Below are 115,343 nucleotides of genomic sequence, written 5' to 3'. Positions count from 1 at the left end.
CGATCGCTCGTTCGTTCGCGGTGGTGAGGCGGTCGGCTGAACTCAGGGGCCGGTGTCCGCGTATCACTTCACGGGGATGGCGGGAGACCGCGTGCACGGAAGGGGAGCAGTGTGTCGACACCGTCCGGACCAGGGCAGCCCGTGAGGCGACGGGCGCTCGAGCCCACCTATGTAGAGCGTCGCCGCCGCACGGAGGCGCTGGCGGAACTGCTGCGGCAGGTGCGCGAGGAAGAGAGGGGGGCCGATCCGGACGAGAACTACGAGTCCATCCCTCTGTCGCTCACCAGTACGAAGGATCTGCCCCCGGCGGAGGACGCGACCGAGGAGCTGCCGCCCGTCCTGGTGGGGGAGGACTACACCGGTCGCGGGAGATCGGTGGGGGTCGGGCAGCCCGGGCCCGACGGCGGCTTCGACCGGGGGCGCGAGGTCGGAGACGGGCGGGGGCGCGGCGCGGGTCTGCGCAGGGCCGTGATCGTCGGCGCGGTGACGACGGCGGCCCTCGGCGGCTTCGCCCTCGCACTCCTGCTGCCCGGCGGGGGCTCGGACGAGGGCTCCCAGGCCGGGCAGGTCCCGACGGGCCCAGCCACGACCGGCCCAGCCGCGACGGCCGCCGCCCAGGCCCCGTCCCCGGCCGCCGACCCGGACGGTGCGGGCACGCTCCGCGAGGGGGCCAGCGGCTCGGAGGTGACCGAGTTGCAGCAACGGCTGCTCGACATCCCGGACGTGTACGCCGACGGCTCCACGAGCGGGACCTATGACGCCACGCTCACCGCCGCGGTCGCGCGGTTCCAACTCTGGTACGGCATCCGGGGGGACGAGACGGGCGTCTACGGCAACGACACCCGCGCCGCCCTCGAATCCCGTACGACGCTGTAGGGCGTGGCCGGCTGCTTGGTCGCGAACAGTCGGGCCGGGACGGCGCCGGCGAGGAGCTGGTAACCGGTCGTCGAAGTCGACCACGGCGTCGAAGCGGCCGCCCGTGCGAATCCACTGGTTGACCACCTGCCGGGAGGCCTCGCGATACCCCGCCGCGTCGTCGTATCCGGCGTTGCCTCGGAAGGGTGTCGAGATCGCTCCGGAACGCCCGGTGTGCGGCTCCGGTACGGCCTTCCGTCCGGGTCGAGCAGCTTGTACCTGCGCGGGGCGGCGGCGCCCGCCACCAGGGTCACGCGGCGTCGTGGAAGACGAGGCCCAGCGTGTGACGGTGTCCCGAGCGGACGGTGCTCACGCCGTGCCGCATCGGTCCCCTCGACCAGCCGCGCCGGGAGGCGACGGGCCGGTCGCGGGTGGTGAAGATCAGCCCGTGGCCCTGCGGGAGGGTCGTGGCCGATGCCCGCGACTGCGCGCGGGGGCGTTGCTCGGTCATGATGAACTCACCGCCGGTGAAGTCGACCCCGGGGGAGTCCAGGCCGATCACGACCTGGAGCGGGAAGAGCATCTCGCCGAACACGTCGCGGTGCAGGGCGTTCCAGTCGCCGGCCTCGTAACGCAGCAGGATCTGCGCGGACCTGGCCTGCCCGGCCGCGTGGCACATCGCCACCCACTCCGCCAGGCCCTCGGGCCAGGGAGCGGGCTGTCCGAGCCTGGCCGCCCAGTCCCGGGCGACGGGCAGCAGGCGCGGATAGAAAGCCTCGCGCAATTCCCGTACGACGTCCGGGAGTTCATGGGTGAAGTAGCGGTACTGGCCGGAGCCGAAGCGATGCCGGGCCATGTCGACGGTCGTGCGGAAGTGGTCGGTCCGGTCGTACAGCGCGGTGATCCTGCGGCACTCCTCGGGGGTCAGCAGCTGATCGGTGAGCGCGTGGCCGTGCTCGTCGAGTTCGCCGGTCAGCGCGTTCCAGTCCTGGGCCGCGACGCGGTCGGCGATGTGGCCCGCCAGGTGCGTGGTGTCGAACATGATCGTGCGGTCCTTCGGGGGACGTCAGGCGGCCGGGTGGGCGCTTTCCAGGTCCAGGAGCCGCTGTTTGCGTTCCAGCCCGGCGGCGTAGCCGGTGAGGGCGCCGCTCGCGCCGATCACACGGTGGCAGGGGCGTACGACCAGCAGGGGGTTCGCGCCGATCGCCGTACCCACAGCGCGTACGGCGGCCTTCGACGCCCCGATCCGTGCGGCGATCTCGCCGTAGCTGACGGTCGTGCCGTACGGGACGGTCTCGGCCGCCTTCCACACCCGCTGCTGGAAGTCGCTGCCGCCGCCACTCACGTATTCGATGTCGAAGCCGGTGAGCCTGCCGTCGAAGTAGGAGCGCAGCTGGGAGGCGATCTCGGCGAACGCGTCCTCGTCCCTCGTCCAGCCTTCCTGGACGACGGTGCCGGACTTCTGGCCGGGCATGGACAGCGAGACCAGCGCCGTCCCGGCCTTCGCGGTGACCGACTTTTCACCCACCAGCAGCAACTCGCCCAGCGGGCTGTCCATCGTCGTGTAGACCGTCATCGGTCGCGTCCTTTCGCAGTGAACCGAGTCCAAGAGCCTGAAGTCTCACGGTCTCAGCCTTGGTCGTGGTCTCCACTGTGCGCCGCGTATGCCGCTCCGTCCGGCGGGAATCGGACATCGCTCTCATGACGTGGGCCTGTCCCGCCGCACGGCGGGACAGGCCCAGGTGTCCTTTCTCAGCCCTCAGCCCTCAGCCCTCAGCCCGAGGTCAGCGCCGCACCAGTCGTACGGACAACCCCTCGACCGAGTACACGGGCACCGCCCGGTAGCCGTCCGCCTGGACCGTGACGCGACCGAACTGGCCGCGCAGCGACGAGGTCCGGATCACCGGAATGACGGTGCCCGGCGCCGGCCGGTGCGCCGTGTCCAGTCGCAGCGTGAGCACACTGTCCTTGCTGAGCAGCACCCGTCGGTCCACCGTCAGCGCGGGCACGCGGCCCTCGCGGAGCGTCGCCTCCAGGCTCGCGCCGGACGCCTGGGCGTAGCTGCCGCGCACCCGCACGGCCGATCCTGCGGCCGCACCCGCCCGCAGCGTCCCGCCCCGCACCTGGACGTCGCCGCGACCCAGCGCGCCCGTGGAACCGGCCGTCAGCACGCCCTCCTCCAGCACGGTGCCGCCCGTGTGGGTGTTGGCTCCGGTGAGGGTCAGCGCACCGCTGCCGCGCTTGACCAGCCGGCCGCACCCGGAGATGTCGTTGCGCCAGGTGTCGGCCGCGCCGAAGCCCCCGTCAGCGGCGTTCAGGGTGACGTCCACGTCGGAGTCGAAGGCACCGTACCCGTCGGCGGCGGCGAAGAGGTTGAGGCGGCCCCACTGCTCGGCGCCGTCCAGCAGGACGTACCCGGAGGGCAGGGCGGTGGTACGGAGCACCTCGCGGCGCTGCGCGGCGTCGAGGTAGGGGAGCCGCGTCTCCAGCAGGACTTCGGCGCCCTTGGGCACGGTCATGTCCTTGGAGCGGCCGTGCCGGGTGAGGATGTAGGTCAGGCGCGGCGTGAGCGCGCGGGCGTTGGCGGCCCGGTCGGCGTACGGGTCGGTGCCGACGCCGGCCGAGTGCGCGTAGGAGTACAGCGTGTCCGCCGTCGTACCGGTCTGCGCCTGGAAGTACGCGAGGGCCTGGGCGCGCGCCGCGGCCTTGAGCTCGGCGTTGGCCGGGTCGGCGAGCGTGGCGGCGGCCAGGGCGGTGGCCATGATGCGGCCGCCCAGGACGTCGACGGGGGAGTGCATGCCCGACATGATCCGGGTGTGGCTGAGTTCCAGGGCGCGAGTCACCAACTCCTGGAAACGCTCGGGAACCGCGTACGCGAAGGCGAGAGCAGCCAGGTGGAAGGCGTTGGTGTGGCCGCTGGGGAAGCCGCCGTCCTCGGCCGGCACCGTGCTGCGCTGTCGCAGCAGCTGCGTGGCGACGACCACCTCGGAGTCGTACACCGGGTAGCCGAGCGCGTCGACCGCGCCCGTGTCGACGACCTCGCTGTCCTCGTTCATGCGCCACGGACGCGGGTACTGGAAGGCGTACTTGGCGGGGTTGCCGGACGCGTACGGGCCGCGCACGGTGTCGACCAGCTTCGCCACCTGGCCGAGGTCCGAGGCGTACGAGCCCGCGCCGAGCGCGGATCCGGCCGGGGCGCCGGCCGGGACGGCGTCGCTGATGGTGGTGGCGGGCGTGGTGTCCGGCGCGGTGGTGATCGACGTCACCGCCTTGGCACCCGACTTGTACAGGTCGGCCAGCGGACCCAGAGCGGCGATCACCGCGTAACTCTGGTGCTGCCGGTCGTAGATGAAGGCTTCCTTCGCCTGTGCCTCGGTGCGTGCGCCGGTGATCCGGGCGCAGTAGCGCACGTTGGCGCGCAGCACCTCGCGCATCAGCGGCGTGCCGGTGTTCCAGGCGCCGCCGGTCTTCCACACCTTGCTCATGCCGCCGAGGACGCGGACCACCGCGTTGGTCTCGGGCGTCAGGTTGGCGAGGATGTTGGTGGTGTAGTCGTCGACGAAGGCGGCGGCGCTCGTCGCGGCCTTCGCGTCCGCGGCGGCGAGCCAGGTGACGACGGTCGGAGCGGCCAGCAGACCCGCAGACGCACCGAGCGAGTTTCTGAGGAACACCCGTCGGTTCAGGGCGCGTTCACGGACGGGGACCGACGGGGCGGGCTGCTGCCCGACTGATGACGGCATGGATGTGCCTCTCCTGAGTAAAATGGAGTCCTCCGCAGCCAGGTGAAGTCGTGAGGCGACCGTGCCCCTGTGATGAGGACGAGTCATACGGGCGAAGATCTACGGCTGATTCATGTCACGTTCGCGAAGCGCGGGGGGCGACAAGGTGTCGTACGTGCAAACGTGCCGCTGCTGTGCGCCCGCTGTGAGGCCGAACGCGCCGCCGCCATACGCCTTTTGCCCGGATGGGCGCCCGCGCCGCCGTGCCCACGTGCGGTCAGGGCCCGTCCCGCTTTATATGAGTGAAGACGTCATATGAGTGAACGCGCCAGCGCCAGGGCACCCTCGACCGGTGGCGACCGCAGCGGCCTGGGCCGGGCCCCGGGCAGGGACGTGGCGAGCGACTCGGTGAAGGCGGCGTACAGGGCGGGTTGGGCAAGGACGGTGCTTCCGGCGACCACCACGTCGTCGACGGCGACCCCGCGCTCGGCGAGCCGCACGACGAGCGCGGCGAGCAAGCGGCCGCCGTCGGCGATCACGTCCACGGCGGTCCGGGAACCCCGCTCGGCGGCCGCGAACACCACCGGGGCATGCCGACCCCACTCGGCCGACACATCGGTGGCGCTTTCCAGGGCCGCGCCCAGGGCCGGGATCTCATGCACGCCGAACGCGTCGAGGAGCCGGTGCGCCAGCTCGTCCGGGGCTTCCCCCCGGTCGTGCGCGGCCCACACGGCGCGTGCCGCCTCCCGTACGAGACCGGCGGCGGCACCCTCGTCGCCGAGCACCGCGCCCCAGCCGCCGATCTGAACGGTGCTGCCGTCGGCGAGCCGCCCCACCGCCACCGAACCGGTACCGGCGACGAGACCGACGCCCTTGTCCAGACCGGCGGCGGGGACGAGGAGTTCGGCGTCGCCCACCACCAGGACGGGCACGTCGAGGACCTCTCGCAGCGCGGCGGCGATACCGGCGCACTGGCGGGGGGTCTCACAGGCGTGCCCGCCGACGGCCAGTGCGGCTGGGCGGGTGTCGACGGGCAGGGCCTCGTGGACCAGTGCCGTCAACCAGCGGGCGGCGGCGGCCGGTTCGTGCGGCCGCCAGCCGCTGCTCGGCCGGACGTGATCGGCGACCGGGTCCGCGCCGACGAGCGCGCGGAGATGGGTCTTGGTGCCACCCACGTCGATACCGACCACGAGGGGGGAAGAAGAAGAGTCCTGCACGGATCCTCTTTCGTCGTCTGGGCGAAGAGCGCCGAAGAGCGCCGAAGAGCATGACACTGTGCCGTGATGGCGGGCGAACCGTGTCTGGCCGAACAGGAGTCGAGCGAGTCGGGAAGCCCCGGGACGGGCTTCTTGCGGAGCACGGCAGGCGAGTACCGTGAACTTCGTTAGGAAGTTAACTAACGAAGTTCACGGTGCGTCAAGAGTTGTCGCGCACTCGATCAACGGGACACCGCCTCCGGACGGGGGCGCGCGACACGAGGGCATCACATAGCCGCACCCCGCATCTGGGGAGCGCGGCCCCTGACCGATGGGGGAACTGTGGAACACGTCGTGACTGAAGCCCCCCGCCTCACCGAGAGCGCCAGTGCGGTGTTCGCCGTCCTGGCCCAGGCCGGCAGCGCCACCCGGCCGCAGCTGGCGAGCCTCGCGGGGCTGTCCAAGCCGACGGTATCCGCCGCCGTCGCGGAGCTGGAGAGCGCCCGGCTGGCCGCCTGTTTCGGCACCGCGTCCAGCGGTACCGGCCGCTCCGCGGTCGTATACGGCCTCGGGCCCGCCTCCGGCTCGGTCCTCGCCGTCGACCTCGGCCCGGCCCGCACCCGGGTACGCGGCTGCGCTCTGGACGGCACCCTGCTCGCCGAGGCGACCACCCCCCGAACCCGGGCCCCCGACGCCGTGCGCGAGGCACTGGCCGCGCTGCCCGCCGACGCCCCGCTGCGGGCCATCGTGGTCGCCGTCGGTGACGTCACCGAGCCCGACCGCGCGGGCGGCGGCATGCGCCCGGCGACCGCCAAGGCCGGGCCTGTCTTCGACGCCGTGTCGGTCGCGCTGCCGGCGGGCGTGCCCGTCCACCTGGAGAACAACGTCAACTGCGCGGCCCTTGCCGAACTCCAGGAGGGCGCCGCCCGTGGCCGCCATACCTTCGGTTATCTGCGGATCGGCGTCGGTATCGGTCTCGGCATCGTCATCGGCGGCCAGGTACTGCGCGGCGCCAACGGCGCTGCCGGTGAGCTGGCCCGGCTGCCGTATCCCTGGGACGACGACCGGGAGCCGCGCCAGGAGGCCCTGGAGGCCTATGTCGGCTCGCACGCGCTGCTGCGCCGGGCCGCCCAGGCCTGGCGGGCCGCCGACGGCCCGTGTCCCCGTACCGTCGAGCGGCTCTTCGCGCTGGCCGCGGCGGGCCGGGAACCCGCCCGTGGGCTCATCGCCCGGCACGCCGCCGACGTGGGCCGGCTGGCCGCTGCCGTGACCGCCGTACTGGACCCGGGACTTGTCGTCCTTGGCGGCAGCACCGGTGCGGATCCCCAGCTCCTTCCGGGGGTGCGGGCCGAACTGGGCCGGCTCAGCTGGCCCACCGAGGTGGTCAGCAGTCAGATCGGGGATCTCGGCACCGTCGTTGGTGCCGCCCGGCTCGCCGTGGCCAAGGGAGTCCAAACCGTGACCGAAGGCGCGCAGGTGAAAGATTGACGGCTTCCTTATCGGTCTGCCAATGTCCGGACAAGCGCTTTCTAGGTCGGCCGGGACGTCGACTTGGGGTGAGCGTCCCGGCCGTACGCGAAGTACGGCAGCCGCACGAGGGCGTGCTTGTGCGACGTCGGCCGTCATGGCCGGGGACCCCACCCGTCAAGGCGATACGGCCGGGCGAGGCCGTGCCCCCGGAAAGCGAAATCTCCCGCGAAATGCACCCGTGCCGCCTCGGCTGGCGCCGTGCTTCTTCCGCTATGACGAAAAGGGATTGAAGATGACCACTGTGGGTGTGCGGCGCTCTCGCCGACTTGGCCGCGGCGGCATGCGCCGCATGGTTCCTCTCGCTGCCGTGGCCACGGCAGGAGCCCTGCTGCTCTCCGCCTGCGGGTCGGATTCCGGCTCGGGCGGTGACTCCAAGTCGCTGACGTTCTGGATTTCCACGGTTCCGGGGCAGGACGCGGGCTGGAAGAAGATGGTGGCGCAGTACAAGAAGGATGCCGGCGTCGACGTCAAGCTCGTCAACCTCCCCTACGACGGCTACGCGACGAAGCTGCACAACGCCGCGCAGGCGAACTCCCTGCCCGACGTGGCGGCCGTGCCGGCGCTGGACCCGATCTGGTCGAACAAGCTGATCGACCTCAGCTCCATCGCCAACAACAAGACCAACAAGATCAACGCCAACTTCCTCGCCAAGGACTCGTCCGGGAAGGTGCTGTCCATCCCCTCGGACGTCACCGCGTCCGGCCTGTTCATCAACAAGTCGCTCTTCGAGAAGGCCGGCGTCTCCTTCCCGACCTCGCCCGAGAAGACCTGGACCTGGACCGACTTCATCAAGGCGGCGAACAAGGTCCGGGAGAAGACCGACGCCAAGTACTCCCTGACGTTCGACCAGTCGCCGTCCCGACTCCGCGCCATGGTGTACGAGATGGGCGGGCAGTACGTCCACGCTGACGACTCCGGCAAGTTCTCGGTGGACGCGGCGACCAAGAAGGCCGTGAACTACTTCGTCGGACTGAACGACGACAAGACCATGCCGAAGTCGGTGTGGACCAGCGGCGCCGACCCGTCGGCCATGTTCCAGAGCGGTGACGTGGTCGCCTACTGGTCCGGCGTGTGGCAGGTTCCCGCCTTCGCGGAGAGCATCAAGAAGTTCGAGTGGGCGAGCGTCCCGACTCCCGCCCAGCCGGTGCAGGCCAGCGACGTCAACAGCGGCGGCATGACGGTGGGCTTCAACAACAACGCCGACGCGGCCACCGCCGCGACGAAGTTCCTGTCCTGGCTGTACGAGCCGGCCCACTACCAGGCGCTGTGTGAGGCGTCCGGGTTCCTGCCGGTCGAGAGCGGTCTGAGCCCGAAGTACCCCTTCAAGTCCGAGGCGGCGCAGGCGGCGTTCAAGCTGTACAACGAGTCGATCCCGCTCTACGCCCCGATCTCCGGCTACTTCAACACCGCGCAGACGAACTGGGTGCTGAAGGGCAAGAGCCTCGCCGACGACCCGACCAAGGCGGAGCTCGGCAAGGCGATCAACGGCCAGCAGTCGGCCGACAAGGCCCTGGAGAACATCGTGGCCGGCTACAACCAGCAGGTCGGCGGCTGATCGTAGGCCGGAGGGCCGGGCGGCGGGGTCGAGACACCGCCGCCCGGCCCTGGGCACCCACGTGATGCCGGGCTCATGGTCCGAGCCCACAGCAATCCCTTCCACCAGCACGGAGTCAGGAAGATGACAAAAAGCGCCTCGGACGTGTCCGTGAGCCCGCCCAGGAGACGCAGTAAGTACACCCTTGCGCCGCTCGTCCTCATCGCGGCAAATGTGGTGCTCTTCGCGCTGTTCTTCGTCTGGCCGGCGGTGATCGGGCTCGTCTACTCGTTCACGAACTACACGGGTGTGGGGGCGTTCCAGTTCATCGGACTGGACAACTACGACAACCTGTTCGGGGACTCCACCTTCTACGACGCGCTGACCCGGACGCTGCTGTACACCGTTCTCTTCGTGCCGCTGAACTTCGCGCTCTCGCTGTTCGCCGCCACCCTGGTGGTGAACAAGCACGCCAAGGGCGCGTCGGTCGCCCGCGTCATCTTCTTCATCCCATGGCTTCTGTCACCCATCGTCGTGGGCGTCCTGTGGCGGTGGCTGTTCGGTGAGAACTTCGGGCTGGTCAACTACCTCATCGAGAAGGTCGGCGGAAGCGCCGTTCCGTGGCAGTCGAACGCGGACCTGTCGTTGATCGTGGTGGTGATGGCGGCATCCTGGGCCTGGACGGGTTTCTCGATGCTGCTGTTCATCGCCGCGATCAAGAACGTACCGGTGTCCTACTACGAGGCGGCCTCGCTCGACGGCGCCGGCCCATGGCGCCAGTTCGTCAGCATCACGCTGCCGAGCATCGCGCCCACCTCGTTCATCGTCGTCCTGCTCAACACGATCCACGGGATGAAGGAGTACCCGGTGTTCGCCGCCCTCAACAACGGCGGACCCGGGACGTCGAACAACCTGCTTGTCCAGTACATCTACGAGACCGGCTTCAAACGGGGCCAGATCGGCTACGCGAGCGCCGCGTCATTCGTGCTCATGATCATCCTGATTGCCGTCGCGCTCATCCAGATGATCGTCAACCGGCGGGTGGAGAACCGATGACAACCACAGACATGCCACGCCCGGTCGACGCCGAGTCCGGACGGGCCGTCTCCAAGAAGCGGTCCGGCAAGGCGGGCAGTGGCGGGCTCCGGCGGGCGGTGGCCCCGACGACACTGCTGTGGATCCTGGCGTGCCTGTACGGGGTGCCGGTGCTGTGGTTCATCCTCAGCTCCCTCAAGCCGGCCAGCGACCTGTTCTCCTATCCGCTGACGCTGGTGCCGCACAACCCCACCTTTTCGGGTTACACGGCGGCGTGGCGCAGTGCCAACTTCTCCCAGTACTTCATCAACACGACCATCGTCTGCGTGGTCGCGACGATCCTCACGGTGGGAGTCAGCTGCTGCACGGGGTACGCGCTGGCCAAGTACGACAACAAATGGCTCAAGTTCTTCTTCGTCTGCATCCTGGCCACCACGATGCTGCCGTCCGAGGTCATGCTGGCCCCGCAGTTCCTGGTGGTCCGCGACCTCGGCCTCTACAACTCGCTCGCCGGCATCATCCTCCCGGCCGTGCTCACCGCGACCGGATGCTTCATGTTCCGCCAGTTCTTCGTGACGGTTCCCGACGAACTCGTGGAAGCCGCACGCATCGACGGCGCCCGCGAACTGTCGATCTTCCTGCGGATCATGGTGCCGCTCTCCCGGCCCATCATGCTGACCCTCGCCATCCTGTCCTTCCAGTGGCGGTGGAACGACTACATCTGGCCGCTGCTGATGCTCAACGACCCCAGCAAGTTCACCGTGCAGATCGGCATCCAGAGCATCGTCGGCGCGCAGAACATCAACTGGTCGGTACTGCTCGGCGCCTCGGTCATCTCCATGATCCCGCTGATCGCCATCTTCCTGGTCTTCCAGCGCTACGTCATGGGCGCCGACATCAACGCCGGACTGAAGGACTGACCTTGCACGCCCCGCTCGACCACGAGTTCGTCCGCGTGGTGGCCGGTGCCGCGGACCGGCCGGCCGCCCCGCTGGCGGCCGGCCCCGACGAGGAACCCGTCGGTGTGACCCACCGCGCTCTGGCACGCCGTCGGCCGCCTGCTACCAGCCGTTCCCGCCGGACCGGCGACGGGACGACGGCGCCTACCGTATGGGGACGAGGGACGCTTCTCGGCCGCGACGGCCTTCCCGGACCGGCCTCGGGACGAGGTCTCCCACACGTCCCGCGCCGAAGCGGATCCGAGGGCAGACGGTGCCGACCTGCGGATCGACATCAGCGGACCAAGGATGCCCCGGGCCTTCGAACTGACCTTCCGGCCGGGCGGCGTGCCAGAGGGCGCCGTACCGATCGGCGACGGACGCCGGTGCCTGACGACCGGGCCCATGACCTACCGGGTCGGTGACGACGAGATCCGGGTCGAGGCCGACGTCGAGGCAGGCGAACCGCTTGCCGGGCCGGACCGGAGCGACGTACTACGGTACGACCCGGGTCAGGACTACACCGTGGTGGGCGGCACCGACGCGACGACCGGGAACCGCGTCCACATCGGTGGGCACGGCCCTCACACACTGACCGTCGCACTGCGCGCCCGCCGTCCCTCACCTGTCGTCCGACCCCGACAAACCACGCCATGGCGACCTCCGGCATGAAGGGCTGATCCACCCGTGCACCTCCTCCGCCAGCTCGGACCGCTGCACGACCTGCCGGACACGCCCGAGGCGTATGACGCGGTCCTCGCCGACGTCGTGGAGCAGGCCCTGGCCCGCCTCACGCCCGAGGGCAATCTCGAACACCCCGACTGTGTGGACGACATCGGCGACACCTCCCTCGGCATCACCTCGCTGCTGGCCCTCGCCTGGCAGCGCGGCAAGGACCCGCGGCTGCCGGAGGCGGTGCACCGCAGCCTCGCCTTCCATCTGCGCGAGCGGGTCTACACCGAGGACAACCCCGGCTACCCGAACCTGAAGGTCCGCGACTCCGGCCTGCCGTACGCCCGTTACGTCCTGGCGGCGGGCGCTCACCCGATCGGGGACTGGCCCAGCACGGTGTGGGCGCTGCTCCAGGCCGTCAACATCCTGGACCTGTCGGACGGTCTGGTCGACGACGAACAGCGCGCAGAGCTCGTCGAGGTGGGCCGCGGTTACTGGCGCCGGCTGACCGAGGCCACCTTCTTCAACCCGCAGGAGGCCGGCAACCAGGCGATCGGGTGTGTGGTCGGCGGGCTGATGCTGGCACGGCACCTCCCGCCCGAGGAGGCGGAGCCGGTCCGCGAGCGGGCGCTCGCCCTGTACACCGACAGGATCCGCGCCCACCGCGTCCTCGACCGGGGCGCCCTGCTTCCGCCCGAGCACGGCGGCGCCTACGACAACAACTACGGTCCGATCTCCCTGTCCTTCCTCGCCCAGGCCCATCGGATCAGCGGTGCGCAGATGTTCGCCGAGGACGGGGAGGCGCTCGCCCGGTACATCGACGCCCGGCTGCCGAACGGGGGCTTCGACAACGGCGGTCCCCGCTACAGCGAACAGCACTCGGGTTTCGAGTCTGTCCTGGGACTGCGCTACTTCGGCGCCCGTATCGGCTCCGACCTGGGCCGCTACCGGGGCGACACCAGCTGGGGCCGGCACGCGGTCAAGCCGGACGGCGGGGTCGACGGGCACTTCGCCTGGATGCTGGTCTGGCAGATCCAGGACACCACCGCCTGGCACCGCACTTCGTCGACCGTTCCGGCCCGCCATCAGCTCCGCGCGGGCGCGGTCTCGGTGGCCTTCAACCACCTTATGACCCCGGCACTGATCGAGGCGGCCGGCACCTACTACCTTCCGGCGGCGGTGAACCGGCAACACGGCTTCGGCCCGGTCCTGGACGGCTTCCTGTTCTGCCGGCCGATGGGCGAGGTCCGGGTCCGGGACGTCCACGCCGACGGCCTGATCGCCAAGCTGGTGAGCAAGCCTGTCGTGGGCCGCGACCAGGTGCTGCGCCGGGTGCGCTCCCTGTACGTCACGGACGGCACGACCCTGTGGGTGACGGTGGCCATGGAACGCCTCGACGGGATGCCGTACCTGCTGGCCGGGCTGCCGTACGCGGCGGACGACGGGGACCGGGTGCGCCGGGTCGCCGAGGGCGAGGTCGCGGCGGCGGGTGGGCTGCGTCTCACACACCCCTCGGAACAGGGCGTCGGCCACTTCGACGCGCGTGCCGAACTCACCCAGGAGCAGGCCGCGTTCGCCCTCGCCGCCGACCCGCGCGGCTATGGCGACCCGGACGAGGGCTGGCGCCACCTGGTCGCTTCCAGCGCGTACGAGGCCGAACCGGCGCCGGGTGCACCGGACCACCTGCACGTGTTCGCCGTACGGTACGGACCCGGCGGTGACTTGACACCGTCCTTCGAAGGGGACCTGACGGTGCGCACCGAGGAGTTCATGGCCGTCATCGGGCCCGACGACGCCCACGGCGATCCCGAACTCGCCCTCTCCGCCCGCTAGTGTGATGCGCCAGAAATCTCAGGGATAAGTCGCTAGCCTGTTTTCATGTCACCGGGCCCTCGTGCTGTTGAAGTCACTCTGTCCGCTGAGGAGCGCGCGGAGTTGTCCCGTTGGGTAAGTGGGGTGGTGGCGCCGCGTTTTGTGGAGCGGGCGCGCATTGTGCTGGCGTGCGCGGACGGTGCGCCGAATGCGCGTGTGGCGACAGAGGTCGGCGTGACGGTGGCGACGGTGAGGAAGTGGCGCGGGAAGTTCGCCGCTGAGCGGATGGCCGGGCTCGAGGATGCCGCTCGTATCGGTCGGCCGAAGGCTGACCTGGTCCTGAGTACGGCTGAGCGGGATCAGCTCACCCGGTGGGCGAGGCGGGCGAAGACCGCCCAGTATCTGGCGTTGCGCGCAAAGATCGTGCTGTGCTGTGCGGAGGGCGGGACGAACAAACAGGCCGCGATCGACCTCGGTGTTGATGAGTCGACGGTGGAACGCTGGCGTGCCCGGTTCATCGTCAAGCGCCTCGATGGCTTGTCCGACGAGCCCCGGGTGGGCAGGCCGCCCTCGATCCTGCTCGATCAGGTCGAGGACGTCATCGTGGCGACCTTGGAGTCCACTCCGGGCAAGGGCACGCACTGGTCGCGGGCCTCGATGGCTGAGCGCACCGGCCTGTCGAGATCGACGATCGGGCGGATCTGGAAGCGGTTTGACCTCAAGCCGCACCTGCAGGATTCCTTCAAGCTCTCCACCGATCCGCAGTTCGTCGCCAAGGTTGTCGACGTCGTCGGTCTGTATCACCACCCGCCGGAGAAGGCGGTGGTGTTGTGTGTGGACGAGAAGTCCCAGATTCAGGCGCTGGACCGGTCCCAGCTGGTGCTGCCGATAATGCCCGGCATGCCCGAGCGGCGTATGTACGACTACTACCGGCATGGGATCACCAGCCTGTTCGCGGCCTTCAATATCGCCGACGGCACGGTCATATCGGCACTGCACCGCCGCCACCGGGCAATCGAGTTCAAGAAGTTCCTGGTCACGATCGACAAGGCGGTGCCGGCCGGCCTCGATGTCCATCTGGTCTGTGACAACTACGCCACCCACAACACCGCCGAGATCAAGACATGGCTGGGCAAGCACCCCCGATTCCACGTCCACTTCACCCCGACCGGCTCCTCCTGGATGAACCAAGTCGAGCGGTGGTTTGGCCTGTTGACCGACAAGCTCATCCGTCGGGGCGTTCACACGTCGGTGAAGGCCCTGGAGGGCGACATCACCGCGTGGATCGAGACCTGGAACGAGAACCCGCGGCCCTTCACCTGGACCAAGACCGCCGACGAGATCCTCAGCTCCCTAGCCGACTACCTCGCCAAGGTCGGAACCAGCAGCCAAAAAACAGATAAGAACTAACCCTCAACATTTATGGCGCATCACACTAGTTCACCGGTTGCTGCCTGCGTCGTACGGCGCGGGCAGCGCTGGCTCCGGTGCCACCAGGTCCGCCCGGTCCCGGGTGGCCGCGACCAGGTCGGCATTGCGCTGGTCGGTGCCGGCCACCCAGCCTACGGCCTGGTCGTGCCCCTTGCCGAACTCCTCGTGCCGGGCGACCAGCCGCCGTATCCGCTCGGCCTCGTCGATATCGCAGAACCACACCTCGTCCAGGGCCGGCCGCACCCGCGCCCACAAGCCGTCCGGCAGCAGCAGGTAGTTGCCCTCCGTCACCATCAGCCGGGCCGTCGGCAGGACGGGGGTCGCGCCCGCGATCGGCCGCTCCAAGTCCCGCTCGAAGCCCGGGGCGTAGACCACGTCGTCCGTGTCCTCGCGCAGCCGCCGCAGCAGGGCCGCGTACCCGGCCGCGTCGAAGGTCGCGGGCGCGCCCTTGTGGTCCCTGAGGCCGAGGCGCTCCAGCTTGACGTCGGCCAGAGGGAAGCCGTCCATGGGCACATGCGCCACCCACGACTCGCCCGTGCCGTTCAACTCCCTTACCAGATGCCCGGCGAGGGAGCGGGCGCGGTCGAGGAGGTCGTCGAAAGTCAGCGGCACGGGGAAAGCGTGACATTGGGGTGTGCGGCGGCGAGCGTGCCTGCCACGCCCCGCGAGCCCAGACGTGGGAGGCCGGCCGCCGCCGTGACCGCCGTACTGGACCCGGGACTTGTCGTCCTTGGCGGCAGCACCGGTGCGGATCCCCAGCTCCTTCCGGGGGTGCGGGCCGAACTGGGCCGGCTCAGCCGGCCCACCGACGTGGTCAGCAGTCAGATCGGGGATCTCGGCACCGTAGTTGGTGGCGCCCGGCTCGCCGTGGCCAAGGGAGTCCAAACCGTGACCGAAGGCGCGCAGGTGAAAGATTGACGGCTTCCTTATCGGTCTGCCAATGTCCGGACCAGCGCTTTCTGGGTCGGCCGGGACGTCGGCTCGGGGTGTACGTCCAGGCCGTACGCAGACGTACGGCAGCCCGGCGAGGGCGTGCTCGCGGGCGGCGGCCACCGAGGCCGGGGACCCCACCGAGTAGGGCGATACGGCCGGCGAGGCCGTCACCCGGGAAGCGACTTTCGAGTACACCGCACCCGTGCCGCATGATTTTTCGGCCGGGGGGATCCGTCATGCACCTTCAGGGAGGACCCGGTGGGTCACCAGATTTCGCGCAGAACCCTCTTCCGCACCGCGAGCGGGATCGCCGTCGCCGGCGCTCTGGGCACGTCGCTCTCCGCCTGCGGCGGGGGCACCGGCGCAGGCGGCGGCAGCGACAAGCTGACCATGACCTGGTGGGGCAGCGACGACCGCCACGCCGCGTACAAGAAGGCCCTGGCCTACTTCCAGAAGAAGAACTCGGACATCAAGATCCAGGAGACCTACTCCGGGTACGACGGGTACTTCGACAAGTTCAACACCCAGGTCGCCGGCGGCAGCGCCCCCGACCTGCTCCAGATGGACACCGCGCTGGTCGCCCAGTACGCCCGCAAGGGTGTCCTCGCCCCGATCGACGAGTACGTCGGCAAGTCCCTGGACCTGACCGGCTTCTCCAAGACGCTGCTCGCGGTCGGCACGGTCGACGGCAAGCTGTACGGCGTGCCCTCCGGCATCGGCGTCAACGTCCTCACCGCCAACGTCACCGGCCTGAAGAAGCTGGGCCTGGAGCTGCCGGACCGCGAGTGGACCTGGGCCGACCTGAAGAAGATTGCGGTCGAGGTCAACAAGAGGAGTGGCGGCAAGCAGTTCGGCGTCGACGACAGCGGTGGCGCCACCCTCCAGGCCTTCGAGGTCTTCGCCCACGAGAAGGGCCAGCCGTTCTTCGCCGCTGACGGCAAGACGCTCGGCTTCACCCCGGACACCCTCCAGGAGTGGTGGGAGTTCTGGGCCGAGATGCGCAAGGACAATGCCTCCCCGGCCGCAGCGATCACCTCGGCCGCGCACAACGACCTCACCAAGAACGGCGTGGTCATCGGCAAGACGCTGTTCACCTTCGACTCCGGCGTCTACGGTGCGGGCGGCGCGATCACCGACGCGAACCTGGACTTCCTGCCCACCCCGCAGGGCGACTGGTCGGGCGCCCGCGAGGGCAACTTCGTCAACGGCGGCGTGCTGCTGAGCGCCGCCAAGGCGAGCAAGCACATCGCCGACTCGGTGAAGATCATGAGCTTCTTCGCGCAGGACGAGACGGCGATCAAAAACATGCAGATGCTACGCGGCTTCCCGCCGACCGAGAAGTCCCGCGCCCTCATCTCCGCCGGACTGTCGGACACCGACAAGAAGTCCATGGACATTGCCGACTACATCTCCAAGCGGGTCACCAAGGCGAGCAACGCGCTGCCGACCCCCCAGCCGCCGCCGAACGGCGCCGACCAGATCTGGGACCTGCTGTTCCAGTCCAACCTCGCCATCGCCTTCGGCAAGAAGACGATCAAGGCGCAGCTCGGCGAGTTCTTCGACCAGGCGACCGGGATCCTGGCCGAGTAGGCCGCGCAGCACATCTGAACACCGGGACAGGGCCAGGGAGATGAGTATGACCACCGCGCAGACGAGGTCGTGAAGGAGCAGTCCGCTCCCACGACCGCGTCCGACCAGCGGGAGCGCGACCGCATGCGCCGCCGCCTCGCCAGACGGCGGGGCGGGGGCTGGTGGCCGTACCTCTTCCTGGCCCCCCGCGCGGCTACGGCAACCCCGACGACGGCTGGCACCGCCTGATCACCTCCACCGCACTGGAGGCGGATCCGGCACCCGGCTCCCCCGAAGGCCTGAACGTCTTCGCCGTCCGCTACGGCCCCTCCCGCCCCTTCACCCCGGCATTCGAACACGGACCGGCGAGCCGGACGGTTCACACCGAGACGTTCACCGCACTGATCGCGAATCCCGCGGGCGATGCGCGAGGGGAACCCGAGCTGGAGCTGCGCGCCCGCTGACCGCCGCCCCGACGACCAGGTCGGCGCGGTCCCGGGTCGCGGCGACCAGCTCGGCGTTGCGCTGGTCCGTGCCGAGCACCCGGGCCACCGCCGTGTCGTGATCCTTGCCGAACTCCTCGTGGCGGGCGACGAGACGGCGTACGCGCTCGGCTTCGTCGAGCTCGCAGAACCACACCTCGTCCAGGTGCGACCGTACGCGGACCCATGCCTCGTCCGGCAGGAGGAGGTAGTTGCCCTCGGTGATGATCAGGCGGGCGGTGGAAGGGACAGGTATGGCGCCCGCGAGGGGCTGCTCCAGGGTCCGTTCGAAGCCCGGCGCGTAGACGACGCCGTCCTCCTCGTCGCGCAGCCGGCGCAGCAGCGCCGCGTAACCCCCTGCGTCGAAGGTTTCGGGAGCACCCTTGCGGTCGCGGCGGCCGAGGCGGTCCAGCTCGACATCCGCGAGATGGAAGCCGTCCATCGGCACGTGCGCGACCCAGTCGGGCCCGTCACCGTTCAGCCGCCGGACCAGGCCCTCGGCGAGCGTCGTCTTGCCCGCGCCGGGACTTCCGGTGATGCCGAGGATCGCGCGCTGCCCGGGACGGACGAGCGACGTCGCCCGCTCCAGGAGGTCGTCCAGGGCCATAGGGATGAAGATGGCGGGTTCCATGTCATCAGTATCAGGGCAAAGGGCTGGAATTCGGCTACCCTGCAACGATCCGAGGTCCCCGGCCGGTCATGCTGCATATGCTCATGAGGCTGTTGAATATCGGTCGATAACTGGCGAAGCAGCCGCCACCCACGGGGAGAACGTCATGTCGAAGCAGAGCCCTACGTGTGCACCCCGCAGCTACCGGGCGTACTTCGATCATCTGCTCGGCTGCCAGAAGTGCAGTGCGCCCCCGAGGCGATGTGACGAAGGTAGCGCGCTGTACCGCACCTACCGGGCCGACTTGAAGAAGTCATGAGCGCCGAGAGGTGCGGCCGGAGATTTGGACCGACCGTCCGGCCGCGCCTCGCCACGTCAGTCGCGGGCGACGCCCGGTGCGATGTCCTCGTACTGCTGCTTCACGGGAGTCACCCTGCGCGCGGTGGCTTTGGTCGTGGCCGTGGTCGACGGCTTGCCGCAGAACGCGGATTCCAGGGTGCCGGCCATGGTGTTGAGCACGGTGGCGTTGTTGGAGGTGTTGGCGAGCGCGGCGACGCTGCGCTTGCCGTCCTTCGAGGTGAAGGCGTACGTGTAGTAGCCCTGCACGGTGCCCGTGTGCCCGTACACGGAAATGCCGCAGGACAGGTCACGGCGGCGCAGGCCGAGGCCGTAGCCCTGGGTGCTGTTGACCGTCGTCCACTGCTGCATCTGGGTGAGTTGCGTGGCGGACATGAGCTGCCCGCCCATCAGGGCGGAGAAGAACGTGTTCAGGTCCCGCGTGCTGGAGACGATCGCGCCCGCGCTCTGTGCCCAGGACAGCGTCTGCTCGGTGGAGTCCACCAGCGCCGCACCGGTCTCGTCGGGCGTGAGATAGCCGTTGACGTGGCGGCCCGGGACGGCGGTGTGGGGATGAACGTAGAGGGTGTCGCTGAGATTCAGCGGCGTGAAGATGCGCTTCTGGTACTCCGTGGCCACGGCGTGGCCGGTGAGCTTCTCGATGAGCATGCCCGCGACGACGAAGTTGGTGTTGGAGTACGAATAGGCCGCGCCCGGCGTGTTGTCGAGAGGCTTCTTCAGGGACAGGTTGACCAGGTCCTGGTAGCTGAAGACCTTGTTGCGGACCGCCTCGAAACCCGGGACCGTCTGCGCGAACATGTCGTTGGTGTAGTCGTACAGCCCGCTGCGGTGGCTCAGTACATGGCGCACGGTGATCCGGTCGTCTGGCAGCAGCCCGGGCAGATAGCTGTTCACCGGGGTGTCCAGACTCAGTTTGCCCTCGTCGACCAGTTGCAGCAGGACCACCGCGGAGAAGCTCTTGGTGACGCTGCCGACGCGGAACCGGTCGGTCGTGATGACGGCCCGCCCGGTGTCCCGGTCGGCGACTCCCTCGGCCCACAGGTGGACCGTGCCGTTGTCGTCGACGCGCACCATCGCGCCGGGGGCTCCCTGGGTCAGCGCGGAGTGCAGTACGCTCCGCAGCCCGGCGTCGTCCGGCGCCGCCGCCTCCGTGCCCGCGACGTCCGTGGCGGCCGCTTGCGCGGGCACAGCCAGGAGGGACAGCAGCACCGCGCCCAGCGCCGTGGCTGAGCCCACCGTTCTCGAGACCATCTGATTCTTCTCCCGGTATTTCTCTGCGTACCGCGCCGCGGATGCGGCGTCGGCACCATCTCTACGCGCCGACCCGGCACGCGGGTCGCATTGTCCAGGGGTGAATGTGAAGGTGAGTCGGAAAGTGGCCAGTCAGCCGCCGAAGAGCTGCGTCCAGTACGTGCCCGCCTTGCCGCCGCCCGCGAGGCCGATGCCTATGTGGGTGAAGGCGGGCTTGAGGATGTTGGCGCGGTGGCCGGGGCTGTTCATCCAGCCGCGGACGACCTCGGTGGGGGAGCGCTGGCCGCAGGCGATGTTCTCGCCGATGGTGCGGCGGGTGGAGCCGGCCGCGGCGGCCCGGTCCCAGGGGCGGCTGCCGTCGGGGGAGGTGTGGGAGTAGAAGGCGCGGGTCACCATGTCGGCGCTGTGAGCCTGGGCCGCCGCGGTCAGCAAGGGGTCGACGGCCAGCGGCGGCAGGCCTCCCGCGGCTCGCTCGGCATTGGTCAGCGCGACGACCTCGTTCGCCGTCCGCGCCAGGCCGTCGGCGCTGAACGGCCGTGCCCACAGGGCCGTCCAGTACATGTCGCCCGAGCGGTGGTCGGCGACGTACGCGAGCCCCGCCTGGCGGTACGCGGGCTCGTACAGCGTGAGCCGGGACTGCTCGGTGGACAGGCAGTACTCCACGAACTCGGCCGGTGTGCGCGGGCCGGAGACGAGGTGCTCGCCGACGGTGAGATACGCGTAACCGGCGGAGGTGACGCGCTGGTACACCGAGATGCCGTTCGCGCTCTCGGAGCTGAGGAGCCGGCGTGCGGCCATGTCGGAGGCGTGTGCCCGCGCCGCGGCCGCGAGCCGCGCGTCGAGGGAGACGGGCGGGGAACCGGCCGCGGTGCGGACCGAGTTCACCAGATCGAGGAAGCCGTCCGGGTCGGGTGCCGCGACCGGCGTCGCGTCGTCCGCGGCGACATCGACCCCGAAGTCCCGCGCTATGCCGGCCAGCCCGTCCGCGTAGCCCTGGCCGAGCGCGCGCAGCTTCCAGGTGGTGCCGCGCCGGTAGATCTCGGCGAGCAGCAGCACGGTCTCGCGCTGCGGACGCGGCGGGGTGAACCGGGCGACGGTGCGGCCGCCCGGACCGGCGAGGTGCAGGGTGGGAGTGGGCAGTCGGCCCAGCGGTGTACCGGGATCGGCGGGGCTGATGACCACGGTGACGCGGCTCGCCCCGGCCCGCAGGGCCGACGGGTCGATGGTGAGGTGCTCCGCGACGAGCCGGGCCCCCGGCGCGGTCGGCTGGTTGTAGAACACGAAGTCACCGTCGCCGCGCACCTTTCCGCTGTCATCGGTGATGAGCGCGGAGACGTCGAAGGGACCCGGCACCCGGATCGTCAGGGTGCCGCCCGGCAGGGGCACATTGCCCCCGGGAACCAGCTCGCTCATGGTGCCGCCCGTCGAAGTGATGATCCCTGCGGAGCTCCGGCGCGGGCGTCCACGCCTCCGGCCCGCTCACCACGTCAACGTCCTGTTCTCGTACGAGGGTTCCCACTGCCCTGTACCTCGATCACCTCGCCACGGCGCAACGAGCGCAGCGCCAGCAGGAGTACGCCGATGTCGTCCAGGTAGATCGGGTCCGGCAGCAGATCGGCCGGGAGCAGGAGGTAGGCGACGGCGCCCCAGAAGACCCAGCGGGGTCCGGTCGGGAGTCCGGCACGGCGCAGGTCTCGGCGGGTACGGACGAGCCGGATCAGGAGGGCGATCGCCGCCCCGAGTACGGCGGCGGCCAGGACCGCGACGATGGCGACCACCGTCCATGTCGTGGAATCCATGAGTACGTCCATCCGTCCAGGGCTCGCGGCGGGCTGTTCCTCCCTGTCGTCTTCCCACCCGCGGGGTTCGTATCGCTCCCGGTTCGGCCAAGTGTGGGAAGCGGGCCTCCTATACGCTGTCCGGCAGGTCGCTTCGGCAGATGATGAAGTCGTCGAAGACATGCCGCCCCGGCCGGTCGCCGACGGACGCGATCGCCGCGCGGATGTCCCGCAGTTGCTCCACGGCCATCTGGAGCGGTGGTTCGTCGGGCTGGTACGTGGTGCGGATGGGATAGTCCCGACCCGGCTGTCGGGTCATTTCGATGTGACAGCCCAGCACATGCGTGACCGGCCGACCGGCACAGAAGTCGATCAGGCGGTCGACGGTGCGGGTGAAGGCCGCCCAGTCCTCGATGTACAGGCGGCCGGGATAGACCGTGTCGCCGGTGAGCAGGAACCCGGTCCAGGGGTCGAAGAACGACACCGCCGCCTCGTGATGCCCCGGCGTGGCCAGGCACTCCAGCACCCGGCCGCCGAGATCGACCCGCGCGACACCGTCGGGATCGTCGTGGAACCCGAAGAACTCCCAGGCACTGTCGCGGGCCGCGTCCACGACCGTGGTGCCGGGACGGTCGGCGAACTGACCGTCCCCCGCGACGTGGTCGCCGTGCGGGTGGGTGTGCAGCACCAACAGCTCGTACCCGTCCCGGGGATGGGCGGCCAGCCAGGTCTCCATCACCTCGTCCACCACGCGGCGCAGCGGGAAGTACGCGGCCGAGGCCGTGGCGCCGGTGTCGATCAGCACGGCCCGTGCCTCGCCGAACAAGAGGAACAGGAAGGGTGCTTCGTAGTCGATCGCCATGTTCTGCCGCAGGATCACCGAGTGCGCGTCGTACGGGTACACCTGAATGTCGGGATCCGTGTTGTGCTTGGCCGACGGCGAGCCGTGGATCCACCGCACATCGAGGGTCGGCTCCTGTGCGGATCCCACTTCTCCACCAGCGGTACCGGTCCTCCACCTCTGCATGTCCACGACGTCTCCCGGTCATGATCCCGCCGGGACCACCACCTGGGCCCGGGACCTCAGTTTCGCGCGGTGTTGTTGTCCACGAGGGCCTGGGTGACCGCTCGGATGCTGCGGGCGATGTGGTTGAGCTGCAGCACCTCGGCCGCGTACATCTTGATCGTGTGTTCGATGACCGACTCGTGCAGGCCGAGGGCGGGCAGTTCGGTTCGGGCGGTCTGCAGGGCGGTGCGGGCGACCCGTATCTCGTGCTGCACCTGGATCTGCGCGTGGCGGCCGAGCAGAACGGGATGCTTGATCAGCGTCGGATAGCTCGCGTAGCGGGCCGGCACCAGGTCGCGCAGCCACTTGGTCGCCGATCGCTCCCAGTCGAAGCTGCCGGGGGTCTTGACCTGGCATGGCCAGTCCGCGGTGATCGGTGAGTACGTCAGAGCCATGTTCATCGCTTCCGGGTCACGTCGGCGGCAAGGTGGTCAGCGGTTCTGGGGCGGCCCCGGTCTAGGGGATGGCCGGGGCCGCCACCACGGGCGCCCGCTCGCGCGGGGCTCGTCCGACCACCAGGGGCCCATGCGGGTAGGAGCGGACGGCCCCGAGTGGTCGTTGGGAAGTATTTATATATACCGCCGGATACGCAAGAACATGAAAAAATTCACGTGAGATTTGGTGTGAATGATCCTGTGATGCCAGAGGGGCAGGGGGCAGACTGCGCAGTTCAGTCCTCAGTTCAGTCCTTGAGGAAGAACTGGTGCTGCTCGGCGATCTGCTCGTAATCCTCAAGGCGTGCCCGGGTCCGCTCCGGATCGGCGTCGCTCATGGCCTGGAGGAGTGCCGCCGACATGACGACGGGGGCGGCGTAGGAGTCGAAGACGAGGCGTGATCCGGTGCCGATGGTGAAGGTGACGTCGGCCTCGTCGGCCAGCGGTCCGAGCGCCAGGTCGGTGATCAGGGCCACCCGCAGACCCGCACTGCGCGCGACGCGCACGGCGGTCAGTGTTTCCTGGGCGTGCCGGGGCATCCCGAAGGCGAGCAGCCAGGTGCCGCCCGCCTCGCGCGACTGGAGCAGCGCGTCGTACGCGACGCTGCCGCCGCGTGTGACCAGCCGGACGTCGGGGTGGATACGGCGGGCGGCGTACGCGAAGTACTCCGCCAGTGACACGGAGATACGCAGCCCCAGCACGGTGAGCGGGGTCGACTGCGACAGCGCCCGGCCGACGGTGATCACCCGATCCGGGTCGGCGAAGTCCCGCCGCAGGTTCTCCAGGTTCTCGATCTCGGCGTCCACCGCCGCCTGCAGCTCGTTGGTGCCGTCCTGCGCGGGCGCGGCCGGGGCGCCGGCGAGTGTGCTGAGCGCGATGGCCTGGAGTTTCTCGCGCAACGCGGGGTAGCCGCTGAAGCCGACCGCGGCGGCGAAGCGGGTCACCGAAGGCTGGCTCACCCCGACACGTTCCGCGAGATCGGTGATCGACAGGAACGCCGCCTCGGTGATGTGCTCGATCAGATACTGGGCGATCTGGCGCTGGCCGGGCGAGAGCCGGGGCCCGTCGAACAACTCCCTGAGCTGGGACGTGGGAGCCGCGCCCGCCACCGGAACCGTCTTCCCCGAGGTGATCGCGGACGCCTGCGCGCGTGCCTGCTGCGGCGATGGCACCGATGTGCCTCCTTCGTGTCCCACGAGGATTCAACATAGCTCACGGCCCGTGCTGACCAGGGAATGGACGACCACGCGCAGTAGCCCGGCGAGCGGGGTCCGTGTGCAAGAACCCGGCCTGCGGCTGTTCGGGCGACGCCGACCACAACGCAGCCCGGAACGTCCTGCACCTGTACCGGATGGGCCTACGCGATCGAGACCGCTGCCCCCGCCGTATGCCTGCGGCGGGGGCACTCTGGGGCCGGTCGGTCAGGGCTGTGCGGTGAGCGTGAAGCTCTGTTCGGAAGAGGCGTCGCAGCCGCGCTGGGTGAGCTGGACGCTGTTCGTCGAGGCACTCGCCGCACTCAGGCACTTGCCGCTGTGGCGGGCGACGAAGTGGTACCGCCCGGTGGCCTCCTTCACGGGCTGCCACTGCTGGTTCTGCCCGCTCGAGTAACTCCACAGCTGGAGCGGCGCGTTGTCGGCGGTCGAGACATCGGTCACGTCGATGACCTGCTGTGGATTGCCGCGGATGGTGATCCGCATATAGCCACTGTCGGTCGAGCGGAACTGGAACTGCTGTGCCTGAGTGCCGTTGCAGGCGTACTGCTGGATCGCGGTCCCGTTCGCGGTGGCGGCCGAACGGGCGTCCACGCAGGTGCCGTTGGCGGCATTCGTCAGCGAGTACCAGGAGGTCTCGGAGATCGAGTCCACCGGGGGAGGGGTTGTGTCGGCCCCGCCCAGCCACTTCAGCCCGTCCAGCAGGAACCGGTTCTGTGTCTCACTCGCGAACGTCGACGACAGACGGGTGTTGGTCGAGTAGTTCATCGCGTTGTGGCCGAAGTTCGCGTACAGCATCTTGTACTTCGTGTTGGTCCACAGGATCGGGTAGTAGCCGCTGTACCAGGACTGGTTGGGATCCGTGCCCAGGGGGAAACTGCTGGGGTCGACCGAGGCGAGGATCTTGATGTCCGGGTTCTGCCGCAGGTCGTTCGACCAGCTGTACCACTCGCTGACCGACGAGGTGAACGTCGCGGGCAGGTTCTTGGTCGAGGCGTGCGTACGGTCCTCGACCTTCAGGACCGACGTCGTCGGACCCCAGGTGTTCGACTTGAAGTTGCCGCTGCCGAGGAACTGGTTGTGGTACCACGGCCAGTCCGCCGCATTGGTCGTGAAGGCCGAGACATGGAAGCCCATCCAGGCGCCGCCACCCCGCATGTACTGCTCGAAACCCGTCCGTTGGGCAGCCGTCTGCGGCAAGTCGTCCAGGAACAGCACGACTTGGTAGGCGCCGACACCGCCGTTGCTGAGCAGGTCCCAGTTGTTGCTGGCCGTGTAGGTGAAGCCGTTCGCCGCGGCCTGCTTGGGGAACCAGTCGTTCGCCTCCTTGACGAAGTCGATGTGCGCCGCGTCCCAGGTGCCGCTGTAGAGCGCCAGCACCTTGAACGGTGTCGCGGCGGTGCCCGCGTGGGCAGCGGGCGGGGCTGCCAGGCCGAGCAGCGTCGCCAGGAGGACGAGGAGCCGCAGGACCGCGCGCGCCGGACCGGATCTGATGGTGTGCATCGGACGTTCCTTCCCGTACGGGTCAGGGGTAGCTGACGAGATTGGCGACATTGGTGGAGGAGTTGGACGGGCCGCCCCTGTCGTTGATGACGTGCCGGATCGTGCCCGTACCGCCGAGTGAGACCGTCACCATGTCCTTGAAGCGCACGTTCGCGTTGTTCGGCGCCTCGATGGCGCGCTCCGCGGCCACGCTCGAGTTGACGTTGAAGTAGCAGTAGCTGCCGAAGCCGTACACCTGGTGGCTGGTCACGGAGTTCGCGACCTTGTAGGCGGCGTAGCCCTGCGTCGAACCGTTCATCCAGGACGACTGGTTGGGCGGGTCGTACGGCATCTCGTTCTGGTAGAAGTACGTCCGGCCGCCATTGCCGTTCCAGATGGTCTGGTATTTCTGGTAGTGCTCGACGAACAGGCCGTACATCGTCGCGTCGTCGCCATTGACGACCAGTCCGGTGTCGGCGGTGTTGCTCGTCCAGCCCACCCCGCTGCCGTGGTCGGCGCGCCACAGCCACAGGTGGTCGCCGATGACGTCGTCGCTGTTGATGGTCAGGCTGGTGGTGGCCTTGCCGACGCCCGGGCCGCCGATGCGGAAGAAGACGTCGTGAAGGGAGCTCGGGTTGGCGCTGTGGTCCGCGGAGGAGCCGCTCGGCCCCATCTCCATGAGCTGCGCGGAGTTGGTGGTCCCGGCGTCGATCAGAAGCCCGGCGAGCTGGACACCGTTCACGTCGGCGACCGTCATCGCGGTGATTCCGTTGTCGGGGATGAGCGTGGCGAGGCCGAGGCCCAGGACGACGGTGTCGGCCCTGGTCACCTTGAGTGTCTGGTCGAGGTGGTAGACACCCGGCGTGACCAGCAGGTTCTTGCCCTGAGCGAGCGCGTCGTTCATCTGCGCGGCGGTCGCGCCCGGCTTGACGATGAAGAAGTCGGCGATGGGCAGTGACGTGCCCGCCGGGGTGCCGGAACTCCAGGTGGTGCCACTGGTGTTGGTGCGCACGGAAGGCACGAACACCTTCCAGGCGCCGGCAGAGTCGACGTACAGGAAGGGCTTCTCACGCGTCACCGGCGCCTGGTCGACCGTGGTGTACGGCGGGCTCGGGAAGCTGTTCGCCGGAGCGTTCTTGGAGCCGACGAAGACCATGTTCCAGTTGGAACCGGTCCAGCTGCCCCATTCGGTATTCCGCGACAGCCACTGCTGCTGCGAACCGGAGTTGACCTGACCGTCGACCTTCGTGTCGGCCATGTAGCCGCCGCTGGACCAGCCGCCGTCGTCCAGCGCGAGGTTGCCGCGCAGATGCATCCGCCGGTACGGCGCTGCCTGCGACACCGCCCAGCGGTCCGAGCCGTTGGTCGGAGTCACCGACAGGTTCTCCGCCGACCGCCAGAAGTTCTGCGTGGCGTTGCCCTGGAACCAGTCCGCCTCGGCGTGCACCGAGCCGCGGATGTTCACGTCGTCGGGGGACAGGCCCAGACCGGCGACCTGGGTGTAGAAGCCGACGTTGGCGTTGGCGTCGTACGTACCGGGCTTGAAGAGGAAGGCCTTCCGGGCGGTGCCGAACTGGTTGGTCTCCTGCTGGGAGAAGGCCGAGTTGAGGCTGCTCTGGATCGTCGCGGTGGGCGTCGACGGATCGAAGACGGTGACGTTCGGGCCGAGGTCAGGGGTCCCGGGCGGCGGCGTCGCATCGACGGGATTGACGTAGAAGGACTGCGCCGCCGTGCCGTTGCACGTGTACTGAGCCAGCTGCACACTGTCCGCGGTGGAGGCGCTCGGCACGTCGAGGCACTTGCCGCTGTTGCGGTTCACGAAGTGGTAGGCGCCACTGGACTCCGCCACGGCCTGCCACTGCTGGTTGTTGCCGCCGCCGTACGTCCACAGCTGCACCAGTGCGTTGTCCGCCGTCGAGACGCCGGTGACGTCCCAGGCCTTGGTGGCGTCGGCGCGGTTGTCGACCTGGGAGTATCCGCCGGACGTGGTCGCGAACTGCCACTGCTGGGCCTGGCTGCTGTTGCACGCGTACTGCTGGACCGCGGTGCCGTCCGCCGTCGCGGCGGCGCGCGCGTCGACGCACTTGCCGCTGCCCGCGTTGACGACGGTGGCCCAGCCGGTGGGCAGCGCGGCGGCCTGCGCGGTCGCCTCGTCCTGCGCGGCGAAGGCGACGCCTGACACCGTTGTCGCCACGAGGGCGACCACGGTCAGCATTTTCGGTATCCGGTGGCGGCCGGACTTATTTCCGGATCTGGACACGTGGGATCTCCTGGGCTGGTGGGGGGTGGGGTGGGGAAGGTCAGCCGGTGTACTTCGCGAAGACGCGCGTGTAGTCCCAGTCCTGCTGGCTCACTCCGGAGCAGCTGTCGGCGACACCGCTCGTGCACGGCCGGTCGCGGTTGACCGACCAGAAGGTCAGCCGCGCCAGGTGGTGCTGTTGCGCGTAGGCGAGGATGGTCTGGAAGTCGGCGACGGTGACCGTCTCGTTGACGTCGGTGATCCCGTTCATGGAGGAGATGCCCATGTCCCGGTACGCCTGGTCGTCGCTGTAGCCGTAGGCGTTCTTGAGGGCCGTCTTCAGGCCCTCCGCGGCCCGCTGGGTGAGTGTCCCCATGTTCTGGCCGGCTCCGCCGAAGTCGAACGGCATGATCGTCCAGCCGTCCACGGTCAGTCCGGACGCCGCGGCCCGGTTGATGAGGCCCGTATCGGGGCCGGACTGCCCGGTGCCGATGGTGACGTACACCTTGATGCCCGGGTTGTTCGCCTTGATGGTCTTCAGGGCGTCCACGGTGCGCTGCTGCACCGTCGTGTTGCTGTAGGCGTCGGCCTCGATGTCGATGTCGATGGCCTTGAGCCCGTAGGCGTTGATGACCTTCTGGTACGCCGCTGCCAGCTCGCCCGCGCTGGAGCAGGAACTCTCCAGCTTGTTGCCGCTGTACCCGCCGAACGACGGGATGATGTCACCGCCGTTCGCCCGCACGGTGGTGACCGTCTGCTGGTCGACGCCGCCGGTCAGCGGGCGGCTGCCGTCCCACTGCGGGTTGCAGTAGCCGTTGCTGAGCACGAAGGCCAGCGTGAACCACTTGACGCCGGTGGCGTTCATGACGGTGGTGGGGCTCGGCGGGCTGCCCCAGCCGTTGTAGAGGTACGGGGCGACGGCCATCGGCGCGGAGGGGGGCGGGCCCCCGTCGGCGGCGGGCGCGGTCCACTTCTGGTTGGCGGCGCCGGTGCAGCTCCAGATCTGTATCGGGGTGCCGTTGGCCGAGGTGTTCCCCGTGACGTCGGCGCACTTGTCGGCCTGCGGATTGACGATGTCGCGGGCAGCGCTCACCGTCCACTTCTGGTTCGCGCCGCCGCCGCAGTCCCACAACTGGAGCCTGGTGCCGTTCGCGGTCGCATTGCCGGTGACATCAAGGCACTTGCCGAGGGCGCGTATCGTCCCGTCGGAGCCGACGGACCACTGCTGGGCCGCGGTGCCGTTGCAGTCGTAGAGCTGTACGGCCGTGCCGTTCGCGGAGTTCGCCCCGGCGACGTCGAGGCACTTGCCCCCGAGTCCGCTGATGGTGCCGGTGGCGGCCGCGACGGGCGACACGCTGAGGGCGCCGGCCGAGAGAGCGAGCACCGCGGTGGTGAGGGTTCCGCGCAGTGCGGTGGAGTACGCAAGGGAATGTCTGGTCATCACGGGAGATCACAGCCCTTCGCAAGTGGCTGATGGTGGGGGGTCATATCCATGAACATTGAGCGCATTCATGGAGCTCCGGTGACCGGTGAACCTAAAGGTCTGAACCAGACACGTCAAGGCATGAAGCAAAGGAGCCCAGTAATTGGGCTCCTCGCAGAAGGAGTTGAACGAGCGGTGGAAGCGCTTACGGGAACAGGCGCTTGAGGAAGGTGTTGTCGTACACCCCGTGCGGGTCGAGTCGGTCCAGGACGGCAGTCGCCTCGGTCCAGCCCGGTCCCGTGCCGTCGTCGAAGGACATCGGCACGGCGGTGCCCAGGACCTCCTCCTCCGACCAGGCGGCCTCGTCCGTGTAGGCCCAGCCCTTCGACCACTCGACGCGGGTGAGGGCGTACTCGCCGTCGTACGTCGCGAGCAGGAACCGCTCCAACTCCCGGTAGAACGCCTCCGCGTGGGGCGTACCCGGCAGGGTCAGGACGTCCAGCCAGACCGCGGTGTCCCACTCGGGGTGATCCTCACGGGGCCGCAGCGCGGACAGTGACGGGGCGTGTGCGCCGGGTGTCGCGACGTCGGACGGGTCGTCGAGGCCGGTCACGCGGATCTCGACCTGACCGTTGACGGGATAGCGCCCCGCGGCGGCGTAGGCGGCCAGCCGCTCCCGGAAGAAGGCCGTGAACTCCGCGATGACGCGCTGCACTTCGGCCCGCGAGGTGAGCACGGCGTAACCGTTGGCCGTCACCCGCAGCGTGGTGGGCTTGATGTAGAGCAGGGTGTTCTTGGACGGCCCCCAGATGTCGGCGGACAACGTCGTCGTCAGACCGAGGACGGCCGCGTCGAGCTGGGCGTTGCCCAGGACCGGGGCCAGGTACCAGGCCGCGTCGGACATGATTCGTCCGGCCAGATCCGCCACGAGGGTCGGGATGTTGTCGGAGAAGGGGTAGTTGTAGGGCGAGGTCACCCGGCGCGAGGTGAGCGGGCGCCGTGGGGCGACGCTCCACACCTTCAGCCAGGGGAACTCGGTGAACGCGAACCAGATCGCTTCGGCGCGCCCGGACTCGTCCAGGAAGCTCGCGAAGGTACGTCCGTCACCGCCCGGCGCCGCGAAGAGTTCGGCGGCGGGGATGTCGGTACGGCTGACGCAGCGCAGGTTGGTGTTCGCGCCCACCCGCAGTACGACCTCGGTGACCAGGGAGCGGCCGAGGTGTGTGAGGAGCGCCGCGCCGTCCGCGTCGTCGCGTTCGTACGTCCTCAGCACGTAGGCGTCGCTTTCCGCGTCCCACACCACCGCCGTCAACGACAGCACGAGATTGCTCAGCGAGCCGTACGTGTGCCCGGGCAGCCGACTCTCGCCGAGGGCCGGGACGGCGGTGCCGTGCGCGTCGATGGCCAGGGCGCCGCCGAGTGTGAGGTCGCCGGGCGCGGGCGTCGCGGTGAGTCCGAGACCGTGGTCCTCCAGGTGCCCGAGCAGTGCTTCGAGGGTGACACCGGAACCGGCTCGTACGGCGGCGGGGGTGGTGGACTCCACCGACAGACCGGTGAGGTGGGTGGCGGTGTCGACCAGCAGCACCGGGGCGCCGGGCGCGGTCCCCGCGGGGATCGTCAGCGGCGACCAGCCGTGGGAGCAACCTCGGGCGCGCACCGTCCAGCCGTGTTTCCAAGCCCAGTTGACCACGGCGACCACTTGGTCGGGGTCGGCCGGCGCGCAGGCCCACAGCCCCGTGGCGGTGATCTCGCCGACCCAGTTGCGGTACGCGGACCGGTAGACGTCGACGTCCTCGGGGAACCCGGGCAGCTCGGCGGACGCGGCGGCGCGGTCCTGGAGCGTGAGGTGGGGCACCGCGGCGAGCGAGGCCGCGGTGAGCAGGAACCCCCGACGGGACCAGGGGGTGTTCTCTTCACTTCCTATATGGTCGCTCACGCGGTTCACGGTAGGTGACGGTTGACACGCATCACCACCCTGTCAAAACGATTCATCCATGTGGGTGAATAACTCGCTGTTGCCACCGCGCCCGAGGGCCGCACCTGATCTCAGCGGGTGTGACGTCCTGCGCAGCGGCGGGAAGATGTCAGACTGACGGCATGGACGAGCGTGAATTCGGCAGGTCAGGTCAGAAGGCATCAGTCATCGGTCTCGGCACGTGGCAACTCGGCGCCGACTGGGGCGACGTGAGCGACCCGGACGCCAGGGCGGTGTTGGAGACGGCGGCGGAGTCCGGGGTGACGTTCTTCGACACCGCGGACGTGTACGGCGACGGGCGCAGCGAGCAGACCATCGCGTCCTTCCTCAGCGGCCGTCCCGATCTGCATGTCATGGTGGCGACGAAGATGGGCCGCCGGGTCGAGCAGATCCCGCAGAATTACGTCCTCGACAACTTCCGGGCGTGGAACGACCGTTCCCGGCGCAACCTCGGCGTCGACCGCATCGACCTGGTGCAGTTGCACTGTCCGCCGACCCCGGTCTACTCGTCGGACGAGGTGTTCGACGCGCTGGACACGCTGGTCGAGGAGGAGCGGATCGCCGCGTACGGCGTGAGCGTCGAGACGTGCGACGAGGCGCTGACGGCGATCGCCCGCCCGAATGTGGCGAGCGTCCAGATCATCCTCAACCCGTTCCGTTTGAAGCCGCTGCGGCAGGTGCTCCCGGCGGCACGGGAAGCGGGCGTCGGCATCATCGCCCGTGTCCCGCTGGCCTCCGGGCTGCTCTCCGGCAAGTACACCAAGGACACGGTGTTCGCGGACAACGACCACCGGACGTTCAACCGCCACGGGGAGTCCTTCGACCAGGGCGAGACCTTCTCCGGAGTCGATTTCGTGACGGGCGTGGAGGCGGCGGGCGAGTTCTCCGCCCTTGCCCCGGAGGGTTGGACCCCGGCCCAGCTGGCGCTGCGCTGGATCATCCAGCAGCCCGGCGTCACCACGGTGATCCCGGGCGCCCGCTCGCGCGAACAGGCCCGCGCCAACGCGGCGGCCGCGAAGCTGCCGCCGCTGCCGCAGCGGACGCTGGACGCGATCGAGGAGCTCTACGACCGGCGGATCAAGGAGCAGGTGGAAGGCCGCTGGTAGGGGATGGGTACAGCATCGTGAGGGTCGGGATCCGCACGGACGGCGCTTGCGGTGGGTATCGGCTCGGGGCTTGACGGTTCGGGCCTCGGCGGTTCGGGACGTTGGCCCTGACCGTGTCTTGATTGTTCCAGTGGCGGTGGCCGGTGCAGTGGGTCCGGTCACCGCCCCTGTGCGCCGAACCGGGCCTGGATCCACGGCGGATGAACCCGCCCGGCGGCTCGATCGCCCTGAGTGAGCCCTGTGTCGCGGCCGGGGCCCGGCTGATCACCCCCGCCCAAAACCCGTTCGCATGGGCTGCGCACACCGGGAACTCTCCTGGGTAAGAACGGCGTTGAGATCACGGAGAATGAAGCTATGGCCGAAGCTTCGGCCGGAATCAAGCGGACACCCAAGCCAATACGGAACCAAGTAAGCCTGAAACGACGCGATGTGATGCCCTTCACCCCGATGTGGCGGAAAGTGATGAATTCCTTACGGTCCTGACACGTATGGGAGGGGGCACAGCATCGTGAGACCGGCGGGAGGATCTTTCGTGCGACCGTTCACCCTCAACTACGCCTTGCCCACAGGGCATTCGGCCGCAATACCCCCGTACCACTTCGATGTCTGCCTGCAACTGAACGTGCTGCCGGACGGCCGTCCGGCCGTCAGTGACCGGGCCCTGCTGATGGCCACCGGCACGACCACCTCCACCGCAGGCTCCCAGACGCACTTCGACGACTGACGGCCACTCACGCAGATGACGGTACTGATTCTCACGGCGGAGCAGGACGTCACCGCCGACATGGTCGTGGCCAGGCTGCACGAACAGGGCGTTCCCATGGTGCGCCTGGACCCGGCGGATCTGCCGGGCAAGGCGGTGCTGTCCGCGGACTACGCGCACGGCGACTTCGACGGCTATCTCTCGGTCAACGGCCATGTGCTCAGCATGGGCGGCCTGCGCTCCGTCTGGGTGCGTCGGCCGGGTGAGCCGGCGGCGCACGCGGCGGAGCCCTCGCCGTGGCTCACCGCGGAGACCCGGCAGGCGCTGTTCGGGATGCTCTACTCCGCCTCGACTCGTTGGATGAACCACCCGCGCCGGGCCGAGCAGGCCCGGCACAAACCCTGGCAGCTGCGGGTCGCCCACGGCAGCGGCTTCGCGGTGCCGCCCACCGTCATCACGACCGCTCCGCGGGTGGCCCAGCAGTTCGTGGAGGAGTACCGACAGGTGGTGGTGAAGTCCGCCTCGGGGCCGCCGCCCGGCGAACCCGCGGTGGCCCTGCCGACCACCCTGATCGGCCCCGACGCGGACTTCTCCGGCGTCGCGGCCGGACCCGCGTTGCTTCAGCAGTACATCCCCAAGCGGGCCGACATCCGGCTCACCTCCATCGGCCCCCGCCTGTTCGCCGCCCGGAAGACCGCCGTGCCCGGGCAGGTCGACGGGCGCTTCGGCGACACCGGGCACAGCTGGGAGGCCACCGAGGTGCCCGGCCGCATCGCGCGCTCGGTCCAGGAGTACACGGCCTTCACCGGACTCGCGTACGCCGCCTTCGACTTCGCCGAGGACGAGGACGGCGTCTGGTGGTTCCTGGAGGGCAACCAGGGCGGGCAGTTCGGCTTCATCGAGCTGGAGACCGGTCAGCCCATCTCCGAGGCGGTGGCCCTGTGGCTGTCGCAGCGAAGGTCCGGAAAAGGCCGTTGACACCCGTCCGCCACCACCCCCGCAGCGGCGGACGGCGTGACCCGTTGACGTGAATGGCGCTGTTGCTCACGGGCTTTGAGATGCGTAAGCGTCCTCTGTCTTGGAACGTGACCGGAGCCTCTCAGCCCTGCCCCTCTCCCGTCGTCAACTCCTCGCCGCGGCAGGCGTCGCGGGCGCCGCCTCCGCCCTCGGCACCGCCCCCGCCGCGGCAGGCGGCGGCCGGGGACGACTGGCTCGAAGCGGGGCGGCTGATGCGACGGGACGGCTGCCGCGACGCCGGGTCACCGTGACGTGCCCTTGAAGGACTCCAGGAACACATCCAGGGCTTGCCGGTTGTCGGCGCTGTTCCAGTCCTCGGCCGGGGTGGTGTACCGGAGCGAGAAGCCCTTGCCGCCGCCGATCAGGAACCCGCGGCCGAAGGTGCGCTCACGCACCCCGTCGGACACCGAGAACCACTCCATGTCGGCGGCCTCGCGGGAGCGATAGGTCACCGCACGGATGGCGCCGATCCGCTGGTAGCCGATGGAGTCGTCGCGCAGGGACGCGTCCACGTCGCTCCAGACCGCGACCGGATCCGAGCCGAGCTGGGTGCTGTAGGTGATGGCCAGGGTGCGTGGGTCGTCGCTCGCGCCGAGGGTGACGCGGTAGGAGCGGTCGGGAGATTCGTCGGTCCGCAGGGGCTTCCAGCCCTGGGGAAGGTCGATGGAGAACCCCTGGGGCGCGTCGTAGCGGTAGAAGCCGGCCGCCTGATCCACGCCGGAGGTGGCGGACTGGGAAGGAGACGCCGAGGCGGACGGTGTCTGCCCGGGAGGAGTACCGGGTGCTGTCGGGTTGGCGGGGGTGGGTGCGGCGGACGGGCTGCCGGGCGCGGTGGGCGAAGGCGCGGCGCCGGACGCGGACGTACTCCGGTCGGACAGTCCGCCCGCCGCGATGAGCCCGGCGAAGCAGACCACGGTGACCGCCAGCGCTCCGCCCAGCAGCACCGGTCGGCTGACGGGCCGACCGCTCCGGGCCTGCCGTGCGTGCGGGGCTGCGACGTCTGTGTCCCGTACGAGGGGCAGAGTCTCCGTGGGCGCGGAGTCTTCGAGTTCCGCGTTGAGGATGCGCGTCAGTGCTTCGCGTACGACCGACTCGGGCACCCGCTCCACGGGATTCTTGCGCAGGAGTCCCTGAATGGCCGGACTGAGCGAACCAGCGTTCAGCGGGGTCCGGATGGGAAGCCGTTCCACGGCGCGGAGCGTGGCTTCGAGTCCTCCCCGGTCCCGGATGGCCGGACGCCCCTCGACCATCTCGTACATGATCGCGCCCAGCGCCCACAGGTCGGTGGCCGGTCCGCCGCCCTCGCCGCGGGCCTGCTCCGGGGAGGCGTACGAGGGGGTCGTGACGCGTGCGGACGAGGTGGCCCCCATCAGACCGAATCCGCCCACCGTGACCCCGCCCAGCTCCTGCACCCACACCTGCCCGGGGCTGAGGTCGCCGTGCGTGATCCCTTCTTGATGGGCGGCTCCCAGGACATCGAGAATGCCGAGCCCGATCCGGGCCACCCGGACGTGGTTCACGGGGCCGTGACCGAGCAGCGTGCTCAGGGGAACGCCCTCCGGCCGTGCCGTGACCGTCCACAGGAAACCGTTGTCCTCCACGACGTCGATGACGACGGCCACCCGCCCCGGGCAGACCAGCCCCAGAGCCTCGGACTCACGGGTGATCCGGACGGCGGTCCGCAGCTCCGCCTCCTCGCGCAGATGGTCCGGCAGCAGTGAGCGGGTCAAGGTGACCGGCCGCTCGGACTCGACGTCCTGCCCGTGCCACCCGTCGCGCCCCGTTTCCTGGTGGACGACCTCCAGCAGCCGATATCTTCCGGCGACCAACTCATCCGTGGAGACTTGCACCTTGACCATGGTCATCCCTCGCTGCGCCCCGGCTCTCACCTTTTCCGTTTGTACGGAGGATGTGACGTTGAGTGTTCAAAGGCGGGCGATACCAGAATCCTGTTTTTCCTGAATTCCTTTCGGGTTGCGCATGCGTGCGAAAAAACAGGCCCGTCATCCACCGCAGTTCATCTCACGGCCTCCTTGCCGATGTACGACTCGGCGAACGCGGCCGCCGCCGAGGGCGAGTCGAGGATCCGCCGCAGCCGGGCCTGGGCGGAACCCGTCCGGAAGGGATCGCCCGACGACGGTCCGTGGATCAACTCCGAGAGCCACTGCGAGAATTCCTGGTACTCCCAGACCCGTCGCAGACAGGCCGCCGAGTAGCCGCGCAGTCCGCTGTCGTCCCCCGTGCCGCAATACGCGACGAGCGCGTCGGCCAGCAACAGGGCGTCGTGCAGCGCGAGGTTCATGCCCTTGGCGGCGATCGGCGCGACCAGATGGGCGGAGTCGCCCGCCAGGAACAGCCGCCCGTACGTCATCGGCTCCACGACGTAGCTGTGCATGTCGAGCACACGCTTCTCGATCAGCCGGCCCTCGGTGAGCGGCGGGGCTCCGGCCACCGTCAGCCGGGCGTGCAGCTCCGACCACACCCGGTCGTGCGACCAGTTCTCCGCGTCGTCCCCGGGCGGGACTTCGAGGTAGTAGCGGGTGACCTCGGGGCTGCGGGACATATGGGCGCCGAATCCCCGTGGGTGGATGCCGAAGACGACACAGTCCGAGGACGGAGGGGCCTCGGCGAGCAGGGCCAGCCAGCCCACTCCGTAGTCGTACCGGGAGACGGTGCCCCGATCCGGTGTCACATAGGTGCGGGTCACTCCGCGCGCACCGTCGCAGCCCGCGATGATCCGGCAGTCGATCCGCCGGCGCTCGCCCGTTTCCGGGTCGGTGTACAGCACCGCGGGCCGGTCGCCGTCGATGCCCTGCAGGGCCACATCCCGTACGCCGAAACGGATGTCGCCGCCCCGCACGTCGGCGTATTCGCGCACCAGGTCGGTCACCAACAGCGGCTGTGGATACGTGAAGTGCCGGTCCCCGGTCAGCGCGGCGTACGGGAAGCGGTGCCGCTCGCCGTCGATCCGGAACTCGCATTCGCTGTGCGGCTGTGCCCGCTCCACGAGCCGGTCGGCCAGCCCCCGCTGCCGCAGCGCCCGCACCGCCCACTCCTCGATGAACCCCGCGCGGGGCCGCTGCTCGATGAACTCCCGGCTCTCGGTCTCGAGGAGCACGCAGTCGACGGAAGCGGCCCGCAGGATGTTGGCGACGGTGAGACCGGCCGGTCCGGCACCGATGATGACGACGGGGACGCGCTGGGCCGGCGCGGATGTGGGGGAGGGGATGACCATCCGAACATTATGACGGTGACGCGACAATTCTTTCCGGGCAACCCCCGCCGCGTTCCCCGGTGCCGGGGGAGTCGGATGCGGACGTAAAGAATCATGATGAACTTCCCGGCACTGCATAATTGAAGATTCTTTCTTCATATCGCTTTCTTCGGGCATTCCGCACCCCCTACCGTGAGGGCTCATCCGCTCGGGGGCGGAACGTGGACCGGCCGTGTCGGCGGCCGGAGCGTGCCGGGAGGTGTGCCATGTCCTTGGGGGAATTGACACGCAGCGCGACAGACGCGTCGGGTCTGATCGAGTTGTTGACGCGACATCAGCCGACGGGATCCGGCTCGGACCCCGCCGTCCGCGACGCGCACCGTCGCGCACTGGAGGCGCTGTACCGGGCCAGGGAAAGCGCTCAGGCACCCTTCAGTATCGGACTCACCGGCGAGATGAGCGTCGGCAAGTCACTGTTGCTCGGAGTCCTGCTGGGCCTGCCCGAACTGCTGCCGGTCGGCGAGGAGGCCGTCACCGCCAACGTCACCCTCATCCACGCGAAGGCAGGGGATCCGCAGCTCCATGAGTCGTACGAAACCGCGGTGCGGGTCGAGTACTTCAGTCCGGCGCAGACGGTGGGATACGTGCGTCACCTCAGGAAGGAGTTGGCGGACCAGGCGCGGGCCGCGGGACTCGACGACGCCGTGGTGCGGCAGCTGGAGCAGCTGCCGCTGCGCGACCCCGACTGCGGCGAGCTGATCCGCTTCCGGGACACGTACCTGAGCGGGGCCCTGGCCCAGCCGCTCGCCGGAGTGCTCGAGGAACTCCGGTCCCTGGACGCGGCGTTGACGCGGATGCGTGAATACGGTCCCTCGCTGCTCGGGCTGACCGCCCAACTCGGTGCCGACCACGCCCGGGCGGCACTCGTCCTGCCGGGCGCGGACGAGCGACGCGGCCGTGACCCCCGTACCCTCTGGACCTCGGGAGGCTCGCCCCGCCCGAGCACGTCACCCCGCCCGACCGCCTCGTCGGAGCCCTCCGCCGAGCTCTTGCGCGCGACGCTCCCGCTGATCCGCCGGGTCGTGCGGGAGGTCCATGTCGCGCCGTCCGTCTGGGATCTGAGCGACTTTCCCGGGGCCGAGCTGCGCTTCCTCGACTTTCCCGGGCTCAACAGCGACTTCAGCTCCGTACGGGACCAGTACGTGTGCGGCGCGGAACTGCACTCCGTACACAGTCTGCTCATCCTGCTGCACGCCGGAGACGGCGCCAAGGACACCCCGCAGCGCATCGTGCGCATGTGGCACTCGGCGCGGCGGACCGACGCGATGGAGGACTCCGTCATCGCGCTGATCAGCCGGTTCCACGACCTGCGCGTCGCCGAGACGACGCTGAACGGCTATCTGCACGACGACCGACCACTGACCCGGGAACGGCTGCTGAGCGGGATGAAGGTGCTGCGCGACCTGCTCGCCAGCGCCGAACGCCTGGTGACCTCCCCGCGGCAGCAGACGATGGCCCCGGGCGACCGCGTCCTGTTCACCTCGGCGATGCGGGCGCTGAGCACCGGGTATCGGACCGAGCGGCTCAGCAAGGAATTCGTCGACAAGTGCGACCTGGAAGCCCAGTTGCCGAAGGCCGACCGGCTGGCCGGCATCTGGTGCGACATCGGTCGACGGCTCACCACCGACCCGCTCGGCGGCGGCCTGGACCGGATGCTGACCGACTTCGCCGACGACGGCGGCGTACGGCGGCTGCGCCAGTCCCTGGCCACCCATGTCACCCGGCACGGGGCCGCGCTCCAGCTGGCCCAGTTCACCGGCCACCGTGTCGCCGCCGCCGAGGCGCTGCGGGAACTGCACACCGCCCTCGACGCGTCCGGTGACCGCGGCCGGGTCGACCACGGTGCCGAGACCGCGGTGCGCCAGCGACTCGTCGCCCTGCTCTCCGTATGGTCGGACGTACGCAACCGGGCCGGCTCGGAGCTGCTCGACGCCCGCCGACTGCATCCGGGCAGGACGGGGGACCCGCCCGGCGCCACGCTCTTCGGCGAACTGGAGCGGGACACCGCGCAGCGGGTCTACACCTGGCGGTCCTGGGCCCGGCTGCTCGACACGGTGCACGACGAGCACGTCGATCTCCGCCGACTCCACAGCGACCCCTCGGTCCCCGCGCGTACGGAGGACTTCTTCACGGAGTTCCGCGACGCGTGCCATGAGGCGGAGGCCGCCGGATCGGCCCGTCTGCTGAGCGCCGTGGAGGCCTGGCTGCTCACCCATCAGCAGCACGTGGTGGCCGCGGCCCGCGAACTGGGCACCGTGGTCACGGCCGAGGCGTTCGACCGGCTGCGCTCCGGCCCCGACGGGGACCGGCTGGTCGCTCTGCTCTCGCGGGCCACGAGCCTGCAGTGGGTACGGGACGAGGCGGAGAAGGCGCTGCGCGACAAGGAGCCCACGCAGGCGCAGACGGACGACGGCGTACTGCGCGACCGGTTCCCGCTGCGCCCGGGGCATCTGCTGCCCTGGCATCCGGACAGTCCCTTCGATCCCGTGGAGGACGCCGCGGCCCGCCATCAGATCGCCATCGCCCGGCAACGGCGCGAGATGGCGACGATGGTGCTCCGCCAAGCCCTGACCGGGCTGGTCCGTCGCCAGCGTCTGGTGGTGTCCCACCTGCACAGCGAAATCGGGGCCTTCACCACCGAGGTGCGGCAGGCGGCGCTGGCCGGGGCACTGATCACCGCCGTCGCCGGCGTGACCGATCGCGGCGGCTCGCTGACCGGGCTCGCCGAGCAACTGCGGCTGCGCGCGGCCGATTCCGTCTACACCTGGGAGCAGTCCCCGTGGAGTCCGCAGGACGGGGGGCCGAGTCTGTGGCCGGACGCGACCACCGGGCGCAACGAGCACGGCAGCGTGTTCCACATCGGTCCCGACGCGGGAGGCGCGCGATGACGCTGGAGGCCGGTTTCCTCGGCGACGGACACGAGCTGCGCCCCGATTCCTCCGGACGGTACTCGCTGCCCCCGGTCCTGCTGGCGATCGCGGGCGCGGGCGCCGGACCGGTGCTGGTGGAGGATTTCGGCTGCCACGCGGAGGGGCTGCCGCCGTCCGCGCGGCACTGGACCGCCCACCTGGCCGAGGCCTGGCGCGCCGTGGATCCTCGCGGGCGGCGCATCGACGCAACCCATGAGGTACGGCCGACGCCGGTGCGCCATCCGGGGTTCGTGGACGCTCACGGCCGTACGACCCTGCGCCTGGTGATCAACGTGAGGTACTACTCCGTCGACCCGCTGACCGGCCGGGAAGTACGGGGCATGCCCTACCTCAGTACCGCCTTCGCCACGGTGTCGTTCGGCGCCCCGCAACGGACGCCCGCGGGGGAGGAGACCGCCGCGGGAGAGGTGCCCGCGGCTGCCCGGAGTGGTCCGGCGCCGGCCGGCTCCCCGTCGCACATCAAGGCCCGATCGGTTCCCGCCGATACCGATGGCCCCGCCGTCCGGCCGAAGCGGAGGGTGGAGAACGCGAACGACGCGTTCCTGGGCCACGCGGCGATCGACTACGGCACCTCCAACTCGACGGTGGCGCTGTACGACGGTCAGTTCCAGGACCCTCAGCCCTTCTCGCCCGCCCAGGTCGCCCGGCTGCGCTCCGAGGTACTGGGGCGAGTGCTGGGCGAACCGTATCCGGAGCTCGTGCGGGAGGAATGGGAGTCGGTGCTGGCCCTGGCCCGGACCGCGATGAACGGGACGGGCACCGCGGACACGCGGTCGGTTGCCGAGGTCATCGGGTCCGAGACCGGCACCACGGGCCTGTTGCGGCTCTGTCTGCTGCTGGACCAGCGGGTCGCCGACTGCTCGCACCTGCTGCGCCGGGAACTCGCCACCCGGCTGCACCGCTGCTACGACGCCGCGTTCACGGTGCCGCCGCTGGAGCAGATGCGACTGTTCCCGGTGGAACTCGGCGACGGTAGCGCCGAGGTGTCCAGCCGGCTGGAGGTGCTGACCACCGAACCGCTCACCGTGCGCATGGGGGAACCCGAGCGGTCGGCCGGAGGGGCGTCCGGCGGGCAGCAGCCTCTGGCCGCCTTCCGAGGGCTCAAACTGAAGCTCGGCAGCCCGCGAGTCATGGACGAACTGCCGGGGCACCGGCCGCCCACCTCGGACCGGCTCATCGAGTCCGCCCTGGAGTTCCTCGTCGACCGATCCGACCGCTTCATCGCGCGACAGGCCCTCGGACGTCTCGGCTCGGGTCCGCTCGACGACCTCGTCGTGACCTATCCGACGGTGGCCACCCCCGACGTACGGCGCAGGTTGCGGTCACTGGTGGTGGACGGCGTCGGCGCCGGCCGGGTGTCGATGCATTTCGACGAGGCGGTCGCGGCCGTCATGTTCTTCGTGATGCGGGACTTCGGCGGAGACCTGGACACCGGCGTCGAGGCGTTCAGGGCCCGCTCCCGCAAAGTGGGCCGCGCGGACTGGACGCAGAACGTCCTGGCGCTGGACATCGGCGGCGGCACCACGGACATGGCACTGCTGACGCTGTCCCTGAAGGACACGACCCCCGTCGAGGTGCTGAGCCGACCCGACGCGGACCGGCTCGGCCGCCACTACACGCTGACGCCCACCGTGCAGGGCTCCAGCGGCCACACCCGTCTCGGCGGCGACCTGCTGACCCTCTCGGTGTTCCACTGGCTCAAGTCGGAACTGGCGGACCGTTTGATCGCCGCGCATCCCGAACGGTTCCGCACGGACTTGGAGGAGGCGAAATCCGCGTACCTCGACGGCGCCGGGCGGTATCTCCAGGGCAGGCTGGCGCTCAACGCGCTGTCGACCAACGCCGAACCCCGCGCCCAGGCCCGGCGGCTGGCGGAGGCCGCGGTGCCCACATGCTGGCGGACGGCTCCCACCAGCGAACGCGACCGGATGCGCTGGACTTTCGAACAGCTGTGGCAACTCGCCGACCAGGCAAAGATCCACCTGGGCGCGTCCGACGCCACCACGGCCGGTGCCCCGTCGCCCTACCGTTTCGGCGAGCAGGAACTGTCCGGGCTGCTGGACGGCTTCGGCCGGAGCGGGGACGGGCGGGCCGCCGTCGAGTTCGAGCTGGGTCCGGCCGGATTCGAGGAACTCGTCAAGGGACACCTCGCGACCGTGGGCGGCTTGGCCGACGGCATGCTCCGGGAACGGCTGCTGGAGGGACAGCCGCTCGACCGCGTGGTCCTTACTGGCAAATCCTGTGCCATGCCGTTGGTTCGCGATGTCCTGGTCCGCTCGATCGGCAAGGACCGCAAGCTGGAATGGGACCCGGCGAGCATCGAGGTGGAGCGGGAGTACGCCAAGACGGCCACCTCGATCGGCGCCGCCTGGGCCGAGCAGGTGCGGCAGACCTCCTTCACGCCCAAGGGCTCACTGCAGGCACTGGAGCAGGGGCGCACGGTCGTCCAGATCGACGTGGAGAACCTGTTCTTCTCCCTGCCGTGCCGCTTCGAGCTGGGCATGCAGGAAGGAACGCCCAGCCTCCTCCTCTTCGGTGCCAACACGATGCTCCGCCACCTCGCCCACACCGCGGGACAGCCCCCGGTCCTCGCCGTGCGCACCGACGACCCCAAGGAGATCCAGGAGGTCATCCGGGTCGTCAGGGTGCGCCAGGGCGCCGAGAACATCACCTGGGGCCAGTTCAAATCCCCGGAGACCGGCGGTGTGCGCACCCCGGGATCCACCGGGGCGGCGGACCGCATCTGGCCGAAGAGGATCAGGGCCCGCTACGAGGTCACCGCCGATCTCGACGTATTCGCCTACTTCTCCCAGGGGAACCCGCACTACACCGTCGAGCAGCGGGGGGAGTCCATCGACCTGTGGCACAAGCTCGCCCGGGCGGGCCTGTTGCAGCCCGGCGAGCGACCGGACGCGCTGCCCCTGGCGATCTGCGTCGGCTTCACCATCGGAGGGTCCTCGCGCGCGACCAAGGGCACGGAGATCTTCGCGGCGGGCACGGCCCTCACGGAGACGTTCCACGACTCCGACGCGCCGGACGCGCCCGCTCGTGCGGGACTGCTCGGGCAGCGGGCCCTGCCCGAGCCGTTCGGCTCCGGCGAGTGGGAGTTCGGGGCGCGGGTGGAGGAGAACGGCACGGTGCGGACCGTGCCGCTGGGCCGGCTGCGCGCGCCTCGGACGGAGGCGGGGGCCCGTGCGTACTTCGTGGCATCGCTGGACGCGGAGGGCGCTTTGCGGGTGCACCTGGGCGGAGTGCCGTTCTGGGCGGCACGTTCCTTCGCGGACGTGGAAAGTGAACAAGGGCGAGTACTACGGCATTTGATGACCGTTCAGGACAAGGACCGGGACGACCTCGACGACCCGTTCGGAGGGCTGCAGTGACCGTGCCGCCGTCCGGGGCTTCGGAGCGGGTCGTGTGGGAGGAGTTGCTGCACACGGAGGAGTCGCTGCTCGCGAAGGTGGCGGCCGCGGGACTGGCGGGACTGGCCGGCACGCTGCGGGCCGCCCTCGACGCGGCCCCCTCCGACACCGGAGCGCCCGCTTGCGCCCTCCTCCTGGAAGCACTCGACGGACTGCTGGCCGTGTCCCCGCACACCGCGTCCGACGCGCCTCTCGAGGCCCCCTCGGTGCTCCCGCCCCCACCGTCCGCGCTCCCACGCAGCAGGCCCTCCCCGATCCGGGTCCTGGCCGGGGAACTCGCCGCGTCGGCGGAACTCCACGACTTCGCGCCCGGTGCCGTACCGCCCGCACCGGAGGAAGCCGGGGCCGAGGACCGGGTTCGCCGCTGGTTCCACCTCACTCTCCTCAGGCTGCCGGAACGGCACGCAGCGCCCTGGCGCGAGCGCGCGGTCCAGGCGGAACCTCCGCCGGACGAGCCGTGGCGGACTCTGCGGGGCTGGACCGACGAGATACTGCTGCCCCCGTCGGGCGAGGGGCGGCCCGGCATCCGCACCGTGCGCGACAAGGCGGTGGAACCGCAGGACCTCGCCCGGCTCGTCCTCACGCTCGCCGAGTACGACGAGGCACTGTGTCTCCTGCTGGCCGGGCTCTGGACGGGCGGCTCCGAACGGCTCGCGGATCCCGCGGTGTTACGGGCCTACCGGGGCGAACTCGACAAGCGCCTGGACCTGTGGGGGCGCAGCCCCCAGGAGAGCACGGAACAGTTGCGGGCCGGCGTCTCCCTGGACGAGGCCCTCTGTTCGGCGACGCACCTGCCGCCCGGCGCCCAGGCCGGCTGGTGGAGCCGGCTGGCCGAGGAGTCGCACGCGACGGTGCTCGAAATGTCCCGCCGACTGGGCGCGGCGGGCCGGAACGTGGAGGCGGTGCTGCCGGCCCGGCCGTACGGCAAGGCCCGGACGCACACCCGGGGCGACGACATCCGGCTCGGCGTCGGCGGCCGCCCGGGCGACACGTTCACCTGTCTGCGCCTGTGGCTGCGCGTCGACGACCAGGTGTTCCCGGGGCGCGTCGTCTACCGGGGTCAGGAGTGACGCCCCGGGCACCCGCGGCGCCGTACTGAGCGCGCCGACTTGACCGGGAGCGGGGGAGGTCTAAGGTGAGAGTAAATTAGTTGAAGAGTGGACGGAGTTTCCGATGGCCCCCTCGGACCCCTTGGATCTCGCCGCGATCGAGGCCGAGCGCGCGCGTATCCGGGACACGCATCTGACCTCGGACCGGCGGGCGAGCTCGGCCCGGGGTGTGCACCATGTGGCGCTGCTCTCCTCGGACGTGGAGCGGACCGTGCGGTTCTACCAGGGCGTCCTGGAGTTCCCGCTCACCGAGATGATCGAGAACCGCGACTACAAGGGCTCCACCCACTTCTTCTTCGACGTGGGCAACGGCAATCTGCTGGCCTTCTTCGACTTCCCCGGCCTCGACGTCGGCCCCTACGCGGAGGTGCTCGGCGGACTGCACCACCTGGCCATCTCGGTCGACCCCACCACCTGGCGGCGACTGCGCGAGCGGCTCGGTGAAGCCGGGGTGGAGTACGAGGAGGAGAGTGGTACCTCCCTGTACTTCCGTGACCCCGACGGCGCACGCGTCGAACTGCTCGCCGACCCGCTGGGGGAGATGTACGGCAGCTCGGTGCTCTGAGGGCGCGGCCGTCGGCCGGGTCAACGGACAACGATCCGTCAGCGCAGCCGAAAGCGGTCCGCCCAGGACATGACATCCGTCGTCGTCGCGTTGCCCCCGCACAGCACCAGCCCGAGCCGCGCTCCGTCGCCGACCCGCTCCCGCACCTGCCGCGCCGCGGGCAGCAGACAGCCGGTCGCGGGCTCGGTCCACACCTTGGCGTGGTCGGCGAGGTCCAGTGTGCCCTGGACGGCCTCCCGGTCCGGGACCACGAGCACCTCGGTGACCAGTGCGGACACATGCTCGTACGTCAGTTGAGAGACGGCCGGAGCGCTGAGCGTGGTCACGATCGAGGACAGCGCCACCGGCACCGGACCACCCGCGGCCAACGCCTGGGACATGGCCTCCGCGCCCTCCGTCTCCACACCCCAGATCCGCACCCCGGGCCGCAGTGCGCGGAGCGCCGCCGCGACACCGGAGATCAGACCGCCGCCCCCGACGCTGACAAGGACGTCGGTGAGGTCGCCCGCGTCCTCGGCGAACTCCAGACCGACGGTGCCCTGACCGGCGATCACCACGGGATCGTCGAACGGGTGGACCGGAGTCAGCCCCTCGTCCCGCAATCGCGTCATGAGCGCGAACGCGCCGTCCATGTCGTCCGTCAACCGCAGCGACGCGCCGGCCGCCTCCACGATCTCCACGGAACGCACGGGCGCCGTCCTCGGCATCACGACGGTCGCCTTCACCTCGAGGGCGGCGGCCATCACCGCCAGTGCGATCCCGTGATTGCCGCCGCTCACCGCCACCACGCCCGCCGCCCGCTCGGCCTTGCTCAGCGCCAGCAGCCGCGCCGTCGCTCCACGTGCCTTGAACGACCCGGTGTGCTGCAACAACTCCAGCTTCACGGTGACCGGAACCCCGAGCAGTGCGGACAGCCCCGGGCTGGGGGCGGTCGGCGTGCGGACGACGTGCGGGGCGATCCACTGTGCCGCGCCCCGGATCTGCGAAAGACCGATCAAAGCTCGTGCCGTCCCCTCGAACCTCGTCAGTCAGCGCAGTGTGTCGGCCCAGTCGGCGGGCACGCGTCCCGCGGGGCCGGGTGTGGGCTGGTCGGCGGGGTGGCTCAGCGGGGGAGCGAGGTCCGGCCCCGACTCGTACAGCTCGGACGTGTCGTAGTTCCAAAACCAGCTCTCGCCCGGCTCGAAGCTCTGAACGAGGGGATGCCCGGTGGTCTTCGCGTGAGAGGTGGCGTGCTGCGCGGGAGAGGAGTCGCAGCAGCCGATGTGCCCGCACTGGGCGCAGCGCCGCAGATGGAACCACCATCCGCCGACAGCGTCGCATTCGGTGCAGCCGGTGCCGCTCGGCGTGGCGGTCGGGTCGATTCCGGTCGGCATGGTCATGACGGCTCCTCGGAGGTGTCGGGGTCCGCGACGGTCAGCGGAAGACGTACCTGGAAACGTGTGTCCCCGGGGACAGACTGCACCTGAAGACTCCCGTGGTGCTTGTTGACGACGATCCGCCAGGAGATGTCCAGTCCGAGCCCGGTGCCCTCACCCACCGGCTTGGTGGTGAAGAACGGGTCGAAGATACGGCCCTGGATCTCGGCCGGCACACCGGGCCCGGTGTCGCGGAACTCGACGCGCACCTGGTCCCGGTCGTGCGCGGTGCACACGGTCAGCTTCCCTTCGCCGCCCATCGCCGAGACGGCGTTGTCGATGAGGTTCGTCCACACCTGGTTCAACTCGCCGGGATAGGCGGGGATCTTCGGCAGCGTGCGGTCGAACTCCTTGACGACCTTGATGCCGGAGCCGATCTTCCCGGAGAGCATCAGCAGCGTGCTGTCGAGCAGTTCGTGCACGTCGACGACCTGGTAGGGCGCGCGGTCGAGCTGCGAGTACTGCTTGGCGGCGTCGACGAGGTGCGAGATGCGGGTGGTGGAGTCCTCGATCTCGTTCATGAGGAGCTCGGTCTCCACGGTGTAGTTCAGCCAGCGGATCGCGCCTTCGAGGGTCTCCTCGTCCACCGCCGCCGCGACCTGGTCCAGCCAGTCCGTGTCGAGTCCGGCCTGCACGAACGTGGGCGCGAGCTGCCAGCCGCCCGCGATGCCGTGGTCGTCGAACCAGTCGGCGAGGGCGTCCTCCCGGTCGGAGGCCTCCAGCGGGCTCAACGGCGTCGCTTTGGAGACCTGTTCGGCGGTGCGCTCCTGGATCTCGACGAGCGTCTCCAGAGCGGCGCGTGCGTACGGACCCGCCGCGATCAGGCCGAGCTTGTGCCGCATCCCGGCCACCCGGTCCCGCAGCGCTGACGTGGCCCGCACCGCCGCCGCGGCCGGATTGTTGAGCTCGTGCGTCAGCCCGGCCGACAGCGAGCCGAGCGCCAGCAGCCGCTCGCGCTGCCCGATGGTCCGCTCGGTGTTCTGGGTGCCGAAGAACAGCCCCTCCAGCAGATGCACGGCCATCGGGAACCAGTCCCGCAGGACCGCGGCGAACGTCTCGGCAGGCAGGATGAAGAACCGAGACGGCTCGGTGGCCCGCATGGAACCCTTGTACTGCGCCTCGCCCGAACCGCTCAGATAGGCCTGCATGGCCCCCGCGTACACCCCGCGCTGGGAACTGCGGCTGATCTCCACGTCGTCGCCGCCCACCCGGCGCGACATCACGACGGTGCCGTGGAGCAGCACGAAGAAGCAGGTGGCCGGCTCGCCCTCGGTATAGACGGGACCGGGGTCGAACTGCTCCACCCGGCCTTCCCGGCACAGCCGCTCCAGCTGTTCGGTGTCCAGCTTCTCGAACAGGAACAGCGTGCTGAGCTCCGCCTTGTCGCAGGGCATCGGACGCCCGCTCATGACTGCTCCAGATAACGGTGGACGAGCATGACGGCCATGGCTCCCTCTCCGACCGCGGACGCGACCCGCTTGGCGGACTCGGCACGCGCGTCCCCGGCCACGAACACACCGGGGATATTGGTCTCCAGGTGGTACGGCGGCCGGTCCAGCTCCCAGTCCGCGGGCGGCTGCCCGTCGACGGTCATGTCGGGCCCGGCCATGATGTATCCGCGCTCGTCCCGGAGCACGGTCCCTTCCAGCCAGCCGGTGAGAGGGGCCGCGCCGATGAACACGAACATCCACTGCGCGTCGACGAGTTCGGTGTGCCCGCTCGTCACATCCCGCAGGGTGAGCTGCTCCAGATGGTCCGAGCCGTGCACCGCCTCGACGACCGTGCCGGTGCGCACGGTGATGTTGGGCGCCTGGTCGATCTGCTGGATCAGGTAGTGCGACATCGACGCGGACAGTGAGGAGCCCCGTACGAGGAGGGTGACCGACTTGGCGCCCCGGGCCAGGTACATGGCGGCCTGCCCGGCCGAGTTCGCGCCGCCCACGATGTACACGTCGTGGCCCTGGCATGCGGCCGCCTCCGTCAGCGCGGAGCCGTAGAAGACCCCGCACCCCGTCAGATCCGTCGTACCGGGCGCCTCCAGCTGCCGGTACGACACACCGGTCGCCAGGATCACGGAGTGCGCGGCGATCGCCGAGCCGTCCGAGAACCGGATGACGCGCGACGCGCCGCACACCTCCAGGCCGGTCACTTCCCGTGCGGTCAGGATCTCGGCGCCGAACTTCGCCGCCTGCCGCCTGGCCCGGTCGGTGAGCTGCGCTCCGGACACGCCGTCCGGGAAGCCGAGGTAGTTCTCGATGCGTGAGCTCTGCCCGGCCTGCCCGCCGGTCGCCGACCGCTCGACGAGCACCGTCCGCAGCCCCTCGGACGCGCCGTACACGGCGGCTCCGAGCCCGGCCGGACCACCGCCGATGACGACGAGGTCGTAGAACTCCGCCGTCGGCGTGGTGGCCAGTCCGACCCGCGCTGCGAGATCGGGGTCCTCGGGTTCTACGAGCGGTGTGCCGTCCGGCGTGATCACCAGCGGCAGCCGCTCCCCGTCCTGACCGGCCGCGGACAGCAGCCGCCGGCCCTCCGGGGTGTCGGAGGAGTACCAGCGGTACGGCACCTGGTTGCGGGCCAGGAACTCCCGTACGTCCGACGACCGCGCCGACCACCGGTGACCGACCACCTTGCAGGTCGGCACGGGACGGTAGTCGCTGGCCCGCCAGGCGGTCAGCAGATCGTCCAGTACCGGGTAGAGCTTCTCCTCGGGCGGATCCCACGGCTTGAGCAGATAGTGGTCAAGATCGATCACATTGATCGCGTCGATCGCCGCGTTCGTGTCCGCGTACGCGGTCAGCAGCACCCGGCGCGCGCCCGGATACACGTCGAGCGCCTGCTCCAGGAACTCGATGCCGTTCATCTGCGGCATCCGGTAGTCGGCCAGGATCACCGCCACCTGGTCGCCCCGCAGCTTCAGCTCCCGCAGCGCCTCCAGTGCCGTCTCCCCGGACTCGGCGCGCACGATCCGGTGCGACTCGCCGTAGCGGCGCCTGAGGTCGCGGGCCACGGCACGCGACACGCCGGGATCGTCATCCACGGTCAGGATGACGGTCCGCGCTGGACCGGCGGCCTGTGTCATACGTCTCCCACCCCGAGAGGTCAGTGTCGCCCTCAATCGTATGTATGAACGGTCACCTTCGCTCTGGAACCGCTCTGCAACCGGCGCTCACGCGGGCCCGGCGGAGGCGTCCGCCCGTGGTGGCAGGGACTCCCGGACCTTGGGGAGGATGTTCGTGACGTAGTCCTCGACGACCGTGTCCAGGTCGATGTCGTGCTGGGCGCGCTCGGACAGGTACCAGCGGTGCTCCAGGAGCTCGTGGTAGAGCTCGGCCGGGTCCATGGAGCCGCGCAGATCCAGCGGCACGGCCCGGACGGTCGGCCGGAAGACGTCCCGTACCCAGCGATGGGCGAGGACTTCGGGCCGGGCGGCGAGGGGGTCGCCGGGGGCGTAGTCGTCCTGGGTGGCCATCCAGCTCTCGAGATCGTTCAGAAGCCGGCGTGCCTGGTTCTCCTCGGCGTCGAGCCCGGTCAGCCGCAGCAGCTGGCGCTGGTGGTGGCCCGCGTCGACGACCTTGGGGACGAAGGTGACGGTGTCGCCGTTCGAGGAGTGCGCTATCTGCATCTCGGCGACGTCGAAACCGAGGTCGTTGAGGCGGCGGATGCGGCGGTCGATGTAGTGGTGCTTGCCCGCCGGGTACACGGATGTACGGGTCAGCTCCTCCCACAGGTCCTGGTAGCGGGCGCAGATCTCCATGCCGAACTCGATCGGGTCGACGGAGGGGTGCAGGGCCCCGGCCGCCTCCAGGTCCAGCAGCTCGCCGCTGATGTTGACACGGGCCAGATCGAGGTCGTACTCCCTTTGCCCACTGCTGAGTTGGGGGTGCAGTTCGCCGGTCTCGGCGTCCACCAGATACGCCGCGTACGCTCCGGCGTCGCGTCGGAACAGCGTGTTGGACAGCGAGCAGTCGCCCCACGCGAACCCGGCCAGATGCAGCCGCACCAGCAGTACCGCCAGCGCGTCCATCAGCCGGTGCATGGTGGCGGGCCGCATGGTCGTCTCGAACATCGACCGGTACGGCATCGAGCCGCCCAGATGCCGGGTGATGAGGACGGATTCCAGCGGCCCGCCGTCGGCGTCGGTGCGCCCGGTGACCACGGCGAGCGGATCCACCGCGGGGATGGAGAGCCGGTCCAGGCTGAGCAGCAGCCCGTACTCGCGCACCGCGGGTCGCTCGGCGAGCTCCTTGACGGCCACCACCTCGGTTCCGGCGCGCGCGTAGCGCACCACGTGCCGCGAGATACCGCGCGGCAGCGGGACCAGGTAGTGCTCGGGCCACTCCTCCAGGGGCAGCTGCCAGGGCAGTTCGAGCAGGAGCGCGGGATGCTCGGGATTGGTGGCGCTGATCTGCAAAGCCATCGACGGGCTGCCCTCACCTCGGGTTGAACGTGTACATGGCCCAGCATCTACGAATGATCGCCGAGGCGGAAGCCATGGCGCGAGCGGCATGATCCCGTACGCTCTGCGAACCTTCGGCCAAGCGATTGCTTACCCGGGCTTCAGGGGGCGCCACGCCGTCCGGCTACCTGGAGACGGCGTCGACCAGCGCCGCCAGCGCGGCGCCGACGCGCGCGAGCCCCGGGCCCGCCGGGCCGCCCGGCTCGCTCATGTACATGTCCCGCCGGATCTCGACCATCAGCGCCGTGACCCGCGTGTCCTCGCCGTGGAACCGCAGCGGGACGTACGCGCCGGAGAACGGGCTGTCGATCCCCACACCCCCGAGGTCCGCGAACGCCTTCTCCGCGACGGCCACCAGCCCCGGCGGTGTGTGATAGGCGTCCGTGCCCAGACAGACCGGCGGTCGCGGACTGTCGCCGTGCAGCTCGTAGGGCAGCCGAGCCGTCGGATACGAATGGACGTCGACGATCACGGCCCGCCCGGCGACGGCCAGCCGGTCGGCGACGGCCGCCGTCATCGCCTGCGCGTACGGGTGGAAGTAGCGGTCGATCAGCGGCTTCGGGTCGGCGTCCGCGGACCGCAGCGGGGCGCGGTGCGTCGTCCGTGTGTAGACCGCGCCCATCCCGACGGCCAGCATCTCCTCCCGTTCGTCGGGAAAGCGTTCGGGGTCGACCACCAGCCGGGACAGCCGGTTGACGAACCGCCAGGGAGTGACCCCGGCCGCCCGCGCCGCGGCCCCGGCCAGCTCGGCGGTGTGCGCGTCCGTGATGTGGTCCAGCTCGCGCTCCAGCGCGGCGTCGTCGAGCACGATGCCGTCGCGCACCGGCGCCGGTATCCGCCGCGCGGAGTGCGGGACGTGCAGGATGACGGGCGAGTCGTCGGCACCGGGGAGGAGTTCGAAGGAATCCAGGATGTCGTCCATGAGGGATTCATACGTGATTCCTGTCCCCGTCCGCATGCCTGCCGGCGAGGCGCCCCCTCAGCCGGAGCCGCCGTGGCGCGCGTAGTGCTCGATCAGCGTCTCGCGGGTCGTTTCGAGCCGATGGGCCAGGATGGCGCCGATCGTCCGGGTCAGGGACAGCTCCAGCGTCGGATCCTTGTCGCACAGGGCCCGCACCCGCGCGGCATCGAATTCGTAGGCGCGTACGGGGCTGAAGGCCTCGGCGCCGAAATCCCAGGTGTGCGGCGGGAACAGCCATGACCAGCCGAGCAGATCGCCGGGGCCCAGCGTGGCGACGGAGATACGCCTGTCGGCGACGACCCGCTGGTACAGGGAGACCGTTCCGGAGCGGACCACCCAGAAACGGTCGGCGGTACCTCCTGCTTCGAAGATCCTTCCGTCCGCCGGGAACGAGACCTCCTTGGCCAGAGTCATCAGCCGTTCGCGATGGTCCCGGGAGAGGGCGGGCAGGAGCCGGAGAGCAGTGGGCATCGCGGACCTCCATCGCGCCGCCGCATGGCCGCGGGGGCTCAGCGGCGCATGTCGTACCGGTGGTATCCCGTCACCCTCCATTGGAGCCGGATCCGCGGGATTCGTCGCGTCGGGGGACGAGATTGCGGTGTACGCCCTCACCTCCGGCGTCTCAGGGCAGGGATTGTTCGGCCCAGATCACCTTTCCGGCGAGGGTGTAGCGGGTGCCCCAGCGTTCGGCGAGCTGTGCGACGAGGAACAGACCGCGTCCGCCCTCGTCGGTGGTGGCCGCGTAGCGCAGCCGGGGTGAGGTGCTGCTGCCGTCGAAGACCTCGCAGACCAGACTGCGGTCATACAGCATGCGGACCTGGATGGGCCCATTGCCGTAGCGGATCGCGTTGGTGACCAGCTCGCTGAGGATCAGCTCCGTCGTGAACACCATCTCGTCGAGCCCCCACTCGGCCAGCTGCCGGGTGACCGAGGCACGCACCTCGCCGACGGCGGCCGGCTCGGCCGGTACCTGCCAGTCGGCGATGCGGTCGGCACCGAGGGCGCGGGTGCCGGCGACGATCAGGGCGACGTCGTCGCTCGGCCGGGCCGGGAGCAGCTCCTCCAGGACCGTCTGGCAGATGTCCTCCGGTGACCCGTCGGCCCGGGCCAGCGCGGTGCGCAACAGCTCCAGCCCGACGTCGATGTCCCGTACCCGGTCCTCGATGAGCCCGTCCGTGTACAGCACCAGCCGACTGCCCTGTTCCAGTTCGAGCTCGGCCGTCTCGAACGGAAGGCCGCCCAGGCCGAGCGGCGGACCGGCGGGCACCTCGGGGAACTCGACGCGGCCGTCGGGCCGGACCAGCGCGGGCGGCGGATGGCCGGCCCGGGCGACGGTGCAGCGCTGGGAGACCGGGTCGTAGACGGCGTACAGGCAGGTGGCGCCGGTGATCGTGGAGCCGCTGTCCTCCGCCTCGTCCTGGTCGATGCGGCCCACCAGCTCGTCGAGCAGCCCGAGGATTTCATCGGGCGGCAGGTCCAGGGTGGAGAAGTTGTGGACCGCGGTACGCAGCCGTCCCATCGTGGCCGCGGCGTGCAGCCCGTGGCCGACGACATCGCCCACGACGACCGCGACCCGGGCGCTGGACAGCGGCAGGACGTCGAACCAGTCCCCGCCCACCCCCGCCTGCGCGGGAAGATAGCGGTAGGCGATGTCCAGGGCGCTCTGTTCGGGCAGATTGCGCGGCAGCAGACTGCGCTGCAGCGTCACGGCCATGGTGTGCTCCCGCGTGTAGCGGCGGGCGTTGTCGATGGAGACCGCGGCACGGGCGACCAGCTCCTCGGCGAGGGCCAGCTCCTCCTCGTCGAAGGGCTCGGGCTTCTCGGAGCGCCAGAAGTTGGCCACGCCCATCACCAGGGGTCCCACGCGCAGGGGGACGGTGATGAGCGAGTGGATTCCGTACTCCACGACCTGAGCGGTGCGCTCGAGATCCTGGGCGTGCCATCCGGGAGCCCCTTCGAGGTCGGGCTCGACGATGGCCTCGCCGGTGCTGAGGCTGCGGGCCTGCGGCGAGGAGGGAACGAATCCGATCTGCTTGCCCACCGGATAGAGGGGGGCGTCCTCGCGGATCCCGCTGAACGCCGTGCGCCGCAGTTCGGTCACGGCTTCCGGTTCCTCGCCCTGCAGCACGGCGTCGGCCAGGTCGACCGTGACGAAGTCCGCGAACCGCGGAACGGCCACCTCCGCCAGTTCCTCGGCGGTGCGGGTCACGTCCAGGGTCGTGCCGACGCCCACACCGGCGTCGTACAGCAGTTTGAGGCGTTCCCTTGCCACCTCGGCCCTGCCGGACAGCGCACGCAGCTCGGTCGAATCACGGAACGTCGCGACACTGCCGGACGGGCCGTCCCGGAGGTCCGTGGGGCGTTGGTTGATCGCCAGCAGTCGGTCTCCGACCAGGTGCACCTCGTCCGTGGCGACGCGTCCTGAGGCCAGCAGGTCGGCAGTGTCCGAGTCGAGGCCGAGCCCGATGACGGGCCGCCCCTCGGCGTCACCGGGGAGGTCGAGCAGCCGGTGCGCCTCGTCGTTGGCGAGCAGCATCTGGCCCTCGCCGCCGACGATGATCACTCCCTCCCGGACGGCGTGCAGCACCGCGTCGTGGTGTTCGTACATGCGCGTCATCTCGTACGGGCCCAGGCCACGGGTCTGGCGCAGCAGCCGCCTGCTCACCAGGGCCGTCCCCGCCGTGGCCAGAGCGAGTGCCGCGGCACCCGTGCCCAGCAGGAGGGGCAGCTGCCGGTTGGCGACACCGCCCACGTTTGCGGTCGTGATACCGGCCGACACGATGCCCACGACCGAACCGTCGGGAGCCTTGATCGGAACCACGGCCTGCACCAGCGGGCCGATCGTTCCCCTGATCTGCTCGGTGCTGGAGCGGCCCGCAAGCGCGGGTTCGATGTTCCCGACGAACTTCTTTCCGATCCGGTCCGGCTTGGGATGGGTGTAGCGCACCCCGTCGGTGTTCATCACGACGATGAAGTCCACCTTGGACCGCTCGCGGGCGACCTCCGCCCGCGACTGCAGCACAGCCGAGGGGTCGGGGGCCCTCAGCGCCTCACGGGTGCCTGGTGCGTTGGCGAAGGTCTCGGCGACGGCGAGCGAACGGTTGCGGGCCTCCTGCGTGCTGTCGTGCCGTACTTGCAGTACAAGAGTCACCACCGCGGAGATGACCAGCAGCAGGACGATCACCACTTGCAGCACGAACACCTGGCCCGCGACACTGCGCAGGCTCAGCGCCGACCTCAGCCCTGTGGCAGGCCTGTGCTGCTCGCGTGCACCGGGGGGACGGGGGGTCGACTGAGCCCGGGATCGACCCAATAGCCGGACCATGTGCCTATGTCTACACTGCCCGACGCCGTGAGGCGAGGGGCGTCTCGTGGGGTGATCGGGCGCCGGGAGCTGCTATCGGCATGATCTGGCCGCATCATGGAGAAGGGTTATTTGCCTGCATTTGTTTCCGCATGTCTTTCTCGGGCGCTGGAGGCCGTCATGACCACTCCGGACCGTTATCGGCTGAGCTTCACCCATCAGGAATCGGGAATCGGCGTCATCACCGACGAGGTGGTCGTCGAGCGGACCGATGCCCTCGGACCGGGCGGAAACCCGGTGTATTGCGATCCCACCGGCATTCTCCGTGCCGAGATCAGTCCGGCGGGGGAGGTGCGGATGCTGGCCAGCGGCGGCTACCAGGCGCCAGTCGTGCCCTCCGCCGAACCCCTGCCATGAGCAGCCCCGGTGCGGGCCGGATCAGGACCGTCAGCGCACCGAGCGTGAGCACTCCGCCGACCAGGAACGTTCCGCGTACCCCGACGGCGGGGAGCAGGGCGGCGCCGGTCAGCGCGCCCGCCGCGACGCCCGCGTTGAAGGCGGCTGAGTTCGCCGCCAGGGCCAGCTCCGTCCGCCCGGGAGCCACCTGGAGGACCTGGCTCTGCGTGGCCATGAAAACGGGTCCCACCGACGCGCCCAGGAGCATCAGCAGGGCGACGGTCGCCACCTGACTGCGCCCGCCGCCCACATACAGGCCGAGCAGGGCCACCGCCTGGGCCGCCACCGGGACCGTCAGGGTCGCGCGCGGGAAGCGGTCGAGGAGTGGCCCGGCCGTCGAGACGCCGACGACCCCCGCCACCCCGAACACCATGAGCAGAGCACTCACCGAGCCCTCGGCGAAGCCACTCACCTCGTCGAGGAAGCTGACGATGTAGGTGAACCCCGCGAAGGCCCCGGTCACCGACAGGGCGGTGGTCGCCAGCACGACGACGAAGCGGCGGGTGTCGGGAGCGGCCCCGTACGCCGCGTGCCCCTCCTGCGGACGTGAGGTCGGCAGCAGCACCGCGATGGCGACGAGCGCGACCAGTCCGAGCGCGCCCAGCACCATGAAGGGCGCGCGCCAGCCGCTGTGCCCGCCCAGCCAGGTGCCCGCCGGAACCCCGAGAACCGTGGCGAGCGAACCCCCGACGGACAGCAGCCCCATCACCCGGCCGCGCCGCTCGGGCGGGAACAGCCCCACCGCGACCGGACCCATCACCGCCCAGAACAGCGCCTGGGACAAGGCGGTCGCCACCCGCGCGGCGAGCAGGAAGCCGTACGAGAGGGCACCCAGGGCCGATACCCAGCTCGCCAGCACGAGCAGTGCCAGCAGTCCCGACAGGACATGGCGGCGCGGGATCGACCGGGTGGCGTGTGCGACGGGCAGCGAGACGACGGCCACCGTCAGTCCGTAGCCGGTGACCAGCAGTCCGACGGACGCCAGGGACACCCGCAGGTCGTCCGACATGAGCGGGAGCAGCCCGACGGGCAGGTTCTCCGTGGTGTTGAACGTGAAGGCGGCCAGCATGAGCGCGGCGACGACGGCGGCTCTGCGTCGGCCGGTGAGACGTACGCTCGCCATCCACGAGCCTTTCTGCGAGGGGATGCCGGGAGTCGGCCGGATGCGGCCAGGGGCAAGCGTGCGGGGTCCTTGCGCGGCCCTCTACTCTTTCGGGTGGAGCCGAATTGCTCCCCCCGGCCTCGTGAGCTGTGCAGGATCACCGGACATCACCGGGCGTCATCGGACGTCCCCGAAGGCTCCCCGAAGGCAACGGAGGCCGTTTTGCCGCTGACCCTGCACCTGGGTACCGACGACCTGACGCGGTGCCGGTTCGCGGTGTCCCCGCTCTGCCAGACGCACGAGGCGCTGCGCATGCTGCGGCGGCCCGCCCGGCACGCCTTTCACCGGGACTGGCTGCGGCGCGTACGCGACACCGTGGCAGGCCTGGACCTGTCGGAGTTGTGGCTGTTCATCCCCCGCAAGGGCGGATACACCCCGGACTTCCTGGGACCGCCGCCCCAGGCACCGAGCGCCTCCTTCGAGGAGGAACTGGCGCGGATGCGGGCCACCGACCCCGCCATGGCCCGCGGGGAGCTGGCACGTTCGCTGGCGTGCACCCCGGGCGCGGCCGAATCACCGTACAGCCGCGCGGCGTTGGACGACCCCGCGGCCACCGTGCACCGCCTCGCCGACCTCACCGAGCGGGCCTGGCACGCGCTGCTCGCCCCGGACTGGCCCCGCCACCAGGCCCTCCTGGAGGCCGACATCACGCACCGCGCACGGCAGTTGGCGGACGGCGGCCTGGAAGCGCTCTTCGGCGACCTGCACCCCGAGATCGAGTGGGCCCACGACACGCTGACCCTGCGCGGGTACGGCGACCTCAAGGAGGCACAGGGCGCCGACGGCCGGGGCGTGCTGCTGATGCCCAGCGTCTTCGTGCGGCCGGACGTGGTGAGCGGCTTCGCCCGGCCCTGGCAGCCGACGGTGATCTATCCGGCCCGGGTCACGGGAGGCCTGCCGGCAGGGGGCGCCACCGCCGAGGCGCCCGCGGCCCTGACCCGCCTGCTGGGACCCCATCGCGCCGCCGTCCTGGCCGGCCTCGACGCCCCCGCCTCGACCACGACCTTGGCCGACCGCCACGGGTTGGCCCCTTCGTCCGTCTCGGCCCACCTCTCGGTGCTGCGCGACGCGGGACTGCTGGTCTCGCACCGACAGGGCTACTACGTCCTGTACGAGCGCACGGCGCTGGGGGACGAGCTGGCGGGCGGCGCTTGAGCTATCCGGCGCCCTTGGAGGTCACCGTGAAGTGCGCCCCGTCGGGATCGCTCAGGATCGCCTCCGTCGAGCCGACCCCCTGCTGGTGGGCCGTGCCGCCGTGGGCGCGCGCGGCCCGGGCGCAGGCCTCCACGTCGTCGACGGTGAAGTGGATCCGCCAGTGCGGCCTGATCGTGGGGTCGGGTGCCGCCTCCACCGCGCCGGAGTGGATACGGGCCACGACGTCGCCCTGACTGCGCAGCACGACTTCGTTGTCCTCGTAGTCGACCTCGCAGCATCCGGGGGCCGAGGTGGCCCACCGGAGGACCTCCCCGTAGAACATGGCGGCGTCGAAGGCGTCGCGGGTGTGCAGCCGTACGAAGACCGGTGCCGCGCGGCGCCACTCCTCCCAGTCGGCCACGAGCTCGCCCTCCCAGATGCCGAAGACCGCCCCGTCCCGGTCGGCGAGCAGCGCCGCCCGCCCCGGCGGGAACGAGATCGGCCCCACCGCGGTCGTGCCGCCGCGCTCCTGGCTGCGGGACACGGTCTCGTCCGCGTTGGACACGGCGAAGTAGGGGGTCCAGGCGGCGGCCTTCGGCCCGATGGAGGCAACCGTCGCGACGCCGGCCACCGGCACGCCGTTGACCCGCGCGAATTTGTACTGTCGGCCCAGTCTGCCCACGTGCCACTCCCAGCCCAGCACCGCGTGGTAGAACTCCTGCGCGGCCCGCAGGTCGCGCGTGGTCAGACTGACCCAGCACGGTGCGCCGCACACCGAATGACTCGAGACGACCCCACTGTCAAGGGTTCTGCCGCTCTTCATCGCCGCACCGTCCTGACATCACTGGCCGGCAGCGGTCCGGCGCAGGTGTGGGTGGGCGCCCGTGGCATGCGGCACGCCCGGCATCCGCTCAGCCGAGAGAGGCCTTCCGTGCCGGAAGGCCTCCGACGGCGTCAGTACCGCCCGCGGATCCGCTGTCCCATCAGCTCCAGCATCCCTCGCCTCGGCGTTCCGCGCACTCCACGGCGACATGCGCGGGCAGGGGAGGAGCTATCCGCGCGGCCTCTCGAAGGTCAGCAGCAGGCCCTCGACCGCGCCGGGGCCTATGCGGCCCTTGACGTCGGCGGACGTGATGGCCTTGAGCGCCCAACCGTCCCCCGCATGCTTGTTCAGGACCTTCTCCAGCTTGTCGCTGTCCAGCGCGTCGCCGATGAGCGACTCCCGGAACGTGACGACCTTGTACTCATAGGTGTAAGGACTGCTCATGGCTGCGGGCTCTCCTGCGGGTCGGTGGGTATGGCCGGGGCCCACCCCATCACACACACCTTTGTTGAAGCTTCATGAATAGCTGGTCCGGGGTGGGAGAAGGACCGACGACCGAGCCGGTTCCGGGCGATGAACGCCCCGCGGCCGGTACCCCAACCGGTCCGCCACTCCCGCCAGATCCGCCAGCAGCCAAACGATCGCGAGCCACATCTCGGTGCCTTGCAGCCCCGGCTCCCGCCCCGGACCCGAGCCCCCCTCGCCCGCAGGGCCGAAACCGAATCCGGCGCCGTCCCGCCAGCGCCCCAGCGCCCGCGTCAGCTGCTCCTCGGCCCACGCCCGCACCTCGGCCCCCCGATGACCGGTCCGGCGCCCCACGAGCCACAAGGGATGCGCCACGTCCAGCACATTGCAGGCGTTCTCCCGGCCCGCCGTGAACCAGCGCGGCTCTCCGCCATGGGCCAGCGCGGTGTCCACGACCCGCTCCGGGTAGGGCACTTCGAGGCCGAACTGCGCGAAGGAGCCGCGGGTGAGCCGGTAGTAGCCGTTGACCAGCTGGAGCCGACCCGCGGCCGGCGACCCGGCCTCGCCCCACATCCCCGTCCACGGATCCACCCGCGTGGTCAGCCAGCCGAACAGCGCCTCCAGCGCGCCGGGTTGCCCGGCCTCGGCGCCGAGCTCCAGATTGCGATATGCGCCGGTCGCCCAGCAGTCCACCCAGGCACCGGCCGACCAGGCCCGCGTCCGCCACGGCAGCGACTCCAGACGGGACACCAACTGACCCGGCGTCATGTCACGTACGACATGGACCGGTTGGGTGAAACGGGAACCCAGCAGGTCCAATGCGTACCCCACGGACAGCACGTGATACTCGGCGGTGCCGTCGTCGATCCAGCCGTCGTCGGCCGGGGCGGGCAGTACCCCCGGACCGCCGTCGGGGGCGAACTCGGGCACAAGACCGCTGCCGGGGTCCTGCAGGTCCCGCAGCCGCTCGGTGTGTTCGGCGGTGGCCAACTGCTCGGGGGGCGAGCCCAGCAGCAGGTCGGCGACCTCGATGGCGTCGCAATGCGCGCGCACGGTCGCCGCCGCGCCCGGCCGATCGACATAGCGGCCGGTGCCGGGATCCCAGCAGCGGGCGATGAGGTCGGCGGCCTGCGCCCGGGCCCGGTCGGCGAACCGGGCGACGGCGTCCCCCAGATCACCCGGAACCGCTCGATCCGGTGATCCGCCCTGGGCGCGGCGATCGCGCAGCGGGCGGGCCGGATTGCCGGCGGCGATGGTCCACGGCGGCAGGTCCTTGGTGACGACCGCGCCCGCGCCCACCACACAGTGGTCGCCGATGGTCACCCCGTCGAGGACGACGACGTGCGAGCCGATCCACACGTCGTCGCCGACGGTGATGCCCTTGCTGGTGAGTGGCTGCCGGTGCACGGGCCGGTCGGGGGCGAAGCCGTGATTGAAGCCGAGCAGCGAACTGTGCGCCCCTATCCGCACCCCGTCGCCGAGGGCGATCCGGCCCCGGACCGTGGCGTACGGGTTGATGGTGCAGTCGGAGCCCGCGGTCACCTCTCCGGTGACATAGGCATGCCCGGCGACATAGGAGTTCGCGCCCAGCCGCAGCGCGTCGGCGAAGACACCGGCGGCCTCGGAGACGTAGCAGTCCGGCCCGAAGCTCGCGCCGGAATCCGCCAGCCGCCGCTGGTGGGCGTCCTGTGCGGCGCGCTGCCCGGCGGAGGCACGAGGAACGAAATCCCAGGGGCAGGAGTCGAAGTAGGCGTCTTCCAGGGAGGTTTCCGTGTCCATCGCACGGGAGTCTAGAGAGCGCTTACCGGCCGGGCAATCCCAAGGGTTCCTGAGCCGTCCCCGCGACTGTCGTGTCCACCGAGGGGATGGGCGCGCCGCCCCGTAGCGTGGTGCACCCTAGAGGTGCCATCACCTGACGGCCGACCCCATGGTGACGCGATGTGCTGGAGTGCGACGGCCGACCTGGCAGCCGGTGCAGGTATCGCCGCTGTGGGAGTGGCCTGTGTGACATTGACGCGACGGGCCCGCGATCTCCCGTTGGCCGCCCTGCCGTTGCTCCTCGGGGCTCATCAGATCGTCGAGTCCGTGGTCTGGGACTCCGGTGGAGGTACGCGGCCCGCCACCGTCGCCTGGGCCGTCATCGCCCTTCCGCTGCTGGCGGTGTGGGTGCCCGCCGGCGTGCTGTGCGCGGCGCCAGGGCACGCCCGGCGCCGCCTCATGGTCCCGCTGGCCATCGGCGCCGCGACCGCCGCGGCACTGGCGTACGCTCTCGCGGCCCGTCCCGTGCGGGCCGAGATCCATGGCCACACCTTGGGCTACGTCGTCGATCTGTCCCACCCGGAACTGCTCGTCGCGGGCTACCTCCTGGCCACCGTCGGCTCCTTCCTGCTCTCCGGCGATCGTCGACTTCTGCTCTTCGGCGCGCTGGTCGGCGCGGGTGCGGGGATCTGCTGGGCGCTGTGGGAGCTGGAGTTCGTGTCGACCTGGTGCGCGTTCGCGGCGGTGTGTTCGGTGGCTCTGTTCGGGTGGGTGCGCCGACGACCGGTACTCCCGGACGCGGGTTGGTGACCCGGGGTCTTCGGCCACCGGCGTTCAACCGTTCGATTGCCAGGGGAACGGCGTCAGGGCCGGCTTCGCCGCCCGGTTCCCGGAGGCCGTGCGCCGAGGCTTTCTCGACCTCACCTGACGCACAAGGCCCCGCAGCCCACCCGGAGGACGCCGAGATGCGGATGCGAGGTCACCAAACGCCGGGACCCCGCATCCGCTGGAGGCTACGACCCGACCCGCTCGGTCACGTCGGAGACCTTCCACCGCTGGTTGGAACCGGAGTTCGGCGTCCACATCGTGACGGCGGATCCCTCGGCGGTGGCCTGGCCTCCTACTTCGAGGAGCCCGCCGGTGGCGGCGTTGACCAGGGTCCACGTGCCGTCGCCGGTCGTCGACATGATCCACTGAGTGGCCTTGTCACGACGACCGCTGTCCGCCTCCAGGACCGGGGCGCCGTCACGAACGGCCAGCCGCTTCCCTTCCGCGGGGTTGGTGAACACGTACCGCTGCCGGTTGCCGGTGTCACCGCTGATCTGCCGCAGCTGCCACTGCTGACCCGTGGCGGCCGCGTCCGCACTCGCGGTCTTGATGACGAGCTTGGTGCCGTCGTCCGCGACGGTGAGCGCCTTGCCGCTCTGGACGCCGGTCAGTTCGTACGTGTGGCCCTTCTTCAGCAAGGCGGCGTCCTTCGCCACACCGGACACGCCCTTCACGACGAAGGAGGTCACGGACTGGGCGGGCACGGTGAACGTGGCCTGACGGCCGGTGACCGCGACCGGTGTCTGCCGAGCGAGCTTGCCGTCGGCGCTGGTCACGACAGGAGTCACCGTCGCGTTGCGGGCGATGTGGCCGAACTTGGACAGGTCGATGGTGACCGTACGGGCGTCGGTGGTGCGGTTGACGTGGACGACGGTCGCCGCCATGCCCGACTTGGAGACCGCGGCCGCACTGGACGTGTCGTCGGTCTTGATCAGTCGGTCGCCCGGCTTGATGTAGTGCGTGAAGTTGCGGGCGGTGTCGAACTTGGTGTTCGTGTAGATCGGGCAGGATTCGAGGGTGTCCTCGGAGGTGCAGCTGAACGGGAGCTGGATGCTGCCCCAGTTGCCGCCCTTGGCCGACTCCCCGCCGGGCTTCATGTTGTCGTAGTCCTCGACGGGCTGCCAGAACACCCAGGCCTTGGGCTCGAGTTCGCGCAGGTCGTCGACCATTTGCTGGGCCAGCCCGAGGCCGGGGCGCATGTCCGTGAAGCTCTGGCCGTCACCCCAGTCGCCCTCGACCTCGCTCATCCACAGCGGCTTGTCCGCGGCCTTGGCCAGGTCACGCGCGCTGGTACGGCCGCCGGTGCCATAGGTGTGGACGTTCATCTGGCCGACGAGATCGCGCACATCCTGGGAGTAGGAGTTCCAGTTCTGCGCGAAGAGGTTCGGGTTGGTCTCGTCCATCGCCGAGATCTCCGCGCCGGTCTTCGCCTTCTTCAGGGCGGGGGCCAGCGCGCGGATCACCTTCTGCTGGAATTCGGGGCCGATGTGAGCCCCTTCCTGACGGCCGCCGACAGGCTGGCCGTCGGTTCCCAGACGGGTGCCCCAGTAGTTGGTGTTCGGTTCGTTGAACGGGTCGAGGGTGTCGACCCTGATGCCGTGCGCCTTCTCCAGTCGCTTGGTCGCGCCCGCCAGATAGGCGGCGAAGTCGTCGACGGAGTCCGCCTTGAGCTGTTCGTCGGTGGAGTTGAAGCCGCCGGAGACATAGCCGCTGGTGGTCATGAACCAGGGCGGCGAATTGCTGAACGTCTCCCAGTGGTCGATGTCGCTCTTGATCCGGTCCACCCACCAGCGCTGCGTGGCGTCGGCGTCCGGGTTCCAGTCGGCGGCGTCGTCGGCGCTCCACCAGTCGGTGTCCATGCGGGTGGTGCCGTCCGGGGCCTTCCACCAGCCCTCGACCGCCCCGCCGGCCCGGAGATAGTCCTTGACGTCGGGGGCGTTGCCGCCGCCTATGTTGTAGCGGGCGATGTTGAGGGCCAGGCCGTCGTCGCCGAAGAGGAGCTGGGCCAGCTTCTCGCGGATCTCCGCCGGGTAGTCTCCGGTGGCGTCGGCGAACCAGACCAGGCTGGTGCCCCACCCCTCGAAACTCTGCTCCTTGTAGGAGGGGTCCGGCCGGACGGTGACGGAAGCGGCCGCCACCGTCGAGGTTTCCGCGCTCGTCGGCGGGGCGGTGACCAGTGCTGCCCCGGTGGCCAGGGCGGTGACTCCGATGGTTCCCAAAAGCCGTCTCGTGCGGGTACGGCGGCGTGCCATCGTGTGCTCCCAACTCGTCTGTGGTCGCTTCGGTGCACCGCCCGTGCCCTGAGCGGGCACGGGCGGTGTATGACCCTCCGAACGGTTCGGTGCTGTTCGAGGGGCGTCAGGGGGCGGGCTGCCGCAGCACGGCGACGTCCCGCGGGGAGAGGACGACGGTGCCGTCGTCGTCCGTCCGGCCGACCAGGAGATCCCCGGCGAGTCCGGTCAGCGGCACCGTCTCGTCGGTCCGGTTGACCAGGAACAGATAGCGGCTGTCGGCGTTGCGCCGCACGATCAGCTCGACGCTTCCGCGCGCCGAGTCGGGCAGTTCACTGCCGACACCGGCCGGGGCGAGCAGCTTCGGCAGCAGCCCGGTGAGGCCGTCGGCTCCGAGCCGGGTGGAGACGTACGCGGCCGAGCCCCGGCCCGTCGTGCGGCGGGTGACTGCGGGGCGGTCGGCGTACGTACCGCTGCGGTAGTGGGCCAGCACCTCCACGTCCGGGTCGGTGACGGTGACCCGGTCGGTCCACAGGGTGCCGGTGCCCGTGGCGGTGCCGTCCACTGCGACCTCGACCGTGTCGCCTTCGAGCAGGGGGCCGAACTCCTCGATGCGGATGCCGAGCAGATCACGCAGGGCTCCGGGATAGCCGCCGAGCCAGATGTGGTCGTTCTCGTCGACGACGCCGGAGAAGTACGTGGTGACCAGGTGGCCGCCGTTCTCGACGTACCGGGTGAGTTCCTTGGCCAGCGGCGCGGGGACGACATGCAGCACCGGTGTGATCAGCACCTGGTAGCGGTCCAGCTCGGTCTGCGCGGTGACGACGTCGGCCCGGACGCCGAGAGCGAGGAGGGCGGAGTACCAGTCGAGCGCCTCCTGGCGGTAGTCGAGCAGGGCGGTGGGGTGGGAGTCCTGCTCACTGGCCCACCACGACTCCCAGTCGAAGACGATCCCGACCCGCGCCGGCTCGCGCTCGGTACCCGCGACCGGGGCCAGCGTCTTGAGGGTCTGCCCGAGGCCGGTCACCGCACGGAAGACCTCGCTGTCGCGTCCGGCGTGCGGCACCATCGCCGAGTGGTACTTCTCCGCGCCGGCCGCCGACTGGCGCCACTGGAAGTAGCACACGGCGTCGGCGCCGTGCGCGACGTGCACCAGCGAGTCACGGGCCAGGTCACCGGGACGCTTGGCCACATTGATCGGCTGCCAGTTGACGGCGCTGGTGGAGTGCTCCATGAGGAACCAGGGACGTCCGCCGGCGATGCCACTGACCAGGTTGGCGGAGAAGGACAGCTCGTCCCGGTCCTGCGGGCCGGGGACGACGTAGTGGTCGTTGGAGACGAAGTCGACCTCGGCGGCCCAGTCGGCGTAGTTCATCCCCTTGGTGTTGCCCATCACCATGAAGTTGGTGGTGATCGGAACATCGGGCGTGATCTCGCGCAGCAGGTCGCGCTCCGCGCGCAGGTACTCCTTCAGTACGTCGGAGGAGAAGCGCTTGAAGTCCAGTTGCTGCGTGGGGTTCGGGTGGGAGCCGGCCAGCCGGGGCGGCAGGATCTGCTCCCAGGCGCTGTACCGCTGGGACCAGAAGGCGGTGCCCCAGGCGTGGTTGAGCGCGTCCAGGGTGGTGTAGCGGGCGCGCAGCCAGTCGCGGAAGGCACGGGCGGCGTCGTCGGAGTAGTCGTAGATGTTGTGGCAGCCCAGCTCGTTGGAGACGTGCCAGGCCACCAGCGCGGGGTGGTTCGCGTACCGCTCCGCCATCTTCCGCACCAGACGCAGCGCGTGCTCACGGAAGACGGGCGAGGTGGGCCGCCAGTGCTGCCGCGCCCCCGGCCACACCGTCTCACCGGAGGCGGTCACCGGAAGGATCTCCGGGTGCGCCGTGGTGAGCCAGGGCGGCGGGGACGCGGTGGCGGTGGCCAGGTCGACCCCGATGCCACCCGCGTGCAGCAGGTCCATGACCTCGTCGAGCCAGGCGAAGTCCCACTCGTTCTCGGCCGGCTGGATGCGGGCCCAGGAGAAGATCCCCACCGAGACGATGTTGACGCCGGCCTCGCGCATCAGCCGTACGTCCTCCTCCCACACCGCGCGCGGCCACTGCTCCGGGTTGTAGTCGGCGCCGTAGGCGAGGCGGGGAGTGGAATCACCGTCCGCCCCGTGCTGCAACTGGGACAGGAGGGTGGAGATCATGATGGTCCTTCCGGGTGTGCTGCACGGGGCGGCGCGGGGTGCTTGGGTACCTCTGAGCGTTACTTCAGAGGGGTTACTGCGGAACGGTCACTTCGGAACGGCTACTTCACCGTGAAGCCCTGCTCCTTGCCGTACTTGACGGAGGCTTCCTGCCAGGACTTCAGCCCCTCGGCCAGCTTCGTGCCGGAGATGTAGGCCTTGCCGACGGTGTCGTTGAAGATCGAGTTGGCGTACTGCTGGAAGGGCAGGTACGACCAGTCGCTGGCGACGTTGGCGGCGGAGTCGGCGAAGATCTCGTTGGCCTTCTGCCCGCCGAAGTACTCGAACTCCTTGTTCAGGAACGAGTCGGCCTGGAGGTCCGCGGTGGTCGCCGGGAAGGCGCCCTCCTTGACACGGGACTGCACACCGTCACCGGCGTTCGCGTACTCGACGAAGGCGTAGGCGAGTTCCTTGTTCTTGCCCAGCTCGGGCAGGGTCAGGGAGCTGCCGCCGTTCTCCGCGCTCGCCTTCTCGCCCTTGGTCCAGGCCGGCATCGGGGCCGCGCGCCAGTCACCGGCCGCCTGCGGGACACCGGTGACGAAGTTGGCGGGCATCCAGGCACCGGTGGTCAGGGTGGCGATGGTGCCGTCGCCCAGGCCCTTGTACCAGTCGTCGGTCCAGCCGTTGATGGGCGAGACGAGCTTGTCGTCGATGAGCTTCTGCCAGGTGGCCGTGTACTTCTTGGCGCCCGCGTCGGAGAAGTCGACGTTCACCGTGGTGCCGTCGACCTTGTAGGGACGCGAACCGGCCTGCCACAGCATGCTGGTGGTGAAGCCCGCGTCGCCGGCGTCGTTGGCGATGTAGACCTTGGGGTCGGCCTTGTGCAGCTTGGCGGCCGCCTCGACGTACTCGTCCCAGGTGGTCGGGACCGCGATCTTGTACTTGTCGAAGATCTTCTTGTTGTAGAACATCGCCATGGGGCCCGAGTCCATCGGCAGGCCGTAGACGGCGTCACCCTCGCTCACGGCGTTCCACGGGCCGGGGGTGTACTTGTCCTTGAGCTTGTCGGCGCCGTAGGGGGCCAGGTCGCTGAGGCCCTTGGTGAGGGAGTACTGGCTCAGCGCGAAGTACTCGACCTGCGCGACGTCGGGGACGCCCTTCTTGGCCGAGAGGGCGTTCGACAGGGCGGTGTAGTGCTTGTCGCCGGACCGCTCGCCGACAAGGTTGATCTTGACCTTGGGGTACTTCTTCTGGAAGTCGGCGGCGACCGTCTTGAGCGTGGGCTCCCAGGCCCAGACCGTGACCGTGCCGCCCTTCTTCAGAGCCGCCTGGATGTCCCCGGCGGAGACCGGCTTCTGGTCGGCGCTGTCGTCACTGGAACCGCAGGCGGTCGATCCCAGGGCGAGGGCGGAGACGAGGGCTATGCCGCGCAGCAGGCGGCTGGTGGTTCTGCGCATGGAGGTGCTTCCACTTCTTCGTGGGTGGGACAGGGTGAGGGTGAACGCGGTGACGCTGAGGGGGGTGTGGGGGCCTGGGGGTGGGTTATTCCTTGACGCTTCCGGCGGCGAGCCCGGACTGCCAGTACTTCTGCAGCAGCAGGAACGCGACGATCAGCGGCACGATGGTGAGCAGTGAACCGGTGATCACCAGGTTGAAGATCACGTCGCCACCGATCGTCTGGGCCTGGGAGTTCCAGGCGTCCAGGCCCAGGGTCAAGGGGTACCAGTTCGGGTCCTTGAGCATGATCAACGGCAGGAAGTAGTTGTTCCAGGTAGCGACCGTGGTGAACAGCAGGACGGTCACGATGCCCGGCGCCAGCAGCGGCAGGCTCACCTGGAAGAAGGTCCGCACCTCGCTCGCGCCGTCCATCCGGGCGGCCTCGAGCAGTTCGTTCGGGATGGCCTCGGTGGCGAAGACCCACATCAGATAGAGGCCGAAGGGCGAGACGAGCGAGGGGATGATCACTGCCCACGGTGTGTCGGTCAGCCCCATCTTGCTGAACATCAGGAAGGTGGGCACTGCCAGGGCGGTACCCGGGACGGCGACGGCACCGATGACCACGGCGAAGACGGCGCGCTTTCCGGGGAAGGAGAACTTCGCCAGCGCGTAACCGCCCAGGATCGCCAGGAACGTGGCACCGCCGGCGCCGAGCCCGACGTACAGCAGGGTGTTCAGGAACCAGCGTACGAAGATGCCGTCGTTGTAGGTGAACGTCTCCCTGATGTTGTCCCAGAGAGCGAAGTCGTCGCTGAACCAGAGGCCGGAGGACGTGGCCAGCCCTTCCTGGGTCTTGGTGGCGCTGATGACCAGCCACACCAGGGGCACCAGGGTGTAGAGCAGGAACACGCCGGTGAGCAAGGTCAGGAGCACGCTGCGCTTGGGGCGCCCGGGCTCGTGCCGACGGGACTTGCGCAGTCGGGGCGCACCCTTGCTCGCGTCGGCGGTCCGGACGGATACGGACGGGGAGGCAGCGGTGACGGGGCTGCTCGTGCTGCTCGTGCTGCTCGTGCTGCTCATCGGGTTACGCTCCCTTGCGCATGCCGCGGAGCTGCACGACATAGGCGACGACCATGGTGATCAGCCCCATGATGATGGCGACCGCCGCGGAGTAGTTGTGCTGCTGGCCGTTGAAGGACAGCGAGTAGGTGTAGTAGTTCGGGGTGTAGTCCGTCGTGATGGCGTTGCGCGCCAGCAGCCGCAGGATGCTCGGCTCGTTGAAGAGCTGGAAACTGCCGATGATCGAGAAGATCGTCGCGATGACGAGGGCGCCGCGGATCGCGGGGAGCTTGATGGCGGTGATGACGCGGAACTGTCCGGCGCCGTCGATCTCCGCGGCCTCGTAGAGGGAGTTCGGGATGACGCGCAGCGCGGAGTAGAAGATCAGCATGTTGTAGCCGACGAATTCCCAGGTGACGATGTTGCCGATCGACGCCAGGACCAGGTCGGTCGAGAGCGGGTCGGGCAGGGTCACACCGAAGGCGTCGTTGATGTCCCCGACGAGTCCGAAGCGCGTGCCGTACATGAAGCCCCACATCAGGGTGGCCACCACGGCGGGCACGGCGTACGGCAGGAAGATCGTGATGCGGAAGAAGTCCCTGCCGTAGAGACGACCGCTGTCCAGCGCGAGGGCGATCAGCAGGGCGATGCCGAGCATGATCGGCACCTGTATGACCAGGAACAGCGACACCCGTACGAGGGAGTTCCAGAACTGGTCGTCCTCCAGGGCCTGTTGGTAGTTCTCCAGGCCGACGAAGCTTGTGCCGCCGATCAGCTGGTCCCTGAAGAGGCTGAGGTAGATCGAGTACCCGATGGGTGCCAGGAAGACGAGGGCGAACACGGCCACGAAGGGGCCGATAAACCCCCACCCCGTCCAGGAGCGGCGATCCCCTTTCACCGGAGACCGGGTTGTGCGCCGCTCAGCGGCCGCCGACGGTTGTAGCGTCGTCATGTCGTTCCTCGCTCGTCCATCTCGGAGCCGGCGTCTCACGCCGTTGCGATGCTCGCGCAAACACGGCTCCCCAGACAGATCTGCGGGCTGTTATGTTTACGTAAACATCTGATGGCGGCATGTCTACACTGCGCCAATGACGATGGTCAAGAGTCGTCTGGTGAATCCGCGACTCGGGTAGCGAAGGAGACGGGTGGACACCACGGACAGCGCCTCGACGAGCAAGGATCCGTCCCGTACGCACATGGGGAAACGGGCCGTGCGGCGCACCCAGAGTGTGTCCATGGCGGATGTCGCGCGCCTGGCCGGAGTCTCCTCGCAGACCGTCTCCCGTGTGTCCAATGGTTACGAGAATGTGAACGAAGAGACCCGGCAGCAGGTGCTGGCGGCGATGAAGGAGCTGGGCTACCGGCCCAACAGCGCCGCCCGCGCCCTCAAGCGCGGCGAATTCCGCACCATCGGGGTCATCACCTTCAACCTCTCCACCACGGGCAATATGCGCACCCTGGAGGCGATCGCCACGTCCGCGGCACAGGAGGGCTACGCCGTCACGCTCCTGCCCGTCGCCGTCCCCACCCAGGACGAGGTGCGCGGCGCTTTCTCCCGGCTGGGAGAGCTCGCCGTCGACGCCGTCATCGTCATCATGGAAGTGCACCTCCTCGATGCGGTGACCGTCTCCCTGCCTCCTCATGTCCAGGTCGTCGTCGCCGACTCGGACGCCGGGGACCGCTACAGCGTGGTCGACACCGACCAGGCCGGCGGTGCCCGTGCCGCCGTACGGCATCTGCTGGACCTCGGCCATCGCACGGTCTGGCATCTGGCCGGCCCCGCGGAGTCCTTCGCGGCACAACGCCGTGCCGACGCATGGCACACCGCGCTGACCGAGGAGGGACGCGTCCCGCCAGCCCTGGTGCGAGGCGACTGGTCGGCGGAGTCCGGCTATCGCGCGGGTCTGCTGCTCGCCGACCGGGAGGACTGTACGGCGGTCTTCGCCGCCAACGACCAGATGGCACTGGGGCTCTTGCGGGCCTTGCACGAGCGCGGCCGGAAGGTCCCCGACGACGTCAGCGTCATCGGCTTCGACGACATCCCCGAGGCCGGTTCCTTCGTGCCGCCCCTGACCACGGTTCACCAGGACTTCGCCGGAGTGGGACGCCTCTGCGTCGAGGGCGTACTGCGGCGGATGCGCCACGAAGGTGCGGAACACGGCACCAGGCTGGTACCCACCAAGCTCGTCGTGCGCGACAGCACGGCACCGCCGCCCGCCGATTCGCGCCAGGGCGGTTCGGCGGGGGACGTGGCCTCCGCGGACGGGGAGCTTCATTGACGCCCTCTCCTGCCCGAGGGCAGGAGATTCCGGTCCGTACCGCTACGCGGTACCACCTCGGGTTCCTGTTTCACAGGCCACTGCCGACCGGTGAGGATCGGTCTTACACGGCCTCCGCAGGCCTGACTTCCCGCCCGTCCGGCGGTAGATCCGACAACTACATTGCCGGACAAAGCGATCCTGCCATGGTGCTGCGCCCCTCCGGGACGCTACCGGCAGGATGCCCTACACCTCCACCCTGAAGGGTGGAGCACTGGGTAAGTGTTCGGTAGCTCCTGGGACCGCCTCCCCGGGGTGCGGCCACAGCCCGCCCGGCCGTCGTGCACTGCCGGACGCCGGCCGTCCATCCGGCCACCAGAACCGGCCGGATGGCCGCGGGGACGATGCCGAGGGCCCCGCTTTTCGGGTGACCGCACAGCCTGTCGCCGGGGTCGACGGCTCGATGTGCCCGACGATCGCAGTCGGCCGGGGCTTCGCCGCCCGCACTGTCGCCGCCGGGAGGTCCTGGTGCACATCCTGCTCGTGGCCAGCGCGTTCAACAGCCTTACGCAGCGTGTCCATGCCGAACTGCGCGACCGCGGGCACACGGTCGCGGTGGAACTCGCCCTGCCCGACCGCCCGTTGCCCGAGTCGGTACGGCGGCACGCGCCGCAGCTCGTCCTCGCCCCCATGCTGAGGACGGCGATCCCCCGGGAGGTGTGGGCCGCCTACCCGTGCTTCATCGTCCATCCGGGGCCGCTCGGGGACCGAGGCCCGTCCTCTCTCGACTGGGCGATCCACGAGGGCGCCGAACACTGGGGTGTGACGGTCCTTCAGGCCGACGGGGAAATGGACGCCGGGGACGTCTGGGCGTGTGTACCGTGTCCGGTCCCGCCGGTTTCCAAGAGCGACCTGTACCGCAACGAGATCGCCGACGCCGCGCTGGCGGCCGTCATGCTCGCCGTCGAGCGCTTCGCCTCCGGGACCCACACCCCGCGAGTGCAGATCGCGGCGCCCGCGGGTGACACCCCGGTGCGCATCCGCCCGTACCTCGACCAGAGCGTCCGGCGGATCGACTGGGACGCGGACCGTACACAGACCGTCCTGCGCAAGCTGCGCGCCGCGGACTCGCAGCCCGGCGTGCTGGACATGCTGCTCGGCACCGAGTGGTACCTCCACGGCGGACACGCCGAGGACGGTCTGCGCGGCGCGCCGGGAACGCTGCTGGCCACCAGGGCGGGAGCGATCTGCCGGGCCACGAAGGACGGTGCCGTCTGGATTCCCGAGCTGCGGGGCCGGCGCGCGCCCGGACAGCCGCGCACATTCAAACTCCCCGCCGTGCTCGCCCTCGGCGACCGGCTGCCAGCCCTGCCCGAACTCGCCGCCCCCCTGTCCCCGGACGCACGGCGGCGCACCTGGGCGGACATCCGTTACCGCGAGGACGGCAACGTCGGCTTCCTCTCCTTCTCCTTTCCCGGTGGCGCGATGAGCACCACCCAGTGCCGACGTCTGCTGGACGCCTACCGGGAGGCGTGCACACGCCCCACCTCGGTGCTCGTGCTCGGTGGCCAACGGGACTTCTTCTCCAACGGGATCCACCTCAACGTCATCGAGGCCGCCGCGGACCCCGGCGCAGAGTCCTGGGCCAACATCAACGCCATGGACGACCTCGTCGAGGCGATCCTGACGACCACCGACAAACTGGTGGTCTCCGCCGTCGCCGGCAACGCGGCGGCGGGCGGCGTGATGCTCGCCCTGGCGGCCGACGAGGTGTGGTGCCGCACCGGCTGCGTACTGAATCCGCACTACCGCCTCATGGGCCTGTACGGCTCGGAGTACTGGACGCATACGCTGCCTCGCCGCGTGGGAGCCGCGGCGGCCGACCGGCTCATGCGTGAGGCCCTGCCGATGAGCGCCGCGAGCGCCCGCGGCCTCGGACTTGTCGACCGGGTGGTCGCCTGCGGTCCGGGGGATTTCGCCGCAGAGGTCGGCCGGCTGGCGGCCCGCCTGGCGGCGCTGCCCGGAACGCGGTCACGTATCGCCGCGAAGAAGGCCGAGCTGGAGCGCCAGGAAAGCGACGAACCCCTTGCTTCCTTCCGGGAGCGGGAGCTGGCTCGGATGCGCGAGACGTTCGACGACCCCGGGGCGCCGTATCACGCACTGCGTCGCGCGTTCGTCCGCAAGGAGAGGTCACCCCGCACGCCGGGGACGGGAGCGGACCGGTCCACCACCCCCGTCACTGGAACGGCCGCCCATGGCGAGTCGCCCCGGCCGGATCACTGGTAGCAAGGGAGCGATGGTCGAAACAGATGCTTCTGTTCAGGTAGGAGGCGGTCCCATGACAGCCGCGACGCCGAGCACGGCAGGCGCACCGGACACCGGTGGTGCGCCTGCCGACGAGACGCCCACGATCCATATCCTCTGGATCAACGCCGGGCTGAGCTGCGACGGAGACTCGGTCGCGCTCACGGCCGCGATGCAGCCCAGCATCGAGCAGATCGCGCTCGGAGTGCTGCCGGGTCTGCCGAAGATCGCCGTCCACTGGCCCCTCATCGACTTCGAATGCGGTCCGGTCGGCGGCGCGGACACGTTCATCGAGTGGTTCTTCAAGGGGGAGCGGGGCGAGATCGACCCGTTCGTGCTGGTCGTCGAGGGGTCCGTCCCCAATGAGTCGATCAAACCCGAGGGTTACTGGTGCGGCTTCGGCGACAACCCGGAGACCGGCCAGCCGATCACGACCAGCGAGTGGATCGACCGGCTCGCGCCCAAGGCCTTGGCCGTCGTCGCCATCGGCACCTGCGCCACGTACGGCGGTATCCACGCCATGGCGGGAAACCCGACCGGCGCGATGGGCGTGCCCGACTACCTCGGCTGGGACTGGAAGTCCCACGCCGGTATTCCCATCGTGTGCGTCCCCGGCTGCCCGATCCAGCCCGACAACTTCTCCGAGACGCTCACCTACCTGCTCTACCAGGCGGCCGGCTCCGCCCCGATGATCCCCCTCGACGACAAGCTGCGTCCGGCCTGGCTGTTCGGCGCCACCGTGCACGAGGGCTGCGACCGCGCGGGCTACTACGAACAGGGCGACTTCGCCATGACGTACGACTCGCCCAAGTGCCTGGTCAAGCTGGGCTGCTGGGGCCCGGTCGTCAAGTGCAACGTGCCCAAGCGCGGCTGGATGAACGGCATCGGCGGCTGCCCGAACGTCGGCGGCATCTGCATCGCCTGCACCATGCCCGGCTTCCCGGACAAGTTCATGCCGTTCATGGACCAGCCGCCGGGCGCGATGTTGTCCACCAAGGCCAGCGGTGCCTATGGCGCGGTGGTCCGCAGACTGCGGTCCCTGACCGCACACACCGTGGACAAAGAGCCGAAGTGGCGCCACACGGGAGACAAGGTCACCACCGGATACCGGCCGCCGTGGTGACCCACCGCCGCACCTGAGCCGCGCACCCCCGATCCGTCCCCCCACCCCCCTCGAAGAAGGGCACGACACACACGATGGCACCGAAGACGAAGGCGGCAGGCGACGGTAGCGGCCTGATGGAGATGTCCTGGGACCCGATCACCCGGATCGTGGGCAGCCTCGGCATCCACACGAAGATCGACTTCAAGCAGAAGCGGGTCGCGGAGTGCTACAGCACCTCGTCGGTCTTCCGTGGCTACAGCGTCTTCATGCGGGGCAAGGACCCCCGCGACGCCCACTTCATCACCAGCCGGATCTGCGGTATCTGCGGCGACAACCACGCCACCTGCTCGGTGTACACGCAGAACATGGCGTACGGAGTGAAGCCACCGCACCTCGGTGAGTGGATCATCAACCTCGGCGAGTCCGCGGAGTACATGTTCGACCACAACATCTTCCAGGAGAACCTGGTGGGGGTCGACTACTGCGAGAAGATGGTCAAGGAGACCAACCCCGGCGTCCTCGAACTCGCCGAGCGCACCGAGGCGCCGCACGCCGGGGAGCACGGTTACCGCACGATCGCCGACATCATGCGGTCCCTGAACCCCCTCGAGGGCGAGTTCTACCGCGAGGCCCTCCAGGTGAGCCGCTACACCCGGGAGATGTTCTGCCTCATGGAGGGCCGCCATGTGCACCCCTCCACGCTCTACCCGGGCGGCGTCGGCACCATCGCCTCCGTACAGCTCTTCACGGACTACCTCAGCCGCCTGATGCGCTACGTGGAGTTCATGAAGCGAGTCGTCCCGCTGCACGACGACCTGTTCGACTTCTTCTACGAGGCGCTGCCCGGGTACGAGGAAGTGGGGCGCCGGAGGGTCATGCTCGGCTGCTGGGGCGCGCTCAACGACCCCGAGTACTGCGACTTCACCTACGCCAACATGACGGACTGGGGCCGACGGATGTTCGTCACCCCCGGCATCATCGTCGACGGCAAACTCGTCACCAACGACCTCACCGAGATCAACCTCGGCATCCGCATCCTGCTGGGCAGTTCCTACTACGAGGACTGGCAGGGCCAGGAGCAGTTCGTCACCCACGACCCGCTCGGCAACCCGGTCGACCCGCGCCACCCCTGGAACCAGCACACCATCCCCGCCCCGCAGAAGCGGAACTTCGACGACAAGTACAGCTGGGTCATGTCACCCCGCTGGTTCGACGGCAAGGAGCACCTCGCCCTGGACACCGGAGGCGGCCCCATCGCCCGCCTGTGGTCCACCGCGCTGTCCGGGCTCGTCGACGTCGGCTATGTGAAGGCCACCGGCAACAGCGTGGTCATCAACCTGCCGCGCACGATGACCAAGCCGGAGACCACCTTCGAGTGGAAGATCCCGCGCTGGAGCAACGCGATCGAACGCAACCGCGCGCGCACCTACTTCCAGGCCTACACCGCCGCCGTCGCGCTGCACTTCGCGGAGAAGGGACTGGAGGAGGTCCGCGCCGGACGCACCCAGACCTGGGAGAAGTTCGAGGTGCCCGACGAGAGCATCGGCGTCGGCTTCACCGAGGCGGTCCGCGGCGTCCTCTCCCACCACATGGTGATCCGCGACGGCAAGATCGCCAACTACCACCCGTACCCGCCCACCCCCTGGAACGCCAGCACCCGGGACACCTTCGGCACGCCCGGCCCGTACGAGGACGCCGTGCAGAACACGCCGATCTTCGAGGAGAACACCCCCGAGAACTTCAAGGGCATCGACATCATGCGCACCGTCCGCAGCTTCGACCCCTGCCTGCCCTGCGGCGTCCACATGTACGTCGGCGGTGGCAAGACCGTACAGAAGATGCACATGCCCACCGGCCTGAGCGGACTGGGCGGATGAGCGCGGGCACGGCGGTCGACGCGACGAGGACGGTGGACGCGGTACAGACCGGGCGGCGGATCGAGGACGTGCTCGACCGGCTCGCCGCCACCGGCGATCCGACCGCCCGCGCGGCGGCCGAGGAACTCGTGCAAACCCTCATGGACTTCTACGGGGCAGGGCTGGCCCGGGTGCTCCACCTGTTGTACGCGTCCGAGAACCGTACGGCTCCGGGCGGCCCGACGGCGGCACTGCTCGGCGACGAGCTGGTCGCGAGCCTCCTCGTCCTGCACGACCTCCACCCCGAGGACCGGGACACCCGTATCGCCCGCGCGCTCGACAGCGTTCGAGACCACGACCTGGACGTCGTGGACTTCGACGAGACGACCGGTACCCTCCGGCTGCGTACCGCCGGCGGCGGCGGATGCGGCTGCGCGGGCGGCGGTACGGCGGCCCGGCAGGTGGTCGAGGACGCGCTCGCCTGCTTCGCGCCGGAGGTCACCACGGTCGACATGCAGCCCGCCGCGCCTTTGGGGGAGCCCGCGCTCCTCCAGATCGGCGCCGCCCCGGCGTCGGCGACGGCGCGATGAGCGCGCCCCCGGCCTCCAGGCCCGCCCTGCGCGGTCTGCGCAAGTTCCTTGCTCCACGCGCGCCCCAGCCCGAGCGATGCGGGCTGTGCGCGGTGGTGGTGGACGAGGCGCACCACCGCCACCTGGTGGACACCGAGCAACGGGCCCTCGTCTGCGCCTGCGTGTCCTGCGCGATGCTGATGGAGCAGCCGGGCGCCGCCGCGGGCCGCTTCCGCGCGGTCCCGGACCGCTATCTCACCGACCCGGACCACCGCCTCGACGACCATGCCTGGGAGGCCCTGCAGATCCCGGTCGGTGTCGCCTTCTTCTTCCGCAACGCCGCGCTGGACCGGCTGGTGGCCCTCTACCCGAGCCCCGCCGGGGCCACCGAGAGCGAGCTCGAACCGGCGACCTGGACTGCGGTCCTCGGCGACAGCCGCCTCGCCGCACTCCTCGAACCCGACGTGGAGGCGCTGCTGCTGCGCCGCACCGACGGCAACTGCGCCTGCTATCTCGTACCGATCGACATCTGCTACGAACTGGTCGGCCGGATGCGCCTGTTGTGGCAGGGGTTCGACGGCGGGGCCGAGGCCCGCGCCGCCCTGGACGCGTTCTTCGACCACGTCGGTCGACGCGCCCGCCCCGTGGGCGGGGAGGGTCGGCCGTGACCGAGTTCTCCTTCGCCTGCACCGGAGTTCGCGCCGACCGTTACGCCGCCGGACCGACGCTGGTGTTCCGGCTGCGCGTCACCGCGTCCGGCGACGCACCGGTGCATGCCCTCGCGCTGCGCTGCCAGATCCGTATCGAACCCGCCCGACGCGGCTACGACAGCGCCGAGGCCGACAAACTGGCGGACCTCTTCGGCGAACGCTCGCGCTGGGGCAGCACCCTGCAGCCCGTGCAGTTCGCGCAGGTCTCCCTCATGGTCCCCGGCTTCACCGGGGAGACCGAGACCGACCTCGTCGTGCCCTGCACCTACGACATGGACATCGCCGCCACCCGGTACTTCGCCGCGCTCACCGACGGCGAGGTACCCCTGCTGATGCTGTTCTCCGGCACGGCGTTCACCGGGGCGGGCGGCTTCCGCGTCGAACCCGTCCCCTGGGACCGGGAAGCCACCTTCAGGATGCCGGTCGCGACCTGGCGGGAGATGGTCGAACAGCACTTCCCCGGCTGCGGCTGGATCCGGCTGCCCCGCGCCACCATGGACGCCCTGCTCGCCTTCCGCTCACGACGGGCGCTGCCCTCCTGGGAGGCGACCGTACGGGCCCTGCTCGACGAATCCGGCACCGCAGCCCCGCCCCGACAGGGCGCCGCTCTCACCGGCAGCACCGCCGGCACCGGAAGGACCGCTCCGTGAGCGTGACCGCTTTCGCCCCGGAGACCGAGGCGCGCTTCGCCGTCGCCCGCCAAGTGGCCGACGCCGTCCTCTTCGAGGGCTATGTGCTCTACCCGTACCGCGCCTCCGCCGCCAAGAACCGGCTGCGCTGGCAGTTCGGCGTGCTCGTCCCGCCCGCCTGGGGCGCCGACTGCGAGGAAAACGACTTCCAGCACACCGAATGCCTGATGGAACCCAAAGCGGGCGCCACCCTGGCGGTCGAACTGCGCTTCCTGCGCGCCCGACGGCGGACGGTTCAGCAAGCACGCCCCGACGGAGGCTTCGACCCGGTCCCCGAACTCCGGCTGGGAGACCGGGTCCTGGTTCCCTGGGACGAGGGCACCGAGGAGCGCGTCGAGGCGGTCGTGGCGGTGGACGACCTCCTGGGCGACGGGGTCACCGTCCCCTTCGACCGCCCCGCCGGGGAGGGGACGGAGCCCGTCCTCGACGAGGCCGGCCGGACCGTCGGCCGGCTGGTCCGCAGGTGCGAGGAGATCAGCGGCGTACTCCGGCTGTCGGCGCGCGAACTCGACGGCCCCTACCGGGTCCTGAGACTGACCGCCGTCGTCGAGAACACCAGCACCTGGACGCCTCCGGTCGGCCGGGCCGCCGACCGGGACGCGGCGCTCCCGCGTTCCCTGGTGGCCGCCCACATGCTCCTGGGGCTGGGCGCCGGTTCTTTCCTGTCGATGACGGATCCCCCGGAGTGGGCGAGGGGCGCGATCGCGACCTGCCGCAACCTGCACACCTGGCCCGTGCTCGCCGGCGAACCCGGCCGCACGGACGTCGTGCTGTCCTCGCCGATCATCCTGGAGGACCACCCGGCCATCGCTCCGGAAAGCCTGGGGGCGCTGTACGACGCCACCGAGATCGACGAGATCCTCGCGCTGCGCACCGCCGCCCTCACCGACGAGGAGAAACGCGAGGCCCGGGGCACCGACGAACGGGCCGCCGCCGTGATCGACCTGGCCGACTCGATGCCCCCCGAGGTCCTGGAACGCCTGCACGGGGCGGTGCGCGGCCTGCGCGAGGTCACCGGAGCGGCGCCCACCGCGGCCGCCGCCGGATTCCCCGACGAGTACGGTGTCGCGCGCCCGGACACCCCGTGGTGGGACCCGGCGAGCGACGCGGGCTTCGACCCGGGACGCGACCGCGTCGTCGTGGACGGCCATTCGCTGGGCGCGGGCAGCCGGGTGCTGCTGCGACCGGGTCTGCGGCAGACCGACGCGCAGGACCTGTTCCTCGCGGGTCGCACCGCGAAGGTCGAGGCCGTACTGCACGACGTGGACGGCGGGGTGCACCTCGCGGTGACGGTGGAGGACGATCCGGGCGCCGACATCCGCCGCGAGCAGGGACGCTTCCTGTACTTCCAGCCCGACGAAATCACCCCGTTGGAGGACGGCGCATGAGCCCGTCCCCGGAGCGCGGCAAGGTCCTCGTCGCGGGCATCGGAAACATCTTCCTCGGCGACGACGGCTTCGGCGTCGAGACCGTGCGGGCACTCGGCGCACGTGATCTGCCCGGCCACGTCGAGGTCGTGGACATCGGCGTACGGGGAGTGCACCTCGCCTACCAACTCCTCGACGGCTACGACACCTTGATCCTCGTGGACGCCACGGCACGCGGCGGAGATCCCGGCACCCTGTACCTGATCGAGCACGACGGCTGTGGCGGCGACGAGCCACCCGCCGCACCGCTCGACGGCCACCGGATGACCCCCGACACCGTGCTCGCCCTGCTGGGCACGCTCTGCGCCGCGACCGGCGCCGGCCCGCCGCGGCGTACGCGGGTGGTGGGATGCGAACCGGCCACGGTGAAGGAGCGCATCGGTCTCAGCACCCCGGTGTCCGACGCCGTACCGGAGGCCGTACGGCTCATCGAAGAAATGCTCCGGCTCGACGAACCGGGAGAGCCGGCGCCGCGGGCCCTGGCCGCCGACGCCGCGAAGTGAGGAGAGACAGGATGATGAAGAACCTCATCGGGGGCGTGCTGGTCGCCGCCCTGGCCGCCCTCGTCGTGCAGTCCCTGCCCGACATCAGGCGCTACTTGCGGATGCGCATGATGTGAGTCGACGCCTGCCGGCCCGGCCGACCACGCCGTGCCGATGTGCTGTTGCGGCGAACGGTGTACGCGGCCGGGCGGCGACGGCGCGGCGGTCCGTCGGCCTTGGGCGCCTCACCTCTAATGGACCGCGGCGGGCCGCTCATGTACGCCCCGCCCCGCGGGGCAGTGACCTGCCTCCGCCAGGACGGAGACCGATGCACGAGATGTCCATCGCGCTGGCGGTGATCGGCCAGGTGGAAGAGGCGGCGGAACGGACCGGCGACGTCACCACGGTACGAACGGTGCGACTCCAGGTCGGTGAACTGGCCGGCGTCGTACCCGACGCCCTGTCCTTCTGCTTCGAACTCGCCTGCGCCGGGACCGTGCTGGAAGGCGCCGAACTGGTCACCGACACGGTACCGGGCAGGGCCCGCTGCGGACCGTGCGCGCACGAATGGGCCGTCGGCATGCCGCCCCTGCTGAGCTGCCCCCGGTGCGACGGATCGAGCACCGAACTGCTGTCGGGCCGTGAACTGCAGATCGTCAGCGTGCGCTGGGAGGACGGCCGGACGCACGCGCCCACCCGCCAACCGATCCCCGAGGAGCGCTGAAACCATGTGCCGTGTGGTCGACCTGCAGCAGGCCGTACTCGCCAAGAACGACGCGACCGCGCACACCCTGCGTGCCGCACTGGCCGCCCGCGGCATCACGGTCGTCAACCTGCTGTCCAGCCCGGGCAGCGGCAAGACCGCCCTCCTGGAACGCGAACTGATGCTGGCGCGACAGCGGTCCGTGCCGGTCGCGGCGCTGACCGCCGACCTCGCCACCGAGAACGACGCGGCGCGACTGGCCCGCTCGGGCGTCCCGGTCAAACAGGTGCTCACCGACGGACTGTGCCATCTGGAGGCCGGGATGCTCGGCAGCCACCTGGAGGCCTGGCCGCCCGACGACACCCGGCTGCTCTTCGTGGAGAACGTCGGCAACCTCGTCTGCCCGGCCTCCTACGACCTCGGGGAGACCCTGCGCGTCACGCTCGCCTCCGTGACGGAGGGCGAGGACAAGCCGCTGAAGTACCCCACCGCCTTCGGCCTGGCCCATCTTGTGGTGGTCACCAAGACCGACCTCGCCGAGGCCGCCGAATTCGACGAGGCCGCGTTCCGGGCCAACGTCCAGCAGGTGAACCCCGGAGTGGACGTGCTGCTGACCTCGGCCCGCCGGGACAGGGGAGTCGGCGCCCTCCTCGACCGGGCGCTGGCAGCCGCCGAAGACGCTCCTTTGCACACTCCCGTCATGGCCCGTCGGCCGGAGGACTCCGCACACGTCCATGCCGGGCACACCCACCACCACGACCACGCGGTCGACACCCACACCATGGCCCAGACGCGCTCGTGAGCGGCCCGACGCACGCGACCGCCGTCGCCGACGAGACACCGTGGCGCCGTCGCGTCACCGTACGGGGCGTGGTGCAGGGCGTCGGCTTCCGGCCCTACGTCTACACCCTCGCCACCGCTCTCGACCTCCGTGGACATGTGACCAACACCCCCCAGGGCGTGATCGCGGAGGTCGAAGGGGCTCCCGCGGCCGTGGCCCGGTTCTGCGACCGGATCGCCGTACACGCGCCGCCGCTGGCACGCGTGGAGTCCGTCCACCACCAGGAGCTGCCCGCCACGGGCGACACCGCGTTCACCATCCTCGCCTCGCGCACGGACGGACCGGCGCGCACCCTGATTCCGCCGGACACCGCCACCTGTGCCGCGTGCCTGCGCGAACTGGCCGACCCGGGTGACCGGCGCCACCGGCACCCCTTCATCAATTGCACGCACTGCGGCCCGCGCTTCACGATCGTCACCGGCCTGCCCTACGACCGGGCACACACCACCATGGCCGACTTCCCGATGTGCCCCGACTGCGCCCGGGAGTACGCCGATCCGGCCGACCGCCGCTTCCACGCGCAACCGGTGGCCTGCCCGGCCTGCGGCCCACGGCTGCGGCTGCTCACCCCCCGACCGGGCACGGACGGGCCGCCGGTGCCTGTCACGGAGGGGGATCCGGTCGCCGTGGCGCGCAGGCTGCTGGCGAGCGGCGCGATCCTCGCGGTGAAGGGACTGGGCGGCTACCACCTCGCCTGCGACGCCACCGACTCCGACGCCGTCGCCCAGCTGCGACGCCGCAAGGCCCGGGGGGACAAACCGTTCGCCGTCATGGCCAGGAGCCTCCACGACATCGAGCACCTCGTGCGGATCGGTCCCGAGGAGCGGAGCCTGCTCACCGGCGCCACCCGGCCCATCGTGCTGCTGCGCCGACGTCCGGACGACTCGCCCGCGGCGATGACCCCATGGCCCGCCGCGGCCGTCGCACCCGGCAGTCCCGACCTCGGCATCATGCTGCCGTACACCCCCCTGCACCACCTGCTGCTGGGCCTGCCCGGCGACGCCGGGGGCCCTCGGCTGCTCGTCATGACCAGCGGCAATGTCGCCGGTGAGCCGATCGTCACGGACGACGAGGAGGCGCTGCTGCGGCTGGCCCACCTGGCCGACGCCTGGCTGACGCACGACCGGCCGATCCATGTGCCGTGCGACGACTCCGTGGTCCGCGTGTGCGACGGGGAGCCTTTGATGATGCGCCGCGCCCGTGGCTACGCGCCGCTGCCGCTGGCCCTGCCGGTGCCCGTGCGCCCGGCCCTCGCGGTCGGCGGAGACCTCAAGAACGCGTTCTGCCTCGGTGAGGGGCGCCGGGCCTGGCTGTCCGCCCACATCGGCGACATGGACGACCTCGCCACCCAGGCGGCCTTCGTACGCGCCGTGACACAACTGGAGTCGATCACCCCGGTACGGCCGCGACTGCTGGCGGCCGACCGTCATCCCGCCTACCGCTCCGCCGGGTGGGCCGCCCGGAACGCGGCGGGCAGGACTCTCGTACGCGTCCAGCACCATCACGCCCATGTCGCCGCCGCGATGGCCGAACAAGGGCTGGACGGCCGTCGCCCGGTGATCGGTGTCGCCTTCGACGGTACGGGGTACGGGGACGACGCAGCGGTGTGGGGCGGCGAGATCCTGCTCGCGGACTACACGGGCTTCACCCGGTTCGGGCACCTCGCGTACGTTCCGCTGCCCGGAGGAGACGCCGCGGTGCAGCGGCCGTACCGGATGGCGCTCGCGCATCTGCGGGCGGCCGGCCTCGGCCGGCCGGAGGGGCTGCCCTGCGTGGCCGCCTGCCCGGACGACGAACTCCTGGTGTTGGAAAGGCAGTTGGACCGCAATCTGAACTGCGTACCCACCTCCAGCATGGGCCGGCTCTTCGACGCCGTGTCGTCCCTCGCCGGTGTGTGCCACCGGGCCGGGTACGAGGCGCAGGCTGCCGTCGAACTGGAGGCCAGCGCGCTGCGGGCGCCCGCCGGGGACACCGGCACGTACACCTTCGCCGTGCGGGAGCCGGAGACGGGACCGGGACCGGACCAGGGCGTGGAGCGGGGGGTCGGCGCCCCCGTCGTCGCGGATCCCGCCCCCGTCCTGGCCGCGATCGTCGAGGACCTGCGAGCGGGCACGGAACCGGCCCTGGTCGCGGTCCGATTCCACCGGGCCGTCACCGGCCTCGTACACCGCATGTGTGGGCTGGCACGTGAGCGGCACGGGCTCGACACGGTCGCCCTGACCGGCGGCGTGTTCGCCAACGCCCTGCTCTCCTCGGCCTGCGCCGCGGCCCTGCGCGAGGACGGTTTCACGGTCCTGCGCCACCATCTGGTGCCGCCGGGGGACGGCGGCCTGGCGCTCGGTCAGCTCATGGTGGCCGCCCACGTCGAGGACCGTACCGGAGCGACCGACTGACGAACCGTCCCGGCGGCGCCGGGTGAGGCACCACCCACAGCGAGGAGAGGCTCCATGTGTCTGGCGGTACCCGGCAGAGTGCTGGACATCGAGGAACGTGACGGCACCCGGATGGCCACGGTCGACTTCGGCGGCGTGGTCAAGGAGGTGTGCCTGGAGTACCTGCCCGACCTCCAGGTCGGCGAATACGCCATCGTCCACGTCGGGTTCGCGCTGCAACGTCTCGACGAGGAGTCGGCGAAGCAGACGCTCGACCTGTTCGCGACCCTCGGACTGCTGCAGGAGGAGTTCGGCGACCCCTGGGAGATGGCCGCGGAGCCGGGCGGAACCGTCCCGCCCGTGGGCGAGAACCTCATCGAGGAGACGCGCAAGTGAAGTACATCGACGAGTTCCAGGACCCGGAGCTGGCACGCCGGCTCCTGGACGACATCCACTCCACGGTGACCAGGCCGTGGGCGCTGATGGAGGTGTGCGGGGGCCAGACGCACACCATCATTCGGCACGGCATCGACCAACTGCTGCCGGACCAGGTCGAATTGATCCACGGACCCGGCTGCCCGGTGTGCGTCACCCCGCTCGAAGTCATCGACAAGGCGCTGGAGATCGCCTCCCGCCCGGAGGTGATCTTCTGCTCCTTCGGCGACATGCTCCGCGTTCCGGGTACCGGGCGAGACCTGTTCCAGGTACGGGGAGAAGGCGGCGACGTACGGGTCGTCTACTCGCCGCTCGACGCGCTGAAGGTCGCCCGGCAGAACCCGGACCGGGAGGTGGTGTTCTTCGGTATCGGCTTCGAAACGACCGCACCCCCCAACGCGATGACGGTCCACCAGGCCCGCAAGCTCGGCATCCCCAACTTCAGCCTGCTGGTGTCCCATGTGCGGGTGCCGCCCGCCATCGAGGCGATCATGCAGTCACCGAGCTGTCGCGTGCAGGGCTTCCTGGCGGCCGGGCATGTGTGCAGCGTGATGGGCGTGGACGAGTACCCGGAGCTGGCCGAGCGTTTCCGCGTTCCGATCGTCGTGACCGGATTCGAGCCCCTGGACATCCTCGAAGGCGTACGCCGGACCGTCCGGCAACTGGAACGCGGCGAGCACACCGTCGACAACGCCTACCCGCGCGCCGTCCGTCCGGAGGGGAACGCGGCAGCCAAGGCGATGCTGGAGGACGTCTTCGAAGTCACCGACCGCGCCTGGCGCGGCATCGGCGTGATCCCGCGGAGCGGCTGGCGGCTGTCCGCGAAGTACCGCGAGTACGACGCCGAGTACCGTTTCTCGGTCGACGGCATCCAGACCCGGGAACCGGCCGCATGCCGCAGCGGAGAGGTTCTGCAGGGCCTGCTCAAGCCGCACGAGTGCGAGGCGTTCGGCACGCTGTGCACACCCCGCACCCCGCTCGGAGCGACCATGGTCTCCAGCGAGGGCGCCTGCGCCGCGTACTACCTCTACCGGCGCCTGGACCTCACCCCCGTCGCCCGGGAGGCGAGCCCCGTTGTCTGAGACCACTTCCCCGCGTACTCCCGCGGTGGACGCGGCGGCCTGGACCTGCCCGGCTCCGCTGCGCGACCAGTCCCGTGTCGTGATGGGCCACGGCGGAGGCGGGGCGCTCTCCGCCGAACTGGTCCAGCACATCTTCGCGCCCGCCTTCGGAGGAGCCGTCCTCGCCCAGTTGGGCGACGCCGCCGCACTCACGCTCGGCGGCGTCCGGCTGGCCTTCTCCACCGACTCCTTCGTGGTGCGGCCGCTGTTCTTCCCCGGCGGCAGCATCGGCGATCTCGCCGTCAACGGCACCGTCAACGACCTCGCCATGAGCGGCGCCCGGGCCGCCTACCTCTCCTGCGGCTTCATCCTGGAGGAGGGCGTCGAGATGGAGACCGTCGCCCGTGTGGCCGAAGCGCTCGGGGCGGCCGCGCGGACCGCGGGCGTCGAGGTGGCGACCGGCGACACCAAGGTGGTGGAGGCCGGTCACGGCGACGGGATCTTCATCAACACGGCCGGAATCGGGCTCATCCCGGCGGGTGTCGACCTGCGACCACAGCGGGTCGTCCCCGGCGATGTCGTGATCGTCAGCGGCGCCATCGGCGTGCACGGTGTGGCGATCATGAGCGTCCGCGAGGGCCTGGAGTTCGGTGTGGAGATCGAGAGTGACTGCGCGGCGCTCGGTGGCCTGGTCGGCTCCATGCTCGCCGTCACCCCGGACCTGCATGTGCTGCGCGATCCCACGCGCGGCGGGCTCGCGGCGGCGCTCAACGAGATCGCGGCCGCCTCGGGCGCCGGCGTCGTCATCCAGGAACGCGAGGTGCCGGTCCCCCCGGCCGTCGCCAACGCCTGCGCGATCCTGGGCCTGGACCCGATGTATGTCGCCAACGAGGGCAAGCTGGTGGCGTTCGTCCCGCGCGGGCATGCCGACGCCGTACTCGACGCGATGCGGGCACACCCGCTGGGCACCGGCTCCAGGATCATCGGCGAGGCCGTGGAGGCCCACCCCGGCATGGTGGTGGCCCGCACCGGGCTGGGCGGCACCCGGGTGGTCGATCTGCCGATCGGGGAGCAACTGCCGAGGATCTGCTGACGGCGTGGCCGGGGTTCATACGACCCGGGCCTCGCCGTACGGCACCAGCCGCACCGGCCCGATCAGTCCGTACGCCTGCCGGGCCAGGCCGCCGTAGACAGCCGGGTCACTGACCCGTAGCCGGTTGGCCAGCGGAGTGGCCACCTCGACCTCGATGAGGTTGGCCCCTCGTCCGAGCAGGCCCCCCAGGTCCACCACCGGGTGGATCTGGTCGACCGGGTCGAGCCGGTGGCCGTTCACGGTGACCCGGCAGGTGTCGGTCACGCTGCCCAGCTCGAGCAGCGCGCCGTGGCCGCCGCTCCAGCCGCTGCCCAGGGTGACAGTGGTGCGGTAGCGGCCGACGCCCGCGGCGTCCGCGAGTTCGGTGATCTGCGACCAGGGCAGCAGCGCGTCGAGGGTGAGGTCGTGTGCGACGACGGTGGTGCGGTAGGCCGTGTCGCCCGGCCGCCAGTCCTCGACGTGCAGCTGCCAGGACGTCAGTTCCCTCGGCTCGGGGACGGCCTTGAGTGTCGTACGCACGGTGCGGCCGTCGGAGAGGACGGTGCTGTACGTGCCTGCCGTGGCGGCTCGGACGGTGAGTCCGGCGTCGGTGCGGCGCACCTCGTCCGCCTCGCTGCTGACGGCGTGCTTCCGACCGTGGTGGTGGTCGCCGAAGAGGCCGGGGCGGCCGATGGCCACGATCAGGGTCTGCGCGGGCTGCAACGCCACCCGCACGGTGATGTCGTCGCCGTCCTCGGTGTAGCGGGCGAGGCGCTCGGCCCTTCCGGTCCAGGGGTCGAGGAGGTAGGGCACGCCGTCGGCGGTCGTGCGGTGCAGGGTGACCTCGTGGTCGATCGGGGCCACCGGGGGTTTGACGGTCTCGGCGTGCTTGCCGTTGCACAGGTAGTAGTAGTCGATGCCGTCGGCCACGCGGTGGGCGTTGAGCAGGGTGGAGGGGGTCGTGTAGCGGACGTCCGGCCGCACACCGAGGTCGGCGAGAGCCGTCGGGACGGCCGCCTTGTCGGTGAGGTGACGGACCAGCGGCTGGGTGAGCAACTCGCCCACCACGGCACGCAGTTCATCGGTCTCGCCGCTGTCCGGGACGCCGGGCGGCACGACGGCGTCCCAGGCGCCGAGCAGCACGACGGGCAGTCCGGCGCGGGTGAGCCGCAGCAGGGCTCGGGCCTCGGACAGCGCGAGGGTCACGGTGGAGCCGTAGAAGAAGTCGCCCTCGACGAACAGGGCCTTGTAGGCCGGGCCGTCGGGCGCGAGGCGCCCTCGGCGCACGGTGGCGGCGGGCAGGTCGAGCAGCGGCCCGCTGAGGAACTGGTGGGTCCAGCCCAGGGGGATGCCCGTCGCGGTGAACCAGGAGGCACCGATGCCGGTGGCGGCGTATCCGGTCTGCCGGAAGACCGCCACATCGGCGCGCGGACGGCCGGTCTGCAACACCTGGTGCACCCGGCCCAGATACCCGGACACGTCCCGGACGTGCCGCCAGGTCGGATGCCTCGGTCCCCACGACTCGCCGTAGCCGGCCGTGCCCTTGTACGGGGTGAAGGCCGCGTATCCCGGCCAGTTGACGCCCGGGAGTTCGGCGTACGAGAAGCCGTGTACGACGGTCTGGTTGACCCCGGCGGCGTAGGCGCCGCCCATGGTGCGCAGGAACTTCTGCCAGGTGGTGCTGTACGCGCCGCCGGCGTAGGCGCCCGCCTCGCAGGAGAGCACCGTACGGCCTGCCATGTCACGGCCTCCGGCCAGGCAGCGGTAGTCGTCGAGGTTCTTGAAGCCGAGGGATTCGCCCTCGGGGATGTCCAGGATCGCGGCCGAGGCGATCGCGTCGGTCTGCAGACCGTAGGGCTGGGAGCGCAGGTGGAGGCCGAGCGAGTGGGCCCAGGTGCGCAGCGCCGTCACATGGTGCCGGTTGAAGAGGGTGGAGACGGTCTCCCAGAAGTCGTGCCGGATCTGCCGGGTGACGGCCGCCTCGAAGGCGAAGACCTGGTTGCCGTTGCCGAGGATCACGGCGGGCAGCAGCGGCAGCAAAGAGCGGCCGGTGTGCGCGAGGAACGCCGCCGGCAGACCGGGTGTCCACTGCAGCCCGTCGGTCTCCAGCTCGATGGAGTCCTCGAACAGCGCTCCGCCGGACACCTTCAGCAACCGGCGGACGGCGGGGGAGAGGATGTGGGCTTCCCAGAAGTCGGTCACCGCGCGCGTGCCGGCCGCACTGAAGTGGTCGACCACATAGGCGGCCGGGGCGGTGTGCGGGCCGCCCTCCGGGGTCTGTCCGGAGCCGCGCACCCAGTAGGAGACGATCACCCAGTTGCCGTCGTCGGGCGCGGTCCAGGTGAGGGTGGAGTCGGCGACGGCCTCGGTGAGGTCGAGGACCGAGTCCAGGTCGAGGCCCGTCTCCTTGCGGGTGGAGTTCGCGGTGTTCACCCGTGCGGCCTGTACCAGCAGCAATCGCTGCCGGGTCACTCCGGACGCTGCTGCGTGGACGGGTGGGGGCACGGGACCCGAGTAGGCGGTGCCCGCGGCCAAGGTGACCGATCCGTAGGCGAGTTCCTTGACGGCGGCTTCGCTGTCGGGGGTGATGCCGGGGACCGCCGCGGGCCAGCTGGGGCCGATGGTCAGATCGATGGTGAGGCCGCGCCGGGCGGCCTGGCCGAGTGCCGCCTCCACCCCGGCGACCCAGGCGGCACTGCCCCAGCCGTGGCGTGCGGTGTCCAGTACCGAGGGGTCCGTGACGCTGTGATGTACGGCGGCGATCTCCGCCCCGCCGAAGCCGGCGTCGGCGATCTGGTCGATCTCCCGTCTGATCTCCTCGGGGCGCACCAGGCCGTCGGGCCACCACCAGCGGAACTTCGGCCGTACCGCGCGACCGGGCTCGGTGAACGACAACGGCGCGTCGGAGGAAGCTGCCGCCGGTGACATGGGCAGGCTCCAGTCGAGCGCGCCTGCGGTCGCGGTGGCGACGGCGGCTCCGAGGAGAGTGCGGCGGCGAAGTGTCGTACGGCCGGCCGACGGGTGGTCGCTCATGGGTCTTCTCCACTCTCTCGGCGGCCGGCTCTCTTGGAGGACGCCGGTGGGCAACACAAAGAGGACCCTGTTGGGGCCCGCATTTTGAATCGTTTAAATCCCTGGGGAAGCTAAGGCTCGCGATCCGACAGCGTCAAGATCCGTGCACGAGGTGGGAGTTTCGCGTGCGGAACTCATACGCCGCTCACTCTGACGGAGGCATACTGCTGGACCTTGTCGTCATGGGCCTCGACCTGCGGAACCTGGTTGCGCCCATACCAGGATCCGCGGTCCTGCCCACAGGAGGGACCTGGCTGCCGCGACACCCTGGGGGCAGTGTGGTCGCATGAACACCACCAGGATGTCGAGGGCCCAAAGCCGTGTCACGCCGCTGCGGTCGCTCGCCGGGCGCACGTACGTCCCGCGCCGGAGAAGAAGGGGAGAAGCAGCAGAGAGTCAGGCTCCAGCTGTCGAGGTGGCCGGGGGTGACGGTGAAGATGCCGGGGATGTCGTCCGTGACGCGGAGCTTGCGGACTCCGTTGGCGGGATCGCTGAGGCATCGACGGTGTAGGTCGCGTGCAACTGCGTTCCGGTGTCCCGGACGAAGCCCCGGTCGCGGTGCCCCGCACGGGAATGGGGAGCCCTCTCACCGGAATACGTTGTCCGAATCGTCCCAGAGCGAGGGGTCACTCGACGATGCGTACTCGCTGGGGAGCCTTGAGGACGTCTGATACATCGCGTCGATCTCGGCGGCGAAGCGTTGCACGATGGCGTCCCGGCGCAGCTTCAGCGAGGGGGTGAGAAGGCCGTTTGCCAGGGCGAAGGATTCCGGGAGTACACGGAACACCCGGATGGACTCCGATCGGGACACGGTGCTGTTGGCCGCGGCCACGGCGCGTCTGACCTCCTCCCGCAGTTCGTTCTCCTCCCGCGCGTCCCGTGTCGGTGCGTCACCCTTGGACAAGCCTCCGCGCCAGTGCGCGAGGAAGTCGGGATCGAGGGTGATCAGGGCACCCACACATGGCCGGTTGTCGCCCACGATCACGGCTTGATGGATTAACGGATGGACGCGCAGGCGCTCTTCGAGGGCCGCGGGAGCCACGCTCTTGCCGCCGCTCGTGATGATGATGTCCTTCTTGCGGCCGGTGATGGTCAGATACCCCTCGGCGTCGAGACGGCCGATGTCGCCCGTCGCCAGCCACCCGTCCTCGAACGACGCGTACGTGGCCGGGGCATTGTTGATGTACCCCTGGAACACCGAGGGGCCCCACACCAGAATCTCTCCGTCGTCGGCCACCCGGATGTCCGTGCCGGGCAGAGCGCGGCCGACGGTGCCGAGCTTCTCACGCCCCAAGGGCTGCATCGTGATGCCGCCGCTGGTCTCCGTGAGCCCGTAGCCGTCGTGGATGGGGATCCCGATTCCCGTGTAGAAGAGGGCCAGTTCACGGTTGAGCGGGGAGCCACCCGACACCGCACCGCACACCTTTCCGCCCAAGGAGGCGCGCAGCTTGCGGTAGACGGTCTTCTCGTAGAGGGCGTGCTGCAGTCGCAGGTCGAAGCCGGGACCGGGGCCGGTGCCCAGCCGGTGGCGCTCGGCGGCCGTGGCGAAGTCCTTCGCCGTCTGGACAGCGCGCTCGAACAGGGCGCCGCGGCCTGTCCGTTGCGCGGAACGCAGGAAGCTTTTGTAGATCTTCTCGAAGACGAACGGTACGGCGTAGAGATAGGTGGGACGGAAGGAGAGGAGGGCCGCGGACAGTGCCTCCTCGCTCGCGTCGGGCTCATGTCCCAGCAGCACGCCGCCCCGCAGGCAGAGCCCCTGGATCAAGAGGCCGTACACATGGGAGAAGGGCAGGAAGGCGAGGATGGCGGGCTGCTCACCTGGGGGAGCGGCCGTGTGTCTCCAGCCCGCGAGGAGCGTGTCGCAGGGGCTGGCCAGGTTGCGGTGGGTCAGGGCGCAGCCCTTGGGGCGCCCCGTCGTGCCGGACGTGTAGGCGATGACCGCGGTCGAGTCGGGCAGCACGATACGGCGGAGCGAGTCGACCGTCGTCGGAGGGATCGCCCGGCCGCGCTCGACCAGCTGTGTCAGGGCGCCGGTGTCCAACTGCCAGACGTGGCGCAGTGACGGCAGTGACGCGCACGCCGAGGCCACCGTCATGACGCCCGCCTCGTCCTCGACGGCCACGGCTACGCAGCCCGCGTCCTGGAGGATCCACGCGACCTGTTCGTGCGACGACGTCGGATAGATCGCAACGACCTCGGCGCCCACCGTCCACAGCGCGTAGCTGAGCACGGTCCACTCGTAGCGTGTACGCGCCATGATGGCCACCCGGTTCCCTGGGCGGATGCCGGATGCGACCAATCCCCTGGCCACGTCGACCACTTCGCCCCACAGTTCGGCCGCGGTGATCGGTGTCCAAGGACCGGGAGAGCCGTCGAGACGGCGGGCGACCTGCGGAAGGTCCGGCTCGCGGCGTGCCGTTTCCAGAAGACTGTCGGCGAGGCCCCCCTGCATCACTGTCGTATCCGGGGGTGGCAGTTCGAACGCGTGCATCGCCGCTCCAGAATTCTCCTCAACGTGCCCACACCGAGAGGCGCCAGTGCCGAGGATTTTCGAATCTAGCCCAGACCGATGACCATCGTGATGGATTCGTGGAGCCGTTCGCCTACCGATGCGGTTACGGTTGGCGAACCTCCCCCGGAACCTGCGCGAGTCCGTGCGTGCCGCCGTTCCTGCCTCCGTCCCGAGCAGGCGATGGTCCATGAGGTGCAGGAGGCGCCGGCGCGCGTACCGCAGTCGGCACCTCCTGCCGGAGCGGATGCCGCCGATGCTGCCGCAGCCCAACGGCACCCGCGGGAGCATCCTCGGATCACGGAGGGGACAAGAGCGCATCCGAGGTGATGAGGGCGGTCGAGCCCGGGGCCGTACACGCGTAGGCGCCCGCGATCGCTCCCAGCCGGGCGCACTCCCGTACGTCCCGCCCGGTGAGCCTGCCGTACAGGAAGCCGCAGACGAAGGCGTCGCCCGCGCCGTTGGAGTCGACCACCGGAGCGGGTGGGACGGCCGCCGGGATGTGCTGCGGGGTGGAGCCGCCGTCGCGGGTGAGGACGTAGGAGCCGTCCGCACCCGCCGTGGCGACCACGGTCTGCGCGCGCCCTTCCTGGAGGATCTTCCGCATCAGCGTGGGCGTGCCTTCTCCGGCTCCTGCCGCGCTGAGGAAGACGAGGTCGGAGCGGAGGGCGAACTCCCGGTGATGGTCGGCCAGTCCGTCCCAGTCGTGCAGATCGGTGGAAACGGGTACGCCGAGGTCCTCGATGTCGTCGTAGAGGAATCGCCCGAAGTTCATGATGGAGAGGTGGATGTGGCGGGCGCGTCGCAACCGGGGCAGATAGAAGTCCCGGGGCATCCGTAGATCCGCCGGATCGCGGCTGTCGTAGAAGGACATCCGACGGCCGGACGCGTCCACCAGATTCACCGCGCGGCGGGTTCCGGCGGGGGAGATCAGCGGGACGAACTCCACATTCCCCTTGGCCATGCGCTCGCGCACCTGGGCGCCGATCCAGTCGTCACCGATGCAGTCGAGCAGGGCGACCGTGAGGCCCAGGGCCCGGGTGCCGAGGGCGACGTTTCCTCCGGTGTGACCGGGCCACTCCTCGATCGGGCCGACAAGAACCGAGTCGGCGAGTGGGACCGGCAGGGAGTCGACGCGGACGATGGTGTCCACGCCACTGCCTCCGACCACCAGGACGTCGTATTCCTCGGACTGGTCGGATTCCGTGTGCTGTGGGATCACTGGTCCATCTGCCTCTCTTCCCCGCCGACTTCAGTATGACGTGCGGCCCGCAGCGTGCGGGGGAGCCGCAGCACCTCGCGGCGTCTCGTCGTGGCCGCGACGGAAACCGGCTGCCAACTGCGCTGCCCGACCCTTGACTTCACAAGACCCAAGCGCGACATTCCTGACTCTGCATCAGAACCGGGACGCCGCAGGCCCGTTGCCTCCGTTGCCTCCCGGGGTACAGCACGCTCTCCCATTCCTTCGCCCGTTGGAGCGCCCTGCCATGTCCACAAGCGCGGACCCTGCGAGACGTAACGACTGCTCTTTCGAGCCCGGCCCGTCACGGCGCCGGGTGCTCGGCGCGGCGACGGGGGCCGGGCTCGCGCTCGCGGCCGGGCTCCCGTCTGTCGCGGACGCGGCCGACCTGCCGCTGCTCGGTACGTACGACGTCGTCGTGATCGGTTCCGGAGCGGCGGGGATGACCGCTGCTCTTACGGCCGCGAAGCAGGGTCTGACCTGCGTGGTCGTGGAGAAGGCGGCCACGTTCGGGGGCTCGGCGGCGCGCTCCGGCGCGGGCATCTGGATCCCGAACAATCCGGTGATCCTTGCCGCGGGGGTGCCGGACACCCCGGCGAAGGCAGCCACTTACCTCGCGGCGGTGGTCGGGCCCGACATCTCCATCGAACGACGGCAGGCCTTTCTCGGCCGCGGCCCCGACATGATCTCCTTCGTCATGGCCAACAGCCCGCTCCGCTTCCGCTGGATGGAGGGCTACAGCGACTACTACCCCGAGCTGCCCGGCGGACTGCCGGGTGGCCGCTCCATCGAGCCCGACCAGCTCGACGGAAACATCCTCGGCGCCGAACTGGCCCATCTGAACCCGTCGTACATGACCGTCCCGAGCGGCATGGTCGTCTTCAGCGCCGACTACAAGTGGCTCACGCTCTCGGCGGTCAGTGTGAAGGGCGCTGCCGTGGCCACCGAGTGCCTGGCCCGCGGCACGAAGGCGGCACTCCTCGGCCAGAAGCCCCTCACCATGGGTCAGTCGCTGGCGGCCGGCCTGCGCGCCGGACTGCTCGCGGCCCAGGTGCCGGTGTGGCTGAACACCCCGCTGTCCGACCTGTACTTGGAGAACGGAACCGCCAAGGGAGTGGTGGTCGCCAAGAACGGCTCACCGGGCCTGATCAGGGCCCGGCACGGGGTGATCGTCGGCTCCGGCGGCTTCGAGCACAACGCGGCCATGCGTGCCCAGTACCAGCAGCAGCCCATCGGCACCGAGTGGACGGTCGGAGCCAAGGAGAACACCGGGGACGGCATCCGGGCGGGGCAACGGGCCGGTGCCGCGCTCGATCTGATGGACGATGCCTGGTGGGGGCCCGCGATCCCGCTGCCCGACCAGCCGTACTTCTGCCTCGCCGAACGCACCCTGCCCGGCGGGCTCCTCGTCAACGCCGCCGGCGCGCGCTTCGTCAACGAAGCGGCCCCCTACAGCGATGTCGTGCACATCATGTACGAACAGGACGCGACCGCCCCGGACATCCCGGCTTGGCTGATCGTCGACCAGAACTACCGTAACCGCTACCTCTTCAAGGACGTGCTGCCGACTTTCACGTTCCCCGACGCGTGGTACACGTCCGGCGCCGCCCACAAGGCATGGACCCTTGACGCCCTCGCCGCACCGATCGGTGTACCCGCGCCCGCCCTGCGCTCCACCGTCAACCGCTTCAACACCCTCGCCCAGAACGGCCTCGACACCGACTTCCACCGCGGGGACAGCGCGTACGACCACTACTACACCGACCCCTCCATCCTGCCCAACTCCTGCCTGGCACCCCTGTGGCTCGCTCCCTTCTACGCCTTCAAGATCGTCCCGGGCGATCTGGGCACCAAGGGCGGCTTGCGTACGGACGCCCGGGCGCGTGTGCTGCGACCGGACGGATCCGTCATACCGAGCCTGTACGCCGCCGGAAACGCCAGTGCGGCAGTCATGGGCCACAGCTATGCGGGCGCCGGTTCGACGATCGGTCCCGCGATGACCTTCGGCTACATCGCGGCCCTGGGCATCGCTGCCGGTGCGGGGGGCTGACTCCAGGTAAACAGACCGCATGGTCCAGTAATGGTCGAGTCAAGTCCATTGTCGATTGGGTGGTCGGTGATCTCGATTCGGCCTGGTTGAGGCGGGTGTGCGGGTGGAATTGTGACTTCTTGGATGGATCTGGAGTGTCGGCGGAGGGGGCGCGCAGTGACCCGCAGGAGCAATTGACATACCGCATGTGCTGTTTTTTACTCGGGTGTCAGGGCTGCTTCGCGGGGGCGGCACACCAAGCAGGGGAGACGGCGTGGACACCGACATACTCGGCACATTCGCTGTGCGGGAGAAGGGCGTTTCGGTCACACCGACCGCTCCCAAGCCGCGCCAGGTGCTGGCCCTTCTGGTCCTGAATGTCGATCAGGTGGTGTCGGTGGGCATGCTGGCCGAGGAGCTGTGGGGTGCGCGGCCGCCGCGCAGCGCCCGGCCCACCCTGCAGACCTACATCCTGCAGCTGCGTGAGCTGATCACTGCGGCGCTCGGTCACGGCGGACACGCCGGCTCCGGCAGTGACGGCGGCCAGGGTGGCGATCTTGCTGGTGCTGGTGCCGGTGCCGGTGGTGGGGGTGGGGGTGCGAAGGATGTGCTGCTGACGGTGCCGGGCGGGTATCTCCTCAAGAGCGGTGGGGGGCGTAGTGATGTCCGGGTGTTCGAGCAGTTGGCGGGACGGGGCTACCGGGCGATGGATGCCGGGGATTTCCCCGAGGCTGCCCGGCAGTTACGTGAGGCGCTCGCTCTGTGGCGGGGACCGGCGCTGACCGATGTCCATGCCGGCTCGCATCTGGCGACCCAGGTCAAGCGGCTGGAGGAGACCCGGTTGTGTGCGCTGGACCAGCGCATCGAGGCGGATCTGCGGCTGGGCCGGCACCGCGAGCTGCTCGCTGAGCTGACGGTGCTGGTCACCCGGTATCCCACGCACGAGAGTTTGTGCGGGCAGTACATGCTGGCGCTGTACCGTTCGGGGCGCAGGGGCGAGGCGCTGGACGCCTACCAGCGGCTGCGTGCCACGCTGGTGCGCGGCCTGGGTCTGGAGCCGTCGGCCGCGCTGGGCAAGCTGCAGCGCTCCATTCTCATGGCCCGGCCGGACGGTTCACCCGCCGGTGGCACCCCCGGCACCCCTGGCACGCCGGGCGCGACCGGCACCGGACGGCTCGCCCCCGTCGGCTGAGCCCCCTGGTCCCGGCTCCCTCCGCGCCGACGCGGCTTCCGGCGGGGCTCGAGGGGTTTTCGAGGTGCCCGGCACAGCCTGGGTGTGCCCGGAGGAAGGGGTCGCTCATGTCGTCGCCGTGGGTGCAGTCGGGTGAGTGCACGGTGAGTGTGTCTGCTCCGGCCGGGGTGGTCTATGGCCTGTTGGCCGACGCAGTGCACTGGCCGGTGTTCGTGCCCGGGCAGGTCCATGTCGAGCGGGTGGATTTCGACGGGGTGGAGGAACGGCTGCTGTTGTGGGAGGCGGTGTCCGGCCGTGTCCGCTCCTGCCATGTCCGGCGGCTGCTGCGGCCGTACTCCCGGTCCGTTGTGTTCGAGCAGCACGACATTGCGTACCCGGACGCCGTGGTGAGTGGCGTCTGGGCGGTGCGGGCGGTGGGCGAGGAGCGCTGTCTGCTGACCCTGCGGCACGACGAACGGTCCCCGGCCGGGCCGCGAACCCCGCCCTCTGCCGCCGAATCCGACCCGGTGGGTGTGCGGGAGCAGGTTGCCCGGGTCCGGGAGATGGCCGAGCGGTGGGCGGAACTCGATGAGCTGCTGCTGTCGTTCGAGGACAGTGTGCGTGTCCAGGGTCCCGCCGAGCTCGTCCACGACTTCCTCTACGACATCGGGGGCTGGGCCGGGCGTGTTCCGCATGTTGAGCGGGCCCGGGTGACGGAGGACGTGCCGGGCGTCCAGCTGGCGGTTGTGGACAGCTGCGCCGCTCCGGGAGGGCAGACGGTCACTACCGAGACCGTCCGGCTGTGTTTTCCGCATGCCGGGCGAATCGTTTTCAAGGAGACGGTGACACCCGCGCTGATCGCGGCGCACAGCGGTGAGTGGTCGCTGGTGCCGGACGCGTCCGGGGTACGGGTGGTCTGTACCCGCCGCGTGATGCTGCGTCAGGAGGCCGTCCGGCCGGTGCTGGGCGAGGGGACCAGCCTGCCGGAGGCCCGCCGCTACGTCCGCGAATGGCTGGGACGCGCCGGCACCGAGGTGCTGGGCCTGGCCAAGTGGCATGCGGAGAGCGCCGTCCGCCGTCTGCGATGAGGAGACCGACCACCGAGACCGACGACATCCGTGTACGGAAGTTCACCGGGAATCTCCACGGCCGTGCGTGGGACCCTCACTCGGCAGCGGCCGCATTTCAGCAGGTCAGCGCATTCCGTCGGTCAGCCCAGGCTTCGCCTCACAAGTCCAGCAGGACATCGGTGGTGGGGATGCTGCAGCAGGGCAGAACTTCACCTGAAGCGGGATCCTCCAGGGGCTGCGTCGTGTACTGGACCTGGCCGGTGAGCAGGGGAGTGGTGCAGGTGTGGCACACCCCGGTACGGCAGGACCAGCGGGTGGGGATGTCGCACGCCTCCGCCAGCTCCAGCAGCGTTGAGTACTGGTCCGACCAGCGGGTGGACAGTCCGCTGCGGGCGAAGGCGACGAAAGGCCCTGTGCCCTGGGGGTCGGGCGGCTGGTGAGGGTGTCCGGAACTCGGGTCGGCGACGCCGGGGTTGATGGCTGCCAGGGCCCCGAAGACTTCTGTATGGATGTTCGAACCGCTCAGTCCCGCCAGCTGGAGAGCGGATGTCACTGCCGACATGAAGCCCGCAGGGCCGCACAGATAGGCATGTGCGTCGACGGGGATGCCCAGGTTCCGGATATCTCCGCTGGTCATACGTCCGAGCGTGATTCCCGGCCCGGTGACCTCAAGATCCGGGGCGGTGTAGTAGATGAAGGCGCGGGAGTCGGGCAGCCGGGCGAGGAGCTGCCGGGCCTCTTCCGCGAAGGGGTGCTGCCCGGGGGTGCGCGCGGTGTGTACCCACCACACGGCGCGGGAGCTGTGGTCGTCGGCCAGCTGGCGCAGCATCGCCAGGACGAGGGTGACACCGATGCCCGCCGAGAACAGCGCCACGGGCGTGTCGTCATCGGCCAGCACGAACGTTCCGCGGGGGGCAGCCGCTTCGATGACGTCGCCTCTGCGTAGATGGGTGTGAAGGTAGGTACTGACCTCGCCGCACTCTTCGCGTTTGACGCTGATCCGGTACTCGGCGGCGCCGGGGGCGGAGGACAGCGAATAGGAGCGCACCAGGCTGGGCCGGCCCTCTTGGACAATCCGCACGCTCAGGTACTGGCCGGGCGTGGCCGGGGGCAGCGGCTGGGAGTCCATGGCCTGCAGGTAGAACGAGGACACCGTGGGTGTCTCGGGTACGACTCGGGTCACGCGCAGCTGCTTGAAGCCCCTCCAGCCCGGCGGGGCGGGTGCGGGGCCGGGCGGCTGGTCGAGCCGGCGGCTCATGTCCTGGAAGGACTGCTGCCATCCGGGGCTGAGGGCCTCGATGCTCAAGGCGGCACGCAGCTTGGCCGGATCGGGCCTTGGGAGGTAGAGCAGGGCATCGGTATCGGCGATGGTGAGAGCCCCCTCGCCGGTGCGGGTCCGTGTGATCTGGTCTCCCGCCCGGACCCGGCCTTCGTGGATGACGCGGAGGTAGAAGCCGGGAAGGTGGTGGGCGACCAGCATGGAGGCCATGCGCGGTTCGTTCAGCCGCATGCCGACGCGATAACAGGTGACACGTGGCTGGGTGACTTCGAATTCGGCTTCGCCGATGCGGTACCGGTCGCCGATGCACACCTCGTCGTCGGCCAGCCCGTCGACGGTGAGGTTCTCCCCGAACTGGCCGAGCTCGAGATCGTCGCGTTCGAGAACCTTGCGCCAGTATGCATAGGACTGTGTCTGGTAGACGAGGACCGCCCGCTGCTCCCCGCCGTGGCCCTGCAGGTCGCCCTGGCCGTCTCCGTCGATGTTGAGGCGGCGCACCATCCGGGGGCCGTTGACGGGATACTTCCACGCTCCCGTGTGCACCGTCTTGCCGCGCCACCGCACGTCCTTCGGCAGTCCCACATTGACTGACAGCAGGGTCGCCATCTCATCCTCCCGGTGCGTCGCCGCCACACGGTGAAGCTGGTCGCCTGAATATGCCGCTCGAATCGAGGGGACGTCTCCCGGCCGATGGGAGGCCGTCATCGCTAGATCATCGAGTTTAGTGGTCTGGCTGATCAGCGCCTGGCTTCGGAATATGAATCGCTGGACGCCTGGTCCGGATTCTGCGAATGGCTGCTTTGCGGGCACTGGAACGCCTGGTCGCTCTCGTCGCCACAGGCTCGGTGACGAAAGCCGCGGCAGCCCTGCACCTGTCGCAGCCGGCGCTGTCCCATCAGATCGCGGCCCTGGAGCGGGAACTCGACACCCCGGTAGTGCCTCCCACCAGGTCTCCCTCAGCCCGTACCGCAGCCCAGCCGTGGTCTGCCGGTCGACAATACGGCCGCCCGACCGGGTTCCGCACTCCGGCACGGGAGGCAAAAGAACTCGACAAAAGGTACAAAAGAGGTGTGAATAAGAATCCTGAAACCCCGCAAAGCGTGGACAAGTGGGCGGACCGGATCCGGACGGTCTCCTCGACGTCCGACCCTCAGGCCGCCCGCAAGCTGGCCGGCGACATCTACCGTGCCGCACAGGACGAACTCGATGCCGAACGTGCCCGGGCGGAGTTCGAACGCGAGGAATAAGCCTGTCCGCCCCTGCCGGCACCTCCACGCTCCACGCTCCACGGCGAAGGGCTGACCTTCGCCCCGTAGCTGCGCCTTCTTGCGGGGCGCCCCTGAACCGGCGAGAGCGTCAATGCCCGGTTCCTTGCTGCAGCGACGCCGTTGCAGCCCTGGTGCGCGGGGTCTTTTTCGGGCCCTGTGCATCGACGCGGCCTACGGGCCCGGGCTCTCTGTTGTGAGCCTGGACCCCGCAGAAGGATGAGGACCGGACCGCTCACGAGCGGCTGCCCTCCGTTGACTGCCAGGCTGACGCCGGTCATGAAGGTGTTGGTCATGACGAAGAGCACTGCCTGGGCGATGTCCTCGGGTGGTGCCCATATGTCGCACGGGTTTGGCTGTGGACATCTTCTCGAATAAGGCCGGCCTGGGGGCACCGGCGGCACCCATGCGATTCTCCAAGTCGGACCAGGCCGGCCGCGCCCCCTGCATCACCATTCTGTGTCAGGCGCTCACGGTCTTCAGGAGCGCGGCGAGGCCGTCGGCGTAGATGCCGTGGAAGAGCTCCTCGGCGTCGGTGTCGCTGACGCCGACGGGGGTGAACGTGCCGGACCATTCGACGCGCGAGACGTCGGGGCGGCCGGGGACGGCGTGCACGCGCAGAGTGGAGAGATAGCCGGCCACTGGGAACGGCGCCTGCTCGATGGCGTAGGAGTAGCTACGCACATCGTGATCGAAGGCCTGGAGGCGTTCGACGATGACGCCGCCGTCCTGGTTGGTGAGGCGGCGTACACGGCCGCCTTCGCTCAGTTCGCTCTCGGGGATGTAGGGGAGCCAGTCGGGCAGGGACCCGAAACCGCCGATGAGCTGCCAGACGCGGTCGGGGCTCTGCGGGATGTCGAGGGATGCGGTGGTGGTGGCCATGGTGGGTGCCTCCTGTGGTGTGCTGTGGTGTGTCAGGCGGTGGGCGTGGGGGCGTCGGCGGCGATGAGCTTCTCGTCGCGCAGGGCGGCCCAGAAGGCAGCCGGGACGCTCTCGGCGAGGGCGGCGACGTCCTCGGCGATGCGGCTCGGCCGGGTTGCGCCGGGTACGACGGCGGCCGTGGCGGGGTGGGCCAGTGCGAACTGCAGTGCAGCCGCCTTGATGCTCACACCGTGCTCGGCGGCGAGTGCCTTGATCCGTTCGACCTTGGCGACGATCTCCGCCGGGGCCTCCTGGTACTCGAAGTGCCGACCGCCGGCGAGGACGCCGGAGCTGTACGGGCCGCCGACGACCATGTCGACGCCCTGCTCGGTGGCGGCGGGCAGCAGGCGCTGCAGGGACCGGTTGTGGTCGAGGAGGGTGTAGCGGCCGGCCAGAAGGAACGCGTCGGGCCGGGGCTCGTCCAGGTCGAGGGTGAGTTCGATCGGCTCCACACGGTTGACGCCGAGGCCCCAGGCCTTGATGACGCCTTCGTCGCGGAGCCGCTGCAGGACGCGGAAAGCGCCGGTGCGCGCAGTCTCGTAGACGGCCGGCCAGTCGTCGCCGTGGAAGTCCTGGGCAACGTCGTGCACCCAGACGATGTCGAGGCGGTCCGTCCTCAGACGCGTGAGGCTGTCTTCGATGGAGCGCAGGGTGGCGTCCGCCGTGTAGTCGTCGATCATCTTGTTCGGGCGGCCGTGCTCGAACAGGCCGCCCTTTTCGCCCAGGTTTCGGGCGGTGGGGTCCTCCAGCTCGTCGAGGATGACGCGGCCGACCTTGGTGCTGAGCACGAACTCGTCGCGCGGCCGGCGGGCCAGTACCTCACCCAGACGGATCTCGGACAGACCGGCGCCGTAGAACGGGGCGGTGTCGAAGTAGCGGATGCCCTGGTCCCAGGCGGCCTCGACGGTGGCCGCGGCCTCCTCGTCGGGGATGCTGCGGAACATGTTGCCCAGCGGTGCGGTACCGAAGCCGAGGGTGCCCGGCAGAAGGGACTTGATGCCCATGAGGAAGATCCTTCTCTCCATTACGTGACGCGAAGTTCAGAAGGGTTTTTCCGCTCCGCGGCTCTTGCTCTGTCGAGGTTAGGATCGAGGGATAAGACTGTCCAAGACTTGCTTGGACACACTTGAGTCCCGAGAGGTCTTACGTGCTTGACCTGCGCCAACTCCGATATTTCGTGGCCGTCGCCGAAGAGGAACACGTCGGCCGGGCCGCCGAACGCCTGCACATCTCGCAGTCGCCGCTGAGCCGGCAGATCGCCCAGCTGGAGAAGGTCCTGGGTCTGACGCTGTTCGAGCGCAGCCAGCAACGCATCCGGCTCACCTCCGACGGCCGCGTCTTCCTCACCGAGGCCACAGCCCTGCTGCGGCACGCGGACCGACTGGAGAACCTGGGCCGACGCCTCGGCCGGGGTGAAGAGGGCGGCCTGTGCGTGGGGTACGTGGGCGACGCCATGCACACCGGCCTCCTGCCCCAGGCCCTGCGCGCTCTGCACGCCGAGCGTCCCGGGATCCACGTCGCCCTCTACGGCCTGACCTCTCCACAGCAGTTCGAGGGACTGCGCCAACGCAGCCTGGACATCGCCCTGGTCCCGGAGGCGCCGCCCGAGACGGACCCGGACCTGCGCAGCGCCCTCCTCCTCGAGGACCCTCTGCTCCTGGCCGTGCCGAGCAGCCACCCCCTCGCCGACGCGACGGAGATCCTGCCCGAAGACCTCGATGCCCAGCCATGGATCGCCATCGAGGACAGTCAGGACCACGCCTGGCGGGACAATTTCGTCGCATCCTGCGCCGCCGCCGGGTTCACCCCCGATATTCGACTCGAGGCCCCGGAATCCCTCACCGCACTTGGCCTCGTCGCGTCCGGGCTCGGCATGGCGTTCGTGCAGACGAGCATGCTGCACGGCCACACGCCAGGCATCACGGTCCGCGAACTCCCCTGGTTCCAGAGGTCCGTGCGCCTGTGGGCTGCCTGGCACCGGATCGATCTCCGCCCGGTCGTCGCTTCGTTCCGCGCGACCGTCCTGAACATCGGAAACAAGGAGCAGGAACTCACCGGCTGAACCCGCGAAACCTGCGGCACAGCGTTGTCGGCGATGACCGCTCCCTACGGTGTCGAGGAACTGAGCGCCGACGCCGGGCCCCGATGGCGCCGGCCTTCGGACAGCGCCGAAGAAGTGTTGCCGACCTCATTCACCATCGCCCGGCAGCACAGGCCCAGGGCAGCTTCGACCATCTGCTCGGTAAATAACTGTTGTCGTACCGATCTTGGGTTCTGTCGATCGAACGTGGAATCAGATTTGTCAAGGTTGTGGCCCTTTTGTCGCGAAGAAAAGCAGTGGACGGCAATCATGCGAACGGGACACTGGTTCGATGACTGATTCTGACGTGAAGGCGGATCTCCGTCTCTCCTTGCAGGATGCCCGTGACGCGTTGTTGTGGAAGCTGGAAGGCTTGTCGGAGTACGACATCCGCCGGCCCATGACTCCGACAGGCACCAACCTGCTGGGGCTGGTCAAGCACCTGACCGGCGCCGAAGCGGTGTATTTCGGCGAGACCTTCGGCCGGCCGGTTGAGGCGCCGCCGCTCTGGATCGCGGGGGCTGCCGAGCCGAACGCCGACCTGTGGGCGACCGCCGACGAGACGCGTGAGCAGATCGTCGACGATTACCGCCGGGTGTGCGCTCACTCGGACGTGACGATCGAGTCGCTTCCCCTCGATGCTGTCGGCCAGGTGCCGTGGGGTCCGCGGCCCGAGCTGCCACTTCGCCGGATTGCTGTCCACATGATCGCCGAGACTCAGCGGCATGCTGGGCATGCCGACATCGTCCGTGAACTCATCGACGGGGCCACAGGACAGCGGCCCGGGAGCGACAACATGGCGCCCGGCGACTCGGCCTGGTGGGAGAACTACCGAAGCCGACTGGAGCAGGTGGCCAAGGAGGCGGACTCGGGCTTGTAGATCAAGTGAAAGGGCGCCTGACCTGCAGGTTCGCGTGGCGCCATGCTTCCGCCTGGGCTTCGAGGTGCTTCACGCGGCATGCCTCGGCGTAGTCGACGCGGGCCTGCTGCATCGCGGCTTGCCAGCGCAGTCTCCGTTCGCTGTCTGGTCGCTTCCAGGTCTGCCAGTCGCTTGCGTTCGGCGGCTTCTCCGCGGAGGGTCACTTCCTGGGGAGGGAAGGTTGCCGAAACCGATGGTCGCGGGTATGCGTCCTGCTATCAGTGAAGGCCTCACGTGACGCTGTGGGCTGACAAGCTGTCGGGGATGGACAGGGAGGGGTGAGCCGTGTCGCAAGGCTGGAAGATCACGGTCATCGTGGCTGCAGCGGCTGGCGTTGTGTCGACACCGTTGGTCTGGCTGCTGAACAGTCCGGACACCGGTCAGCTGGTCGGGGCCTCGGTCCAGGGGGCGGTGGCCATCGGCGCCCTGGTCTGGGCGCTGTTCCAGCAGCCGGCCACCGGGCCGGCGCCAGTTTCGGGGCCGGTGGACGTGGCCGTCGCGACGGGGAAGGCCACGGCCACCGACGAGGGCGACGCCAGCACTGGGGTACGGCGCCCCGCGGGTGCGGGCAGTGGGTCGGCGACTGCGGAGCGGACCGGGGACGCGACCGCGGACGGTGCCGGCAGCAGCGCCAGTACCGGTATCGACTACAGCTGAACTCGCTGACCGGCCGCAGGGAAGCAGACGGGGGCCGTCCATGAAGAAGAAGCGTTGGTGGCGGAGACTCGCGCTCGACCAGCAGACCGTCACGCCGACGCCAGAACCGAAGCCGACGGCGGTGGTGAGGGACACGGGCAGCGCCCGCGCCGCCGGAGAGGGCACGGCTGTGTCCGGGTACCGCGCCCCGGCGCGCGGCCGCTCATTCTCGGCAGCGGGAGCCTCGACACAGGTCTCGGGAACCGGGAACGCCATCGCGTCCGGGGGCGGTATCGCCAACTCGGGCATCCTGACGTATGTGCAGCCGCGCCGGGAGCCGGTGACGTTCCCGCACCAGGTCGGTGTGCTGCCCGCGCGGGTCGGCTGCTTCCAGGACCGTGCCGCGGCATCGGCGCTGCGCCAGGCGGTGGTGTGTCAGGTCCTGGCCGGAATGGGCGGCGTCGGCAAGACCCAACTCGCCGCCGATCAGGCCCGCCACGCCTGGCGCAACGAGGAAGTAGACCTGCTGGTGTGGGTCACCGCAGCCACCCGCAGCGCCGTCATCAACGCCTACACCCAGGCTGCCGTCGACATTCTGTGTGCCGACCCCGGCGACCCGGAGCGTGCCGCGAAGGCTTTCCTGGCCTGGCTCGAACCCAAAACCGCACAACAAACACCCCGCTGGCTGATCGTCCTGGACGACGTCGCCGACCCAGGCGACCTGGACGACCTGTGGCCGCCCGCCCACGCCCACGGCCGGACCCTGGTTACCACCCGCCGCCGCGACGCCTCCCTAGCCACCCACGGCCACGTGGTCCCAGTAGCCCTATTCACCCCGGCCGAGGCCATCGCCTACCTCCAGCAAGCCCTGGCCGCGCACGGGCGCCGCGAAAGCGCCGCGGACCTCGCTGCCCTCGCCGACGACCTCGGACATCTACCGCTCGCCCTGTCCCAGGCCGCCGCCTACCTCACGGACACCCACCTGGACGCCACCACCTACCGCACCCGCCTCGCCGACCGCACCCGCCAACTACCCGACCTGCTCCCCGAGTCCGGAACCCTGCCCGACAGCCAGCCGACCACCGTGGCCGCGGCTTGGTCCCTGTCCCTGGACCGCGCCGACCAACTCCGCCCCGCTGGCCTGGCCCGCCCCATGCTCCAGCTCGCCGCGATGCTCGACCCCAACGGCATCTCCCATGAGGTCCTGACCAGCGACCCAGCCCTCGTACACCTCGCGGCCCACCGGACTGCCCCGGGTAGTGACGGCCCTGCCCGAGAACCCTCCGCCGTCTCCGCCGAGGAGGCGGCCGGCGCGCTGCGCGTCCTGCACCGCCTGAGCCTGATCGACCACATCCTCAACGCCCCGCACCAGGCCGTGCGCGTCCACCAGCTCATCCAACGCGCCATGCGTGACCGGCTCCCGGCCGACCTGTACAACCAGTTCGCACGCACCGCCGCCGACGCCCTGCTCGCCGCCTGGCCTGACATCGAACGCGACACAGACCTCGCCCAATCCCTGCGTGCCAACACCGACGCCCTCACCCGCCACGCCGAGGACGCCCTGTGGGGACCCGACGGCCACCACTGGGTGCTCTTTCGTGCTGGACAAAGTCTCGGCAGGAGTGGCCAGGTCAGAGCAGCAGCAACCCACTATCAACGCCTCGCCGACACCGCACGTCTATACCTCGGCCCAGATCACCCCGCCACACTCGGCGCCCTTCACTGCCTGGCACTGTGGCGGGGTAACGCAGGTGATGCGGCGGGCGCCGCAGAGGCATACGCAGTGCTGCTGCCTGACCTGGTCCGGGTGCTGGGCCCGGAGCACCCCGACACCCTCGCGGCCCGGCGCAACCTCGCCGCCTGCCGGGCCAATGCGGGTGATGCGGCGGGCTCCGTAGCCGCATTGGCCGAACTAGTGACCGACTCAGAACGGGCGCTGGGTCCGGACCACCCCGGCACCCTCTCGGCCCGATATAATCTCGCCTCCACTCGGGGCAAGGCGGGTGATGCGGCGGGCGCCGCAGCCGCATTGGCCGAACTGGTGACCGACTCGGAACGGGCGCTGGGTCCAGACCACCCCGACACCCTCCAGGCCCGGCACAACCTCGCCGAGTGGCGGGGAGGGGCAGGGGATCCGGCCAGCGCGGTTATGGCATTCGCTGAACTGCTGGAGCGCAAGCGGCGAGTGCTGGGCCCGGAGCACCCCGACACCCTCAGAAACCGGCAAGACCTGGCCGACTGGCAGGGTAAGGCGGGGGATCCGGCCAGCGCCGTCACAGCGCTCGCCGAGCTGCTGCCCGACCTAGTACGGATGCTGGGTCCAGACCACCCCGACACCCTCAGCACCCGGCACGAGCTCGCCTTCTGGTGCGGCCAGGCGGGGGATCCGGCCGGCGCCGCACAAGCCACCGCCGAACTCGTTCCTGACCGGGAGCGAGTAATGGGCCCAGACCACCCCGACACCCTCCAAGCCCGGCAAAACCTCGCCTTCTGGTGCGGCCAGGCGGGGGATCCGGCTGGCGCCGCAAGAGCCACCACCGAACTGTTGACCGACTTGGTGCGGGTGCTGGGCCCAGAGCACCGCCAGGTCCTCGACGCCCGGAGCAACCTCGCCTCCTGGCGCGGCCAGGTGGGGGATCCGGCGGGTGCCGTCGCAGCGTTCACCGGGCTGCTGCACGACTTGGTGCGGGTGCTGGGCCCAGACCACCCCGACACCCTCGACGCCCGGAACAACCTCGCCTTCTGGCGCAGCAACGCTGGCGATGCGGCAGATGGCATTCGGTAACGATCGTTCGTGAGACACGAAGATCGACATGACGTTCCCGCAGGTCGTGACCGTAACGCTTCCCGCGTACGCGCCTATGTAACGGGCAGCCCCTTTCGCGATACGGTCGATCATGAAAATCGGCGTTGCCCGTGTATCGACCCGCGACCAACACCCCGAAGCCCAGGAAGACGCGCTCCGCGCGGCCGACTGCGAGAAGGTCTTCACCGACAAGGCATCCGGCAAGCTCGCCCGCCGACCCGAACTCGACAAGGCACTGATGGTCGCTCGCGAGGGCGACCAACTCGGGGTGCCGGTAAGAACGCTGTCACCAGCCGCAAACGGCGGTGATCAGTCCTTTGACCTGGAGGGTCGGGGCAGTTCTGCCGTGTTGGTCGACTCGGCGAGCGCGAGACGGCCGCCCTTCAGTTCGGGCACGTAGTTGTAGATGGTGTTGCGGGAGACCCCGAGGAGCTTGGCGATCGAGGTGACGGTGTTCTCCGGGCGGGCGAGCAGGTCGCGGGCGTGACGTACCTGTTCGTCGGTCATGGCCGGCGGGCGGCCGAGGCGGGCACCTCGGGCGCGGGCGGCGTCCAGGCCCTCGTTGGTGCCCTGGACGATGAGTTCGCGGATGAACTCCGCGAGGGCCGCGAAGACATGGAAGACCAGGCGCCCGACACGATCGGCCGGTCCTGGGCGTCGTATTGCGTCAGAAGGCCGGGAGCAGCTCCCATCAGGGCCTGGACGCTGCGCTCGCGACCAGCCGTTCGCTGGTCGCGAGCGTGCGTCAATGGGGGGCGACGACCGGGCCGGCGGCCCGGTGACGGACCCTCAGCGCAGGCCGAAGGCGCGTGCCACGGTCTGCGTCACCGAGTTCCCCGCCGTGTCCCGGGCGCTCACCCGCAGAGACACGAAGGCGGCCCCTCGCGGCGCGTCGAGGGCGTAGCGCCCGGGCCGCCGCTCCCGAGGCCGGTGCCAGGTGTGCCCGTCGTCGTACGACACCTCGACGGAGAGCCGGTCGACCCCGCCCGCACCCGCCGCACCCGGCAGATGCAGCGCGGTGACCGCCAGATCGGCGTTCCTGTCCGCCCGGCCTGCGTCGTCCGTCGCGATCGCGTAGTCGAGTTGGATCAGCGGCAGCACCGCCTGGGTGTCCGCGGCCGGGGCCTTCGACGCGAAGGTCCACTCGGTACGGGTGGTGGGGGAGTAGGGGCTGACAGTGGCGTCCCGGCTGTTCTCCACGACCAACCGGTAGGGCAGAGTGCCCGCCGAGGGCGCCTCACCCCCGACGACGGTGCCCGTGCCCTGTCCGAGCAGGGTCTTCCCCTGGTACAGCGCGAGGGTCTGCCGGGTCCGCTGGTAGTCCATGGACATGCCCACGTGGTCGGCTCCGCCCCAGCCGGGGACATCGGTGCTCAGCTGGTGCCCGGACCGGGTCGGCCGTTTGTAGTTGTCGTTGAGGTAGGGGCGTTCGATCGGCTTGAACCACTCCTGCGCCTGCCTGCTGTTCGCCCGGTACGTCCGCTTCGGCTCGACTTCGTAGAGCAGGCTGTCGACGTACGCCTCCTGGCCCCAGCGGTTGTCCCCATTCGTGGAGACCCAGTCGACGCGCCTGCCGTTGACCGGCTCGCGCATCGTCGTCCCGATGCCCCAGTTCGAGTACGCGGGCCAGTCGAAGCGGTACTCGCCGCCGCCGCGCGACGGGTCCGGGCTGTCGAAGGTGACGTCCACCCGCGCCAGGTTGCGCGGACCACCCCGGACGACCATGTCGGACGGGATCTCGTTGTGCCACGTCTGCATCAGGTCGTACACGTACGGGCTGGCGGGCACGGACGCGGCTGTGAGGGTGTTCCGGCCCTGCCGTACCTGCCTGATCAGCTTCTCGCCCTCGTCCGTGCTCAGCAGGGCGACGTCGAGCGGGACGGGGGTGAACGGATCGTCGCTGTACTCGCGGATCTGCCGCCCCGGTCGGTCGTTCACGACCAGCAGCAGCTTCGCCCCCGCCGCCGCGGCGGCCCGCGCCTGCTCGACGTCGCCGGTCTCGGCGTCGCGTCGCACGATGACCGCCTTGCCGCGCGCGTCGAGCCCCGCGTAGTCGGCCGCCGCTCCGTCGCCCGCGACGACCGCACGCAGGGTCCGCCGCCCCTCGGGCAGCGGGGTCACGGCTGCCTGGCGCAGTACGTCCGTGAAGTCGGTGGACGACGTGGAGACGCTGAGCGCGGGTTCCTCCTTGCGCCATCGCGCCGCCATGTGGAAGTCGCCGTGCCTGACCCTGTGCGTCGTGGGCTGCGCCCACAGGCTGTCGTAGCTGGTCTGGGTCTCCATGTAGTCGCGCCAAACGGCTTCGCCCATCGAGCGGTTGTACTCGAGCCGCTGGTAGGTGACCTCCGTGCGCCGGGGCGTCGTCATGTCGATCCGGCGGACCTTCGCCGCGTCGAGCGTGACGGTGGTGTCGTGGTCCAGGGACACGTCGGGGTCGCCGAGCAACGCCATGCCGAGGGAGCGCGGTCCGTGGACGCCCCGCACGTCCTTGAAGGCGAGCACCGAGTACACGTCGTTCGGCAGGTAGGCCTCGGCCGTGCCCGACTCGTCGACGAGGAAGAACATCGGGTCGTAGTCGCCCGACTTGAGCACCTGGACGACGCCCGGCATGGGCCTGCCGTCGGCGTCCTTGAGGACCAGGGTCAGCTTGTGCGCGATGTCGCCCAGGGAGACGGCGGTGTGGGCCGCGAGCGTGCCCGTGGGGCCGGTCGCGAGGATCTGGCCGCTGTAACGGCCGTTGCCGGGCGCCCGCGAGGCGTCGATGGTGACCGTGACGTGGGCGCTGCCGTGTGCGGGGACGACCACCTGGTCCGCGGACAGCCGGAACAATCCGGCGGGCGCGTTCGGGGCCGCCACCGACAGCGCGAGGGTGACCGGTTCGGCCGTGGCATTGGTGTAGGTCACCGGGCGCTGTACCGCGCTGCCCGAACCGCCTTCCGGTACCCGTCCCGCGTACGCGGTCGCCGAGGCGAACACGTCCGCCTGCACGGCCGCTGCCACGTCGAGACGACCGCTGCCGCCCTGGAAGGCGTCGTACTGCGGGGTTTGCACAGACGTGCTGGCGAGCAGGTCCTTGAGCTGACTACCCGTCAACTCCGGGTGGGCGTACGCCAGGAGGGCGGCGGCGCCGGTGACGTGCGGGGTTGCCATCGAGGTTCCACTGAGCGTTTGGTAGCTCCCGGTGCCCTCGGGGGCGTACTGGGAGCGAGCGGCGAGCACGTCGACGCCGGGGGCGGTGATCTCCGGCTTCAGCGCCCCGTCGCCCACGCGCGGGCCCTGGCTGGAGAAATACGCGACGGAGTCAGTGGCGTCGACGGCCCCGACGGTCAGCGCGGCGTTCGCGGCACCGGGGCCGCCGATGCTGTTGGGTGTCCCCGTGTTGCCCGCGGCTGTCACGAACAGGGCCCCCGTCTCGGCGCTGAGACGGTCGACCGCCTCGCTCTCCGGGTCGGTCCCGTCGGACGGTGTGGCGGACCCGAGGCTCATGTTGACGACCTTGGCGTGCTGGTCGACCGCCGCCCACTCCATGCCCGCGATGATCCAGGAGTCCTGGCCCCAGCCCTCGTCGGACAGCACCTTGCCGATGTGGAGCGAGGCGCCGGGCGCGACGCCCCGCTCCGTGCCGCCGGACGCCGCTCCTGTTCCGGCGACGGTCGACGCGACGTGGGTGCCGTGGCCGTTGTGATCCGCCACGTCCTCGTCCGGTACGAAGTTCCGCGTGGCCGCTATCCGGCCGGCGAGGTCCGGGTGCCCGGTGTCCACTCCCGTGTCCAGTACTGCGACGTCCACCCCCTTCCCAGTGTTGCCGGCGGCCCAGACCTGCGGCGCGCCGACCTGGGCCGTCGTGTCGATGAGATCGGTCTCCACCTTTCCGTCCAGCCAGATGCGGGCGATGCCGCCGCCGAACGAGGGGGCTGCCTCGGCAGTGCGGGCGGCGGGCGCGCCGGTGACGGCGTCCCAGAAGTCGGTAGCCCGCCCGCGGTCCTGGCTGAGGGCGGCGCCGTGCACGCTGCTGAGGTCCCGCGTCCGCGTGGCGCCGGGCGGCGGCGCGCTCCGCCACAGTCCGGCGGGGCTGTCCCGGTAGGACACGATCAGCGGCAGCCGGTCGCGGTGCGCGTCGTCGTAACCGGCTTCGACGAGGTCGCTGACGTTGAACAGCCTTCGGTCCAGGGTGCCTTGGGCCACGTACGGCAGGGCCGTGTCCGGGTAGACGTAGAGGTCGCCGCCCGCCTCCGTGACGTGGGCGTCCGTGGGCCCGCCGTCCGGGCCGGTGACGACGACCGTACCGCCGGACGAGCCGGTCCCGGGGGACTGCCGGGTGGTGACGAGGTCACCGGTGATCAGGGTGACCGTGTGCGTGCCGGGCGGGACGCGGTCCGCCGCCGGTCCGGTCGTGACCTGGGAGACAGCGGGCGCGGCGGCCGCGGTGAGCGGAGTCGACAGGGCGAGTAACGCGGTGGTCGCGGCGGCTGACGCGCACCAGCGTCTGAGACGTGTTCTCAAGGCACTTCCTGGGGCTGAAGTGAGATCCGGGGATGGGTGTCACCGGACTGTTCCGGAGAACTGCCCAGCCGGACAGCGTTGCAAGCGCGCTACCGAGCCATGCGTTCAATGGGCCGACACCGCGCCTTGGGGGTGTCATCATGTGCAGGCCGGTTGGATCACGACGGGGAAGCCGTGTCGACCTCCTGGTCACCAAGTACTGGCGGTACGGGTCGACGTGAGTGCCTGTGTCACATCCTCTTTCAGCAGGTCACGGTGCCCTGAAGCTAGGTGTTGATCGGGTTTGCCGTTCGGTTGAGCGTCGATGGACGCCGAACCGAACGGCAGCCGGAGGGATCGTCAGGCGGCTGCGGCGAGGGGAGTTGGGACCGCGTCGGTTCGGCGGTTTCGTCGGGTGAGGCGGCGGGTCATGAGGGTGATGAAGGCCCACTGGATGTGGGCTTCGGCGTGGGACATGAGGCGTTCGTAGTCCCGCGCGTTGCGGCGGGCCCGCATCGTCCACGAATTCGACCGTTCAACCACCCAGCGCTTGGGCAACAAGACGAAGCCATCGCGATGCGCCAGGTGGCCCGTTGGGACACCGGCAGCACCACCGTGGACCTCCCCAAGCCCGTCGTCCGCCCGCGCCAGCCGAAGCCGGCACCCGGCCGCGGGGCCGCCAGCCCGGCCCCATCGCCGACACAGGACGTTCCACCGGTTGCCTCGCCGGAGCCGGAATCTCCCGTACCGCTTCCGCCCGCCCCCGTACCGCTGCCCCCGCCGCAGGAGCGCCAGGACCCGGTGCACTCGGTCCCTGAGCCCCCCGCCGGCCCGACAGAAGAGTCCGGGCCGCCTGCGGAACCTCCGCGCCCGTCACAACCTCCGCTGCCGCCGACGCCACCGCTTCCCCCGTTCCCGCTGTTGGACGACTCTCTGTATGAGCACGAAGGGGCAGGTCGGCGACAGTCACGGTGGACATAAGTGCTGATCTTGATGGGCAGCCTGATCTTGCTTCGTGCACGACGACACGGTGTGCACGAGGTGGAGGTGCAGGGTGCTCATCGTCGACACCGACGTCGTGCTCGTGGAACGCCAGCTGCGGGCCGGTGAGTTGACGTGCCCGTCGTGCGGTGCTGTGCTCGCGCCGTGGGGACACGGCCAGCCGCGGGAGATTCGTGGTGATCTCGGGTCCCGCCTGTTCGTACGTCCTCGTCGCTCGCGTTGTTGCCAGGTCACGCACGTGCTGCTGCCGGAGATGATGTGGCCGCGGCGGATGGATGCGGCCGAGGTGATTGGGGCCGGGCTGGAGATAGCGGCTCTCGGGATGGGGCATCGCCAGGTCGCCGCCCATTTGGGCTTGGCGGAGGACACCGTCCGTGGCTGGATCCGCCGGTTCCGCCGCAGGTCGGAGGACGTCCGCCGGTACTTCACCGTCGCCTTGGTGGCCCTTGCTGACGATCCGGTGATGCCCGAACCGGCAGCCTCGCCGCTGGCTGACGCGGTCTCGGTCGTCGCGGCCGCCCATCGGGTGGCGGCGACGAAGTGGCCGGAGATGCACACGGTGTCGCGGTGGGCCTTCGCCGGCCGGGCGATAGACGGCCGGGTGCTGACCTGCACTCCTTCGGCTAGTTGATCAACACGGGCCGCCCCTGGGCGCTGATGGGAGGTGCCGGAAGTCTTGATCGTGTCCGTCCGCGACCGGGGCGGACGCTGATCGAGATGCGAGGAGAGTCCGCGCATGACATCGAGCGAGGACGAGGACCGCCGCCGGGTGGAGAAGGCCCGGCAGGGCGGTCTGTTCCGCTATTCCCTGATCCAGGACCTGCTGGACAGCACCCTGACCACCCGCGAACGAGGCTGTCTGGCACGTGAGTTGGCAGAGAAGGAACACACGGATCCGTTCGGCCGGCAGGTGATGGCGCTCGCGTGTCCGGGTGACCAGCCACTTCTCCGCGCCGGTGTCCGGATTGAGCGTCGAGGGCGGAGATGCGGCCATGCGCCGGGCCGAAGGGGTGCTCACCTCGGGTACTTGCAGACAGGGACGGTGAGTGATCACGGTGCGTTCGACGGCGGTGGCCAGGTTGTCCCATAAATGCCACCGGTCGGCGACCTGCCGCGCGCCCGGTGCGCCTGCGTGGGCTGCCTCGGCATAGGCACCGGCCCGGTCCCGGCAGATCACCTCGATCCCCGGGTGTCCGGCCAGCCAGAGCGCCACGGGTTCCTTCTCCCGGCCGAGCAGCAGGTCGAGAACGGCATGGGACTCGACGTCGACCAGCACCGTCCCATATCTGCGCCCGCGTCGGGTGGCGAAGTCATCCACCTCAAGCACCCGCGGTGAGGGAGGACACGGGTCGGGAAGCGCCAGCAGCACGTTCAACAACGTCACTCTGCTGACGACGATGTGGAGTACGGCGGCAAGCCGGGCGCCTGCCCGGCCGGCAAGTGCCAGGGCGATCGCCTGCACCAGGGCCACCAAGAGGCCCTTCCGTCATGCCTCCGCACCGGCCAACTCACCCGATCCAGCACCCCGTTCGAAGCAGACCGAGCACACGAACGGATAGAGAACGGCCAGTAAGCTTGTTCTTTAACCTCGCCTGCGTTTCTGCTGGTTGAGGGCGTGGTCTTGATTGGACAGCAGGAACGACCGTCCTTCACGCTTCGAGATGTCG

At 70.0% G+C, this 115,343-nt stretch carries 89 protein-coding genes and 5 pseudogenes; 48 read left to right on the top strand and 46 right to left on the bottom strand.

Annotated elements, in window-relative coordinates; translation table 11 throughout:
* Nucleotides 1–141: 141 nt before the first annotated feature.
* A complete protein-coding gene (locus AB0D57_RS07840) occupies nt 142–876 on the top strand; it encodes a peptidoglycan-binding domain-containing protein (RefSeq protein ID WP_362068393.1) in 735 nt (244 codons plus the stop codon).
* 69 nt (nt 877–945) lie between these two features.
* Here the strand turns inward: AB0D57_RS07840 and AB0D57_RS07835 are convergent.
* From AB0D57_RS07835 to AB0D57_RS07815, 5 genes and pseudogenes are all read right to left on the bottom strand, one after another.
* Nucleotides 946–1,077: pseudogene (locus AB0D57_RS07835) on the bottom strand (SGNH/GDSL hydrolase family protein); the annotation flags it as partial.
* Nucleotides 1,078–1,165: 88 nt separating this feature from the next.
* Nucleotides 1,166–1,897, bottom strand: a complete 732-nt coding sequence (locus tag AB0D57_RS07830) for a 2OG-Fe(II) oxygenase (RefSeq protein ID WP_362068390.1) — start codon at nt 1,895–1,897, stop codon at nt 1,166–1,168.
* Between the two features lie 24 nt (nt 1,898–1,921).
* On the bottom strand, nt 1,922–2,431 hold the full coding sequence (locus AB0D57_RS07825) for a methylated-DNA--[protein]-cysteine S-methyltransferase (protein ID WP_362068387.1): 510 nt from the start codon (nt 2,429–2,431) through the stop codon (nt 1,922–1,924).
* Between the two features lie 208 nt (nt 2,432–2,639).
* Complete coding sequence (locus tag AB0D57_RS07820) at nt 2,640–4,595, bottom strand: phosphatase PAP2 family protein (RefSeq protein ID WP_362068384.1); 1,956 nt, start codon at nt 4,593–4,595, stop codon at nt 2,640–2,642.
* A gap of 290 nt (nt 4,596–4,885) precedes the next feature.
* On the bottom strand, nt 4,886–5,791 hold the full coding sequence (locus AB0D57_RS07815) for a BadF/BadG/BcrA/BcrD ATPase family protein (RefSeq protein WP_362068381.1): 906 nt from the start codon (nt 5,789–5,791) through the stop codon (nt 4,886–4,888).
* 333 nt (nt 5,792–6,124) lie between these two features.
* Between AB0D57_RS07815 and AB0D57_RS07810 the strand changes: the two genes are divergently transcribed.
* From AB0D57_RS07810 to AB0D57_RS07780, 7 genes and pseudogenes are all read left to right on the top strand, one after another.
* Nucleotides 6,125–7,258 carry an ROK family transcriptional regulator gene (locus AB0D57_RS07810; protein WP_362068378.1) on the top strand — a complete coding sequence of 378 codons (1,134 nt, stop codon included), beginning with the start codon at nt 6,125–6,127 and terminating at the stop codon, nt 7,256–7,258.
* Nucleotides 7,259–7,532: 274 nt separating this feature from the next.
* Nucleotides 7,533–8,855, top strand: coding sequence for an extracellular solute-binding protein (locus tag AB0D57_RS07805; protein ID WP_362068375.1), 1,323 nt, complete (start codon nt 7,533–7,535; stop codon nt 8,853–8,855).
* A 123-nt stretch (nt 8,856–8,978) separates the two neighbouring features.
* Nucleotides 8,979–9,890, top strand: coding sequence for a sugar ABC transporter permease (locus AB0D57_RS07800; RefSeq protein ID WP_362068372.1), 912 nt, complete (start codon nt 8,979–8,981; stop codon nt 9,888–9,890).
* Nucleotides 9,887–10,789, top strand: coding sequence for a carbohydrate ABC transporter permease (locus AB0D57_RS07795; protein WP_362068369.1), 903 nt, complete (start codon nt 9,887–9,889; stop codon nt 10,787–10,789). Before AB0D57_RS07800 ends, AB0D57_RS07795 begins: the two co-directional genes overlap by 4 nt.
* A gap of 124 nt (nt 10,790–10,913) precedes the next feature.
* A pseudogene (locus AB0D57_RS07790) lies at nt 10,914–11,479 on the top strand (hypothetical protein); the annotation flags it as partial.
* A 15-nt stretch (nt 11,480–11,494) separates the two neighbouring features.
* A complete protein-coding gene (locus tag AB0D57_RS07785) occupies nt 11,495–13,312 on the top strand; it encodes a hypothetical protein (RefSeq protein ID WP_362068366.1) in 1,818 nt (605 codons plus the stop codon).
* A gap of 45 nt (nt 13,313–13,357) precedes the next feature.
* Nucleotides 13,358–14,701, top strand: coding sequence for an IS630 family transposase (locus tag AB0D57_RS07780; RefSeq protein ID WP_362068363.1), 1,344 nt, complete (start codon nt 13,358–13,360; stop codon nt 14,699–14,701).
* Between the two features lie 30 nt (nt 14,702–14,731).
* On the opposite strand, the gene AB0D57_RS07775 is transcribed toward AB0D57_RS07780, so the two are convergent.
* Nucleotides 14,732–15,334 carry a nucleoside/nucleotide kinase family protein gene (locus tag AB0D57_RS07775; RefSeq protein ID WP_362068360.1) on the bottom strand — a complete coding sequence of 201 codons (603 nt, stop codon included), beginning with the start codon at nt 15,332–15,334 and terminating at the stop codon, nt 14,732–14,734.
* Between the two features lie 66 nt (nt 15,335–15,400).
* Between AB0D57_RS07775 and AB0D57_RS07770 the strand changes: the two are divergent.
* The 3 genes and pseudogenes from AB0D57_RS07770 to AB0D57_RS07760 all read left to right on the top strand — a co-directional run.
* A pseudogene (locus AB0D57_RS07770) lies at nt 15,401–15,640 on the top strand (hypothetical protein); the annotation flags it as partial.
* 273 nt (nt 15,641–15,913) lie between these two features.
* Nucleotides 15,914–17,245, top strand: coding sequence for an extracellular solute-binding protein (locus tag AB0D57_RS07765; protein ID WP_362068357.1), 1,332 nt, complete (start codon nt 15,914–15,916; stop codon nt 17,243–17,245).
* A 161-nt stretch (nt 17,246–17,406) separates the two neighbouring features.
* A complete protein-coding gene (locus AB0D57_RS07760; RefSeq protein ID WP_362068354.1) occupies nt 17,407–17,688 on the top strand; it encodes a hypothetical protein in 282 nt (93 codons plus the stop codon).
* Here AB0D57_RS07760 and AB0D57_RS07755 read toward each other — a convergent pair.
* The 11 genes from AB0D57_RS07755 to AB0D57_RS07705 form a co-directional block, all read right to left on the bottom strand.
* Entirely contained in the window at nt 17,618–18,319 is a 702-nt protein-coding gene (locus AB0D57_RS07755) for a nucleoside/nucleotide kinase family protein (RefSeq protein WP_362068517.1), read from the bottom strand. The genes AB0D57_RS07760 and AB0D57_RS07755 overlap by 71 nt on opposite strands.
* Nucleotides 18,320–18,691: 372 nt before the next feature.
* Nucleotides 18,692–19,924, bottom strand: coding sequence for a serine hydrolase domain-containing protein (locus tag AB0D57_RS07750; protein WP_362068351.1), 1,233 nt, complete (start codon nt 19,922–19,924; stop codon nt 18,692–18,694).
* A gap of 132 nt (nt 19,925–20,056) precedes the next feature.
* Complete coding sequence (locus AB0D57_RS07745; protein WP_362068348.1) at nt 20,057–21,337, bottom strand: CAP domain-containing protein; 1,281 nt, start codon at nt 21,335–21,337, stop codon at nt 20,057–20,059.
* Between the two features lie 74 nt (nt 21,338–21,411).
* Nucleotides 21,412–21,723, bottom strand: a complete 312-nt coding sequence (locus AB0D57_RS07740) for a DUF1232 domain-containing protein (RefSeq protein WP_362068345.1) — start codon at nt 21,721–21,723, stop codon at nt 21,412–21,414.
* A 109-nt stretch (nt 21,724–21,832) separates the two neighbouring features.
* Nucleotides 21,833–22,693: an MBL fold metallo-hydrolase gene (locus AB0D57_RS07735; protein ID WP_362068342.1), complete on the bottom strand. Its 861-nt coding sequence runs from the start codon at nt 22,691–22,693 to the stop codon at nt 21,833–21,835.
* 92 nt (nt 22,694–22,785) lie between these two features.
* On the bottom strand, nt 22,786–23,163 hold the full coding sequence (locus tag AB0D57_RS07730; protein WP_362068339.1) for a hypothetical protein: 378 nt from the start codon (nt 23,161–23,163) through the stop codon (nt 22,786–22,788).
* A gap of 287 nt (nt 23,164–23,450) precedes the next feature.
* Entirely contained in the window at nt 23,451–24,374 is a 924-nt protein-coding gene (locus tag AB0D57_RS07725; RefSeq protein WP_362068336.1) for a MurR/RpiR family transcriptional regulator, read from the bottom strand.
* A 249-nt stretch (nt 24,375–24,623) separates the two neighbouring features.
* A complete protein-coding gene (locus AB0D57_RS07720; RefSeq protein WP_362068333.1) occupies nt 24,624–25,916 on the bottom strand; it encodes a ThuA domain-containing protein in 1,293 nt (430 codons plus the stop codon).
* A gap of 22 nt (nt 25,917–25,938) precedes the next feature.
* On the bottom strand, nt 25,939–28,110 hold the full coding sequence (locus AB0D57_RS07715; protein ID WP_362068514.1) for an RICIN domain-containing protein: 2,172 nt from the start codon (nt 28,108–28,110) through the stop codon (nt 25,939–25,941).
* An 85-nt stretch (nt 28,111–28,195) separates the two neighbouring features.
* Nucleotides 28,196–29,575 carry a ricin-type beta-trefoil lectin domain protein gene (locus AB0D57_RS07710; protein ID WP_362068330.1) on the bottom strand — a complete coding sequence of 460 codons (1,380 nt, stop codon included), beginning with the start codon at nt 29,573–29,575 and terminating at the stop codon, nt 28,196–28,198.
* Nucleotides 29,576–29,762: 187 nt separating this feature from the next.
* Nucleotides 29,763–31,493 carry a cholesterol oxidase substrate-binding domain-containing protein gene (locus AB0D57_RS07705; protein WP_362068327.1) on the bottom strand — a complete coding sequence of 577 codons (1,731 nt, stop codon included), beginning with the start codon at nt 31,491–31,493 and terminating at the stop codon, nt 29,763–29,765.
* Between the two features lie 161 nt (nt 31,494–31,654).
* On the opposite strand from AB0D57_RS07705, the gene AB0D57_RS07700 reads away from it, so the two are divergent.
* The 4 genes from AB0D57_RS07700 (at nt 31,655) to AB0D57_RS07685 (ending at nt 34,620) form a co-directional block, all read left to right on the top strand.
* The gene (locus tag AB0D57_RS07700; protein WP_362068324.1) at nt 31,655–32,638 is read left to right on the top strand and encodes an aldo/keto reductase; all 984 of its coding nucleotides are present in this window, start codon (nt 31,655–31,657) and stop codon (nt 32,636–32,638) included.
* A 532-nt stretch (nt 32,639–33,170) separates the two neighbouring features.
* Entirely contained in the window at nt 33,171–33,362 is a 192-nt protein-coding gene (gene tgmA / locus AB0D57_RS07695) for a putative ATP-grasp-modified RiPP (RefSeq protein WP_362068321.1), read from the top strand.
* A 15-nt stretch (nt 33,363–33,377) separates the two neighbouring features.
* Nucleotides 33,378–34,319, top strand: coding sequence for an ATP-grasp ribosomal peptide maturase (gene tgmB, locus AB0D57_RS07690; RefSeq protein WP_362068318.1), 942 nt, complete (start codon nt 33,378–33,380; stop codon nt 34,317–34,319).
* Between the two features lie 100 nt (nt 34,320–34,419).
* The gene (locus tag AB0D57_RS07685; RefSeq protein ID WP_362068315.1) at nt 34,420–34,620 is read left to right on the top strand and encodes a twin-arginine translocation signal domain-containing protein; all 201 of its coding nucleotides are present in this window, start codon (nt 34,420–34,422) and stop codon (nt 34,618–34,620) included.
* On the opposite strand, the gene AB0D57_RS07680 is transcribed toward AB0D57_RS07685, so the two are convergent.
* On the bottom strand, nt 34,601–36,217 hold the full coding sequence (locus AB0D57_RS07680) for a serine/threonine protein kinase (protein ID WP_362068312.1): 1,617 nt from the start codon (nt 36,215–36,217) through the stop codon (nt 34,601–34,603). The genes AB0D57_RS07685 and AB0D57_RS07680 overlap by 20 nt on opposite strands.
* A gap of 158 nt (nt 36,218–36,375) precedes the next feature.
* A complete protein-coding gene (locus tag AB0D57_RS07675) occupies nt 36,376–37,593 on the bottom strand; it encodes a 4-hydroxybenzoate 3-monooxygenase (RefSeq protein WP_362068307.1) in 1,218 nt (405 codons plus the stop codon).
* A 245-nt stretch (nt 37,594–37,838) separates the two neighbouring features.
* On the opposite strand from AB0D57_RS07675, the gene AB0D57_RS07670 reads away from it, so the two are divergent.
* The 4 genes from AB0D57_RS07670 to AB0D57_RS07655 all read left to right on the top strand — a co-directional run bounded on the left by AB0D57_RS07670 (nt 37,839) and on the right by AB0D57_RS07655 (nt 45,655).
* On the top strand, nt 37,839–40,520 hold the full coding sequence (locus tag AB0D57_RS07670) for a hypothetical protein (RefSeq protein ID WP_362068304.1): 2,682 nt from the start codon (nt 37,839–37,841) through the stop codon (nt 40,518–40,520).
* Nucleotides 40,517–43,942 (top strand): hypothetical protein, encoded by a 3,426-nt coding sequence (locus AB0D57_RS07665; protein WP_362068301.1) that lies wholly within the window; start codon nt 40,517–40,519, stop codon nt 43,940–43,942. The genes AB0D57_RS07670 and AB0D57_RS07665 overlap by 4 nt, the downstream gene beginning before the upstream one ends.
* A complete protein-coding gene (locus AB0D57_RS07660; protein WP_362068298.1) occupies nt 43,939–45,051 on the top strand; it encodes a hypothetical protein in 1,113 nt (370 codons plus the stop codon). The genes AB0D57_RS07665 and AB0D57_RS07660 overlap by 4 nt, the downstream gene beginning before the upstream one ends.
* Before the next feature lie 103 nt (nt 45,052–45,154).
* Nucleotides 45,155–45,655 carry a VOC family protein gene (locus tag AB0D57_RS07655; protein ID WP_362068295.1) on the top strand — a complete coding sequence of 167 codons (501 nt, stop codon included), beginning with the start codon at nt 45,155–45,157 and terminating at the stop codon, nt 45,653–45,655.
* 38 nt (nt 45,656–45,693) lie between these two features.
* Here AB0D57_RS07655 and AB0D57_RS07650 read toward each other — a convergent pair whose 3' ends face one another.
* From AB0D57_RS07650 to AB0D57_RS07615, 8 genes are all read right to left on the bottom strand, one after another.
* On the bottom strand, nt 45,694–46,653 hold the full coding sequence (locus tag AB0D57_RS07650) for a threonine/serine dehydratase (protein ID WP_362068292.1): 960 nt from the start codon (nt 46,651–46,653) through the stop codon (nt 45,694–45,696).
* A 30-nt stretch (nt 46,654–46,683) separates the two neighbouring features.
* Nucleotides 46,684–47,034: a UBP-type zinc finger domain-containing protein gene (locus tag AB0D57_RS07645; RefSeq protein ID WP_362068289.1), complete on the bottom strand. Its 351-nt coding sequence runs from the start codon at nt 47,032–47,034 to the stop codon at nt 46,684–46,686.
* Nucleotides 47,031–48,479 (bottom strand): ATP-binding protein, encoded by a 1,449-nt coding sequence (locus AB0D57_RS07640; protein ID WP_362068286.1) that lies wholly within the window; start codon nt 48,477–48,479, stop codon nt 47,031–47,033. Before AB0D57_RS07640 ends, AB0D57_RS07645 begins: the two co-directional genes overlap by 4 nt.
* A complete protein-coding gene (locus tag AB0D57_RS07635) occupies nt 48,476–50,152 on the bottom strand; it encodes an FAD-dependent oxidoreductase (protein WP_362068283.1) in 1,677 nt (558 codons plus the stop codon). The genes AB0D57_RS07640 and AB0D57_RS07635 overlap by 4 nt, the downstream gene beginning before the upstream one ends.
* Nucleotides 50,153–50,239: 87 nt before the next feature.
* Entirely contained in the window at nt 50,240–51,490 is a 1,251-nt protein-coding gene (locus AB0D57_RS07630) for a DUF4032 domain-containing protein (protein WP_362068280.1), read from the bottom strand.
* Nucleotides 51,491–51,653: 163 nt separating this feature from the next.
* Nucleotides 51,654–52,451, bottom strand: coding sequence for an N-formylglutamate amidohydrolase (locus AB0D57_RS07625; protein WP_362068277.1), 798 nt, complete (start codon nt 52,449–52,451; stop codon nt 51,654–51,656).
* Nucleotides 52,452–52,508: 57 nt separating this feature from the next.
* Nucleotides 52,509–52,961, bottom strand: coding sequence for a cyclic nucleotide-binding domain-containing protein (locus AB0D57_RS07620; RefSeq protein WP_362068274.1), 453 nt, complete (start codon nt 52,959–52,961; stop codon nt 52,509–52,511).
* A 151-nt stretch (nt 52,962–53,112) separates the two neighbouring features.
* Entirely contained in the window at nt 53,113–55,815 is a 2,703-nt protein-coding gene (locus AB0D57_RS07615; protein ID WP_362068271.1) for a SpoIIE family protein phosphatase, read from the bottom strand.
* Between the two features lie 159 nt (nt 55,816–55,974).
* On the opposite strand from AB0D57_RS07615, the gene AB0D57_RS07610 reads away from it, so the two are divergent.
* Nucleotides 55,975–56,211 carry a DUF6296 family protein gene (locus AB0D57_RS07610; protein WP_362068268.1) on the top strand — a complete coding sequence of 79 codons (237 nt, stop codon included), beginning with the start codon at nt 55,975–55,977 and terminating at the stop codon, nt 56,209–56,211.
* On the opposite strand, the gene AB0D57_RS07605 is transcribed toward AB0D57_RS07610, so the two are convergent.
* The gene (locus AB0D57_RS07605) at nt 56,129–57,373 is read right to left on the bottom strand and encodes an MFS transporter (RefSeq protein WP_362068265.1); all 1,245 of its coding nucleotides are present in this window, start codon (nt 57,371–57,373) and stop codon (nt 56,129–56,131) included. The genes AB0D57_RS07610 and AB0D57_RS07605 overlap by 83 nt on opposite strands.
* 201 nt (nt 57,374–57,574) lie before the next feature.
* Here AB0D57_RS07605 and AB0D57_RS07600 point away from each other — a divergent pair, with 201 nt between their 5' ends.
* Nucleotides 57,575–58,567, top strand: a complete 993-nt coding sequence (locus tag AB0D57_RS07600) for a DUF5937 family protein (RefSeq protein ID WP_362068262.1) — start codon at nt 57,575–57,577, stop codon at nt 58,565–58,567.
* Between the two features lies 1 nt (nt 58,568).
* On the opposite strand, the gene AB0D57_RS07595 is transcribed toward AB0D57_RS07600, so the two are convergent.
* From AB0D57_RS07595 to AB0D57_RS07585, 3 genes are all read right to left on the bottom strand, one after another.
* A complete protein-coding gene (locus AB0D57_RS07595) occupies nt 58,569–59,369 on the bottom strand; it encodes a VOC family protein (RefSeq protein ID WP_362068259.1) in 801 nt (266 codons plus the stop codon).
* A gap of 228 nt (nt 59,370–59,597) precedes the next feature.
* Nucleotides 59,598–59,813 carry a DUF4177 domain-containing protein gene (locus tag AB0D57_RS07590; protein ID WP_028804134.1) on the bottom strand — a complete coding sequence of 72 codons (216 nt, stop codon included), beginning with the start codon at nt 59,811–59,813 and terminating at the stop codon, nt 59,598–59,600.
* Between the two features lie 72 nt (nt 59,814–59,885).
* Nucleotides 59,886–61,613 carry an acyltransferase gene (locus AB0D57_RS07585; protein ID WP_362068254.1) on the bottom strand — a complete coding sequence of 576 codons (1,728 nt, stop codon included), beginning with the start codon at nt 61,611–61,613 and terminating at the stop codon, nt 59,886–59,888.
* Nucleotides 61,614–61,772: 159 nt separating this feature from the next.
* On the opposite strand from AB0D57_RS07585, the gene AB0D57_RS07580 reads away from it, so the two are divergent.
* The gene (locus AB0D57_RS07580) at nt 61,773–62,402 is read left to right on the top strand and encodes a DUF6629 family protein (protein WP_362068251.1); all 630 of its coding nucleotides are present in this window, start codon (nt 61,773–61,775) and stop codon (nt 62,400–62,402) included.
* A gap of 203 nt (nt 62,403–62,605) precedes the next feature.
* On the opposite strand, the gene AB0D57_RS07575 is transcribed toward AB0D57_RS07580, so the two are convergent.
* From AB0D57_RS07575 to AB0D57_RS07555, 5 genes are all read right to left on the bottom strand, one after another.
* A complete protein-coding gene (locus AB0D57_RS07575) occupies nt 62,606–64,672 on the bottom strand; it encodes a glycoside hydrolase (RefSeq protein WP_362068249.1) in 2,067 nt (688 codons plus the stop codon).
* Between the two features lie 106 nt (nt 64,673–64,778).
* A complete protein-coding gene (locus tag AB0D57_RS07570; RefSeq protein WP_362068246.1) occupies nt 64,779–66,836 on the bottom strand; it encodes a beta-galactosidase in 2,058 nt (685 codons plus the stop codon).
* Between the two features lie 101 nt (nt 66,837–66,937).
* Nucleotides 66,938–68,272 (bottom strand): sugar ABC transporter substrate-binding protein, encoded by a 1,335-nt coding sequence (locus tag AB0D57_RS07565; protein ID WP_362068243.1) that lies wholly within the window; start codon nt 68,270–68,272, stop codon nt 66,938–66,940.
* A gap of 85 nt (nt 68,273–68,357) precedes the next feature.
* Entirely contained in the window at nt 68,358–69,332 is a 975-nt protein-coding gene (locus tag AB0D57_RS07560) for a carbohydrate ABC transporter permease (RefSeq protein ID WP_362068240.1), read from the bottom strand.
* Between the two features lie 4 nt (nt 69,333–69,336).
* Nucleotides 69,337–70,263 carry a sugar ABC transporter permease gene (locus AB0D57_RS07555; protein ID WP_362068237.1) on the bottom strand — a complete coding sequence of 309 codons (927 nt, stop codon included), beginning with the start codon at nt 70,261–70,263 and terminating at the stop codon, nt 69,337–69,339.
* A 283-nt stretch (nt 70,264–70,546) separates the two neighbouring features.
* On the opposite strand from AB0D57_RS07555, the gene AB0D57_RS07550 reads away from it, so the two are divergent.
* The 15 genes from AB0D57_RS07550 (at nt 70,547) to hypE (ending at nt 87,216) form a co-directional block, all read left to right on the top strand.
* A complete protein-coding gene (locus tag AB0D57_RS07550) occupies nt 70,547–71,590 on the top strand; it encodes a LacI family DNA-binding transcriptional regulator (RefSeq protein ID WP_362068511.1) in 1,044 nt (347 codons plus the stop codon).
* Between the two features lie 507 nt (nt 71,591–72,097).
* On the top strand, nt 72,098–73,855 hold the full coding sequence (locus AB0D57_RS07545; protein WP_362068234.1) for an enoyl-CoA hydratase-related protein: 1,758 nt from the start codon (nt 72,098–72,100) through the stop codon (nt 73,853–73,855).
* Between the two features lie 52 nt (nt 73,856–73,907).
* A complete protein-coding gene (locus tag AB0D57_RS07540; protein WP_362068231.1) occupies nt 73,908–74,996 on the top strand; it encodes a hydrogenase expression protein HypE in 1,089 nt (362 codons plus the stop codon).
* 74 nt (nt 74,997–75,070) lie between these two features.
* Entirely contained in the window at nt 75,071–76,855 is a 1,785-nt protein-coding gene (locus AB0D57_RS07535) for a nickel-dependent hydrogenase large subunit (protein WP_362068228.1), read from the top strand.
* Nucleotides 76,852–77,424 carry a hypothetical protein gene (locus AB0D57_RS07530; RefSeq protein ID WP_362068225.1) on the top strand — a complete coding sequence of 191 codons (573 nt, stop codon included), beginning with the start codon at nt 76,852–76,854 and terminating at the stop codon, nt 77,422–77,424. The genes AB0D57_RS07535 and AB0D57_RS07530 overlap by 4 nt, the downstream gene beginning before the upstream one ends.
* The gene (locus tag AB0D57_RS07525) at nt 77,421–78,071 is read left to right on the top strand and encodes a DUF5947 family protein (RefSeq protein WP_362068222.1); all 651 of its coding nucleotides are present in this window, start codon (nt 77,421–77,423) and stop codon (nt 78,069–78,071) included. The genes AB0D57_RS07530 and AB0D57_RS07525 overlap by 4 nt, the downstream gene beginning before the upstream one ends.
* Nucleotides 78,068–78,763 (top strand): DUF6084 family protein, encoded by a 696-nt coding sequence (locus AB0D57_RS07520; protein WP_362068219.1) that lies wholly within the window; start codon nt 78,068–78,070, stop codon nt 78,761–78,763. The genes AB0D57_RS07525 and AB0D57_RS07520 overlap by 4 nt, the downstream gene beginning before the upstream one ends.
* Nucleotides 78,760–80,190: a hypothetical protein gene (locus AB0D57_RS07515; protein ID WP_362068216.1), complete on the top strand. Its 1,431-nt coding sequence runs from the start codon at nt 78,760–78,762 to the stop codon at nt 80,188–80,190. The genes AB0D57_RS07520 and AB0D57_RS07515 overlap by 4 nt, the downstream gene beginning before the upstream one ends.
* Nucleotides 80,187–80,732, top strand: coding sequence for a hydrogenase maturation protease (locus AB0D57_RS07510; protein ID WP_362068213.1), 546 nt, complete (start codon nt 80,187–80,189; stop codon nt 80,730–80,732). Before AB0D57_RS07515 ends, AB0D57_RS07510 begins: the two co-directional genes overlap by 4 nt.
* 307 nt (nt 80,733–81,039) lie before the next feature.
* A complete protein-coding gene (hypA, locus tag AB0D57_RS07505) occupies nt 81,040–81,435 on the top strand; it encodes a hydrogenase maturation nickel metallochaperone HypA (protein WP_362068209.1) in 396 nt (131 codons plus the stop codon).
* Between the two features lie 4 nt (nt 81,436–81,439).
* Nucleotides 81,440–82,216, top strand: a complete 777-nt coding sequence (gene hypB, locus AB0D57_RS07500; RefSeq protein WP_362068206.1) for a hydrogenase nickel incorporation protein HypB — start codon at nt 81,440–81,442, stop codon at nt 82,214–82,216.
* The gene (gene hypF, locus AB0D57_RS07495; RefSeq protein ID WP_362068203.1) at nt 82,213–84,648 is read left to right on the top strand and encodes a carbamoyltransferase HypF; all 2,436 of its coding nucleotides are present in this window, start codon (nt 82,213–82,215) and stop codon (nt 84,646–84,648) included. Before hypB ends, hypF begins: the two co-directional genes overlap by 4 nt.
* Before the next feature lie 54 nt (nt 84,649–84,702).
* Nucleotides 84,703–85,023, top strand: a complete 321-nt coding sequence (locus AB0D57_RS07490; RefSeq protein ID WP_362068200.1) for a HypC/HybG/HupF family hydrogenase formation chaperone — start codon at nt 84,703–84,705, stop codon at nt 85,021–85,023.
* The gene (gene hypD, locus AB0D57_RS07485; RefSeq protein ID WP_362068197.1) at nt 85,020–86,144 is read left to right on the top strand and encodes a hydrogenase formation protein HypD; all 1,125 of its coding nucleotides are present in this window, start codon (nt 85,020–85,022) and stop codon (nt 86,142–86,144) included. Before AB0D57_RS07490 ends, hypD begins: the two co-directional genes overlap by 4 nt.
* The gene (gene hypE, locus AB0D57_RS07480) at nt 86,137–87,216 is read left to right on the top strand and encodes a hydrogenase expression/formation protein HypE (RefSeq protein WP_362068194.1); all 1,080 of its coding nucleotides are present in this window, start codon (nt 86,137–86,139) and stop codon (nt 87,214–87,216) included. The genes hypD and hypE overlap by 8 nt, the downstream gene beginning before the upstream one ends.
* A 15-nt stretch (nt 87,217–87,231) precedes the next feature.
* On the opposite strand, the gene AB0D57_RS07475 is transcribed toward hypE, so the two are convergent.
* The 3 genes from AB0D57_RS07475 to AB0D57_RS07465 form a co-directional block, all read right to left on the bottom strand.
* The gene (locus AB0D57_RS07475; RefSeq protein ID WP_362068191.1) at nt 87,232–90,228 is read right to left on the bottom strand and encodes a glycosyl hydrolase; all 2,997 of its coding nucleotides are present in this window, start codon (nt 90,226–90,228) and stop codon (nt 87,232–87,234) included.
* A 625-nt stretch (nt 90,229–90,853) separates the two neighbouring features.
* Nucleotides 90,854–92,758, bottom strand: a complete 1,905-nt coding sequence (locus AB0D57_RS07470; RefSeq protein ID WP_362068188.1) for an AMP-dependent synthetase/ligase — start codon at nt 92,756–92,758, stop codon at nt 90,854–90,856.
* A gap of 316 nt (nt 92,759–93,074) precedes the next feature.
* Nucleotides 93,075–93,950, bottom strand: a complete 876-nt coding sequence (locus AB0D57_RS07465) for a carbohydrate kinase family protein (RefSeq protein WP_362068508.1) — start codon at nt 93,948–93,950, stop codon at nt 93,075–93,077.
* A 313-nt stretch (nt 93,951–94,263) separates the two neighbouring features.
* Between AB0D57_RS07465 and kstD the strand changes: the two genes are divergently transcribed.
* The 3 genes from kstD (at nt 94,264) to AB0D57_RS07450 (ending at nt 98,304) form a co-directional block, all read left to right on the top strand.
* Entirely contained in the window at nt 94,264–96,066 is a 1,803-nt protein-coding gene (kstD, locus tag AB0D57_RS07460) for a 3-oxosteroid 1-dehydrogenase (protein ID WP_362068185.1), read from the top strand.
* A gap of 253 nt (nt 96,067–96,319) precedes the next feature.
* Nucleotides 96,320–97,237 carry an AfsR/SARP family transcriptional regulator gene (locus AB0D57_RS07455; RefSeq protein WP_362068182.1) on the top strand — a complete coding sequence of 306 codons (918 nt, stop codon included), beginning with the start codon at nt 96,320–96,322 and terminating at the stop codon, nt 97,235–97,237.
* A 107-nt stretch (nt 97,238–97,344) separates the two neighbouring features.
* On the top strand, nt 97,345–98,304 hold the full coding sequence (locus tag AB0D57_RS07450; RefSeq protein ID WP_362068179.1) for an SRPBCC family protein: 960 nt from the start codon (nt 97,345–97,347) through the stop codon (nt 98,302–98,304).
* 139 nt (nt 98,305–98,443) lie between these two features.
* Here AB0D57_RS07450 and AB0D57_RS07445 read toward each other — a convergent pair whose 3' ends face one another.
* Nucleotides 98,444–100,171, bottom strand: coding sequence for an MOSC and FAD-binding oxidoreductase domain-containing protein (locus tag AB0D57_RS07445; RefSeq protein WP_362068176.1), 1,728 nt, complete (start codon nt 100,169–100,171; stop codon nt 98,444–98,446).
* Between the two features lie 185 nt (nt 100,172–100,356).
* Between AB0D57_RS07445 and AB0D57_RS07440 the strand changes: the two are divergent.
* Together AB0D57_RS07440 and AB0D57_RS07435 are read left to right on the top strand one after the other, a co-directional pair.
* Nucleotides 100,357–100,494: pseudogene (locus AB0D57_RS07440) on the top strand (LysR family transcriptional regulator); the annotation flags it as partial.
* Nucleotides 100,495–100,635: 141 nt separating this feature from the next.
* A complete protein-coding gene (locus tag AB0D57_RS07435) occupies nt 100,636–100,812 on the top strand; it encodes a hypothetical protein (RefSeq protein ID WP_362068532.1) in 177 nt (58 codons plus the stop codon).
* Between the two features lie 480 nt (nt 100,813–101,292).
* Here the strand turns inward: AB0D57_RS07435 and AB0D57_RS07430 are convergent, their stop codons facing one another.
* Both AB0D57_RS07430 and AB0D57_RS07425 read right to left on the bottom strand, forming a co-directional pair.
* Complete coding sequence (locus AB0D57_RS07430) at nt 101,293–101,712, bottom strand: SRPBCC family protein (RefSeq protein ID WP_362068173.1); 420 nt, start codon at nt 101,710–101,712, stop codon at nt 101,293–101,295.
* Between the two features lie 32 nt (nt 101,713–101,744).
* Nucleotides 101,745–102,755 carry an aldo/keto reductase gene (locus tag AB0D57_RS07425; RefSeq protein ID WP_362068170.1) on the bottom strand — a complete coding sequence of 337 codons (1,011 nt, stop codon included), beginning with the start codon at nt 102,753–102,755 and terminating at the stop codon, nt 101,745–101,747.
* Nucleotides 102,756–102,898: 143 nt separating this feature from the next.
* On the opposite strand from AB0D57_RS07425, the gene AB0D57_RS07420 reads away from it, so the two are divergent.
* From AB0D57_RS07420 to AB0D57_RS07400, 5 genes are all read left to right on the top strand, one after another.
* Nucleotides 102,899–103,813 (top strand): LysR substrate-binding domain-containing protein, encoded by a 915-nt coding sequence (locus AB0D57_RS07420; protein ID WP_362068167.1) that lies wholly within the window; start codon nt 102,899–102,901, stop codon nt 103,811–103,813.
* Between the two features lie 310 nt (nt 103,814–104,123).
* The gene (locus tag AB0D57_RS07415) at nt 104,124–104,711 is read left to right on the top strand and encodes a DinB family protein (protein ID WP_362068164.1); all 588 of its coding nucleotides are present in this window, start codon (nt 104,124–104,126) and stop codon (nt 104,709–104,711) included.
* Nucleotides 104,712–105,035: 324 nt separating this feature from the next.
* Nucleotides 105,036–105,407 (top strand): hypothetical protein, encoded by a 372-nt coding sequence (locus AB0D57_RS07410; RefSeq protein WP_362068161.1) that lies wholly within the window; start codon nt 105,036–105,038, stop codon nt 105,405–105,407.
* A gap of 40 nt (nt 105,408–105,447) precedes the next feature.
* On the top strand, nt 105,448–108,171 hold the full coding sequence (locus AB0D57_RS07405; RefSeq protein ID WP_362068158.1) for a tetratricopeptide repeat protein: 2,724 nt from the start codon (nt 105,448–105,450) through the stop codon (nt 108,169–108,171).
* 112 nt (nt 108,172–108,283) lie between these two features.
* Nucleotides 108,284–108,592 carry a recombinase family protein gene (locus AB0D57_RS07400; RefSeq protein ID WP_362068155.1) on the top strand — a complete coding sequence of 103 codons (309 nt, stop codon included), beginning with the start codon at nt 108,284–108,286 and terminating at the stop codon, nt 108,590–108,592.
* Here AB0D57_RS07400 and AB0D57_RS07395 read toward each other — a convergent pair.
* The 3 genes and pseudogenes from AB0D57_RS07395 to AB0D57_RS07385 all read right to left on the bottom strand — a co-directional run.
* Nucleotides 108,502–108,783, bottom strand: coding sequence for a helix-turn-helix domain-containing protein (locus tag AB0D57_RS07395; protein WP_362068505.1), 282 nt, complete (start codon nt 108,781–108,783; stop codon nt 108,502–108,504). The genes AB0D57_RS07400 and AB0D57_RS07395 overlap by 91 nt on opposite strands.
* Nucleotides 108,784–108,981: 198 nt before the next feature.
* Complete coding sequence (locus tag AB0D57_RS07390; RefSeq protein ID WP_362068152.1) at nt 108,982–112,695, bottom strand: S8 family serine peptidase; 3,714 nt, start codon at nt 112,693–112,695, stop codon at nt 108,982–108,984.
* A 339-nt stretch (nt 112,696–113,034) separates the two neighbouring features.
* A pseudogene (locus AB0D57_RS07385) lies at nt 113,035–113,244 on the bottom strand (IS5/IS1182 family transposase); the annotation flags it as partial.
* 484 nt (nt 113,245–113,728) lie between these two features.
* On the opposite strand from AB0D57_RS07385, the gene AB0D57_RS07380 reads away from it, so the two are divergent.
* Complete coding sequence (locus AB0D57_RS07380; RefSeq protein WP_362068149.1) at nt 113,729–114,307, top strand: DUF6431 domain-containing protein; 579 nt, start codon at nt 113,729–113,731, stop codon at nt 114,305–114,307.
* Here AB0D57_RS07380 and AB0D57_RS07375 read toward each other — a convergent pair whose 3' ends face one another.
* Entirely contained in the window at nt 114,308–115,147 is an 840-nt protein-coding gene (locus AB0D57_RS07375; RefSeq protein WP_362068146.1) for a transposase, read from the bottom strand.
* Nucleotides 115,148–115,343 lie beyond the last annotated feature (196 nt).

It is taken from the genome of Streptomyces sp. NPDC048275, assembly GCF_040652275.1.
Classification (GTDB): Bacteria; Actinomycetota; Actinomycetes; order Streptomycetales; family Streptomycetaceae; genus Streptomyces.
This window is presented reverse-complemented; position numbering and strand designations above follow the sequence as displayed.

Excerpts from the sequence above, each read along its gene's own strand:
- AB0D57_RS07710 (WP_362068330.1), bottom strand. The coding sequence starts at position 29,575 with ATGACCAGACATTCCCTTGCGTACTCCACCGCACTGCGCGGAACCCTC.
- AB0D57_RS07655 (WP_362068295.1), top strand. The coding sequence starts at position 45,155 with ATGGCCCCCTCGGACCCCTTGGATCTCGCCGCGATCGAGGCCGAGCGC.
- AB0D57_RS07565 (WP_362068243.1), bottom strand. The coding sequence starts at position 68,272 with ATGCGCAGAACCACCAGCCGCCTGCTGCGCGGCATAGCCCTCGTCTCC.
- AB0D57_RS07490 (WP_362068200.1), top strand. The coding sequence starts at position 84,703 with ATGTGTCTGGCGGTACCCGGCAGAGTGCTGGACATCGAGGAACGTGAC.
- AB0D57_RS07585 (WP_362068254.1), bottom strand. The coding sequence starts at position 61,613 with ATGGACACGGAAACCTCCCTGGAAGACGCCTACTTCGACTCCTGCCCC.
- AB0D57_RS07605 (WP_362068265.1), bottom strand. The coding sequence starts at position 57,373 with ATGGCGAGCGTACGTCTCACCGGCCGACGCAGAGCCGCCGTCGTCGCC.
- AB0D57_RS07805 (WP_362068375.1), top strand. The coding sequence starts at position 7,533 with ATGACCACTGTGGGTGTGCGGCGCTCTCGCCGACTTGGCCGCGGCGGC.
- AB0D57_RS07595 (WP_362068259.1), bottom strand. The coding sequence starts at position 59,369 with ATGAAGAGCGGCAGAACCCTTGACAGTGGGGTCGTCTCGAGTCATTCG.
- AB0D57_RS07445 (WP_362068176.1), bottom strand. The coding sequence starts at position 100,171 with ATGGCGACCCTGCTGTCAGTCAATGTGGGACTGCCGAAGGACGTGCGG.
- AB0D57_RS07590 (WP_028804134.1), bottom strand. The coding sequence starts at position 59,813 with ATGAGCAGTCCTTACACCTATGAGTACAAGGTCGTCACGTTCCGGGAG.
- AB0D57_RS07680 (WP_362068312.1), bottom strand. The coding sequence starts at position 36,217 with ATGGTCAAGGTGCAAGTCTCCACGGATGAGTTGGTCGCCGGAAGATAT.
- AB0D57_RS07450 (WP_362068179.1), top strand. The coding sequence starts at position 97,345 with ATGTCGTCGCCGTGGGTGCAGTCGGGTGAGTGCACGGTGAGTGTGTCT.
- AB0D57_RS07405 (WP_362068158.1), top strand. The coding sequence starts at position 105,448 with ATGAAGAAGAAGCGTTGGTGGCGGAGACTCGCGCTCGACCAGCAGACC.
- AB0D57_RS07530 (WP_362068225.1), top strand. The coding sequence starts at position 76,852 with ATGAGCGCGGGCACGGCGGTCGACGCGACGAGGACGGTGGACGCGGTA.
- AB0D57_RS07610 (WP_362068268.1), top strand. The coding sequence starts at position 55,975 with ATGACCACTCCGGACCGTTATCGGCTGAGCTTCACCCATCAGGAATCG.
- AB0D57_RS07560 (WP_362068240.1), bottom strand. The coding sequence starts at position 69,332 with ATGAGCAGCACGAGCAGCACGAGCAGCACGAGCAGCCCCGTCACCGCT.
- AB0D57_RS07640 (WP_362068286.1), bottom strand. The coding sequence starts at position 48,479 with ATGAGCGGGCGTCCGATGCCCTGCGACAAGGCGGAGCTCAGCACGCTG.
- AB0D57_RS07620 (WP_362068274.1), bottom strand. The coding sequence starts at position 52,961 with ATGCCCACTGCTCTCCGGCTCCTGCCCGCCCTCTCCCGGGACCATCGC.
- AB0D57_RS07475 (WP_362068191.1), bottom strand. The coding sequence starts at position 90,228 with ATGAGCGACCACCCGTCGGCCGGCCGTACGACACTTCGCCGCCGCACT.
- AB0D57_RS07400 (WP_362068155.1), top strand. The coding sequence starts at position 108,284 with ATGAAAATCGGCGTTGCCCGTGTATCGACCCGCGACCAACACCCCGAA.
- hypA (WP_362068209.1), top strand. The coding sequence starts at position 81,040 with ATGCACGAGATGTCCATCGCGCTGGCGGTGATCGGCCAGGTGGAAGAG.
- AB0D57_RS07720 (WP_362068333.1), bottom strand. The coding sequence starts at position 25,916 with ATGCACACCATCAGATCCGGTCCGGCGCGCGCGGTCCTGCGGCTCCTC.
- AB0D57_RS07535 (WP_362068228.1), top strand. The coding sequence starts at position 75,071 with ATGGCACCGAAGACGAAGGCGGCAGGCGACGGTAGCGGCCTGATGGAG.
- AB0D57_RS07820 (WP_362068384.1), bottom strand. The coding sequence starts at position 4,595 with ATGCCGTCATCAGTCGGGCAGCAGCCCGCCCCGTCGGTCCCCGTCCGT.
- AB0D57_RS07635 (WP_362068283.1), bottom strand. The coding sequence starts at position 50,152 with ATGACACAGGCCGCCGGTCCAGCGCGGACCGTCATCCTGACCGTGGAT.
- AB0D57_RS07415 (WP_362068164.1), top strand. The coding sequence starts at position 104,124 with ATGACTGATTCTGACGTGAAGGCGGATCTCCGTCTCTCCTTGCAGGAT.
- AB0D57_RS07575 (WP_362068249.1), bottom strand. The coding sequence starts at position 64,672 with ATGGCACGCCGCCGTACCCGCACGAGACGGCTTTTGGGAACCATCGGA.
- AB0D57_RS07645 (WP_362068289.1), bottom strand. The coding sequence starts at position 47,034 with ATGACCATGCCGACCGGAATCGACCCGACCGCCACGCCGAGCGGCACC.
- AB0D57_RS07570 (WP_362068246.1), bottom strand. The coding sequence starts at position 66,836 with ATGATCTCCACCCTCCTGTCCCAGTTGCAGCACGGGGCGGACGGTGAT.
- AB0D57_RS07425 (WP_362068170.1), bottom strand. The coding sequence starts at position 102,755 with ATGGGCATCAAGTCCCTTCTGCCGGGCACCCTCGGCTTCGGTACCGCA.
- AB0D57_RS07430 (WP_362068173.1), bottom strand. The coding sequence starts at position 101,712 with ATGGCCACCACCACCGCATCCCTCGACATCCCGCAGAGCCCCGACCGC.
- hypB (WP_362068206.1), top strand. The coding sequence starts at position 81,440 with ATGTGCCGTGTGGTCGACCTGCAGCAGGCCGTACTCGCCAAGAACGAC.
- AB0D57_RS07665 (WP_362068301.1), top strand. The coding sequence starts at position 40,517 with ATGACGCTGGAGGCCGGTTTCCTCGGCGACGGACACGAGCTGCGCCCC.
- AB0D57_RS07615 (WP_362068271.1), bottom strand. The coding sequence starts at position 55,815 with ATGGTCCGGCTATTGGGTCGATCCCGGGCTCAGTCGACCCCCCGTCCC.
- AB0D57_RS07745 (WP_362068348.1), bottom strand. The coding sequence starts at position 21,337 with ATGAGCGAGCTGGTTCCCGGGGGCAATGTGCCCCTGCCGGGCGGCACC.
- AB0D57_RS07470 (WP_362068188.1), bottom strand. The coding sequence starts at position 92,758 with ATGCACGCGTTCGAACTGCCACCCCCGGATACGACAGTGATGCAGGGG.
- AB0D57_RS07525 (WP_362068222.1), top strand. The coding sequence starts at position 77,421 with ATGAGCGCGCCCCCGGCCTCCAGGCCCGCCCTGCGCGGTCTGCGCAAG.
- AB0D57_RS07750 (WP_362068351.1), bottom strand. The coding sequence starts at position 19,924 with ATGGTCTCGAGAACGGTGGGCTCAGCCACGGCGCTGGGCGCGGTGCTG.
- AB0D57_RS07800 (WP_362068372.1), top strand. The coding sequence starts at position 8,979 with ATGACAAAAAGCGCCTCGGACGTGTCCGTGAGCCCGCCCAGGAGACGC.
- AB0D57_RS07795 (WP_362068369.1), top strand. The coding sequence starts at position 9,887 with ATGACAACCACAGACATGCCACGCCCGGTCGACGCCGAGTCCGGACGG.
- AB0D57_RS07730 (WP_362068339.1), bottom strand. The coding sequence starts at position 23,163 with ATGGCTCTGACGTACTCACCGATCACCGCGGACTGGCCATGCCAGGTC.
- kstD (WP_362068185.1), top strand. The coding sequence starts at position 94,264 with ATGTCCACAAGCGCGGACCCTGCGAGACGTAACGACTGCTCTTTCGAG.
- AB0D57_RS07740 (WP_362068345.1), bottom strand. The coding sequence starts at position 21,723 with ATGGATTCCACGACATGGACGGTGGTCGCCATCGTCGCGGTCCTGGCC.
- AB0D57_RS07670 (WP_362068304.1), top strand. The coding sequence starts at position 37,839 with ATGTCCTTGGGGGAATTGACACGCAGCGCGACAGACGCGTCGGGTCTG.
- AB0D57_RS07630 (WP_362068280.1), bottom strand. The coding sequence starts at position 51,490 with ATGGCTTTGCAGATCAGCGCCACCAATCCCGAGCATCCCGCGCTCCTG.
- AB0D57_RS07540 (WP_362068231.1), top strand. The coding sequence starts at position 73,908 with ATGACAGCCGCGACGCCGAGCACGGCAGGCGCACCGGACACCGGTGGT.
- AB0D57_RS07510 (WP_362068213.1), top strand. The coding sequence starts at position 80,187 with ATGAGCCCGTCCCCGGAGCGCGGCAAGGTCCTCGTCGCGGGCATCGGA.
- AB0D57_RS07675 (WP_362068307.1), bottom strand. The coding sequence starts at position 37,593 with ATGGTCATCCCCTCCCCCACATCCGCGCCGGCCCAGCGCGTCCCCGTC.
- AB0D57_RS07625 (WP_362068277.1), bottom strand. The coding sequence starts at position 52,451 with ATGGACGACATCCTGGATTCCTTCGAACTCCTCCCCGGTGCCGACGAC.
- AB0D57_RS07825 (WP_362068387.1), bottom strand. The coding sequence starts at position 2,431 with ATGACGGTCTACACGACGATGGACAGCCCGCTGGGCGAGTTGCTGCTG.
- tgmB (WP_362068318.1), top strand. The coding sequence starts at position 33,378 with ATGACGGTACTGATTCTCACGGCGGAGCAGGACGTCACCGCCGACATG.
- AB0D57_RS07580 (WP_362068251.1), top strand. The coding sequence starts at position 61,773 with ATGTGCTGGAGTGCGACGGCCGACCTGGCAGCCGGTGCAGGTATCGCC.
- AB0D57_RS07700 (WP_362068324.1), top strand. The coding sequence starts at position 31,655 with ATGGACGAGCGTGAATTCGGCAGGTCAGGTCAGAAGGCATCAGTCATC.
- AB0D57_RS07550 (WP_362068511.1), top strand. The coding sequence starts at position 70,547 with ATGGCGGATGTCGCGCGCCTGGCCGGAGTCTCCTCGCAGACCGTCTCC.
- AB0D57_RS07555 (WP_362068237.1), bottom strand. The coding sequence starts at position 70,263 with ATGACGACGCTACAACCGTCGGCGGCCGCTGAGCGGCGCACAACCCGG.
- AB0D57_RS07715 (WP_362068514.1), bottom strand. The coding sequence starts at position 28,110 with ATGCTGACCGTGGTCGCCCTCGTGGCGACAACGGTGTCAGGCGTCGCC.
- AB0D57_RS07780 (WP_362068363.1), top strand. The coding sequence starts at position 13,358 with ATGTCACCGGGCCCTCGTGCTGTTGAAGTCACTCTGTCCGCTGAGGAG.
- AB0D57_RS07830 (WP_362068390.1), bottom strand. The coding sequence starts at position 1,897 with ATGTTCGACACCACGCACCTGGCGGGCCACATCGCCGACCGCGTCGCG.